We start from the raw sequence: 115,343 nt of genomic DNA on the forward strand, positions 1-115,343 counted from the left end.
CGCGCCATCAAACCGTTCGTGATTGGTCGCAAGGCGTGGTTGTTCGCCAATACCAAGACGGGAGCACAAGCCAGTGCGGCACTGTACAGCCTGGTCGAGACCTCAAAAATCAACGGACTGGAGCCGTATGATTACCTATGCCGCTTATTAACCGAGCTACCCAAAGCCAACACCCAAGAGAAACTACAGCAACTCCTGCCTTACTGATCACCAGCCACACCGCAAGGTGTGGTTGGCGTTACGCTTACGGTCGACAGTGGGCATAGCTACTCTTATCCCCTCTCTACAAGTGCTTTTGGGCTCTGGTATCATAGCTGCTATCATTGCATTTGAAGAATCCTACCGCCAAAAGTCTGAAGCCTTTATCGCCTCGTTAAAATAGCGTTCAGTAATTATCTAAAATACACCTAACGATCTAACTTTTTAAAATCAAATGAATCACTAAAACCTTAACTAATATTATGGTTTTAGTGATTCATCCTTTCATATATTAAACTGCTAGTAAAAAGCAGATAATCACTATTCAGAATATATTTCATCGATAAAGCCATCTAAAACACCTATCTGCAAAAGAGGAAAACCTTCACCCCAAGAAATATCATATCCAATGGAAATGGCATTTGAACCTAGCTTACCAACACCAAGGCTGTATTCATTATTTGCATTAACTTCGATCAGGCATGGCAACAAAAATGTCCAAACATTGGATGAGGAGAGCTCAATATCTGTAGGAACAATGTCAGAAGAGGTAAGGAAATGAATAATCCTAGCAGTTGCATCTTTTCTAATCTGCTCTGCATTATTGATGAGTTTATCGAATGCCTCACATTGGGATACTGTTGGTCCCTCTTTTGTCCCCCAAATACGTATGAGAAAGCCATCCCCTAAATAAGGTATATCTAATTTCCTTTCCCAGATTTTTGATTGACCTTTTCCTGAAATATCACCAAAAGGAAAAATGGTTATTGACTTTACAAACATGCGAACTCCAAATAACTAAGGTTGCCAACCATGGCCAGATCTATCAAGTTTGTTAAAAATTATGTACACGTATAACTCTGACTGTTCTCAATTACAAAGCAGTCATTATCTCCTTTAATTTTCGTGAATATTTTTTGCTGCCTGGGACTCTTATTTTTTTAAGGTAACGTTCTAGTTCATCTTGTTTTTCAATTAAGAGGCAGAACTCAATAATGTATATCACCAAGAAATTTTTATAAAAAGGCAGTGTTGCGATAACATCATCATTGCTCTCTTGCTCATCTGGTGCATCAATAAAAGTATCAATCTTTTTATCAAAGAAACGAGTAAATAGTGGCATGTTCGATGACACTATCTTCTCCATCTCTAAAATATAAAATTCGGCGGCGTTTATTTTTTGTGCATCATAGGCTAATAACACTTTAGGTAGATCACATTCATTCACATTTACTTTGCTATTCTTTTTTGCATAGACGAGTAATGAACTATAAAGTTCAGTATCAATCAATTTGCCAACCTCTTCTTCAATGACCATGTATCTATATCCTTTGTTACTCAGGATCAAACTTCTTTTTGCCTTCGAGTAAGGCCTGACGTTCGGCTAAGGGAGTCTGATCGGCCAGCTTTAACACTGCCTTTTGCAGCATGAGGTTATTGGGATAAGTAATGGTATCGCCATTGTCGCGGTGAATAAGCACATGGAATAACGCGATTTCGATGATCACGCCGCTAATATCTTCATCCTTATCAACCACTCGAATGCGCTCGCCGATACGGTAAGGAAACACGAAAAAGATCAGCACGCCAGCGGTTAAATTACTCAATATCGACCATTGAGCAACCAATGCTACGCCCATTACTGCAAAGGCGGATGACACAAATAGCGACACATCCTGATAGCCCAGTCCGAGCGAGACCGCCATCAATGACAGAGTAATAAAAAACATCACATAGGAAATAAAACGGGTCACTAAACTGGTCCGTGCAACACTCACTTGCTTCATTTGCGCGAGTTTTCTAACCCAATGGGTTAAGGCGCGCTGTAAAAAGATAAACACTACAAGATAAATACAGGCAAGCAGGATTTGATTTGTCATAATAGCGGCTCAATTAACTAAAACTGTCTGAATTCTAACTTTTTTGCACGAGCAGTTATAGCCCGTGCAAACAAGCCAAACAGCTAAACCGAGTAATTAATCCAATATGGCCGATTCGACCCTCTTACATGAAACCCAAGACGCACTAGGCCCGATTCGTGTAATCGATTACGACGACTCACGGATCCTGTCCTTTGGGGATAACGATGAGCAGAGTAAGATCCTCAAGGCGGCGCCCCATATTCCCCAGCACACTTATGTGCAAGCCATGTTGTTGGTTTTACTATTTTGTAAGCCCAAGAGCGCTATTGTTTTAGGTTTAGGCGGCGGCTCGATTATTCACTCACTGCGCAATTTCGACGCGGCAATAAAGTTAACAGCGGTGGAATTACGCCCCGCGGTGATTGAGTTAGCTAAGCGCTATTTTCAGCTGCCGATAGGTAAAAAGCTCAATCTTATCAATGATGATGCTATTGCTTTTTTAGCTGCTGGCGATCATAAAAAAGTGGATGTAATTTTTGCCGATATTTACACAGCCAAAGGCGTTGAAACAGGGCAGCTTTCGCCAATATTCCTTGAGCAATGCACTAACCTCATCAAACCCAATGGGTATTTAGTGCTGAACTGCTGGAAAGAACATAGCCAAAATCGCGAGTTGTTAGCCGACTTACAACAACACTTTGCCCATGTGAACGCTTGTCTCACAGGCGGCGGTAATTGGGTGATTTTTGCGAGCCAATCGCCACAGCTTTTAGGCACCTCGGCCCTTAAAAGTAGTGCTCAATCTTTATCGCAACAATTGGGTTTTGCCCTTGATCGATCATTGACACGCTTTGGGCCTTGGATTTAATACTAATATCAGCAAAATAGCGTAAATTAGTTAACCCTAAGGCTGAGCTTTGATATTCTTCTCACACTTCCATGATATGAGCTGTCACCATGAAAAATAAGCACAAATTTATGTTAAGCGTTATGGCTCTGGCATGCCTTAACTCTCTCAATGCTAACGCCGAAAGTTTTAGTTTTGACACTCGTAGCTCACTGAATTCAGATACATTAGTGCTATTCCAAAGCGCTGATTCTACTACCTATGGGATCGACTTTTTACCTCAGTCGACCCAAGACCAATTAAACCTAGCAACGGCGGATAATATTTTTTCCGGCAAACGGGGGGAAATCCTCGAGATTTTGGTACCCAGCGAAATTGATGCTAAACGGGTCTTACTGGTCGGCATTGGCGATGCAAAAAACTTAACGCCCGGTGACATTAATACCATTGGTGGCAATGTTGCGGCCAAACTCGATACGGTTCCCCAAGCTACAGTGCGTGTACTCACCCAAGGCTTAACTGCTGCGCCGCTATTTGCCTCTGAGCTTGCACACGGAATTGAACTACGCAGTTATCGCTACACTCAGTTCAAAGCGAGCCCCCGTGCCGAGAAGAATTACCAAATCGCTGTCGATGATTTAAGTCGCAACCAAAAACACCATAAAAATCTGCAAGCGGTTGAAGCGGGTGTGTTTTTAGCGCGCGATCTGACAAACGCACCTGCAGACATTATGTATCCCGACAGCTTTGCTAACGAAGCCAGAAAACTCAAATCCCTCGGTGTTAAAGTCACGGTATTAGAAGCCAAAGATATCGAACGTCTACAACTGGGCGCCTTAGCTGCTGTAGGTAAAGGCAGCGAGCGCCCACCTAAGTTAGTGGTCGCCCATTGGCCTGGTAGCAAAGACGCGCCAATCGCACTGGTCGGTAAAGGCATCACCTTCGACTCGGGTGGTTACAATATTAAGGCGACAGGTACTTCAATCGCGCGGATGAAGTCAGATATGGCAGGTGCAGCCACAGTGCTTGGCACTATAAAAGCTATGGCGATTCAAAAAGCGCCTGTCAACGTAGTAGCAATTATGCCAATGGCGGAGAACATGGTATCGGGTCATGCAATGATCCCAGGTGATGTGATTAAAACCGCCCAAGGTCTCACCGTTGAAGTGCTCAACACCGATGCCGAAGGTCGCCTAGTGCTGGCCGATGGCCTCTGGTATGCCAGAGAAAATTATAAGCCATCTGTGATTATCGATGTTGCGACACTGACAGGCTCAAAAGTGAGTGCATTAGGCAATGTTTACGCAGGCTTGTTTACCGATTCTGAGCCTTTAGTGCAGCAGCTAACTTATGCAGGTCAACAGGTTGGCGAAAAAGTCTGGCGCTTACCGTTAGATCAAGCCTATGCGGATGAGCTTAAATCCACTATCGCGGATCTCACAAACACAGGTAAAGAAGGCAGCGCGGGTGCTTCCTCTGCGGCCATGTTCTTAAAACGCTTTGCGGGCGAACAGCCTTGGGCACATTTGGATATCGCGGGCAATGCCTTAACCGCCACTGATACCGCTGTTGTGCCTGCGGGTGCAACAGGTTACGGCGTGCGCTTACTCAGCACTTGGTTAACTCAACCCAAAGCACAGAACTAGAACCTAGAACCTAGAACCTAGAACCTAGAACCTAGAACCTCAGTATCTTGTTTTAATTGTATTTACACTTTAAGGGATATCATTGATATCCCTTTTTTATGCTCGAAATTTATCTTATCTCAATCACCAAAGACCAAAGACCAGCCGACTAAACCCAGACTACACCCAATCACGCCAAACCCGCAGCAGTCGTAGAAAAACCGATTGAGTCCGACCTAATCGCATCACCATTCGACTAAACCGATTAGGATAATAGTTTTTATCCGTTATCTTAATTTTAATCGAGTCGGTAATATGCTTCACATCGACAGGACGCAAGCAAATGTCCTCGTTATGAACTTAAGCCATCATCAACTAAATGGAAGCATAAAATGACTCAATCAATTATCAACAGCACAATCAAACCATTCAAAGCCACTGCATTCCACAATGGTGAGTTCGTTCCAGTAACTGAACAAGACCTGTTAGGTAAATGGTCTGTTGTCTTCTTCTACCCAGCAGATTTTACCTTTGTTTGCCCAACTGAATTAGGTGACATGGCTGATCACTACGAAAAACTGCAAGGAATGGGTGTTGAAGTTTACTCAGTATCAACTGACACTCACTTCACTCACAAAGCATGGCATGACACGTCAGACACCATCAAGAAGATCAACTTCCCAATGCTGGCTGACCCAACAGGCACTATCAGCCGTAACTTCGGCGTGATGATTGAAGAAGACGGTTTAGCACTACGTGGTACTTTCGTGATTAACCCAGAAGGCCAAATCAAGGTCAGCGAAGTTCACGATTTAGGCATCGGCCGTAGCGCTCAAGAGCTAGTTCGTAAAATTCAAGCAGCTCAATATGTTGCTACTCACGATGGCGAAGTTTGCCCAGCTAAATGGCAACCTGGTGACGAAACATTAGCACCGTCTTTAGACCTCGTTGGCAAAATCTAATTTAGCCTGCAAAGCCTCAACCCCGCCAGTCTAGCATCCCAAGCTGATTGGCGTTACAGCCGACACAGTTGTAGCGCCACGCAGCAAAGGATTAAGCCCGCCCCTGCAAGGGCCTAGACTGGCCCCCTTACTTCTCCCTTTTAAGCGATTTTGGAGTCATCACATGTTAGATGCGAATTTAAAAAATCAACTGCAAACCTATCTGCAAAACCTCAAGAGACCAGTTGAACTTGTCGTGTCTGCAGATGAAAGTAGAAAGTCTCAAGAATTAAAAAGCTTAGCGCAAGACATTGTCAGCCTATCTTCTCTGGTGAGCCTGAAAGAAGTTCAGGGCGAACGCATCCCGGCGATGACAGTGATTAACCCAGAGCTTAATACGCAAATCAGCTTTGCTGGTCTGCCTATGGGTCACGAATTTACCTCACTCGTGCTGGCATTACTGCACACGGGTGGACACCCAATCAAACTCAGCGATGATATTATTGAGCAGATCCGCAATCTGCCAGGCAAATATGCCTTTGAAACTTACGTCTCACTGACCTGCCAAAACTGCCCAGACGTAGTACAGGCACTGAACATGATGGCGGCCATTAACCCGAAGATCACCAACGTGATGATCGACGGTGCCCTGTTCCAAGAAGAAGTAACCAGCAAAAACATTATGGCTGTGCCTTCTGTCTACTTAAATGGCGAAGTGTTTGCCGCCGGCCGTATCAGCATTGGCGAGATCCTCAATAAACTGGATACCAATGCCGCAAGCCGTAAGGCCGATGAAATTAATGAAAAAGCGCCATTCGAAGTCTTAGTCGTCGGCGGCGGCCCAGCCGGCGCAGCGGCCGCTATTTATGCAGCACGTAAAGGACTTCGCACCGGTATTGTTGCAGACAAGTTTGGCGGACAAGTGGCCGAAACCGTCGGTATCGAGAACTTTATTTCGGTCAAAGCGACCGAAGGTCCAAAACTAGTGGCAAACCTTGAAGCCCATGTACGAGACTACGAAGTTGACATCATGGACAACCAAAAAGCTTTGTCATTGACGACTGACGGTTTGTTCGAGCTTGAACTGGCAAGCGGCGCTAAATTACGTAGCCGTACCGTATTGTTAGCCACAGGTGCCCGCTGGCGTGAAATGAACGTCCCCGGCGAGAAAGAATACCGTGGCAAAGGCGTCGCATACTGCCCACATTGTGATGGCCCGTTATTTAAGGGCAAGCGTGTGGCGGTGATCGGCGGCGGTAACTCAGGTATCGAAGCGGCTATCGATCTTGCGAACATAGTAGAACATGTGACTGTGCTGGAATTTGATAAAACCCTGCGCGCCGACGATGTACTGCAACGTAAAGCGGCTTCTATGGGTAACATTAAAATCATTACCCAAGCCATGACCACTGAAGTGACTGGCGATGGTACTCGGGTTAATGGCCTGAACTACACAGACAGAGCCACTGGCGAGAGTCACCATGTCGCACTTGCAGGTATCTTCGTGCAGATTGGGCTAGTACCGAATGCGGAATGGTTGAAGGGCACGATCGATTTAACCCCAAGGGGCGAGATCATAGTCGATGAGCGCGGGCAAACCTCAGTCCCAGGTATTTTTGCCGCAGGTGATGTCACTAACTCACCTTTCAAGCAAATTATCATTGCCATGGGCAGCGGCGCGACCGCATCACTGGGCGCATTTGATTACTTAATTCGCCACAGCGATGAAGAAACCGCCGCGACCAAAGCCGCTTAAGGCTTCGTCAACAGACATCAAAGCTAACGCAAAAATAGCCAGCAAATGCTGGCTATTTTTTTGATGTTAACTAAGGTATTGATAAGGCTTAGCAGGCCTAATTTGCATGAGCATTTCAGGGGTATCGACCGCGTTGAAACCAAACTGGGCGTAGAGTCCATGGGCATCGCGGGTGGCTAACATTATCCGTCTTAAACCTTGTAATTCAGGATGTTCCATAATTGATGTCATCATCAACTTACTTAAGCCTAAGCCACGGTGCGACTCAAGTACAAACACATCGGCAAGATAGGCAAAAGTGGCTTTATCTGTGATTAAGCGGCCAAAAGCCACTTGTTGATTGTCCTTATCAAATACCCCAAAACACAGGCTATTGGCTAACGCTTTTTGTAGCAGCGCCTTTGGCATGCCCTGCGCCCAATAGCTATTACTAATAAAGCCATGGATAACCTCAAGATTCATTTCAGCTTGGTCTGTACTGACTCTGTATCCTGTTTCCTGCTGCATTTTCCTTTCTCCGAAATTTTCCGTTAACGTCAGTTCAGGTGTTATTGGCACTCATAAATATCATAAATGCCATCGCTAATAACACCACTTTAGCTAACGAATACAAAGCCCCCGCTAAAGTGCCACCGCCATGATAACTAAAGGCTAAGTGACGATTGATTTCATACTTAAAGGATTTAGCTAAATAACGGTAAGCGAGAAAGTAAAACAAGGAGGCTGCTGGCCAAATCCCCATAAGTAGCATTTGCCCCTGAGCCTTAGTGGTGAGTAAGGTTGAGATAAACGGTATGCTTAAGCAGACAACATATATCCAAGCAAAACGCTTAAGTAGCTGGCGGATTTTTTTATCGGATAATGATTTCAACTTCACTCCTTGTCATCAGAAGCTTACATAGCTTCGATTTGCTCAACCATAAGTTGCAGCGAAAAATTGCCGCGATACTCATTCACATCGAGTTTATACACAACACGGGCATGATTAATCGTCGCATCTGGCCAAGTATGCAAATCCACATTAAAGGCAATGGCATCGAGCATCACAGTGCCGCATTGGGTTTCGAGTACGAGCTTAAGGTGACGCTCACCGACAAGACGTTGTTGCACTATCGTAAAGTAACCATCGAATAACGGCTCTTCGAAAGCTTGTCCCCAAGGCCCCGCATTGCGCAGTAACTGAGCCATTTCAAGATTCAACTCTGCGGGAGTGAGTTCGCCATCGGACCAAAGCTCGCCCGTTAACAACTCAGGTTTAAGCTGCTCACGCACCGCATCATCATAGGCTTTAGCAAATGTCGCAAAACTGCCCGCTTTGAGCGATAAACCCGCCGCCATTGCATGACCACCAAATTTGATAATCAGTCCCGGATGGCGAGTGTTCACTAACTCCAATAAGTCGCGCATATGCAAGCCTTTGATCGAACGCGCAGAACCTTTAATTTCACCATTGCCCGCATCGGCAAAGGCAATCACGGGTCTATGGTATTTGTCTTTAATGCGCGAGGCCAAAATCCCGATCACGCCTTGATGCCAATCCTCTTGAAATAAAGCAATCCCCCAAGGTAACTCGGCTTCGTTAAGCTTTAAGTGCTCTAGGCTTTTTAAGGCTTCCTGCTGCATGCCGACTTCCAGCTCACGACGTTCTTGATTCAATCCGTCAAGCTCTGCCGCCATGCGCCGTGCATACATCATGTCTTCGCAGAGTAAGGTTTCAACCCCAAGTGCCATTTCATCTAGTCGCCCTGCGGCATTCAGTCTAGGGCCCACGGCAAAACCAAAGTCAGATGCGACAATGCGCGCCGGATTTCGCTTCGCCACTTCAAGCAACGCAGTAATCCCCACACGGCAACGCCCGGCTCGCACGCGCTGCAAACCTGCTTCAACCAAAATACGATTATTGGCATCGAGTGACACCACATCGGCAACGGTGCCAAGGGCAACGATATCGAGTAATGTGCCTAAATTAGGCTCAGAAATACCATGGGTTTGATACCAGTTTCGCGTCCGTAATTCAGCCCTTAATGCGGTCATCAAATAAAAGGCCACGCCGACACCCGCTATCGATTTACTGGCAAATGGACAGCCCGGTTGGTTAGGGTTCACTATCGCATCGGCAGCGGGTAACTCATGGCCGGGTAAATGATGGTCGGTAATCACCACTTGCATACCAAAGGCTTTGGCCGCCGCAACACCGTCAATTGATGAAATACCATTATCAACTGTGATGAGTAGCTCAGCCTGTTTGGAAGCCGCAACTGCAACAATTTCAGGGCTTAAGCCGTAGCCGTAATCGAAGCGATTGGGGATCAAATAATCCACTCTCACCGAGCCCATCATCCGCAGCGCCAACATACACACACTGGTCGATGTGGCGCCGTCTGCGTCAAAGTCACCCACGATCAAAATCGACTTATTAGCCTGCATTGCATCGGCGATAAGCGCCGCGGCTTCGGGCAACCCTTTCATGGTTTCAGGTCTTAATAGACCCTTAAGGACAAGCTCGCATTCGTGGGTTAGCGCACCACGGCGAGCGTAAAGCTGTTTCAATAGCGGCGAAAGATGAGCGGGTAAATGGCTATCATCAACGGTTGGGCGACGGACTATCTTATGGATCAAGGGACTCAAACTCTCATGAAATCGTGGCAATAAGATAACAAAAAGGTGAGCCTTAAGCTCACCTTTCGTGGGATAAATTTTACATTTTAGGCTGTTACTGACGTGCCTCTAAGGTGCGTAATAAGTCTTCAGGCGGTTGATAACCAGGGATCATATTGCCATCTTCTAATACGATTGCAGGCGTACCATTAACACCAAAGGTTGTACCTAAAGCATATTGCTCAGCAATTTTAGCATCACATGTTGCCGCGGCAACTTTGCTGCCCGCTTTAGCATCAGTCATGGCTTTTAATGGATCTTTAGCACACCAGATAGCTTGCATCTCATCGGCATTAGCTGACGGCACACCCGCGCGCGGGAAGGCTAAGTAACGCACTGTAATACCAAGTTTATTGTAGTCAGACATTTGGCTATGCAATTTACGGCAATAACCACAGCTAACATCGGTAAATACAGTGACCACGTGTTTTTCGTTTTTCGCTTTATAGACAAGCATATTCTCTTCAAGCGGCTTCATCATTTCTAAACGCGGACCCGCTAATGCGGCTTCGGTTAAGTTTTTCATGCCCTTATCGATATCATACACACTACCGTGGAATAGTTTTGAACCATCACGGCTAATATAGAGCACGCCGCGGTTGGTCATGGCTTGATACAAGCCCTCAATTGGTGAGTCCTGCATAGAAATGACTTCAACATCTAACATCTCACCGAGTTTTTGCTTAATCGCAGCGGTATCGGGAGACGTCGCAGTGGCAGCGCTGGCAAGTGGTGCAACTAGGAGGGCAAAAACTAAGGATAATGCTGGGGTCAACTTCATGGGACATCCTATAAATTGTGTCGCTACAACGAGATATTGGGGCCGTTCTAACTCGAGATATTCAATAGACCCTGTATAGGGGCAAAAAGTTACAGACAAGCCGCGCGGAAAGCAAATTTATGCTGTAACTAAATCCTTTTTTAGCCTCTAGGATGATGCTGTTGATGCAATTCCTGCAATCTTGCCCGTGCGACATGGGTATAAATCTGCGTGGTCGATAAGTCGCTGTGACCTAATAACAGTTGGACAACCCGCAGATCGGCACCGTGATTGAGCAAATGAGTGGCAAAAGCATGGCGTAAAGTGTGCGGTGATAATGCAGTTTCAATCCCCGCACGCAGAGCATAAAGTTTAATCCGATGCCAAAAAGTTTGCCGCGTCATCATCTGCCCACGTTTCGACGGAAATACCACATCAGATTGTTTATTACCGAGCAACTCTTGGCGAGCAAATTTCATGTAGCCCTCCACTTCGGTAATAGCCAATTCCCCCAGCGGCACAAGACGCTCTTTGCCACCCTTGCCCACAATACGTACTAAGCCTTGGCGCAAACTCATTTGTTCCATGGTCAAGCCGACAAGTTCACTCACCCTGAGGCCAGTTGCATACAAAAGCTCTAGCATTGCCTTGTCACGGCATTCGACAGCATCATCCACATTGGGCTCAGACAGTAAACGGTCAACCTGCGACTCACTCAGAGAATCCGGCAAATGGCGCGTTAACTTAGGCGACTCGACTAAGGCCATAGGATCGGCTGAAATCTGTTTGGTCTGCACCAGATAAGTATAGAAACGCCGTAAACTGCTGAGCAGCCGAGCGCTACTGGTACGCGCAAAATTCTGCTCAACTCTAAAGGCCAGATATGCCCTAACATCGGCCTGAGAAACCGCGAGTAACGTCACGCCTTGCTGACCTTGATAACGATCAAAATGGCGTAGATCGGTACGATAGGCCGATAGCGTGTTATCACTCAGTCCTTTGCTTGACCAAAGATCATCAAGAAAAGCATCGATAAGTGGATCTGGCATATAGGTTTTAGGCACAAATACTCCATAAAAAAACGGCGTAATCAAATGATACGCCGTTGATATTAATTTAAATATGTCTAAGCCTGCATAAGCTTAACTGAGTTAAGCATAAAGACGAGAACTAGAATGCAAAGCCTAGGCTGCAGCCGTTTGACCACGGCCACGACCGAATACTAAACACAGTGCAATCGTCGCAATGGTCGGCAATAACCAAGCCATACCTTCTTCATAGAGTGGCAGCTTAGATAACACTGGAGACATAACATTCACTATATGGATAAAAACCTGTGCTAAGCCATTCATGGCTTGACCATCAGCGTCAGTCAAACTTTTCGCTGCCACTTTAAGACCATCGAAGATGCCGAAAAACAGTGCCACGCTCAGTACTGCACGATGTGCAAACTGTGGATTCGCAAAATAAGCGGTCAGGAAAGTCACAACCACAAGAGCAATAGCCACAGGATAAATCGTCATTAATACGGGAATACTAATAGCAATCAACTGACTTAGGCCAACGTTCGCAATCACAGCACATATCAAGCTTAAAAAGATCACCAGGAAACGGTAAGACAGTTTAGGCATTAGCTCATTAAAGAACTCAGAACACGCACTCACCAGCCCAACCGCAGTGGTTAAACAAGCTAAAGTCACGACTGATGACAACAAGACTGAGCCTAGTTCCCCAAACTCGCGGGTCACGTAATTTGTTAATATTTCGCCACCATTTTTAGTGCCGATAGCGATGTCGCCGGCGGTTGCACCTAAAAAGAACAAGGACACATACACAAAAGTTAAACCAGCGGCGGCAATAAAGGCTGCACGGATTAGATACTTAGTTTGATCACTGGGTTGGTCAATGCCCTTTTTACGCAGGATATCAATAATCAACATACCAAACATCAAGGATGCTAACGTATCCATAGTGTTATAGCCTTCCAAAATACCTTTGGTCAGTGGATGCTGTTGGTAATCCCCCACAGCTTGGCCTACTTCGGATGCAGGTAAAAACAGCACTGAAACGGCTAATCCGACCAACAAAATCAATAAAATAGGCGTTAATACTTTACCTACGCTATCGAGCAACTTACCAGGGAAAAGCGCCAGCAACATAGTGACAGCGAAGAAACCTAATGTGTATAGCAGTTGCGTCAGGTTTAATTCCAAACTGCCCAGCAAAAACGTTGCCGTAGTGTCATCGATAAATGGCTTAGCGCCAATCTCGTAAGCCACTAATCCCGTACGCGGCGCAGCAAAAGCAGGGCCGATAATAATGTAAATCGCGACGGCCAATGTCGTTGCTGCAAATACTGGCAGCATAGCCATAACCTTACCTTGAGCCTTAGCGACAGCAATCAGTCCAACTAAAGGTAAACCTACGGCGGTAATCAAAAAACCCAACATGGCGAGGGGCATATTTTCGCCCGCTAACATACCCGCGAATGGTGGAAAAATTAGGTTTCCCGCACCTAAAAAGAACGCAAAGGTCATAAAACCTAAGCCTAATGTATCTCCGATACTCATCTGATTGTCTTGCACTGGAAGCCCCATCTTGTCTTATTGTTTTTTTACAAACTTAAGTGATTATGTGTCGATTAGCCATAGCTAAAACAAAGCCCATCCGGAGTGCAAATCTATGTTTACACAATTCCGTGGTAAATATGTTCGATATCTGCCGAGTTTATAAACGATGGCGAACGTTTATGTAGCCTAACTGACGACTAATTCACCAACAAACTCGTTTACCTATCCGTTAATCTTAAAAGTGATTAAAAATGGGGGCGAAACTAATACCAGACTTAAAGCATCAATACAAGACAACAAGTCCGTTCAGGCAAAAAAAGCTAAATAATGCTAATTAACTGCTAATAAAAGGTTTCTAAGGCAATAAATTAAAGCGTTAATTAAGTGAAATTAGTATTACCACGTAAAATAGTAAATGATTTGGCGACACAAATTCATACAGCTAGGACAGATGCGACTGTTTAAAAACATTAGCTAAAAACGAGGGCTAGAATTAGAATATTGCGCGCCCAATATTGGGCCTAAATCACTTTAGAACGGCAAAATTAACTCCCCATGGCATTCACTTTTAAACAATTTCATATCGATGACATGAATTGCGGCATGGCCGTAGGCACAGACAGCGTCGTCCTTGGGGCATGGGCACAACTGACCACCGCGAAATCAATCTTAGATATAGGCGCAGGCAGCGGCTTACTCAGTTTAATGGCAGCTCAGCGCAGTCAAGCACATATCACCAGTGTCGAATTAGACACCAATGCCGCCCATGCTTGCCAACATAACTTCCACAATAGTCCTTGGGCTAATCGACTGACCTTAGTTAATTGCAGCATCCAAGACTTTTGCCAACAAACTGAGTATCAAGAGTATTTTGATCACATAATTTGTAATCCCCCCTATTTTGAGCAAGGCACGCAAGCGATACAATCCCAGCGCGCTATGGCCCGCCACACAGATAGCTTAAGCTTTACCGCACTACTCGATGCCATTCATGTGTGCCTAGCACCACAAGGAAAAGCAAGCCTCATATTACCAATGCAGAGTATGGCGCGTTTCGACGAAATACTAACGCACTCTCAGCTCAATTTGATTGAAATAACCAACCTTATCAGCATTGTAGGGAAAAGCGCTAATCGAGTACTCTGCGTGCTCGCCCACAAGACTCATCCACAAATGGCTCCAAAGCTCAGTGATATCACTATTCGTGAAAGTTCAGGCCAATACACACAAACCATGGTGCAATTGGTTCGAGATTTTTACCTTAAATACTGATATCGAGTCCAATCCTGACACATTAAGTAAAGCTAGCTAAGTTTGGCAAATTTAACGAAAGGTCCAATTTCCCACAAATTAAATGCTAATACATTGACCTAAAAGTAATTAACTTATGCCAATTACCATAAAACTTTACTGACACAGAAGATAAACACAGGAGATCTAGATAAGTTATTTAAGTTAACCGCCATAACCTTTATAATGCTTCGCTATTATCCGTCGAGACGCTGCGCATGCAATTTGAAGATTTCCAGCTTGACCCTAGCTTATTAGAGTCGCTTAATGCCATGGGGCATCATTCACCCACTACGATTCAGCAAGAAACGATTCCTTACGCCCTAGAGCAAAGAGATATTCTTGCGCGCGCCCCGACAGGAACAGGTAAAACAGCGAGCTTTTTACTGCCATCGCTACAACATTTGATCGATTTCCCCCGTCGTTTTGCTGGACAAGCAAGGGTGCTAATCCTCACGCCAACCCGTGAGTTAGCCAGCCAAATCCACCGTTATGCGAGTCACCTAGCCACAGGCCAAGGTTTAGATATTGCTATCGTTACTGGTGGCGTTCCTTATGGACCACAGGAAGAAGCCTTAGCAGGCAACGTCGATATTCTGGTCGCGACCCCAGGCCGCCTAATGGAATATTTAGACAAAGGCAATTTCAACGCCCAAGAAGTCGATATCTTAATTATCGACGAAGCCGATCGCATGTTAGACATGGGCTTCTCTTCTGTGGTGCAAGCCATTGCTATTGAGGCCCAAGGCCGCAAACAGAACATGCTGTTCTCTGCCACCTTAGAAGGCGGCGGTGTACAACGTTTTGCCCGTGAAGTGTTAAACGACCCGATTGAAATCGATGTTGAAGCCCCTCGCAGTGAAAAAGCCAAGATCCACCAATGGATTCACTTAGCCGATGATAAAGAGCATAAATTTGCGCTGTTGTGCCATTTGCTACGCCAAGAAGATGTCAAACGGACTATCGTATTTGTGAAAACCCGCGACATCGTTTCTAGCCTAGAAGGCCAGTTACTTAAAGTCGGTATTCCCTGCGCCTTTATGCGTGGCGATATGGAACAGAAGAAACGCTTCCAAGCCTTGAGTCGCTTTACTAAAGGTGAAGTCAATGTCTTGTTAGCGACGGATGTGGCTGCACGCGGTATCGATATCGACGATATCACCCATGTGATCAACTTCGATATGCCACGTTCTGCCGACACTTATATCCACCGTATTGGCCGTACTGGCCGCGCTGGCGCAAAAGGTACCGCGATTTCGCTTGCCGAAGCCCACGACATGCGTATCGTTGGTAAAATCGAGCGTTATATCGAGCAACCGTTGAAACGCCGCGTGATCGAAGAGCTGCGTCCAAAGAATAAAGAAGCGCGCACACCGGGTAAGAAAAAAGCCAAAGTGAAAGCGAAAGAAGCTGCGAAGAAAACGAGCAAGAAAGAAGCGGCAAAGAAAGCGAGTAAAATCGCCCGTAAGAAAAAGTAACACCCGCTTAAACTTACCAAACTAAAGCCGCTATATGCGGCTTTTTTATTACCAAAATATAACTTACGTGGGTGATGTTACTAAAAATATCCTGCTATGTTTAATTATATAGAATGAAATGCGGCGGATTTAGAGCAGTTAACCCCAATACGTATTCATTCTTATTTCAATATATTCCAATTACCTAACTGAACCTTTCATCACCTTTCTGCTCTAATTTTCGCCCAAATATCGATGCATGATGCGCATATCTGTCGCGGCATCACTTTTAGAAACATTTAATTTACAAAAATAAATTTATTGGCGTGGCCGACTCTGCTACTTTAACCCCATTACGCGATTAGCATGGATTTAACCATTATATGATGAAGACCCTACTGAGGAGACTGTCTCCTTTTCTTATTCTGCTGCTGTTTGTCTTTGGCGCAGCCTTATTAATGCAAACGAAGGAGGCGCCAGAACAAAAACCTGAAGAGATGCCTATTCCTATCGTTGATGTCACGCAAGTGACTCAGCAAACAGTATCGCTAAACTTACCTTCCTACGGCGTGGTTACCCCAAAGTATAAAACCCAACTCGTGACCGAAGTTCAAGGCAGAATGCTCACTATTTCCCCTCATTTTGTTGCAGGTGGCATAGTCAAGAAAGGCGACCAATTAGCGCAAATCGAGCCCTCAGATTACGAGGCTGACTTAATGCAAGCCGAAGCTACGCTGGCCCAAGCCACCGCCGCACTGAACGAAGAAATAGCCCGTGGTGAAGTCGCTAAAATCGAATTCAAAGGCTACGACAAGGGCTTGCCCCCTGAGTTAGGTCTACGTATCCCGCAACTCAAAAAAGAACAAGCTAACGTAAAATATGCGCAGGCAGCACTGGCGCGCGCCCAACGTAACCTTGAGCGCACGGTTATTCGCGCGCCCTTTGATGGCATAATCAAAGTTAGAAATGTCGATTTAGGTCAATACGTTAGCTTAGGCACTAATCTAGGTGAGCTCTATGACACTCGCGTTGCCGAAATCCGCTTACCCATTTCTAATGATGATTTAGCCTATCTAGAGTCCGTCGATAATCCCGATACCCAAGTCACACTTAGCGCCTCTTTGGCGGGCAAAGAAAATACTTGGGAAGGCAATATTATCCGCAGTGAAGGTGTTATCGATGCCGAAAATCGCATGGTGTATTTGGTCGCAGAAATCAAAGATCCCTATCTGCGCGCGAATAAAGTGCCAGGTAGCTTACCGCTTAAATACGGCAGCTTCGTCAATGCAGTCATCAAAGGTCGCACTGTCGATGGCATAGTTAAATTACCCCGCCATATTGTCCGCAACGAGCATGTCGCCCTCGTTAACGATAAAAATATCGTTGAGATGCGCCAGGTGAACATAGTGCGCAGCGATCTGGAACATGTGTTTATCAAGGACAGTTTAAAAACCGGCGAGCGCGTCGCTACGACCCACTTCAACAGTATGGCAAATGGGCAAATGGTCAAAATCTTAGGTGAAGCGGCATTGCCCACTGAGACACCAAAAGAAAATACTCCTGAATCGAGTCTTGCGGCCGCTGGAGTTAAATAATGGACACTCAAAAAGGGATCTTAGCTTGGTTCGCCCGCAACAGTGTGGCCGCGAACTTATTAATGTGTGTTCTACTCATCGGCGGCCTGTTCAGCAGTATTTTGATTAATAAAGAGGTTTTTCCTTCTTTCGAACTCAATTTATTAAATATTTCCGTCGCATATCCGGGTGCGGCGCCACAGGAAATCGAAGAAGGCATCAACATCAAGATTGAAGAAGCCATCCAAGATATCAACGGCATCAAGAAAGTGACTTCTGTGGCTAGCGAAGGCGTTGGCTCGATTACCGTTGAAGTTGAAGACGGTTACGAAGTGCAGACCATTCTCGATGAAGCCAAACTGCGGTTAGATGCAATTTCAACCTTCCCAGTGAACATCGAAAAACCGAATATCTCTCAAATCAAACCTGAGAATAACGTCATTTGGGTGTCTGTTTATGGCGATATGACACTCCACGATATGAAAGAATTGGCTAAGTCGGTTCGTGACGATTTAACCCAACTCCCCGCGGTAACCCGTGCGAAAGTGACTGGGGTGCGCGATTATGAAATCGGTATTGAAGTTTCTGAGAATAAGTTACGAGAGTACGGTTTGACCTTCTCGCAGGTCGCATTAGCAGTGCAAAACTCTTCCTTAGACTTACCAGGCGGCTCTATTCGTGCTCAAGATGGCGATATCCTATTGCGCACCAAAGGCCAAGCCTACACGGGCGATGACTTTGCCAATATAGTCGTCACAACTCGCGCCGACGGTAGCCGCGTGATGCTGCCACAAGTAGCTACCATCAAAGATGATTTCGAAGAACGTTTGGAATATACCCGCTTTAACGGCAAACCCGCTGCGATTATTGAAGTTACCAGCATTGATGATCAAAACGCCTTAGACATTGCAGACCAAGTTAAACAGTACGTAGAACAGCGCCGCGCCACACTGCCAGCTAACGCTCAACTCGATACTTGGGGTGATATGACCCACTATCTCCAGGGCCGCTTAGACATGATGATGTCGAACATGTTTTACGGTGCCTTGTTGGTGTTTATCATCTTAGCTATGTTCCTCGATCTGAAGTTAGCATTTTGGGTCATGATGGGGATACCCGTGTGTTTCCTCGGCACTATGTTGGTCATGCCGCTCGAACCTTTCTCCATGACGATCAACATGTTGACCCTATTCGCTTTTATCTTGGTGCTCGGAATAGTGGTGGATGATGCTATTGTCATCGGCGAGAGTGCCTACACAGAGGTCGAACGCCACGGTCACTCGGTTGAGAACGTGATCCGCGGCGCGCAAAAAGTGGCGATGCCCGCGACCTTCGGGGTCTTAACTACAATTGCGGCATTTATTCCCATGTTAATGGTTTCTGGCCCTATGGGGATTATCTGGAAATCCATCGGTATGGTGGTCATCCTCTGTTTAGCCTTCTCACTGGTAGAGTCTAAGTTCATTCTGCCAGCGCATTTAGCGCACATGAAGTTTAAAAAACCTGGCGCACCAAAGGGATTCTTTGGCCACCTAAAAGCCAATTTTAACGACAGAGTGCAATACTTTATTCACCACAGCTATCGCAACTTCCTCGAGCGCTGTATCAAACACAGATACAACGTGGTCGCTGCCTTTATCGGTGTATTGATTCTGTCGATTGCCTTAGTCGCCAGTGGCAAAGTGCGCTGGGTATTTTTCCCAGACATTCCCTCAGACTTTATTCAAGTTGAACTTGAAATGGATGAAGGCAGCTCCGAAGGTAACACCTTAAAAGTGGTACAGAGCATAGAAGAAGCCCTGTACAAGATGAACGAAAAAATGGAGAAAGATAACGGCTATCAAGTGGTGAAGCATAGCTTTATCAATATGAGCTCCCGTACCTCTGCCTTCATTTTTGCCGAACTGACGAAAGGTGAAGACCGTGAAGTCGATGGCGTGACGATTGCTGCCGCGTGGCGTGAACAATTGCCTGAGCTTTTGTCGGTTAAAAAACTCAGCTTTAACGCGAGCACCAACGATGCCGGTGGCGATATTTCCTTCAGACTAACCTCGAGTGACCTCGATGAACTGTCCGCGGCCTCTAAAGAGTTGAAGCAAAAACTCGCCAGCTACGAAGGCGTGTACGATATTGCCGACAACTTCTCCTCGGGCAGTCATGAAATTCGCCTGAAGATACGTCCAGAGGCTGAAGCCCTTGGCCTGACCCTTTCCGATTTAGCTCGCCAAGTGCGTTACGGTTTCTATGGTTATGAAGCCCAACGTATTTTACGTAATAAAGAAGAAATCAAGGTGATGGTGCGCTACCCATTAGAGCAACGTCGTACTGTGGGTTATCTTGAAAATATGCTGATCCGCACGCCAACGGGCACCTCGGTTCCCTTCTCGACCGTGGCACAAATTGAGAAAGGCGAATCCTACGCCTCAATTACCCGTGTTGACGGTAAGCGAGCGATCACCATCACGGCAAATGCCAACAAAAACATCGTTGAACCTTCAAAAGTGGTACAGGAAATCCAAAAAGATTACCTGCCACAATTGCAGGCCAAGTACCCTAAAATCCAAACTGCACTGGACGGTGGCAGTTTGGATGAACAGAATGCCATGGTCGGTTTGATGCAAGGCTTCTTCTTTGCGCTGTTCACCATTTATGCTTTGATGGCCGTGCCACTTAAATCCTACAGTCAGCCGTTAATCATCATGTCTGTGATCCCCTTCGGGATTATCGGCGCTCTGTTTGGTCACTTAATTCAGGGACTCGCGATGAGCGTGTTAAGTCTCTGCGGCATAGTGGCATTAGCGGGAGTGGTGGTGAACGACTCCTTGATTTTGGTGGACTTTGTGAACCGTGCGCGGGAGCAAGGGCAGTCGGTCAGACAGGCTGCGGTCGATTCAGGCTGTTATCGTTTTAGGGCGATCATCCTGACGTCACTCACCACCTTCGTCGGCTTAGTGCCTATTATTCTCGAGCGTAGTTTGCAGGCGCAAATAGTGATCCCTATGGCGACATCCCTCGCCTTCGGTATCCTGTTCTCGACCCTTGTGACGCTAATTTTAGTGCCCTTGCTGTACATCATACTCGACGACATTAAGCGCACTAGCAGCCGCTTCTTCCATTGGTGGTGGCAGCCTAAAAAAGACCATGAAGTGGACTTTACACCTGAGCATTTAGAGCCGCCGGTCCCCACTGACTATAAAAAAGACTATCTATAGGAAGTTAACTAGAAGCAGTTAATCAATGTCTTGAACCTTAAAAAGAGAGCTTAGGCTCTCTTTTTAATCCTCTGTGCGAGTCAATAACCTCTTAATCATCTATGTCATTTTGAGTCTGCTGCGAGTGGCTTGAGCTTTCAAGTTGCGATCTAGTTGACAGTTATCGCATCAGGCTTTCGCTACACTGTGTTTAAATCGTCAGCTATCGTTAGAATGAAACCCATCATTATGTCTGAGCATCTGCACAAGCAAAATATTGATAAACCACAAGTTGTCACCACAGAAACCCTAGCAAACGGTCACATAACAGATGAAGTCTGCGCAAATGAAACCTGTGCGACTGAAACGCTTGTCTATGATATTCGTCGCAGTCGCTACCTTAATATTACAGGTCGCTGCACCCTGCGCTGCGCGTTTTGTCCAAAACATAATGGCAGTAAACAGATCCACGAATATCAACTGGCACTGTGTCACCAACCTAAGCCCGAAGAAATTATTCCACTGCTTGGCGATGTTAAAGACTTCGAAGAATATGTGTTTTGTGGCTATGGCGAACCGACCTTAAATCTTCCAACCTTGCTGGCGGTGGCGAAAGAAATTAAACAAAGAGGCGGACGGGTACGTATTAATACCGATGGTTTAGGTAATTTAGTCCATAGGCGCAATATTTTGCCGGAACTAGCCAACTGCGTTGATAGTTTATCCATTTCCCTCAATGCGGATAATGAAGCCGCCTATATGGAACATTGTCGCCCCAAACTCGCCGGTTCTTATGCCGCCGTACATGCCTTCATCGCATTAGCGCCACACTATATTGAAACGGTACAAGTTTCGGCCATCGAAGGATTAGCGGGTGTTGATATCGACATCTGTCGTGAACAAGTTGAGTCCTACGGCTGCGAATTCAAGCATCGCATATTAGGCGCCTTAGGCTAAACGGCATTCTAATACAGCCAAAATCGACTGAAATACCCAAGCAGATAACACTGTCGATTACGTGAGTGGTACATGTGTGAATCGTCTTAACTTTTACTCAAGAAATCTTGCTGAGTAACTTGGCACTGTCGTAACAATTCTTTCGTGTTAACATAGCGAAATTAACAGTTCACCCACTCATAATCGGTTCATGCTGAAGAATAACCCAAGCACGTATCCCGCTGCGCCACTGCTCTCTTTAACCCAAGGGATCTATTGGTCGCATCAACGCTTACTCGCTATTGCAAGCCAGCTTTCTATGCTGGTGATTGGCATGATTATTTTAACTCACTTAATCATTACGTTAGGTGAACGACGCCTGCAAGAAGAGTGGGCAACGCAAAGATACAGTGAACTGCAAACCATAGGCTCATTGATCGCAGATAAAGTGTCTTTTCAGCAATTTCGAACCCAAATTTTCGCCAATGGGGAACTGCTAAAACAATACTTAAGCAATCCTACCGCCAAGCAACAACTTAAATTGCAGGAAAACTGGCAAGATCTAGTAAAACATATTCCTGAGTTACTCGGCATTGCACTGTACGATCCCCAAGGTAACTATAAATTCTCAACTCCCCCTAATTTCAATAAAGATGCCTTACCACCGACCTTACTTGGAGCGAGTCGGAGCATGGGTGGCAAGGAGGTCTATACCTCGCCGCTGGAATTTGTTCCGATAGACGGCATGCTTGAACCTTATATGTATCAAATGGCGTGGCTAGAGAAGCCCGATCAGAGTTCTATCGGTTATCTGGTGACATACAACTCTATGGTAAAAATGCTGGAGGCCATAAAACCAGCCTTTTCGAGCAATAAATCCCCTATGTTAGTGCTTGATACTCAAGGATTACTCTATGCTGGCGCGAGCGATCTCGCCCCTCTAAGCAATATGCCAGAGACCTTAGGAGCAAGTTTAAAACAGAGCTATCCGGCCCTGTGGCGCGATATGTCCATGAGCAACTTTGGACAATTCCACGGTGAAGAAGCCACTTTTGTTTACCTTAAAATCGAACTCACAGCCCAACCTGAGACTCACAGAGAATATTTTTTACTCTCCTATGTACGCAACTCAGACATAGCAGCTCGTTTCTCACAATGGCAAAACATTGTCATTGTGGCATCGTTAATATTAACGGTTTTAGCCGCTTGGGTTGTACTACTCAGCCACATGTATCGCTTACAACAGCGTTCACGCCAATACAGTATTGATGTTGCTAATGGCTTATTTAATAGTGACATCGGCTTTATGATGGTCAACGAAAATGCCAGAGTCATCAGCGCCAATACTAAAGCGGCACAGGCGACCTTAGTACCATTAGATGAACTGACAGACCGAAGCCTACAGCGCACCTTATGCCTCGATGATAAAACCTACACGGAGTTAATGGAGCAGGTACATAAAACCGGTCAATGGTCTGGTGAAATCAGTCTAGAGAGTATCGATGGCCCTACTTTACGCGTTCATATCCGCCAAGCACCAAGGGCGAGCCGAGGCTCACCACATCTATTAATCACCCTTGAGGACATCAGTGAGTTAATCAGCAGCAAACAAAATGCTTTTCTCAGTGAGCTTTTATGCGATAACACAGTCGCGACAGCCCTCACAGATGCTAACGGTAAACTGATTAAAATCAATCCTGTATTCGATGCGTTAATGCAACTCAATGGCGATTTAAATCAAGATTTAGCGTCATTACTCGCGAATGATTTAGGCAATCAATGGCAGAGGATCAGCGCCCAAATTGCCATGCAAGGTCAGTGGCAAGGGCAAATTCTATGCTCACCTAAACAGGCGCATTCCAATTGTTTGCAAGCCACATTGAAGGGCCATGTGGCCGCCGATGGTGAGATTGATTATATCGTCTGCACTTTAGAGCAAGCCGCCGAGCGTGGCCGAGGCACAGAGAAGCGTAACCTTGTACCCCATCGCAGTACTATTCTGCTGAATTTGGCAGATTTAGAACGTTACTTTAACTCTCTGCCGCCACCAAGCCGTCTCAGCTCAAGCTTACTGTTAATGGATATCAATCCAGAGGGCATGTTAAGCCACATGAGTGATATCGACCAACTGGCAAATCGTCAGCAAGAAATAGAAGTGCAATTATTGCTTGAAATTCCAGCTAATTATCAAATTCTGCATTGGCAGCTAGGGAAGCTCATTGTGATGTTACCTGACACAGACGCCACCCATGCGCACAACTTTGCCCTCAATATGATGGAAAAGCTCAATGGTAATGGCTTAGGGGAAGGTATTAGTATTGGTATTGCGGGTTATCAAGAAGGCCAGACATTAGAGCAATATTTGAATAATGCCGAAGTCGCCCTAAAACGGGCGAAGCAAAATAACGATCAGAATATCGGTCAAGCCTTTACTCGTCATCAATCGTAGATTCGGGTGCATTAACGGAGTCAGGCAACTGACTCTGGGTAATTTCTATGATTGCCGAGCGATTCATGGTGATTTTATAGCGAATATACTGTGGGGCTTCGCGCCCATCACGCAACACTAAAATCAGGTTGACTTGATAGCGCCGCTCAACCGATTCATAACTAATTTTGCCTTCAACTTCCTTATAAATCTTCGCTTTACCCCGTTCTAAATAACGGGCAAAAGGCACTAAGCTAAAGCTCACTTGCTCTTGAATAGTCGAATATCCCGCTTGGAATTCACTCTGATTCACCTTAGTGGCGATTTTATAGTGCAGAATTTCCGCATCGACCTTATTTTGGCTATGTCTGTGCTTTAGAATGTCACTGACTTTTTCGGGTAGATCTTGCTGACGCATAAACTCAAGCCATACCAACTGCTTAGCGATAACCGCCTGACTCGTAGTATCCCGTAAAATGCGGCTCCAACGTGGTCGACCCCGCTGAATAAATCGCCACATGGCATTGCGCACATCGTCCTTAAAGATTTCCCTGAAACCGTAGATCACGGCCAAGGTCAGCACTAGCGCAATAGTAAAACCACTAAAGGCGCCCTGCGCTTGAATTATCAACGCAGACACGACCAACATCACTAACGCGGTCGCCAGTCCTGTCGTAAACTTTTTAAGGCCAATCCCTAAAGGCTTTAACTCTTCTTTGAGTACCACACCTTGTTGGATTAAACGGCGCAACAACAACATCTTATTAGAGATACGATTAGGATCTTGCTTAGTTTGCGCTGAGTTGTACTTATGCTCATCACGATAGGCACATTCATTACGGCAGAGCGTGAGTACCCGCTCTAAAATATCGTTGAAATCACTGGTACGAGTCGCATAAGCGAGCACTTTGAGTAACTGCTGCTCACAAAACCAAGACAAGTAGTTATCAGCATTTTCAAAGTAAGATTTCCATTTGGGATCACCCGGTTCGTTACGGCGAAACTTTTTCAGCAACTGAGCAATTTGTTCGCGTAATTCGTCGAGGGCAAAATAAAAATGGGTTACATCTGTGATTTGATTGAGTTCTTTAACATCGTTTTCAACCGCAACCGCAAACTGATAGGCGAAGAGATTTAGGTACAATCTGAATTCTTCAACAGTACGGCGATTTAAACTGGCAAAACGCCCCTGCACCAGAGGTAAGTGCAAGCCTTCTGAATAGTATGAGCGACGTCCAACTATTGAGCTGTAGTAGTACTCTTCTTCATTGAGCGTGCGCGAGCCTATGCCCATTTCCTTAGGTAAAAAGAAATAGAGATCAAGCTGACGATTATCGCCCTTTTCCATCTGATGGCTGAACTTAATCGACAGGGATTCTTCTTGCTTTACACGTATCTTAGACACAACACCCTTTTCATGAATCCCTCACTGGAGACTCACCACAGTAATCACAAATCAATGAGCACTAATCTTAACTGAAATAAACTCAAATTCACTGATTAAATTCGACTATTTACGATTCTGCATCCACAAATGGTATTGCTAGGCTGAAAAAGGACCACGGCATAATCTTTGGTGTCATCCATATCTAACACCTCGATACTGAGATTGTGCATTTCCGAGTCATTAAAATGTAAGCTGCTGATATAGGATAGATATTTCATATGTTCTGGCCAATTTTTTTGCTTTTCAATTTCAGATTCCGTTTTCGTTTTAACGGTAACTTTATAGGTCATGCTATTGGCCTCAATACTGTCGACTTTGCCTTGCATTAAAATATTGCCCGCACTCGTACCGTCAATATTAAAGTAACGATAATTGATCTGCGTATTGTCAGCGGCAATCAAAACATCCACGAGTAGGTAAAATTTACCGTCACTGCTAACACTCGAACTGCCGCTAGAATTGGCACTAGAATGGCGGTCGAATAATTCAGAGCTGCAATTTAAAATCATCGTCTGATTGGTAGCCGACTGTTTGTATATCACACCGCAGGCCATAATCAATGCCGACAAGATAACAATATTAATCGTCCACTTTAGCCATTTAGCCACAGATGTTAACCTCCTGCAGCCAAGCAGCATCGATGAAGGTTTTCGGTCGAGTGAAATCACTGATTTTAATATTACGGATCACTGACTGACCGAGTTTTTCGCCTCGAAAAGTAATATTAAGCACTTGTTTATCATGGGACAAAGAAGCATAAACATCAGCCCAATCACTTTGACCGCAGGCGATTAATCCTGCACTTAAGCGCTCACCTAATTCGAAGAGTAAAGTGTTATTAGTATTGGAATCAGCAAATAAGTGTAATCGTACTTGCTGGCCAGAAGCCAAAGGTAATATTGAGGTCATAAGTGCTTGGGTTGGCTTGCTGTGATCCGTATGATTCAAATAAAACACCGAAAACGCTAACATAAACCCGAATAATACTAAGGCACTCCACAAAGGCACTGTATGCAATCTGAGGTAATTAACACCTCTAAACTCAGTCCCATTAGATGGTTGAAGTAAATAACCTTGGCCTTTCACGGTTTCAATCAAGCCCTCATATTGAGGTCCAAGAAAGCTGCGAAGCATAAAGACAGCACGGGCCACAGAGGTATCAGTTAGCGGCGGATGCTTTCCATCCCCCGTCTTCAGCATATGCTTAGAAACCAACTTACCTTGATGCTCAACAAGCAAATTAAGCACTTGTAACTCGGCTCGAGGAAGATGCCAAGATTCATCGCGAGACAACTCAATCAGTATGCCTCGTTCCCGATCAAACCTGCAGTCTCCCAATTGCATCAACATCCACTCAACTCCATAAAAACACAAAGTTAAGTCTATGCAAACTAACTAATGATTAATGTGATCTTGCTAACCCAAGTCAGCAAATAGTTAATTTTCGTGAGACGACCCCCAAGTTCAGCGCTATTAGGCAAAAACATGCGTTAACTCACAGGAATAAATGCCATTTAGCACATGGAAAATTCGGCATAAATTTACATAAATATAATAAATATCGGGACGATGAGCACCTTGCAATCTGTTTAGTTAATTTAAATGCAGAATTTAAGTCGGTTAATTCTATTGTAGTAACGCTATTTACCGCTCATGTAAAAGACAAATATCCTCCGGCGTAAATCACAATATTTATCTCAAGCATGCTTAGAATTTACGTCATCAATTTATCTTTAGCATTTGATAAATAGAAGTAATCCTACATAGAGGAAATACATAATGAGCATAAATAGACGTCAAGCATTAACCCGTATTATTGGTATTAGCACCGCTGCGGCAGGTGCAACACTCATGGGAACATCGGTTCTCGCGGCAACGAATGCCGATGGTCAATATCAATTAGCGATAGGTGAGAAACTTAAATACGTTCCACTTGATGCAATGGCAACAGCAAAACTGGCCTATGAAACGGGTGGTGGTTGTATGCACCAAGTTTTTCATGCCGTTGTGACTATGCTAGCCCAATCCAATAGTGCCGATGCAGACAAGTTCAAAACAATTCCAACGGCATTAGCCGCCTATGGTTTTGCAGGGGTAACGGGTCAAGGCACGCTCTGCGGTAATCTTAATGCGATAGGCATGTTAGTGAATATTTTAGATGACATTAATGGTCACAATAACGCCGTGATAGCTAATACCTTCCGCTACTACGAAAATACAACGCTCCCTTTATCTTCACCTGAATTTGTTACTGGTATTGGCTCGACAGCAGAAAAAACGGCTCTTGTGGGCAGTTCATCAAAAGCCAAGAGCGTGTTATGTCACTCATCTATCAGTAACTGGTCAAAGTCTTCTGGCTTACCATTCGCGAAAAAAGGTGAACGCTGTTACCGCTTATCCGCGTCTATGGCTTATTACTTAGTCGATGTATTAAATCGTGCCTATCAAGGGGAGAATATCGGCGCCCTTGTTGGTAGTAAGCCAACACCAAATGCACAAGATTGCCAAACTTGTCACGGTAGTACTAGCACATTAGGCTCAGCGGCAAGTGTAAAAACAGACATGGAATGCACCACTTGCCATACAGGGCATTTCAATTAAGGAGACTGTGATGAAATACCCATTACTCACATTGACCCTCGCGACATTAATGCTCGTAGGATGTGGCAGTGACAGCAATAACACTGAGCCTGAAGATCCGCCGACACCGCCACCTCCCGTCGAAAATGCAATAAACATTGATGAAGCAACGCAGATAAATCTCAAGCTTGAGCAATTTGACTCGAGTACAGGGACAATTCAATTTTCACTGACGGATGCGCAACAAGAAGCGATCACTGCGGCAAAAACCTATGATATTTACTATTTTGGGTTCCCCGACAAAGCCAAGGAATCCTCGAATCCGAAGGCATGGAAACACTGGCATGTTACCCAAAATTATCGTTGCCAAAGTCTTGGAGAATGCAGCGGTAAATTAACCGAAGTCACAAGCGGTCAATATCAATTTGAGATAGCAGGCTTAGATTGGGCTCAGCAGGATCCAAGTGGTTCAGTGGCACAAATTAAAGTCGCGATTCAGATCTACGGCGCAAAAGCCAATAACAAGCTGGATTTAATCCAAGTTCTACCGCAATAATCCTTCCCATGACATATCCAAACAAATAGAGGCATCCATCGGATGCCTCTATTTTATTCATTGATATCTAGACGTTATGCGATTGAATTTTGTTAGATCGATGTTGTTCGCTAAATAATTCGCGATATTATCTGCTATAAAACGACTCACAAACGTCAATACAGCCCAAAAGATGAATGAGCAGTACTTTTATTTAGAACATCGCAGCATTGAGCCACATATGTACTAAAATGCTCGCGATATAACCCAGCGCAATGACAGGTGTCCAACGCAAATGGGCCCCAAAGGTGTAAATCCCCCTAGCTTGTCCCATTAACGCGACCCCTGCAGCACTGCCAATTGACAATAAACTGCCCCCAACTCCTGCGGTTAACGTTACCAGTAACCATTGGCCTAAGGCCATCTCAGGGTTCATCGTCAACACAGCAAACATCACCGGAATATTATCAACAACCGAAGACAACAGACCGATAGCCACGTTGGCATAGGTCGTATCCCAATTGGAATACAAAGCCTCAGATACTAAGCTCAAGTACCCCATAAAGCCAAGGCCACCCACACATAGCACTACACCATAAAAGAACAACAGGGTATCCCATTCAGCACGGGAGATTCTGCTAAACACATCGAAGGGCACCACACTACCAAGTTGCTGCAGACGCTGCTCGTCCTGACGCAATTCAGCCTTTGCACGTTCGCGGGCAACGGAACGATTGAAGGTTTTACGCAGATAAAAACCAAAGAATTGTAAGAAACCTAATCCCGTCATCATACCCAATACAGGCGGCATACCTAAGAAGGAATGAGCACACACTGCCGTAGCGATTGTGAGTAAAAACAACGCAACAATTCGCTTAGCACCCGGCTTAGTATAAACATGCTCTTTTTCTGGCTCTGGCACGAAATGTGGGATAAACACACTCATAATGGCAGCGGGTAATGCAAAGTTCACTAAAGCAGGAATAAACAGATGGAAGAAATCGCTAAAGTGCACTAATCCTTTTTGCCACACCATTAAGGTCGTGATATCGCCAAACGGGCTAAACGCGCCACCCGCATTAGCCGCAACAACAATGTTGATACAGGCTAGGGTGATAAACTTGCGTTGCCCTGCCCCCACCTTCATCACCACGGCACACATCAATAGCGCAGTCGTTAAATTATCTGCCACGGGTGAGATAAAGAACGCCATAAACCCCGTCAACCAAAATACGGTTCTTAGACTAAAACCACGGCCGACAAGCCAACCACGAATGGCATCAAACAAATTTCGCTCTTCCATAGCATTGATATAAGTCATCGCCACGAGTAAGAAGAGTAGAAGCTCAGCATATTCAAGCAAGTTATGTTTGAATGCCGCTTCCGACACTTCAGACATACCATTTTGTACATACACAAAACCTATCATGCCCCAGATAATCCCTGCCGCGACCAGCACAGGTTTCGACTTGCGTAAATGTAACGACTCCTCAGCCATCACCATTATGTATGCAAGTACAAACACAAAGACGGCAACATAACCCACACTCGAGGCGGTTAAATTAAGCCGTTCTATCCCTTCTGTCATAGCCCATGCTGCAGGTGAGAATCCGCTCAATATTGCAACGCAGAATAGACTCCATAACGCCATTCCACTGCCTTTAAACAACCGCTGTAATTTCATTAAAGTTCATCTCTACGTAGGAAATTAGTCGAAAATTACCATAGCTTCGGCATAGTAAATGTTGATAAAACGCAACTTTCTATGCATTACCCTATAACCAAAGGCGTTTAAAACATTAATTTTTGTATAACTACAGCGATAACTAATAAAGGAACATTTAACTTAGTCTAAAAAGAGCCAATAAAAAAGCACCTCAAAGGTGCTTTTTAGTTTCTAATCAGCGTCACAGCATTAGAAGGAATATAACAAGGTCATATTGGTTTCTGTATCTGTACTTTTCTTATTATCCAACGGCTCGCTGTTGTAGCGCACAATAATGGCAAACTTCATTGCTAATGCGCCGATAATATTCGCCGTTAACGAAGTTTCAGAGCGGGCATCGAGCTTATCACCGTAATCTGCAACGAAACGTTGTTGGAATTTAGAGGTGTCAGTGATTTCGGTTTCAAAGTTGATCACGCCGTGAGCGACGACGCTGTCATTGGTGTCATGGCCTTCGATAAGTGCTTGCTCTGTATCAAGACGCTGATAGATATAACCTGGACCGACTTCGACATCTAAAAAGGTCTTACTAGTATCATAGAATCTATAACCATAACCCGCGGCGCCAGATAGTGTGTAATCATAACCTGTGAACGGATCAACTTCATAATTACCGTTAGCAAACAAGTAGCTACGATCTGTCATCTTGTAGTTACCTTGTGCGCCCGCTAAATAGCGTTTCGCGGTAACAGAACCTGTATCCTCTTTATATAAACCTTCGAGTAAGTACTGATTCTCCCAATCGCCAAGCTCATGCTTAAGATTTAAACGTCCTTTGAATGATGAGGTTTCAGTGTTACCTGTGGTTAAGGTTGCACCAAGTTCAGCTTCACCTGCGAATGTCTCATCGCCTTTTACAAAATCGGCCCCAGCTGTCGCCATAAAAGGTGCAGTCATTAATAGTGCTGCGGTCAGTACTTTCTTCATGTTTATCCGTTCCTGTTCCGTTAAATCCAATCCCTATAAATATCTGTTCGTCCCAGCGATGCTGAATAAGCACATATTAATAAGGGTTAGTATTTTCCCCTGAAAATCTGCGCGATATTAACATTTACGATTAAAAAATGAAAATTGCAGCTATTTTAAGTATAAAAAAACCCGCTTTAGCGGGTTTTTATCTCAGCGATAACGCTTACATATTGATCTTAGGATCTAACGCGCCAGACTGGTACGCTTTATACATTGCTTGTAAAGACAATGGCTTAATCTTAGATGCTTGACCTGCACAGCCGAAAGCTTCATAGCGAACCGTACAGATATCGGCCATGGCTTCCATTGATGCTTTCAGGAATTTACGTGGATCAAATTCACTTGGGTGTTCAGCTAAGAATTTACGAACAGCACCCGTTGATGCTAAACGTAAGTCGGTATCAATGTTGACTTTACGCACACCGTGTTTGATACCTTCTACGATTTCTTCTAATGGTACACCGTAGGTTTCTGGGATCTGACCACCATATTGGTTGATGATCTTTAGCCACTCTTGTGGCACAGAAGATGACCCGTGCATCACTAAGTGAGTGTTAGGAATACGCGCATGAATTTCTTTGATGCGGTCGATACGCAGTACATCGCCTGTCGGTTTACGACTGAACTTATATGCACCATGGCTAGTACCGATAGCAATCGCGAGTGCATCAACATGAGTATCGGCAACGAAACGCGCCGCTTCTTCAGGGCTAGTCAGCATTTGATCGTGACTTAAAATACCTGATGCACCAACACCATCTTCTTCGCCAGCTTGGCCAGTTTCTAAGCTGCCTAAACAGCCGATTTCACCTTCAACTGACACACCACACGCATGGGCAAATGCCACTGTACGACGGGTAACATCAACGTTGTACTCGTACGATGCAGGCGTTTTGCCGTCAGCCATCAAAGAGCCGTCCATCATGACTGATGACATGCCTAATTGGATAGAACGCTGACAAATATCAGGATCGGTACCGTGGTCTTGGTGAATACACACTGGAATATCTGGATACTGCTCAAGAGCCGCTGCCATCAAATATTTTAAGAACTGTGGGCGAGCGTATTTACGTGCGCCAGCAGAAGCTTGCACTATCACAGGGCTGTCTGTTGCTTCAGCGGCCTGCATGATGGCACGCATCTGCTCTAAGTTGTTAACGTTAAACGCAGGCACACCGTATCCATGTTCTGCTGCGTGATCAAGTAGTTGTCGTAGGGAAATTAACGCCATTTTTTAACTCCAATAATAGGGTGATATCTATCACCGAGGTCGCTATCGTTTGGATGGATTTTTATACCCGCATTCAACTCTGTACCTTAAATAAACAACTTAAATTAAGTACCTTAGATGAATACGGGCGGTTTTTTTATAATTTTTTACTTTTTATCAAAGCTTTGATGTTATCAGAGCTTATCGCGGCGTCTTATGCGCCGCGTTTTTTAAAACTTAATGATTAAGCGCCGCGCTTTTCTAACATAGCCACAGCCGGTAATTCTTTACCTTCGAGGAACTCGAGGAAAGCACCGCCGCCAGTCGAAATGTAAGACACTTTATCGGCAATACCGTACTTATCAACCGCAGCCAAAGTGTCACCACCACCAGCGATAGAGAACGCTTTTGAATCAGCAATCGCTTGGGCAATACGCTTAGTACCTTCACCGAATTGGTCGAATTCAAACACGCCCACAGGGCCGTTCCACACGATAGTGCCAGCAGATTCGATGATTTTAGCCAGTGCTTCAGCGCTATCTGGACCAATATCGAAAATCATTTCGCCATCAGCGACTTCGCTAACCGATTTTAACGTCGCAGTCGCAGTTGGGCTAAACTCGCCTGCCACTACTACATCGGTCGGCACAGGAATATCGGCGCCACGGCTCTTAGCATTAGCCACTAAACGCTTAGCTTCGTCGATCAAATCCGCCTCATACAGCGATTTACCGACATTGTAGCCCGCCGCCGCAATGAAAGTATTGGCAATACCGCCGCCAACCACTAACTGATCGACTATGCCTGAAAGACTTTCTAGCACGGTCAGCTTAGTCGACACTTTAGAGCCACCGACAATCGCCACCATAGGACGCGCAGGATTATCTAATGCCTTGCCTAAGGCATCTAATTCTTGTGCCAGTAATGGACCGGCACAGGCGATTGGGGCAAACATGCCCACGCCATGGGTCGATGCTTGGGCACGATGTGCAGTACCGAAGGCGTCCATCACATAGACATCACACAGCGCCGCCATTTTTTTCGATAAGGCTTCGTTGTTCTTGCCTTCACCCACGTTGAAACGCACGTTTTCGAACACAACCACTTCACCCACGGCAACGTCAACGCCATCTAAATAGTCGGTCGCTAAACGCACAGGACAAGACAGGGCTTTTGCCAAATAATCGACCACAGGTTGCATAGAATATTCGGGATTGTATTCGCCTTCGGTCGGACGACCTAAATGCGACATCACCATCACAGCCGCACCTTTTTCAAGGGCCAACTCGATAGTCGGTAGAGAGGCGCGTAGACGTGCGTCACTGGTGACGACGCCGTTGCTGACAGGGACATTGAGATCTTCGCGGATAAGCACGCGCTTACCTTGTAGATCCAGATCTGACATATTGATAATTGCCATGGTAACGCTTCCTTTTATAATCAAAAAACAAACTGTTTCACACATAGCCGGTATGAATTGACTGCCGCTCGGCGCTCGACATCCCGTCGAATTGACATAAATTCAGTGACCCACAAGTGAATAATCTACTTTTATCAGCCTCGCTTGGCCGCAATCATCGCCAAACTCGTATCTAACATACGATTGGCAAAACCCCACTCGTTATCGCACCACAGGAGTAACTTCACCAACTGACCGGCGCTCACGCGGGTCTGGGTACCATCGACAATACTGGAGCGCGGATCATGGTTGAAATCACATGAGACTAAGGGCTCATCAGTATAGCCTAAGATGCCATTAAATCGCCCATTGGCGGCTGATTCCAGCACCTGATTGACTGTGGCAATATCGACGGTTTTTTCTAAGGTCACGGACAAATCGATGGCGGTCACGTTGATGGTGGGCACGCGCACCGAAATCGCCTCAAACTTATTTTTCATGTGCGGCAAGATCCGCTCAATGCCGCGGGCAAGTTTAGTGTCGACAGGGATAATCGATTGGCCAGCGGCGCGGGTACGACGCAAATCATCATGATAAGCATCAATCACTTGCTGATCGTTCATCGCCGAATGGATAGTGGTAATCGCACCGCTTTTAACGCCGAAGTGGCGGTCGAGCACATCGATCACTGGCACGATACAGTTTGTGGTGCAAGAAGCGTTGGACACCACAGTGTGTTCGGCGCGGAGTAAATCGTGGTTTACACCATAGACAATAGTGCCATCGACATCGGCTGAGGATGGATGACTTATCAGCACTTGTTTAGCGCCGGCGTGAATATGGGCTTCGCAGCTTTGACGATCGACTAATACGCCTGTGGCTTCATAGACAATATCTATGTCCATCTCGTGCCAAGGGAGTTTTGCCGGATCGGGCTCGTGGAGGATTTTTATCGCATCGTCGCCAATCAGCATATAATCATCAACAAGCTTCACTTTGTGCGCAAACCGACCGTGGGTGGTATCGTACTGGGTCAGATGAATAATGGCTTCAGGTTTAGCTAATTCATTAATCGCGACAATCTGCATTTGCTGCCGTTTTCCAGACTCATATAAAGCTCGGAGAATAGAGCGGCCGATACGGCCATAACCATTGATAGCGACTCGGATCATTGAGGTCTCAATTTCCTCTTAATACAAAAACGGCCTGCAAACGATTGCAGGCCGCATTATACAGATTAACACTTAAAAAGTTTAACCTTTTGTATTGAATCTAATCCCTTGAGCGATTAGCCCAATGATTTTGCAGCATTCAGCACATTTTCAACGGTGAAACCGAAGTGATTCAATAGCACGTTACCCGGCGCAGACTCACCAAATGTGGTCATGCCCACAACTGTGCCTTCAAACCCGACGTACTTGTACCAGAAATCGGTATGCGCCGCTTCAATAGCCACACGTTTAGTCACAGCACGTGGTAATACAGATTCTTTATAAGCAGCATCTTGCTTATCGAACTCAGTTGTCGATGGCATAGAGACCACGCGAACGTGTTTACCTTGCTCAGTCAGTGCAGCGGCTGCATCCATTGCCAATTGTACTTCGCTACCAGTTGCGATCAGGATCAGTTCTGGTGTACCCGCACAGTCTTGCAGTACATAAGCACCTTTAGCCACATTAGCTAATTGCTCAGCGGTACGCGCTTGAGCTTTCAGGTTTTGACGGCTGAAGATCAGTGACGTAGGTGCATTACGGCGCTCAATCGCAGCTTTCCAAGAAACTGCCGTTTCTGCCGCATCACATGGACGCCATACGGCCATATTTGGCGTCATACGCAGGTTAGCTAATTGCTCAACTGGCTGATGCGTTGGGCCATCTTCACCTTGACCGATAGAGTCATGGGTATAAACGAAGATGTTTTGAATGCCCATCAGCGCCGACATACGTACTGCGTTACGAGCATATTCCATGAACATCATGAACGTTGCGCCGTAATTGATGAAACCACCATGCAGCGAAGCACCGTTCATAATGCCGCTCATGCCGAATTCACGCACGCCGTAGTAAATGTAGTTACCAGCTGGATCGTCTTGAATACCTTTAGAACCTGACCACAGTGTCAAGTTAGAACCCGCTAAGTCAGCAGAGCCGCCTAACAGTTCAGGCAACATAGCGCCAAATGCACCGATGGCATTTTGTGAGGCTTTACGGCTCGCAATACCTTCGGCTTTGTCCTGTGATGCTTGCACGAATGCCTGCGCTTTTTCTTCGAAATCAGCCGGTAATTCACCTTTCAGAACGCGACGCTCATATTCAGCAGCCAGTTCTGGGTGAGCAGCGCGATATGCTGCAAACTTCTCGTTCCACGCCGCTTCACGGGCAGCACCGGCTTCTTTGGCATCCCAACCCGCATAAACGTCAGCAGGGATTTCGAATGGCGCATGTGGCCAGCCAAGGAATTCACGGGCTGCTGCGATTTCCGCATCGCCTAGTGGCGCGCCGTGGCAATCGTGGCTGCCTGATTTGTTAGGTGAACCAAAACCGATAATGGTTTTGCAGCAAATCATGGTTGGTTTATCAGTAACGGCTTTCGCCGCTTCGATAGCAGCACGGATTGCCGCGCTATCGTGACCATCAACACCGGCAATCACATGCCAGCCGTAAGCTTCAAAACGCTTTGGCGTATCATCGGTGAACCAGCCTTCAACATGGCCATCGATAGAAATACCGTTGTCATCCCAAAATGCGACCAGTTTACCTAAACCTAAAGTACCGGCTAATGAACAGGCTTCGTGGGAAATACCTTCCATCAAACAGCCATCGCCGAGGAAGCAGTAAGTATAGTGATCAACGATATTGTGACCATCACGGTTAAACTGTGCCGCTAAGGTTTTCTCAGCAATCGCCATACCGACAGCGTTGCTGATGCCCGCACCGAGTGGACCCGTTGTGGTTTCAACACCTGGGGTGTAACCGTATTCTGGGTGACCCGGTGTTTTAGAATGCAATTGACGGAACTGTTTTAGCTCTTCAATTGGTAATTCATAACCAGTCAGGTGAAGTAAAGAGTAGATCAGCATTGAACCGTGACCGTTAGAGAGGATAAAACGATCTCTATCTACCCATTTCGGATTGTTCGGGTTGTGCTTAAGGAAATCATTCCACAGCACTTCAGCAATATCTGCCATACCCATTGGGGCGCCGGGATGGCCTGAATTTGCTTTTTGAACTGCATCCATACTTAACGCACGGATTGCGTTTGCGAGTACTTTACGGGAAGACATGCTCTCTCCTGCTTGTTTGTGGGGTCTAGCGGGCAATTTGGATGCATATTTTCCCCTACATGCCAGTGTGACGCAAACTAAAATTGCCATTCACTCAGCAAAAGATGGCCGAATATGTACCCAAACAACCTGAAGATGCAGGATTCAGGTAGCTTGAGTATATAAGTCGCAGAAATAAGCTAGTCACTTTGCTCGCGTTTACTTGAGAGGGCATAGCAAGGATCACTTATAATGGAGAAATAAATTTCTCAAAAACATAGTAAACTTAATACCATGAAATATAAGTAAAATAACCTATTTATGGCAGGGCGTAGTCGTTTTCAGGTCACAATCTGAGAGGATTTTTTATTATCGGGGGTGATCGGCAATCGGATTTAAACTAAAATAGCCGTCTAGATGTAGATGCTTCTACACGTTTGAATGCTAACGACGAGATTTTCCTACTATGGCAAAGCACTTGTTTACTTCTGAGTCGGTCTCAGAAGGTCATCCCGATAAGATTGCAGATCAGATTTCTGATGCTGTGCTAGATGCAATTCTGGCTCAAGATCCAAAAGCACGCGTAGCGTGTGAAACTTATGTCAAAACCGGCATGGTATTAGTCGGTGGCGAAGTCACTACCTCTGCCTGGGTTGATATTGAAGAAATCACCCGTAAAACGGTGCGTGAAATTGGTTATACCCATTCAGATATGGGATTTGATGCAGACTCGTGCGCAGTATTAAACGCCATTGGTAAGCAATCACCCGACATCAATCAAGGTGTAGACCGCGCAGACCCTGCAGAGCAAGGTGCTGGCGATCAAGGGTTAATGTTTGGTTATGCCAACAACGAAACTGACATTCTGATGCCTGCACCTATCACCTATGCTCACGCATTAGTGAAACGTCAGTCTGAAGTGCGTAAAAATGGCACGCTACCTTGGTTACGCCCAGATGCGAAAAGCCAAGTCACTTTTGCCTATGATGATGGCAAAATTGTCGGTATCGATGCAGTTGTGTTATCGACTCAACACAGAGATGACGTTTCACAAGCCGACTTAATTGAAGGCGTGATGGAAACCATCATCAAGCCTGTATTACCGGCTCAATGGTTAAACAAAGACACTAAGTTCTTTATCAACCCAACTGGCCGTTTTGTTATCGGTGGTCCAGTAGGCGATTGCGGCTTAACGGGTCGTAAGATCATCGTTGACACCTACGGCGGCATGGCCCGTCATGGTGGTGGCGCATTCTCTGGTAAAGATCCATCAAAAGTGGATCGTAGCGCGGCATATGCTGCACGTTATGTGGCAAAAAACATAGTTGCAGCAGGTCTTGCTGATCGCTGTGAAATCCAAGTGTCTTACGCTATTGGTGTAGCAGAACCTACCTCTATCAGCATCGAGACCTTCGGTACCGGTAAAGTGTCTGAAGAAGTGCTGATCAAGTTAGTCCGTCAACACTTTGAACTGCGCCCATATGGCTTAACGGCCATGCTAGATTTAGCACGTCCAATTTATCAAGCGACCGCCGCTTATGGCCACTTTGGTCGCAGCGAATTCCCATGGGAAGCGACTGATAAAGCCGAAATATTGCGCGCTGACGCGGGTCTATAGTCTTAATTCATTTCAATTTTTACACTTAAGGCCCATAAAAAACCGCTACCCAGCGGTTTTTTTATGTCTAACATTTAGTTAGATTAATAGTGCTAAGACAAATATGGCAAGATAAAAAGCAGCATATACACAGACCATTAGAGTGTACTGATCCCATGACCAATAACGCCATCTTATTACAGCAACTTCAATCTTGTGCATGGGCAGCCAACGTAGGTCTGCCAGAGGAAACAGCAAAAACATACGGCACATTAGAGGAGATCGCCGCTTTTCTTGAATCCGATCCTGAAGCCTTTTTTGAAACACCTTACGAAATCCAATATGAAAGCCTGTGTGTAACTGATCATGACTTGGCAAATTCGTTAAAAACAAAGGCAGTAGTAAATGATGTGCATGCTTGGATTTCTGACAGCGAAGTCGATGAAATTTCTAAGTCAGCTTACCTCGCCACTTGGAAAATTATTCCCGTTGCAGAAATATGCGCGCTGACATCCGATGACGCTAATACGCTCGCAACACTGCTCCTAGCTGACGTTAAACTTTCAGCCTTTACGAGTGAACGCCTATCTTGGTATCTCTGTGGAAGAATACCCTTTGGTTATATTGGTACTTACCCAAACGGGCAATGGCTGATTCTTTAGGCTTATACGCTAGCACCTTTAATGTTTCTGACTTCATCTAGGATCTATTGAGCTTTCGAGAATGATTTTTAGAGAGCATGCCAAGATTGATACTAACCAATGCACGCAGGGAAACGCTATTTCATTTAATGAAAAGCACAGGCCATGTTTATGATAAACCTGAACATAGACAAATATTCGAAGGCATTCTTTACCGCCTTCTAACAGGTATCCCTTGACAAGATTTACCCAAAGAGTTGGGCCATTGGAGTACGGTCTTTAGAGGGTTTCATTTATGGTTTTAAAAGACATTCAGGCCTATTTATTCAAAGCTTTAGCGAAAATGGCCGACACGGAATGGGTCTTTATTGATGGCTCGATAGTGCAGACTCACCAGCACAGGGCAGGTGCACTGAGTAATGAGTAATGAGAGTTACCCTATTGTTTAATTGATAGTGGATACCTTTATCAAACGGGTAACTCTCAGTTTTATCTATCGCCCATGAATATCAAATAATGGCTAATGCACAGGGTATTCGTTTAGAAACGTACATTCATACCAACCCAGAAGTTACGGGCCTTATCTTTGTTATTGAAATCATCAACGTAAGATGCTGTGTATCCGTTTTGGCCATTGTCGTCAGAGACACAAGTTGTGCTAGTGTCACTACATTCGGTGAAGACAATATCGTATGAAGTAAAATCTTTATCAAACAAGTTATTTACTCGCATGTTGAAGGTGACAAACTCACTCGCCTGATAAGAACCACCAAGATGGAACACGTTATAACCCTTATAGTAGAGTGCAGCATCATTAATGATATCCCAAGAGCGATAACGTTTAGCACGGTATTCAGAGGTCAAGAATACGTTAAATGAGTCGGTCAACTCCCATTTTAATGTCGCGTTTACCATATGCTTGGCACTGTTGCCGAGTGGACGGCCTTGCTCTGCACCGCTTTTCTGCTCGCTATCTGTGTAGGTATAATTAGCATTTAACGTTAAGGCATCTAGAATTTCCCAACGTCCCGCGAGCTCAGCACCTTGAATAGTAACTTTATCTATGTTGACTGTTTTGCTACTGACTGCATAACCTAAATCAGCATATTCACCCGCATCGGAACATTCTATGCTCGTACCTTTACCACAGGGTTGTGAAGCAATCTTATCGTCAAAGTCATTTTTAAAGATAGTGACGTTAAAATTATGGCCATCTGGATGAGACCAATACAGGGCGACTTCGCTGGACACACTGGTTTCAGCTTCGAGATCTGGGTTACCAAATTGCGGTGAGGTTCCTTGGCCACCAAAGCCAACGACACCATCATACAATTGTGTGGTTTTAGGTGTTTTAAAACCTGTGCTCACCCCACCCTTTACAGTCCACTCATTATTAATGGTGTAAACGCCGTATAGACGTGGGCTGAGTTGATTGCCAAATATTTCATGATCATCATGACGTAAACCCGCAGTAACAGATAAATCAGAAGTCATGCTCCATGTATCTTCAGCAAAAACAGACCACATATTGTGTTCTTGTACTGCGCCCGGCGTACCTTCTTCCATACCAAATACACCGTCTTTCAACTCACCACGAATCACCTGCGCACCCGTCACTGCGACATGATTTCCTGCAGCTTCAAATGGAATATCGAGTTTCATATCAAGCGTATATTGATTACTTGCCATTTCGCGTTTAGGTCTAGGCAGGAAAGTGGATTCAGCAATCGCTTTACGTTCGGCTTCAGTCATGCCGGTGTAATCCTCTTTACCGTCAATCATCTGCAGTAGTAATACTCGTTCAGCAGTGGTAAATGGCAGTGTGCGGCCATTATTTTGTGTGTCTACATAGGATAGTGACACAAAGCTTGTACCAAAATCCCAAGCACCTTCATGGGTTAATGCCCAAGCATCACGGGTAAATTTTTGAGTCTCGCTGTAGCCCGCTCGCGGATTTGATCGTCTTGCCCATTCACCACCGCTGGCTAGACAAGCAGCCTCACGGGAACCTACGCCGCCTTTACAGAAGTTACTGGCAATCCAGAGACTATCGATATTATCAACAGTACCAAGCGGATACTCGCGTTCACCGTTATCATTGATCAGTGGCGTATTATCATAATCTTGAGATGAGGAATCTAAATCAAACCAAATTTTGTGATGTTCATTTAGCGTCCAACTTAAACTCCCACCTAACATATGATTTTCGTTATCGACGGTTTTACCGCCACCACCAAAACCGAGTGAACGAGTGCGTACTTCTCCATTGGGATAATCTACTGGTGCGTACTCTGGTGTAGACCCCATTCGATCATAGATACTGCCATGAATCGATAACCCAAGAACGCCTTTAATGAGGGGACCCATCACGCTGAAATCGGTAGTGATATCTTCACCATAGGCATCATTGGTTTGATGAGTTCGGCTGTGAGTGATAGAGCCAGACCATTCGTCGCCCACTTTTTTAGTGATGATGTTCACCACACCACCTAGAGCATCTGCACCGTATAACGTTGATGCTGGCCCACGAATAACTTCAATTCGATCAATAGCATCAAGTGGTGGTACATGACCAAATTGATTGCCACCAAAACTGTTTGGATAAATATCACCATGGTTATTCTGACGCTTACCATCGACAAGGATTAAGGTATAGTCAGATCCCATACCGCGTAGACTGATGGTACCTTGCCCTGTTTTATCACGGGTTTCACCAATATCAACCCCTTCCAAGTCACGCACTGCATCTAGGAGAGTGGTATAAGGTTTTATCATCAAATCTTCTTGGGTGATAACAGAAATACTGGCAGGTGCATCAACCAATTTCTGTTCATATCCAGAGGCAGTAACAACCATAACTTCCATTTTTCTGTCGGGAGCCTCTTCGGCTTGGACAAAATTACCCGCAAATACAGCGGTAATGGCAACTGCCAAGCAAGTTTGACGAAATAACATAAACCTCTCCTGTTTAGTAAACTTAGTTTACAAATGCAACCTGCAAATGATTTCGCGAATGATAATAATTAACATTAGCAAGATCAATAAAAAGTTGAATACAACAGAAATAACATTTACGTTTTATAAAGTAATCACATTCCAGAAAGAGTTTTTGATATGAACTTTGAAGTTATTAGTGAAGAAAATATCGCGATTGTGGATGCGCTGGTAGACGGCGTTCGGCAATATAATGCTGGGCTCTTAGGACCCGAGAAATCAGTACCTTTGACTGTCATTGCACGTGATGAAGCTGGCAAGTTGATTGGTGGTGTGGGTGGCCGGACTATCTATAAAAACTTCTTAATCAATGTTGTCTGGGTTGATGACCAAACCAGAGGCACTGGGCTTGGGCATAAACTGATGGCACTTGCCGAAGCTGAGGCGAAACAGCGGGGTTGCTTGGTAGCTCAAGTGGATACCTTATCGATTCAAGCACCTGTGTTTTATGAAAAACAAGGGTTTGAGATCATAGGCACTGTCACCACTGACCCTCAGCGCATCTTTCTGATGAAGAAGTATTGATCAAAAAAGCGATTGAGAAACGGACTGAATTAACACACTCAGCAATGATCGAAATGGGCGTTTTGCATGCACAGTAGACCGATCTGCTCTTGGGATAAAATGGCGCACTCCAACGCCTTTTTTGTATTCGCGCGGCTGACTTGCGCATCGCTCAGTTGCGTTATCGTCGCCGAATAGGCATTGATTCGGCCACAATCGAGCCAAATATCTCCCACTTGTACCCAATAATGTTGCAATGCACCTAAGTCAGATAAAAACTCGACTTCAAATCCCCTCGCCTCATACTCATAGTGAGCGCATTCAGATAAGACTATCCTCAAGCTGTCCCAAGCCGATAAATTGACTTCGGCATAGGCCGTTAATAGTGACTCAACAAATTGTACTTTCATGTATTTATCTCCGTTATTTAACCTGAACTCAGGTTATTTACACAGTAGAGATTGAATCCTTAATTTCTATCATCGAACAACTAAGCTTGGGTCTTTGCCGCCATTAAATAGTAATCCCGCGCTGAGACGGTGAAAAAATCCACTACCTGCATGTGCGCTTTTCCCGAGTGGGCGGCAAAGGAGCGTTCATTATCTTCGGCGATAAAGGTCAACATATAGCTAAAATGCGGGGCAACTTGGCGACGAATTTCACTGACTAATGCCTCAAAAATCCCTTGTCCACGGTAGGCTTGCTGCACCCAAATCGGCCCGTATTGGCATGAGTTAGTCTTAGTTAATTTTGGTCCATCCCAATCGAGTTGCGGCAAACGATTCAACAAAGTGCGATAAATGGGCCAATGTTCGAAAAATCCCCAACGGCCGGCAATCACATAACCGACGATCTGCTGCTCAACCTGCGCCACTACGACCCAATGATGCTGCACTAATTCGCTCAATTCACTGTGGGAAAAAGCTTGCCCTTGCAGTCCCATATTGGCGGAAGCTAGTTCGTCATTGAGATGTTTTTTCTCTAGCATCGCTAATAAATCAACATCTTGGGGTAAGGCTAATCTAATCTTCACAGTGTTCTCACGGCATCATCTTGGCTTTAGGCCCAATTTAAGGCCGTCAGTATACTCGGTTGGATTAATAGACACAGCTAGAACAAGGTATTATTTAGTGCCTTGATTTGCTAAATCCCCTTTTATTTCCCAAACTTAATGAATATTTAGCCCTAGTTAGGCGTTTGTATGTTGCCCGAAACCATTAATCCCAACTTGAGTTTACTTGATAGCGACAATCAACAAGTGAATCTCACTCGCTGGATGCACCAATGTGAGCTAATCAACAGCTATTACAACACTAACACGGTTTTTATATTCCAAAAGACCAGCGCAGGATTTGAGATCATTGTCAGCGCAATCACTGAAACACCACAATTTACCGCAGGTACTTTGTACTCCGCAGAACTCGAACTTTTTAAACAGATACAAAATAGCCAACCCGACGGTTTATATCAAAACCTCGGCAGCTTTATGTTGGATGATTTACCACGGGATTTTGATGGCATTCAGCACATTCTCTCGCGCCCAATAGCTTGGCCCGATGGCAGCCAATTTGGCGCCCTGTGCGTACTCAACCCACATATGGCAGATCCACTAGCCAATGCCGCTATGCTCGAACCGTTTCAGATATTGCTGCAACAGGAATTATCTCTGCTGTGCCAGAACCATCGCATTGAATCCCTTTCGATGCGCGACCAAGAAACCGGCATGCTCAATCATTATGGTTTTTTGATGATGGCGCCAAGACAGCTCAATTTAGGCCGCCGCTTTGGTGCCCATGCAGGCATCATCTTTTTTGAATTACTGAGTCCGGATAACACGCCCATCCCCCTCGAAGATAATCACCACAGGCTATTAGGCAAGTTGATCCAAGATACGATACGGACCGCCGACGTTGCCGCCCACTACAACACCACGCAATTTGTGGTACTGGCCTTTGTCGATGGTGAGCGGGATATTCAGCATATTATGAAGCGGGTAGAAAAACAGCTAGAACAACAAAACCACCAGCTTAAACTCGATGCGAGTTACAGTTTCTTCACTCCAGAATCCAGCGCCAAACTCGCGCCCATGATGGAACTTGCGCGGGGTAAACTCGATTCAATGCAACCACCAAAGCCAGAGGTTGAAGACACGCCAGTTAAGCCCGCTATAGACTCAAGCTTATACGATAATCCCGCCGCAGATTCGGCGGCGCTTTGATTTAATGAAATTTAAGCTTAATTAGGCAGTACAAAATTACTTAGAATGCTCATCTTGGCGCTTCGCCCATTGTATAAACAGCACCACAGGATAGGGCGACATTAAGACCAACCCTAAACCAATCAGACTTGAGATCAATAACATGCCGCTTATCTCTAGACTCCATTGCGTCAACATATAAAACCCAAGTCCACAAACTAGCATCAATACACCTAACCGATGTAAAAACTTCAACAAATTCAGAGTACTTTTAAATGAGCCTGTCATATAAACCCCTTTAGATCTTACGAAAAACTTGTCACACTATGGCCATAATCATGGAAAAAGGAACCGCAACGATGTTAAAACAAACATTCATCTTAGGTGCATTACTCTTAGGCATCACCGCCTGCCAAAGTGCCGATATAGCCCCAAATGATACCATTCCATTAGAAGGCCGCTGGCACATTGAAATGGTCCAAGGCCAACCGACTATCGATTACAGCCCAGCGCAAATCACCTTTGAGGCCGAAGGTAAATTACATGGCAACAACAGCTGCAATAACTTTTTCGGTCAATATACTCAGCAAGGCGAAGAGCTTAAGCTATCTCCTGCCGGTAGCACAATGAAAGCCTGTGTGGATGCCCTAATGCAGCAAGAGCACAAAGTGATGCAAGCTATGCCATTAGTTACCAAAGCAAAATTAGTGCAAGGCCGACTTACCTTACTTAACAGCGACGACAAGCCAGTGTTAGTGTTAAGCCAAATGAAGTAACCATAAAACTTGTCAGCATAAAAAACCGCCAATGGCGGTTTTTTAGTTAACGAACCAGCAATAAAAGGTCCCTATGCTTTGACACTCTTAGCCGCTGCAATTTCGAGGGCGATATTCTGTTCGGCTATTACGGCGCTTTGATCTATGTCGGCATTATAATGCGCCATATCCAGCTCATCTTCAGACTTTGCAATAACAGTCGTCGCCACTAAGTCACCGGAGACGTTTACCACAGTACGCACCATATCTAAAATACGGTCAATTCCCGCAATCAATGCCACTCCTTCTAAGGGAAGCCCTACGGTTGTGAGTACTAAAGTCAACATCACTAAACCCGCACCGGGCACACCCGCAGTACCAATAGAGGCCAACGTCGCCGTTAAAATAATGGTGAGATAATCGACGACAGTCAGGTCGATACCAAACGCCTGTGCCACAAACAGTACTGTGACCCCTTGGTATAACGCTGTGCCATCCATATTGATTGTGGTGCCTAGCGGTAACACGAAGCTAGAGATCTTCTTATGAACTCCCAAATTTTCACTCGCACACTTCATACTCACAGGGAGCGTGCCTGCAGAGCTCGACGTGGTAAACGCCACTAACATGGCATTGCTAATCCCTTTAAAAAACTGCAGCGGGCTTAACTTCGCAAATCCGCGCAGTAACAAACTATAGAATCCAATCACATGAATAATACAGCCAAGGTACACAGCAATAATGACTTTGATCAGTGGCCAGAGCATATCAATCCCATACTCCCCCGCTACCCAAGCCATTAGACCAAATACACCGTAGGGTGCGAGCTTCATCACCATGTCGGCCATTTTATACATGGCCTCAGCTAAACTTTCGAACACTTTAATTGCAGGTTTTCCATGCTCGCCAATCAGCACTAAGGCGATACCTAAAACAATCGCAAATACTATAACTTGCAAAATTTGCCCGCTTGCTAAAGCCGCAATAGGGTTCGTCGGTACTATGTCGATCAAAGTATCGACTAAAGAAGGTATTTCTTTGGCAGTTTGAGCCGCGCCATCTGCCAATGACAAACCTAAACCAGCACCGGGTTGAAGAACATAACCGACAATTAAACCGATAGTGATCGCGATAGCCGTGGTAAAGAGATAAAAAGCAAAAGATTTAAAACCAATACGCCCCATCTTGTTCGTATCCTGCATCGAAGTGACGCCCACAATCAGTGAGCAAAACACCAATGGCACAATCAGCATCTTAATGGAATTAACAAACAAGGTGCCTATCGGCTTTAAGTGAGTCGCTTGCTCGCCGAAGATGATGCCCACTAAAATACCTAGCACCATACCGATAACAATTTGCAGCCACAGCGGCACTGACATCCAGCGAGACCAAACACGGCCTAATGCTGACGACTTTTGTTTTGTCATATTGATAACCTTGAATTCAAAACTATGATGGGGCAAAGACCAAAACTAGCACGCTAGTTTCTCAGTCTAAATGGGGCAATCGCCGAGTCTAGCAGAGGGGTTTTAATCGAGGGATGATCTGGGTCACGTTGAGCTAAACCGCCTTAAAATCAGTAATATTAACCAAACCAACTTTGTTAAATTGGCCGCTGAAATGTTAGTTTTCCTGCTTAAGCATCAAAATATTCTGTGACTTTTTTTGGTGCTATTTGCTGACGATAAAGCGACGCAGGCGGTTGCTCACGCTCAATCAAATAACTCCAATAATCGTCATCAAAACCACTGAAAATAAAGTCGGACTTACCGTTAGCTTTTAAGACTAACCACCACCAAACTAAACCCCATAAACCAAAGCTCAACAGCGTTAAAATAAAATGCAGACGATGATTTATCTGTTCATCAGCAGCAATATCATAGACGGGTAAAATCTTAAGTTTATAGCGGCGAGTAGACTTAATAAATCCCATCATTAACTCACTTAGTTCAGCGAAAGGACACTAGAGATAAGCCTAGCAGATAAGACTTTAGTCGTACAAATATCCACAGCAATAAATAATATCAGTGCCTAACCTGCCACTGCCAAACTCGTTATCCCTCGTCGTTCCATGCTAAAGTGAATCACAAAATGTTGTTTACTAAACAAGAGCGGTATTGCCAAATAACCGCCTAGGAGTTGTAGTATGTTGATTCGTAAAGCTAAGGCTCAAGACCTAATCGCCTTAGTGCAGTTTAATCAGGCCATGGCCCAAGAAACCGAAGGCCTAGCCTTAGATGAAGCGACACTGACTCGAGGTGTGGGCACGCTACTTGAGAGCCCGCAAAAAGGGTTTTACCTGGTCGCTGAAATCGCAGGTGAGCTAGTCGGCTCGCTCATGGTGACATTTGAATGGAGCGATTGGCGCGCCAAGGATTATTACTGGATCCAGAGTGTGTATATTCGCCCGAAAAATCGTCGCCAAGGCATCTATGCCAAACTCTACAGCGAAGTCAAACAACTGGCCGAAGCCAATGGCGGTGCCGCAAGCTTCCGTTTATATGTCGAGCAAGAAAACCTCGCCGCACAGCAGACCTATCAAGCGTTAGGGATGAAGCAGAGTTACTACTTAATGTACGAAGAAAAATAAGCGATTCAAATGTTATACGTAATAAAAAAGGATCGGGCCAATGGCACGATCCTTTTCTTTTTACGACTCACGATTCACATTCAAACCGCGTTCCTACTAAGATTAAAACTTAACGAAAGAAACCAAACAGAATAGCCGTCATTGCCAATAAACCCGCTATAACCACGAAGATATTGCTGATGCGACCACGGTGCGCTTTTAATGCTGGCACTTTGTATACAGCGTACATAGGCATCAAGTACAGGATAGCCGCGATAATTGGGCCACCTAAAGCTTCAATCATATTCAAAATACTTGGGTTTTTGATTGCCACGGCCCAAATCGTCACAAACATAAACACCAGAATAAATTTGTTGATTTTTTGCTCTGAAATGCCTTTTTTATTCGTGTCTAACTGCTTAACAATAATCCCCTTCATGCCTTCTGTCGCGCCCATGTAATGGCCAAAGAAAGAAGACACAATTGCGATAAAGGCAATTAATGGACCAAAGTAGCTCACAAAACCACTTGAATGCACGTTGGCGAGATAAGACAAAATCGGCAGATTCTGAGCTTTCGCTTCGGCCAATTGTGCTGGTGATAATGACAACACACAAGAGAACACAAACAACATCACAAAGCCCACTAACATCATGGAAGTATTACGTAAAATAACATCAGCTTTGCGAGAAGCATTCGCGCCATGGTCACGTTTCAATGACACAGAAAACTGCGAAATCGCTGGAGAATGGTTAAAGGCAAACACTAAAACTGGAATCGTTAACCAAACTGTGCCTAAAAATGCACCCGCTTCTGGTACAACGAGTAAAGCATCCATTTTCCATTCAGGGATCAGGTAGATAGACATAAAGGCCAAAATACCCACCAGCGGATACACCAGCAATTGTGTCACTTTGAGCATGAATTTCTCACCTGCGACCATGACAGCCATCATACCGAGGATCAATACACCCGATAGAATGAAGCGTGGTGGCGATGCCATGCCTAACTGATTGACGATAAAGCTATCAACAGTGTTGGTAATACCTACACCGTAAATTAATACAATCGGATAGATAGCAAAGAAATACAGTACGGTAATGGCTTTACCCGCGCCAACACCAAAATGCTCTTCAACTACTTGAGTAATGTCGCTACCAGGAATGCTTGATGAACAAACAAAACGAGATAAACCACGGTGGGCAAGATAGGTCATAGGACCGATGATCACTGCCATTAACACAAGAGGCCAAAAGCCGCCCATGCCCGCATTGATAGGTAAAAATAAAATTCCAGCGCCAACGGCAGTGCCGAACAAACTCAACATCCAAGTCGTGTCTTGGCGAGTCCAAGGTAAGTGTTTCGTTGAATCTAGATTCTGTGTGCTTTGAGGTGTTCCAAGAACACTGGTCGCATCTTTTTGCATATAAAAGTTACCTTACGGTGTGACTAGCATAATAAATTCGCGCTAAGGATAACCAAAAAAAGCCCATAAAAGTTGATCTGACACGGCTTTATGTAAGGGAATTTCATAATAAACTGATATTGAGATCTAGATCGCTGATTTAATGTAATAAGTTTTCAATAAAGCATCAAAACATATACATAAAAAGCCACTTAAAAACACAAGGTATTCACCTCAAGCCAAATCCAGTGACATTGCATAAGCGCCGAGAAAAACAGCTAACCGGGCGTGCGTCACAAAAATCAACAAAATGAGACTAGTCGCCGCATACTCACACCTAAGGTAGATCGAGATCACAGTCGTTAATGTTAAATTTTTACAAATCGCTATCAGTCGCAAACACGCATAAAAAACGGCTCATCCAGATTCAACTCCGAAGTGAGCCGCTAACGATTAAAGCGCAAAATCTGACTTATGGTTTTTGTAGTGTCAACTCAGTCGTCGACACTACAGCAGGGGCTATGTCAGCCTCTTTGAACAACAAAGGACGGAAGCTTTTAGCACTCGAGTACAAGATACTTTGATCGGCAAACGCAGGCATTAAGATATTACTCGACTCAGAGTAAGTTAAAATCCCCCGCGCCACAGGCCCCTCGTCGGTAAAGTTCACCGCCATCATCCAACTTGAACCATAACGCACTTGATACCCTTTCGCCGTTAAGCCAGAACTCATTGCCTTGCCAGTGACCACATCCATCGCAGCTGCATATTTGTGCTGCGGGATCAAAGTGTCATCACCCGACAAACTGGTTGAAAACACGTTGAATCCACCTTCAGCATTATGACTACCCGGCCAAGGTAAACGCGACCCACTTGGCGTTCCATCTGGCAGAGATTTCTCCACAAATTGCACATCCCCCAATGGCGCATCTAAGGCAAAGCCTGCGGCTTCAAGGTTAAGCGCACTGTGAGCCAAGGCCTTTAAGGCACTGCCATCCGTAGTCAAGGTTTTAGGTGTCGTTGCCGCATTAGCGGGATCGAATCCTTGGGTCAACATGGTTGTTTGGCTGAATAGATGGGCAAATTCACGTAGTAAAGCACCACCTTTACTGTCGTTATCTTGCTTACCGTTCCACGCCTTTAATGCCGCACAAGCCGAAGAGATATCCTTAGATAAACTCGCCGACACCACCACAGGTGTACTGCCTTGGGCATCACACTGGGCAATCAAGTCAGGCAGCACTAACTCGGCGAGATAACTGCGATTCGACAGCACAGCCGCTTCGAGTTCTTCCAAGCTGAACTTGCCATCAGCCCCCGCGGCGTCCTGCATTAAACTCAAGCCCATCCGTGTACGTAGTGATAGCTGTCCAGCCTCTGCGCCGTACATAGGCGAGAAGTAAGTCAGCGGTTCATTCAAGTTGGTCGACCAAAAGGAGTCATTGGAGTTTTGCACAAAGTCGCTGCGCTCAAGCTTGGGCGCACGCTCATAGGGCGTTGGACCATCGAAGCTAAACAGTGAAGTGTTACCGGGTAAAATCGTAAATCCGGCTTTTGCCTTAGCCGCTTTAATATCCGGTGAGGTTTTTAACAACACAACTGCCGATTCAGATAATCCTGGCACAGTTGAGTCGTCGATATAAAAAGCATTGCCCTCTTTATCGGCGTACATAGTGTTATTGAAGATGACACCATCGTAGTCCTTAAATGCCTGTTGGAACTCTTCTTTGTTCGTCGCCATGTTCATGGCTAACCAATGGTCAACAGGGTCCATAGTGCCCATATTGGCATCTTGGATCATAAAGGCACTGCCATCATCCCAACCAAAAGGCGCTAAAGCTGGCGGAGCTTCGACCATAGGGCCTTTGGCCGTAGTATAAATATCTTTCTCGGCGACCAGCATGCCCGCAGGACCTGCATTCACTAGAACCGATACAGTCTCTTTGGTGATAGGCATAGGTTTACCATCAAACAAATACTGCATCCGATCACCCGAGACTAACTCAAGGTTAAACATCACAAAATGCTCAGCGGTAGAGAAGGTATGAGTCCAAGCGAGATCTTTATTGAAACCAATATTAATCGGTCCAGGCATACCCACTAACGAGCCGCCCATCATATCTAAATGCCCTGGGATCGTAATATGGGATTGCCAAAAACGCAGGTTACCCGTATGCGGGAAATGCGGATTACCTAGCACCATGCCCTTACCATTTTCAGTTTTATCCTTGCCTAAACCCCAACCATTTGAACCTAAATCGCGGGGATTGGTTTCTGGTGTCGTGATACGAGCCGCGCGGGCAATCAACTTAGACTGCATATCGGCCACAAACGCAGTTTGATCTTGGCTAGGCGCGGGCCCAACGATACGCGGCATGTATTCCTGTGCATCTCCTGGGTTAGCGTAAAAAATCAGATCGAGAAAGTTAGCTGCGCCCGGTAATAAGGCGATAGAAAACAAATAAGTCACCACATCTTCTGGCACTATGGGTTTCACCCAAGGCTGACCACCACAGAAAGGTTCTGCCGTTTGTGTGCCCGCTTCGACATCAGCAAGATATTGGTTATAACCAGAGGCAAAACCTTGGATAAGTGCCCGAGAGTTTTCACTAAATTTCGGCCATTTTTCTTCGGCTTGCGCTCTGATCTTTAACGCTTTATAGGCAAAATCTGAGATAAGGTTACCGTTATCTTCCGCCGTAGGTTGACCCGTAGTGAAGTCAATCGACGCATGGGGGCCAAAGTACATAGAACGCTGTGAGTTCGCCTTGATAAAACCATCGGCTAATACACATAAGTTGTCCTGTGCCTGCGCATAACCACTACCAAAACCTAAACTTTCTAAGTTGTCGGCTTGGATATGCGGCACGCCGTAGGTAGTACGACGAATACTGGCTTTGAGTAAACCATTGGGGGCAAAAGCTTGCAGTTGAGTTTCAGGTTCGGTAGGCGTAGTGCTATCTTCGCTATCGTTACAGCCGGTCAGTATTACACCGCAGGCCATTCCCATAGCAATCACGAGTTTGTTGAATTTCATTATTATTATCTCTTGGTTTTGGTTCCTTCAATGACATAGCCTTACTGCCTATTCCAGCCCAAATTACTGAAGGAGCAATAGTTGCATGTCGCTTCCTAGTCCCTAAGGCTGGCTATTGCCTCCCCTACTGTTGGCTTTTTTACTGAGCTTCGCCGACGACTGTGGCAGAATAGAAAACCCAAACGCTTAGACACCTCAGACCATTTAAGCAATGATTCAAACGAGCGTCCACATTAAAAGCTGAAATAAACAACTTATATGCAACAAAACATTATCAAGATAAAAGTGGGTTCTAAAAACCCTGTAAAAATCAACGCGGCAACCAAAGCGATGGCACAACTGTTCCCTGACAGCATCATAGAAGCCAGCGGTATGGATGCACCTTCATGTGTTGCGGCGCAGCCAATGACAGATCTCGACACTCGCCAAGGGGCGATTAATCGGGTGCACTACTGTCAACAACAGGATCAACAAGATACTCAAGCCGACTACTATTTTGCGATGGAAGGCGGTGTCGATTGTTTCGACTTTGGCCCAGCCACATTCGCCTATATCGCCATTGGGCATAAAGATCAGCTTGCCATTGGCCGCAGCGCAATTTTACCTTTGCCAATGCAGGTTTATCGGGCATTAGAAGCAGGCGAAGAACTCGGGCATGTGATGGATAGATTGTTCAATACTGTCAATATCAAACAAAAAGGCGGTGCCATAGGTTTGCTCACCCACGGCCACGCGACCCGTGAAAGTAATTACACCCAAGCGATTATTCTCGCCATGGCGCCGTTATTGAATCCTGATATTTACACAGTAGATTGTTAGTAATATGTTGCAAGAGGAATTAAAGCCCGCTAACTTAGTTGTGACATGCAACCAAACCTATTCGACTATGGCTCAAACAGACGCACCATTGGCTCAAGATCCCGCGAAGCCTGTGACTCAAACTAAGCAAACGACTGAGTCAGGCTCATCCGCCCAACTCAGGCATTTGTCTCGCTATCTGGTGAGAAATTTAGGCATGCTCAACGCCGCCTTTGGGGATTTACCCCTTTCGCCCGTGCAAGCCCATGCCCTGTTTGAGATAGGCAAGCAGCCCCTGACCATCAAAGAGCTTGCAAGCAAACTCAGCATAGATAAGTCCAATGCGAGCCGCGCTATCAAGCATTTGATCGATAAACATCTTGCCCAGAGTCAGGTACATCCACGGGACAGTCGCTGCTTAGTTGTGCAACTGACACCTGCGGGTAAGAAATTACTCGTTAAATTGGATACTCAGCAGAATCAATTATTCCAAGGGATCTTAGCCCAACTGACTCCATTGCAAACTTCACAAATCGAAGAGGCCCTCGTGTTATATAACCAAGCCGTACATAACGCCAAGCAGCAAAGTAGTTGTCACATTCGCCAAGCCACAGCCCAAGATGATGCCGCAATTGCCAAAGTCATCCGCGATGTTTCGGCCGAATACGGCTTAACCGCGGATAAAGGCTATAGCGTGGCGGACCCGACCTTAGATTGCCTAAGCCAGATCTACTCCCAAGCGGGCGCCAACTATTGGATTATTGAATTAGAGGGCCGCATTTTAGGCGGCGCCGGTATTGCGCCTTTAGCTAACAATGATGGCGTCTGCGAACTGCAAAAAATGTATTTTATGCCAGAAATCCGCGGCAAAGGACTCGCAAAACGCGTAGCGTTAATGGCACTCGATTTCGCCCGCGAAACGGGTTATCAAAGCTGCTATTTAGAAACCACCGCTGTACTAAATGAAGCCGTAAAACTCTATGAGAAATTAGGCTTTGTACATCTGTCGACTCCCCTAGGGAACACAGGCCACGACGCCTGCGAAATGCCGATGCTGCTAGATCTTAATCAATAAGATATGAAGCAGAATTCCAATCAAAGTAACAATGCCAAACATGTCATCATGCAACTTGTTTGGCATTATCAATTTGTATCACAAAATGTTATTCAAACAGGATCATTTTAATTATCAGTCTTAGGGCATAGTTTTTCTTAACTTAAATGCATTAATATATGGCAATTTTACCTCACTCAATTTTTAATAAATTGAAAGGTGTTTGATACCATTTTGTTAACGGCATTAAATAGGGAACATTATGCTCAGTTGGATTTTTAGTGATAAGAAACTCACACTTCGGGAAATATGCCTAGATAACACGCTTTCGACCTCGGCTAAAATAAAGAAAGTTGATCAATTTCTTGCCGATAGTGGAGATCTCAACTTTATTGATCTCAATGTTTCGCCCTGCAATATATTAGTTCCACTATCTTGCAGTCCTCAGTCCGATTTAGTGCTTATAAAATACTTGCTCAGCAAAGGCGCTAAAATAGAATGTAATGGTTTCAGTGCCTTGCATTCGGCTATTGAATATAACAACTCAGAACTCGTTACCCTATACCTAGACTCTAGTGCCAATCTTTACTTTCAAAATCAATATAGTAATTGCTGGCTCAACTATCTATTTCATCCTAATCCGCAATATATCTATCAAGACCATCAACGTAGAGACATGATCGACCTTCTACTTGCAGCTAACTTAGATATCAATAAACCGGTGAGCTTTTGGACTAATGGTGAATTAAATCACCCACTAGAAATATTATATGATGAACGCAATAAAGATCTGTTCCTGCATATCATTAATAAAGACATCCCATTAGAAACAGGTAAATTAAGTCTAATTGAAAATATTATTTCCTCGAGCGGATTCTGGGGGATTGAAGCCTTTGCTCCTTTAGTAAAACGCTTTCCTGTATTTAAAAAGTCCCGTTATATTATGGCCAACGACAGCAGCTTCTGGGACGATGCTAATCTATTAGAACTATGCGTTTACGCCAAAGCGCAAGACTACACTGAATACCTGTTAGACCATTATCCGCAGCTCAAAGCCGACTCCCACGCCAAAAGTTTGGTCTATGCGGCATTGACCTCAGAATTTGACCTTAGGATTATCGAAAAACTGATTAAGGCCACCGTCGATATCAATCGCATCTATAGGATGACACCGCCTGATGCCGACCATTCACCCTTACTCAACCAATATATTAATAATGCCCAATTTACCGATCCGAATAAACGGAGCTACATCTACCAAGCCCTTGAACTGTTGCTCAAATATGGCGCTAATCCAAATGCCGAATTTGTGAATACGGGTAAACCCTATGAGATGTTAGTCTGGTCGAATTTACGACTATTGGTTTATCCAATGGTCGAAAAGAAAACCTTTCTGCCCGAGTTTTTCGATCTATTCCTGCAATATGGTATGGATATCAATAAAAAATTTGGGGCGGTGGATGAACCAACCTTACTCACTATCTGCCAGCGTGGTTCAGGGAAAGAAGATCAAGCAACGCTTATCCAAGTGATGGAATATCTGCTCACCAAGGGGCTAGATTTAAGCCTCACCAATATCTACAACACTAACTATGTGTCCGCGGCAGCCATCTCCTGTCGAAGCCAACTACTTGAATGGCTCATTCACCAAGGCGGGGATATTTTTACCCATTGCGGTCACGATAACTCACCCATTCTACACAAGGCGATTTCGACCTACTGGTGGGATGAAATTACCGGCCCTATGCGGCGAAAAACCGTAGAACTCTTACTGCACCATGGAGCAAAGTTAGAAGAATTCTCAGTAGATGAGCAATTTACGCCATTAATGTGCGCCAGTTACTACGGCGCACAGTCCTGCGTAGAGGCGCTACTCGAACATGGCGCCAACCCAAATGCCATCAATGCCGAAGACACCACCCCAGCCCTTTGCGCTGTGATAGGCGGCAGTTCAATCGAGTTCCCCCGCTTTGAATCAACGGCGGTGCGGATCTTAAGACTATTGCAACAATATGGCGCCGACTTAACCGTGACCAATAGCTTAGGCAATAGCCCGCTAATAGCGGCTATTGAGCAAGAATATAAAGAGATTTTCGAAGCGCTGCTGCAAATAGCCTCCTACAGTGAAACTCAGCTTGAGCAAGCACTCAGCAAAGCCCTGCCGCAAAGCTATTTCCAGCGCCGCCTGCTACAAACACTGGGGCGCGAGATACCGCCAGCCCCCACAACCATAGCCCACAATCGCGCAATACCAGCAACAGCTTCGAGCAATGCCGATCCTATGACGGCCAATCCGCAAACATCTGAGGGGAATGTGATACCTGCCGCCGTCAAGCAAACCAAATTAGAGGTGAGTAATGCGGCGGCAAATCGAGATCAAATCCCAACGCTATTCGATCTCAAAACCAAAGTGCAGAGCTTTTTTAAACTGATCACCACCGATCCGACGATCACAGTTGAGCAACTCAATTCGGTAAGAGCCCTTATTGATCAATTGATTGAAAAGCTCGACAACTTTAGCTTTTTCCGCAATCAAGCGACAAAGGCCGAATTTGAGGAAGGTGTTCAAGAATATATCGATGAAACCGTCGAAGAAATTAACGGAATTATCGAGGATGATTATCCAGCGCTTACCGAAGCCTTAGTCGATTCAGTTTGGACGATTTTGCAGTACTTTAGGGTTGAGATTGATATCGAGACCGCACTTAGAAAGCGCTTTTGGTAGCAGTTAGCACCTTGGTAACCAATGAGACCAAGCATAAAGCCCCAACTTTGGGGCTTTATGCTTTCGAGACTCACACCAGCTGACTTAGCCGCCTATTAGCCAACATGATGGCAAGACTTAAGGCTTAACATTAGACGCTTTAGCAAGCAGTAACTGGCTACGAATAATTTGACGTATCTGATTATGCAGTTCAAATACTCGAGCGCGATCATTAAGATTTAGCGATAGATTTTCCAGCATCACCAGATCCAAATTAAATTCGGGATAATGCAGTGTCATCGACATATAGCCAGATAAATAGCCCGTATGGCTGTATTCAACGAGACCATCATCCTGATTAAGCCTCACCCCATAGCCATAGCGCATATTCGGCCATAAAAATTGGATCTCGGTATACGCCGTAGTCATACGTTGATAACTCTTTGCACTCATCAACTTGCCAGAGTGTAATAGATGCTGAAAGGCGGCATAAGCTGGCGCTGAGGCAATTAATCCCCCTGCGGGCAACAAAGCTTCATCAAGCACTAAGTCAGCAGGGGCAATCACCTCGCTTTCCTGTAAACCTACGGCGAGTGAAGGCACTTTGGCGCGAATAGTCTCAATACTGCCAAGCTCAGCACTCAGGCCATTAAGCTGGTATCGCGTTGCAAACTGCGCCACTTGCTCGGTAAAGGATTGGTGATTGACCTTCTCAAGCACTTGCCCAAGCAGTGAATAACCAAAGTTGGAGTATTCAAATTGGCTACCCGGCTCGAATCGATTGGCCTTACCCAGTTTATCGACACCCGATGTATGCGTCAGCAGTTGGTGCAGCGTAATCCGCGCGTCATAACGACTGGAATTTAAAGCGTTTGCACTTGAATTTGTACCCGCCACAGTGCCTTTTAGCGCCTTATTATTCCCTTCTGCATCACCAAAAAGATAATGATTAAGCGATAGGTTTAAGTCGAGTTTCCCCGCATCGAGTGCCTGCAATATCAAGGTTGCAGTAATCTGCTTAGAGAGCGACGCCATCACAAAACGCGAATCTTGACTAATACCTTCGCCCTTTTGCAGTTCAAACTGCGGCTTGCCCTGCTCAAGCAGGATAACACTGCCACTAAATGGCTGCGGCGAATCCTTTATCGCGGTTTGGGTTAAGGTCTTAATCTCCGCCACCTTCGATACTGAAGATGCGGTTTGGCTTTCAACGGCAATCGACTTATCACCTTGCACGCTCTGCGCTTTTTCAGCCCCAGTCTCTAGTAATGCGGCAATACTATTGGCACTTGGGAATAATAACAAACCAGTCAACAGAGTACTGATTACACTTAAACGCATAGGTTATCCTTAACTTAATGAGTAGATACTACCTTATTAGAAAGCGGCCAGCTTATCACAGTGGAATGTTAAGTGATGCTGCTTTGAGATTGGGAATAAAAGTCAGAATTTAGTCTTTAAAGTGAGTGGATTAGATGCCGAGACTCACACACTCTTTACCAAATCAACAACACTATTTGCCCAGCGGCAACTCCGAGGGGGATTGTGTGCCCCTTGAGCTCTGGTGATATGGGTAAATAATTAGGGCATAACAGTTATGCCTGTTGGCTCTTTCTAAAAGCAACCTAAGACGATTTAGGCATTAAGCAATGATAAATAGTTGACTAAAACAGTCAACAACCATAACATGCACAATATAAGCATGTTTGATAATTACTAGTCCTTAATAGATTAAATAGAGGTAGTTCTGATGAGTTCATTATTTACTAAGTTCACTAAAACTGACGATAAAACCAAAAATGTAGCCCAATTTGTGCCGAGCACGGATGATAGCACTGCGGCGGATATCACAACCACAGAGCAACCTGAACAGACGAATACAGCAGAAAAACCTAAATCCCCTGGTTTTTGTTGTGGTTCATGTTCATAAACCACTTACCCTGGAATTTTAATATCGACTCACATGCATAGCATAGATATAGCTAACGCATTGATAAAAAAATGCTCATTGGTGGCGTTTTTTTATTTGGACAATGGAAATAAGCTGACAATGCTTATCTCACTTCTATCCCATCTAGGCTATTTTATTGTTCTTTATGGTTGATATCGACATGTAAGAGTCAAGTTTTGCTCAGTCGATATCACTCCTCAAATACTTATGATTGGTTTACTAACACATAGGGCTAGAAAACACTCGATTTAATATGCCATGAATATTTGAAATCACGCCTAAACTATATTATTTACCAGCTAAGTTTTACAGTGCATTCAAACTTTCAAAATCAAAGTCTTAAAACAGACACTAGGAAACATAGAGGAAAATATGCGTTCACTATTTATTCGCATGAGGTTTATCCACTGGTTAGGTGCTATTGTACTTTTTATGAATGCAACTTTCTTCACTGAACTATTATTTTCACAGATAATTCAGTACATTATTACAATGTTTTTGATTATTCATGATATTGATGAAAAAGTCTGGGGAGTTGATTCCTTAAAGAAAGTTACCGAATACATGAAAAACTTTGAAAGAAAAGATCTGTCAATTCCATGCACCATCAATAGCCTATATAACAGTGAAATGGAAAAAGTGCTTAGTGTTGTCAATACATTTAGAGAGAATGTAAAAATTGCACTCATCGATATTCAGCAACAGGCCGTAGCTTCTGATGAAATATCAGATCTTCTAAAAGTAAAAGCACAAAATATTTCGTCACGTATCAAAGAGCAAGATAATCGGGTCAGTATTCTCACCTCACAAATAGAAGCCTTAGACCAAACCTCTCTAGCACTACAAGCTAAAGCGGAAAAAACACGCGAGCAAGTAGAAAACACGCAAATAGGGCTTGTTCGATCAAATGAATCTATGGGGGCTATGGTTAAAGATTTAAGCTCATTTATTGCAAGTAATGATGAGCTTCAGGCAAAATTTCATCAACTTTCTCAACAAACAAAAGCCATTGAGGGAGTGGTATCGGTTATCAACAACCTAGCCGATCAAACCAATCTATTAGCTTTAAATGCTGCCATTGAAGCAGCTAGAGCAGGAGAGCATGGACGAGGCTTTGCCGTTGTTGCCGATGAAGTTAGAAACCTAGCCAAATCAACCCAAAGCAGTTTAGATGAAATTAATCAAATCATATCAGGAATATCTAAAGCGGTTCTTGATGCTGGTAATCAAATGAAATCACAAACATCTGCGATTGTTCTATTATCGGATTACACAACAACCAGCCAATCGGAATTAGATATTGCATGTAAAAACATCAGTGAAATTTTAACTTTGATTGGGCAAGATAGAACAAATAATAATTTAGATATACTCTATGTTAATAGGTTAGTTGGTGATGTCAGTAAGGAAATCGAGGTATTAAAACACCTCTCAAGCTCCAACTCAAATGATTGCATCGAATTAGAGCAGCAGGGCCATAGCTTAACTCAAGTTACTGAAAAAATTGTTCACCAATTAGGGATGTTTAAAACCAAATAGCAACATAATGCACTTTTTTTGCCTCCACCCTGCTCTGGCTAAATCGGTGTAATCTTTAGCATAAAAGTTACGCCGGTTCGATTTTTTCGTGTTTATCAAACTTCGTTTGATTGTTTTTAAAAGCAAAAATATCTCACAATAGGTCAATCATTATAAAACGGCAACAGCAATAATTACCGCCCCTAACATATATAAGCCTGCAGAAAGTGATATCGATTTTAGCGGACTAAACTCCTCAACTTCCAACGTCTGTATATCTTCAATTTTGATAAGCTGTCCCTCCCCCTCGATCTGCTGTTCCGTTGCGCTTTCGACTTTAAATTCCATTTGTTCGCCAGATATTGTGGTGACTTTGACCTTTTCACCTATATAGTTGGATACCGATTGAGGGGCCAAGTTAACTTCATTGAGTGAAGAGCATGCGTTGAGGGAGAAACAGATAAGTGATACTACAGCTAACTTTTTCAAACAAACCTCCTATCCTACAAACTATGACATCCATGATAAGTTATACCTGTAGACACAAGCATTTAGGTATAAGCTACTCAGCTTACGGAATTTCGCCCATAAGTTAAAGAAACCTAGGCTAAACCCACTTAAATTAAATCCTTTGAATGAGGTTAAATAGCTATCAAATGAGCACTGAACTTATCGATGCGGTTAAAGCCAAAGATACACTTGCAGTAAAGCGTATTATTGCCAATAGCGCTGATCTTGAAGGCGTTGACGAGAATGGCATGACGGCACTGTTGCATGCCTGTGAGCTACAGTCTTTTGAACTGCTCAAACTATTAGTGGATGCGGGTGCCGATGTGAATCATCCAAATGCGCTGGGGTATCATCCGCTCGATATAGCCTACTGGCGGGCGAGTTTCGCATGGGGAGCTATACCGCCGAGAGTCAGCGTATGGTGAGCTATTTAACCCGCCACGGCGGTAAATCCTTTAGCAAGGTGAGGTGCTAAATAGCATCAAGATGCGAAAACTAAAACTGCGAAATGATAAAAAGCCCTATAAACAAAAATCGCGTTAAGCTGGGCTTAACGCGATTTTTTATTACTCACTTACAACCTAATCACCAAAGTCATCGAGTAGGATGTTTTCTGGCTCAACGCCTAGGCTTTCAAGCATCTTAATCACTGAAGAGTTCATGATTGGAGGACCACACATGTAGTACTCGCAGTCTTCTGGTGCCTTATGATTTTTAAGATAATTCTCATAAATCACATTATGAATAAAGCCAGTGTAGCCAGTCCAATTATCCTCAGGCAATGGCTCAGATAACGCCACATGCCAGACGAAGTTGTCATTCTCGGCCGCTAGGGCATCGAAATCCGCTTGGTAAAACACTTCACGGGTTGAACGGGCGCCGTACCAGAAGCTCATTTTACGTGTGGTTTTCTTACTCTTAAGCTGATCGAAAATGTGTGAACGCATAGGTGCCATGCCCGCACCGCCGCCGATAAACACCATTTCTGCATCGGTTTCCTTCACAAAGAACTCACCGAATGGCCCAGAAATGGTCACTGTATCGCCCGCTTTCAGGTTGAAGATGTAAGATGACATCTTGCCCGCTGGCACATTGGCCGAAGGCGGCGTTGCAATCCGCACGTTCAGCATAATGCGGCCCTTTTCATCGGGATAGTTGGCCATAGAGTAAGCGCGCAACACTTCTTCATTGACGGTCGAGACTATATCAAACAGGCCGTATTTGTCCCAATCGCCACGGTATTTTTCAGGAATATCAAAGTCAACGTATTTCACCACATGGGCTGGCGCTTCAATTTGAATATAACCCCCCGCTTTAAAGCGAACATCTTCACCTTCGGGTAACTCAAGCAATAGCTCTTTGATAAAAGTTGCCTTGTTATCATTAGAGATCACCTGACATTGCCACTTCTTCACCCCAAAGATTTCTTCGTCGAGCTCAAGTTCCATATCGGTTTTCACTGAGACTTGGCAGGCGAGACGACAACCTTCTTTAGCCTCTTTCTTGGTGATATGGCCCATTTCAGTCGGCAGAATGTCACCGCCGCCCGATTTGATTTTCACTCGGCACTGACCACAGGTTCCGCCGCCACCACAGGCAGACGGAATAAAAATACTCTGACTCGCCAAAGCGCCGAGTAACTTGTCACCCGCGGCAACTTGAATGCTTTTTTCGGCATCTTCGTTGATGCTGATCGTCACTTCACCCGTAGCCACTAATTTCTTTTTGGCGATTAGAATCACTATCACCAATAGACAGACCACTAGCGTGAACATGCCTATGCCAATTGCCATTTCCATCGTATTACCCTTTTCTAGCTCTTTTCTAAAAAGAATCTGGTTTCACTTTCTCAATTCTTGGCTCGCCTACTGTAGCTTTACAGCGAGATCCCTGAGAAAGACATAAAGCCCAGCGCCATCAAGCCTGTAGTAATAAAGGTGATACCAATACCTTGTAAGCCTTCGGGAATCGCGTTGAATTTCATTCTTTCGCGCAGTCCCGCCAGCAGTACAATCGCCACCGCCCAACCAAGACCCGAGCCCATCGCAAACACCACTGACTCACCGAAGTTGTAATCACGGTTCGCCATAAAGATCACCCCGGCAAAAATCGCGCAGTTCACTGTGAGCAAAGGTAAGAAGATCCCAAGGGAGTCATACAGGCTAGGAATGTACTTATCCAAAAACATTTCAAGGATTTGCACTAACGCCGCAATCACACCAATGAAAGTGATCAGTTGCAGGTAACTTAAATCGATACCGGGTAATCCCGCCCAAGACAGTGCGCCAGGTGCGAGCACTTTGACGTAAATCAGCTGGTTTAACGGCACGGCTAAGGTCATCACCACAATCACAGCGACACCTAGACCAAAGGCGGTTGACACCTTTTTAGACACGGCCAAGAAAGTACACATGCCCAAGAAGAACGACAGCGCCATGTTGTCGATAAAAGTGGCCTGCAAAAATAGATTTATATAGTGTTCCATATCTGCTCCTTAACCCCGTTTCCGCTGGATCACATTGATAGTCCAGATCAACACACCAATCAGGAAGAAGGCGCTCGGTGGTAACTTGAACATCTCGTTTGGCAAGTACCAGCCACCATTCTCGATGGTGGTAAACACAGGGTGACCGAATAAATTCCCCGTCCCTAACAGCTCGCGTACAAAGGCGACGCTGATCAAAATCAAGCCATAACCTGTCGCATTACCAAGCGCATCGACGACCGCTAAATGCGGTGGATACTTCATGGCGAAGGCTTCTGCACGGCCCATGATGATACAGTTAGTGATAATTAACCCAACGAATACAGAAAGTTGCTTAGATAACTCATAGGCTACATCCTGCAGAACCATGTCGACGATAATCACTAAGGAGGCGATAACCGTCATCTGCGCGATAATCCGCACACTGGTCGGGATAAAGTTACGGATGGCAGAGATAATCAGGTTAGAAAACACCAACACAAAGGTCACTGCCAGTGTCATCACCACAGCGGTTTGCATTGAGTTACTGACCGCCAGTGCCGAACATACGCCCAGCACTTGCATCGCGACGGGGTTATTGGCAAACACTGGCCCCGTTAACATGTCACGCATGGATAAAGTGTTGCTCATTTTGCCTCTCCCAACTCACCTTGCAATTCACCCTGCGTGGCCGTCGCTTTCAGCTGATTGAAGAAGGTTTGAAAGCCCTCAACGCCAAACCAAAACTCCATTGCGCGCTGCACGCCGCGGCCCGTCATGGTCGCGCCACTCACCGCATCGACACCATGAATATCGCCTTCTTTAGCGCCGCCTTTCACAAGACGTATCGAAAACTTGCCTTTTTCATCAAACAATTGCTTACCCTTCCATAGTGACACCCACTTAGGATCAGTTAAAAAATCGCCGATACCTGGGGTTTCACCGTGTTCGTACACGACGAGCCCTTTAATGGTGTTGAAATCGGGTTCAACCGCCACATAACCGTAGATCATCGACCACAGACCTTTGCCATAGAAAGGCACAACCACGCTGTCTAACTTGCCGTTGGCATCGAGCACTTTAAACACGCGGGCATCGTTCGCACGGGTTTTAATCTTGGCAATATCTTTTTTCGGCGCACTCGAAGTCTCAGGATTAATTGCCGCCATACGCTCATCGAAATCGAGGACGTTAGCGTCTGAGTCCACCTTGCCTGTATCTAAGTTGATCAATAATGGCTTAACGGATTTAGCGAAAATTTCTCTAAACTCATTGCCCTGACCTAAGTTCACATCGGCGGCCATCAACACATAGCGCTGCACTTCGTCACGTTTTTTGGCAACTTTACGTTCTTTCAATATGCCTGCAGTGCCTGTGATCATAAAAGAGCACAGGAGGCAGAGCGTGATGGTGAAGATCATGGTCCCCACCACAGTATCTTTCTTAAATACCATGACGTTTTAATCTCCGTTTGATGTTGGCGCGGGCCACCAGATAATCGAACAGCGGCGCCCAAAGGTTGGCGAACAGAATGGCTAACATCACGCCCTCAGGCATTTTGGGGTTAGCGACACGGATAAGCACAGTCATAAAACCAATCAAAGCACCGTAGGCAAACTTGCCTTGACGAGTGTACGAAGTGGTTACAGGATCGGTGGCCATAAACATCATTGCTAACGCAAAACCGCCAGTGACAAGATGCCAAGTCCACGGCATTGCCATCATTTGATTGCTGCTAGAACCGATGTAATTACACAGCGTTGCAGTCGCTATCATGCCCAGCAACACACCGAGCACAATGCGCCAATCCGCTAAGCGGCTGATCAGCAATAATGAACCGCCGATCAAAATCGCTAAGGTGCTGGTTTCGCCAATCGCGCCCACGGTAAAGCCAAAAAAGTTGTTCCACCAGTTAGGATCGCTAAAGGCGCTAAACCAAGAGTAATCGGCAAAACTCAACTTGCCCGCTGCGGTTTGTGCCAGCGCTGTTGCACCAGAGAAACCATCAACGGCAACTAACTGTTTAATGGTTGAAACTTCAGATGGATAGGCGAAGTAGATAAAAGCCAAGCCTGCCAGCGCAGGGTTAAGGAAGTTATATCCCATGCCGCCAAACAGCTCTTTAGCCACGACCACACCAAAGGAAATCCCCATGGCCACCAGCCACAACGGTGTCGATACTGGCAAGATTAAGGTAAACAGCAGGGCCGTCACGAAGAAGCCTTCGTGCAACTCTTGACCACGAACCCGCGCAAACACCACTTCCCAAAACAAACTGGTGAGCAGTGCTGTCAGGTAAATCGGCAGATAAAAACTAAGACCATAGAGGAATAAACCTAATATCCCAGTGTCTTGGCTAAGGCTGCCAAACAGGGTATTAAAGATTTCTAACTTCCAAATATCTGGGGTCGATAATCCGCCCGCGAGCGCAAGCTGTGCCTGTAGGCCAATGTTATATAGACCGAATAAAATGGCGGGCAGTAAACACAAACCGACTAGCGTCATGGTACGTTTCACGTCAATCGCGTCACGCACATGCACTTGACCCTTAGTGCTACGACCATTGGCAATGACGAGTGAGCGCAAAAAGCCCTTCATCGACTTACCCGTTGCGTAGTACTCTTGTTGTAAATCAGAGGCGTCCTGTAAATCAGGTTTTTTCACTTGTTTGGTCATTAACCTTCCCTCTCAATAACATCTAGACAGGCACGTAATTCTTTACCAAAGTCATATTTGCCGGGACATACGAAGGTACACAGCGCCAGATCTTCTTCATCTAACTCCAATGCACCTAAGGCTTGCGCCTCGTCGGTATCACGCACCACTAAGTCTCGAACGAGTAAGGTGGGTAAAATATCCAGTGGCATCACGCGATCTAACTGACCAAAAGCCATCATGGCGCGAGCAGAACCGCCCTGATGAGTCGTAAACTCGAACAATTTAGTCGCACCAAACAGACGTGATGTTACGGCACGAGTGATGGAGAATTTGTCAGAACCACCGCGCACCCAAGGGAGAACATGGTGCTGCGAATCTTCGCTCAACACTGACACTTGGTTGTGGAATCGGCCTAAAAAGTCATGTACGCCCGCCGCGGTATGGCCAGATAACACAGATCCCGATACCACGCGGTTATGGCCAGGTTTGATTTCATCACTCACTAAGGCACTTAGCTCAGCGCCCAATTGAGTGCGTAGTAAGCGCGGGTTCAGCACGCTCGGGCCACCTAAGGCGACGATGCGGTCGGTATACAACTCACCGGTTTGGAATAACTTGCCGTAGGCAATCACATCTTGATAACCGATATGCCATACCTGACGTTCTAAACTCACTGGCAAAGTAAAGTGAATATGAGTACCCACTAAACCCGCAGGATGAACACCATCAAAACGGCGCACCTCAAGTTGTGGTAATGCTTCTTTAACAATCGCTTCGCCCTTATCCTGACACAGGTAAACCTTGCCTTCGGTTAAACGGCTCAACACCAGCAAGCCTGCTTTAAAAGCTTCGGTTTGCTCGGCGATGATCAAACGCGGATCAGCGGCCAGTGGATTAGTATCGATAGCGGTGACGAAAATACCTGCTGGCGTGCTATCGAGCGCAGGCACGCGCGAGAAAGGCCGCGTACGCAGTGCAGTCCATAGACCGCTTTTCACTAATTGCGCCTGAACGGTTGACCTTGCTAAAGCGGCGATGTCTTGATGGATATCGAAAGAAATCTGCCCATCGCGGTTTTCACCGTCATCACAACGAATGACGACTGATTGTAGAATTCGACGCTCGCCGCGGTTAATCGCTACGACTTGGCCACTAGCGGGTGCAGTGAACAACACACCAGGCGTTTTTTTGTCTTCAAATAGGGCTTGGCCCTTTTGAACAAAATCACCCTCTTCGACCAACATCGTCGGCTTAAGCCCAACGAACTCTTCTCCCAGAACAGCCACTTGGGATGGCTTAGCACCGAGTTCAATGACCTGTCGCGGCTCACCAACAATCGGCAAGTCGAGGCCTTTTTTGATCGTTACAATTTGGTTTGAAAAATCTGCCATCACAAATATCAACCATGAAAAATTTTTAGATAAATTTAGGGTAGAGATTTGTTAACGCAGATTCCGATATTGGCGTCACATTCCGCTGCAAATTCGTAAGTTAGATACGTAAATTTACGCAATTTTGTGACACAGATTCACATCCTTACTTACTGTAATCTGCAAATGTAGTTTTATAACAATTTATTCATAAATACGTCATTACTGATTTAGTAGTACCTAAGGTTTACAAAAATAAGCCAAAATCTCCATTTCAGTGCAGTAAAGCGCTAAAACCGTTAAAAGAGCAACTCAGCGAACAAACTTCAGCCAATGGCATGCCTCAAAATGGGGCAGGATGGCTAAACTTGCTGGCTATTTTTAGCGCACTAACATTTCAACCTATGGTTTAACCTTTGCTTTACAGCAAAAGCTTGGTAGCCTCAAACTAAGAGAGTTTCCGTAGGAGAAATAGATGGAATACAGACGCATACCGCATTCTAATCTTGAGGTCAGTAAAATTTGTTTGGGCACTATGACTTGGGGCGAACAAAATACCCAAGCCGAAGCGTTTGCACAGCTGGACTACGCCATAGGCAATGGCATCAACTTTATCGATACGGCGGAAATGTATCCCGTACCACCTAAGCCGGAAACCCAAGGGGAAACCGAGCGTATCCTAGGGCAATATATTAAGGCCCGCGGTAACCGAGACGACTTAGTGATCGCCACTAAAATTGCCGCACCTGGGGGTAAAAGTGATTACATTCGCAAAAATATGGCGCTGGACTGGAACAACATCCACCAAGCGGTCGATGCATCTTTAGCACGCCTCCAAATAGACACTATCGACCTTTATCAAATCCATTGGCCTGACCGTAATACCAATTTCTTTGGTGAACTGTTTTACGATCAACAAGAGCATGAGCATCAAACGCCGATACTTGAAACCCTAGAAGCGCTCGCCGAAGTGATCCGCCAAGGTAAAGTGCGCTATATCGGGGTGTCGAACGAAACGCCTTGGGGCTTGATGAAGTACCTGCAACTGGCCGAAAAACATGGCTTGCCGCGTATTGTGAGTGTGCAAAATCCCTATAACTTGCTTAATCGCAGTTTCGAAGTCGGCATGAGCGAAATCAGTCACCGCGAAAACTTGCCATTACTGGCCTATTCGCCACTGGCCTTTGGCGCCTTGACGGGAAAATATTGCAACGACCAATGGCCTGAAGGCGCGCGCCTGACCTTGTTTAAGCGTTTCGCCCGCTATACAGGTTCGCAAATGGCTCTGGAGGCTACAAAAGCCTATGTCGATTTGGCCCGCGAGTTCAAACTCACACCCGCACAAATGGCGTTAGCTTTTGTTAACTCACGTAAGTTTGTCGGCTCCAATATCATAGGCGCCACCGACTTATATCAACTGAAAGAAAACATCGACAGTTTAAAAGTCACCTTATCACCAGAGCTATTAGTGCGATTAAACCAACTGTCCGATCAATTTAGATTACCTTGTCCTTAGTCTCTAGGCTTAGTCGGCGAGTTGTTTGAATGACTGACCAATAGCATCGGGTCAAATCCCCCTGATGCTATTGATTTCAAATAGCTTTAGAGGCATAACTTTTTACCTTTATATCACCTCATCAATGCGCTCTCTCCTCCATTCAATCAAAAGCTACCTATTACTTAGTCTTCTTTATCTTATCCCTCCGGCTTAGCAAAAGGTCATCGTCTTCAGCTCCACGAGCTCACCAGCGCCAGGCTATGCGAGAAGGCTGCGATACATGGTCTAGGTTACATTCGGATACAGAGTCCTTTTAAGAAGTGAAATATAGTGGCATCACAGTCACTAGACAGATGTCTTAAGGATAAAAAAATGAAAAAACTTTGCTTTGTAATCACAAGTGTTTTGATGTCGAGCCACGCGCTTGCTGAAAGCAATACCTACATTCGTAACGGTAATATCTATAGTCATCAAGATCAGTTCTTTGCTGGCGCAGGTGTTGCTACTGGTAGTCAGTTTTATAAGGGTCAAGATCACCAAACAGGTGCCTACCTCAATGGCGGCTACCACGGTGAAGACTTCAACGCCGATCTGTCCGGCATCAACTACCGCTTTTTAGGCACGAACGATAGTGCCGTTAATTTCAGTATCTTTGCCGTTGCCAATCCTGGCTTTGATGCCGATGATGCGGATATTTTAACGGGCATGAAGGATCGCAAGTTCAGTGGCGATCTGGGTTTAAACGCCGACATTCATTTAGGAAATGGCACGCTATCAACTAAATTCCAACACGATGTCACCAATATTTATGATGGTTTTCAGGCTGATATCACCTATTACCATCCAATAAATGTAGGCTTCGGTGATCTGGTGCCTTATGCAGGTGTGCACTACTTCAGTAAAGACTTTGCAAACTACTACACAGGTGTGACGTCATCTGAAGCTACAGCGCAGCGCCCTGCTTATCAAGCTGACGGCACCTTTGCCTATAAGCTAGGCTACGCTTTGGTTATTCCAGTCACTAAGCATTTAGATATTACTCAAGCCACAGGTTACTCGCACATAGGTGCCAACATGGCTGACTCTCCGCTAATAGACAGTAACAACCAGTGGGTTACTACCCTTGGCGTGAACTATAGCTTCTAAACAACCTGACGAGACAAGACCATGACACTTATCAGAAAAACGTTTTTATGTGCTGGATTAGCTCTGATGCTTTCAGCTTGTGCCACTTCCTACGATACCGAAAAGCAATTTTGGTCTTTCGGTAAAGGATTTGAAACCGCACAGATTGCACCCGATAGCTGGCAGATAAGCTTTGTTGGCAATACCAACACTGACCGCGCATTGGCCCGAAAGTACGTCATGCGTAAGTCAGCAGAGTTATGCAAACAAGCGGGTTATAACTACTTCACTTTTACTCACGAACAAACCGATCGTGATGCAATTGGCCAGTTTGGAGTAGGAGCGAGCGCGAGTAAGGATATCTTGTGGGGGAGTTCGACGATGAATCAAGAAACCTCTGTCATGGTCGAAGTCACAGGTTTACATAGCAAGCCAGAAAATGCGAGTTCCCGCATCTATGAAACAGATTACATACTTAACAATGTCAATGTGAAAAGTTAATTGCTCATCAAAAATGCACCAGTCTAGATTCTCGTTAGGTATCAAGGCTGGTGCGTTTTATTTATAAATCCCCCCTGTTCAGCACCAATTCGTCAAGCACTCATTCGTATAGTAAGTTGAGTCATTCTGCCTCTATCTCTAAATCAACACAGCAGATTAGATGACGCAGATTTAGCCGCATTGCTCGCTTCAGCTCATGTTAAAGAAACAGACAAAAACGACTCAAACCTCGCATTACACCAATCGTATTAAACCCCAACTTTAAACTTCAGCCTTGAATTTTAGTGACATGCGAGCCCCGCCCAAGTCAGGAGCACGGCTAATACGTAATGGGGAACCCATCCAACAACCAATTCTATCGACAATCGCCAGACCCATGCCATGACCGGAATTTCCGCGGCTGTGCTGACCACGCACAAAAGGTTTAATCACTTGAGCAGATTCCTGTTCATCTATGCCTGGGCCATCATCGTCAACGTGTAACCACGCAATCCCATCTTCCAATGCCAACGTCAGCCGGATATTGGCACGGCCAAAACGCTGCGCATTACTGAGCAAGTTATTCACCTGCATTGACAAGTACTTAGGATCTGTCTTGATGTTCAACGGTATTGGGCAGGTGATGAGTTCCACTGAAAACCCTGGGTATACTTGGCCTTGATACTTTTCCAGCAACCAAGTATTAAGCTCAATAGGTTGCCAATCAGGTTGGATATTCGCCTCATCGAGACGGGCATAGCTGAGCAGTGTCATGACCAACTCTTCCATAGTGTCCAGATCGCGGTTCAATCGCTGAAAATACTTCACCCTAAGTTGTTCGCTTTGGGTTTCTTCTAACGCCGCAATACCAAATCGCAGCCGCGCAATCGGAGTTTTTAAATCATGGGAAACTGCCCGACTAAGCAATTTATTGTCATCGATCAATTGCTGGATACGATCTGCCATACGGTTGAATTCGCTTTCTATTGTGCCTATGTAGGACGCTTTACTGACCACAATTCGCTGCTGTAATTCCCCCATACCAAATGCTTGAGTCACCTTACTGAGATTAACCAATTGGCGGATTAAAGGAGACACCCACACCAACAAAATCACCACCACACCGCCATAAAAAAGCATGGTATACAGCTTATTCGCGTTAAAACTCACATCGGCTGGCGTCACTATCTGGGTATTGATATTCAGCACCTGACCCGTTTTAGGCAATAAATAGTGCAAAGAGATGCCATCATCGGACTCCAGCAATAATGATTCCCCTGAATAAAACTCTGTCTTTAGGGCTGAGGGTAAGACAAAATCTGCTTCATTCACCAAAGACAATTGATCTGCATTTCGCTGATTCCAGTTGTCTATAAACGCATTATTAGGGGCGGGATCGTTATCTAACGTTTGCGCCAGTGAACCGCCCAGCAGTTTTAATGCCGCGAGGTGAGTTGCTGGGCTAGGCGTTTCATTATAAGGATCAATAAGTGTTGCAAACTCACTTATCGACCAGCCTAGGCTGGCAATGGCCACCAGCACGACCAGCACCAGAGAAGTCATTAACTTCTTCATAAAGCTTGCTCGGCCTCATCGCGGCAAAACAAATATCCCTTGCCACGAATGGTTTTGACTTTATAGGGCTGACTCAACGCTTCCTGCAACTTCTTGCGTAAGCGCGATATGCGAATATCCACCGAGCGGTCTAGGCCATCGTATTCAATACCCCGCAGTTGGGCCACCAATTCATTGCGACTCACTATCGTGCCCGCCTTCAATGCCAGCAGCCACAAAACATCAAACTCATTGGCATTCAAATCCAGCGGCTGTTTATCAATGGTGACTGATTTTGCCGTCGCATTTAACACTAAAGAATCAAACACTAATTGCTGCTTTTGCTCCTCATCACTCACTCGGCGTAACAGGGCCTTTATCCGCGCTAACAGCACCTGTGGTCGAATCGGCTTAGTGAGGTAATCATCAGCCCCAGCCTCTAACCCGCGGATTTCATCGCCGTCCTCAACGCAAGCCGTCATAAATAGAATGGGCCCAGTATAAAATGCCCTGGCCTCCTTACACACATCAAAGCCATTCTTAACGGGCATCATCACGTCGAGTAGCACTAAGTCAGGCATCTCATCGGCTATCATCTCTAAGGCAAAGTCGCCTTGGCTGGCAACCGTCACCCCGTAACCGTGATCCAGTAAATAATCACTGATCCACTCTGCCAGTGAGGTATCGTCCTCTACGACTAAGATATGCTTTGCAACTGACATATTAGAATAACCTCCAACCAGACTGACTCTGTTTAGGGGCCTTATAAACCCATGTCACGACCACTTTAACTTGCGCGAGCGGTTGCACATCATCATTACGGATAAGACTAAAAGTCGCCGTTTTATCCCCTTCAAAACTATATTGATATTCTTGCAACGCTTTGCCAGTCCAGCAGGTTAACTGGTGCTGACGGTCTGTCAGTATGAGGCAGTACTCGCCGCTCGCGGGTGTCTGCCATCGGAACAATACATCTTGATAGCAAGTTTGCCCTTTATGCAGTGCAATGCAGCGTTCTGGGGTTGCGGTAAAAATAACGGCATCATCCTGACTCCAAGCCAAAAAAGGCGCGCTCAGCATCACTACCGCTAACAATGGATTAAATCGGTTCATGCCCTCCTCCTAAAATACATAGCTAAGAGAAGCATTAAAATACGATGTATAACTCGCTTGATTGAAGGGACTGTCGGTCACTTCTTGGGATAACACATTGAAGCGATACATAGCCCGAAAGACAAAATTTTCACTCAGCGGATAAGCAACTCCTAACTCCATGCCGTAACTGAAAGAGCTATCCGGCCGATACTCAGGAAAGCGTTCAGTGGCTTCTTCCTTACTGATCCCAAAAAGATAGCGATTCAAGGTGGCAGATGAGTAACCTACGCTCCCCAATACGTGAAAATTCCAATTACGAACCTGCCAGGACTTACCCAATCTTGCAGAACTTTGAATACCTTGATCATCATAATAATCAGATACTAACCTATACTGAAAAACATAGTTATCGCCCCAATAACGTGTGGCACGAAAACCGGCACCAATATAGAGAGAATCTTCCGATAGTAGATAAGCATTGCGGCCAGCTTCATCCAGCGTACTGGGATCCACATCAGGACGGGACCATGAACCTTGCAAGTTAGCCAATAGCAGTTCTAATGACCAATCCTCTGAGCTCCAAAGATTAAATCCCAAATTAATGCCATCTTGAGATTGATGGATCATCTCAACAAACAGCCCTTTGTACTGGTACATGCCACTGACTAACAGCGACAACTGTGCAGAACCTGAATCCGTTTGCCGAACATCGACTTGATTAATTCCGTAAACACTCATGCCCAGCTCAAAATCACCGCCGTCTGCAAGGCGATTAGCTCCTCCAGTAACACTGCTCGCAATATCTGATGCTGCAGCGGTTCTAGGAAGAATGCTCAGCGTTAACACAAGAAGCCAAAGAATACGCATGCCCATTTAATTCACATTTTTAGTCGTTATTTAGCGCTACATATTACAACAGTTTGTTGCAAGTCACTGCACAACCAGTATCATTTTTACGGCAATTGTGTGTCGGATAACAAGAGAGACCTATATCCCAAACAACTTGAATCCTGCATCTTCAAATTGTTTGGGGATACACACACCTCACATTGAGTTAAGACACAAATGAGGCTCAAGCTAAGATGAAGTGGCGCAGTTAAGTTAACCGCTGTCAGTCGTTGGCACACTGAATTATGGGCAAATACATTTAAACAACTCGCACCTTAAACTGCTGCATCGTTTCCCTCAATGAATTCGCCTGCTTAGACAGTGACTCGCTGGCTTTCGCGGTTTCGTTAGCGCTGCTGAGTACCAATTCACCCGAATCACGAATCGCATTAATGCGCTCACTAATATCTTCGGCGGTCACGGCTTGCTCCTCACTGGCGGTCGCGACTTGAGTATTAGCCTGAGTCAGTTCAGTCAACGCATCTAAAATTTCAAATAAGTGCAGCTTGGCTTGATTAACGAGCAGTGATGACTCACTGATTTGCTTATCGTTATTGGCGAAGGATTCGACTGAAGATTTGGCATCTTTCACGAGTGTTTGGATAAGATCGCTGATCTCCTGCGTGGCCGTTTGACTGCGCGTTGCCAATGCCCGCACTTCTTCGGCAACGACAGCAAAACCACGACCTTGATCTCCCGCCCGTGCCGCTTCAATCGATGCATTCAAAGCTAATAAGTTCGTCTGCCCCGCAATCGCATCGACCACTGAAACAAAGTTGAGGATTTTTCCCGTACTTGCCTGAACCTGTTGAATAAGTTGATTTGAATACTGGGCGCTGGCAACCAACTGCTTCGAGATTTTTTCGCTCGCATCGACAACTTCACAACTTTCTTTCACTTTATGCTCGGCTTGTCCCGCTGAATACGAAGCGGTTTCTGCACTACTCGCCACTTCAGTGATCGTTGCCGCCATTTGGGTCATAGAAGCGGCGACTTGGTCAGTGTTATCCTGCTGCCTCAACATAGCCTCACGATTATTCTCGGCCACCGCATTAAGCTCAGTCACCATAGAGGCAATTTCTTCACTTCGAGCAATCACTTGGCCAACAGTTTTACTTAAGGTCCACGCCATTTGATTCATACTGACGGTAAGTTCGCCTAATTCATCCTTGGAATCGACACGTAACTCCTGGTTAAAGTTGCCCTTTTCCATCATGGCGGCAGAATTACGTAACCGATTGATAGATTTGACCATGTATTGACTGCAAGCGATGCCAATCAATAATCCTATGACTAAAGACACTATCGAAATAATCGTTAAGCCATAAATCGCCCTGAGTTCTTCTTCCTCAGTCACAGAAACCGCAGTTTGGGTCATTTGCTCTAAACGCTCAACGAATTGCCTCAGCTCAGTATTAAATTCGTTTTGCGCAATCTCTAAAGATTCAACCCGCTTAGCCAAGGCTGCAGGTTCTTCTTTTTGCTGTATTCCAGTAATCACAGTGGCAAGCAGGGCTTCATAATTACCAAAACGTTGAATAATAGTGCCAATCTCTTGATTTAACTGCTGAGTTTTTTCATGTAATTGCGGATTTTCAGCCTCTTTTAATGCCTCATTGAGCATAGACTGAGTCGAGAGTAACTCCTTGCTAATGTCTTCATTGTGCTTGATAACATCCGCAATAAAAGCCACTAAAATTTGCTGGCTCGATGCGGTTTCAATGTCCGCGGCACGAAACGCTTTTTCTAAAATGACAGAGCTTTCAAGCTGCTTAATGGTGACGTCAGTTGATAATCTCACTAACGGAAGATTCTCTTCTGCAATGGCTTGAATTTCCTCCGATACACGCTGCATCTTCAACAAACTAAATCCAGACAAAATCAAGATCAGCACTAACATCACCCCAACGAGGGCGATCATCTTATGTTTAATCCGTAAGTCTTTTAAAAGCTTCACCATAAAACTACTCTCCAGCAAACACTGACAACGAAGGACGTCCAATTTAGAATAGTCGGAGTTTTAACTTTAGGTGGATGAATTAAGCGTAAAGTATTAGCTGAATTTAAAAGAAAAACTTAAACATTAGAAAAATCGCATCATAGCTAAGCTCAATGATGCGTTAGAGTCTAAAACCGTTTAAGGCGTGCGAAATATCTATTAGGCAACAGTTTGAACAGACCTTAGTGAAATTAGGCATTCAATACCACTGTCCGATAACAACACCTCAACAAACCGCTAAGACTTGCATTCACATGGCAGATCACAGAAGATCCCATGGCCTTTTTCATTGCCCTTAGCCTCGCCCATGACTCAACCTGCATCACCTACGCCAAATACTGTGACTAACACAGCGACGAATACTGTTACCTCACATCCTTCGGCAAGTGCCTCTCCTGATGCCACAGCGGTTCTTTGTTCATTAGAAGCAGAGCAGCGCAATGCTAAAATTAGGTCACAATTCCCAGCGTTAAATCAAATGCTTGATGGTTATCCCCTATGTTATCTCGACACCGCAGCCACCAGCCAGAAGCCGCAAATGGTGTTAGATGCGATGGCGCAGTTTTACGCTAATTACAATGCGAATGTACACCGTGCAGCGCATCAGTTATCAGCGCGTTCGACCTTAAGCTATGAAAACGTGCGCGATCAGTTGCAGCAATTTTTGAAGGCAAAACGCCGCGAAGAAATCATTTTTACCCACGGCACCACAGAATCAATCAACTTAGTCGCCTTTGGGCTGACTGCACAATTAAACGCTGGCGATGTGATATTAATCGACGCCGCCGCTCACCACGCCAATATAGTGCCTTGGCAGGAACTGGCGAAACGCACAGGGGCAATAATTAAACCAATCCCGCTCTGTCAGGATTGCCGCTTAGATATCAACGCCTATAAAACCTTGCTCGAGTTAAAGCCTAAAATCGTCGCCCTGTGCCATGTTTCCAACGCACTAGGTACAATCAATCCCGTGGCTCAGCTAGTGCAGTTAGCGAAAAAACAAGGTGCTATCACCTTAGTTGATGGCGCACAGGCAGTTGCGCATTTAACGCTGGATGTGACTGAAATCGATTGTGATTTTTACGTCTTCTCGGGGCATAAAATGTATGGTCCCACTGGTGTTGGCGTGCTTTACGGCCGTTTCGACGCGTTAGATAGTCTCGCGCCACTATTAACTGGCGGCGAGATGATTAAACGCGTGAGTTTTGAAGCGACAGAATTTGGCAACCTGCCGAATCGCTTAGAAGCGGGCACGCCGCCGATTGCTGAAGTCATAGGTTTGGGTGCGGCCATTACATTTTTACAAACCGAACTCATGCCGCAGGTTCAAGCTTATGAAGCTGAACTAGTTAACTATTTACAAAACCAATTGCGCGCGCTCGGTGAAGTGCACTTATACGGCGCCTTTGATGACAATATCGGTGTAGTCGCGTTTAATCTTGCCGGTGAACATCACCAAGATGTAGGCATTTTGCTGGACCAACAAGGGGTTGCCGTTCGTTGTGGCCATCATTGTGCCATGCCATTAATGCAGAGCCTGAATCTTAAGGGCTGTTGCCGCGCCTCTATCGGTATCTACACCAATAAAGACGATATCGACCGCTTTATTGCCGCGTTAGCCTCGGTAAAAGACTTGCTGCTGTAATCCAGCATTTAGCCACTGATCTACGCCACTCATACGATGCTCAAGATAAGTTACGCTCAAGTAAGTGAGACAGGATTTAGCCCTATGACAGATTCAATCATGCCTATGCCAAATGAAGCCGATTTTCACTATTTAGTCCAAGATGCCGAAACCTTACTGGCGCGTTTTACCAATGCCCCTAACTGGCAGGAAAGATATCGCCAAATTATGTTGTTAGGGAAAGACTTACCAAGCTTAAGCCCTGAGCTTCGCATCGAGACCGCTCAAGTAAAAGGCTGCGAGAGTGATGCGTGGATTTACCATCTAGAACAGGCTGGCAAACACTATTATTTAGCCGACAGCGATGCCCGCATCGTTAAGGGATTGATTGGATTATTGCTTGGCGCCTGCCATGGCAAAAGCCGCGCTGAAATCCAAGCATTTGATCCTACAGCTTACTTCAAACAATTGGGCCTAGAAGGTCAGCTCAGCCCATCGCGCACCAACGGCCTTAACTCACTGGCAAAAGCAATGCTTGAAGCCACTCGATAATCATAACCCGAGGGTTTTCATTTACTGCGACAAGCGATAATTGAAACCACTCGGCAACAACAAATAATCACAACTCTAGCTCAGGGGCAAAGGCCAAAAAAGGGATTTAATCAAAGACTTCTACGCCCTAAAAAGGTATAAAGAAGTTACATTTGCGTTATTGATAGGAACCGAGCATGCCCATCAAGGCAGTCAATCACTACCGTCGTACACTCCTTAAAGGTCTTGGCGCAGCAACTCTGTTAAGTCCACTCGCCAGTTTACCTAGCTTTGCCGCCGCACAGAGGCGGATATATGTCGATGGTTTATCTTTCCTTCCCGATGACTTAAGTGATGTAACTGCCGCTAAGCTCGATGCCTATCTTTGCGATATTTCGGCTATTGAGACCATAGAACAAGCCGATGGCACTCAAAACTACAAACGCACCTATAAAGCTTGTATGGAAAGCATTAAGCAGGCCGCTAAACGGGTGAGCGATCATCCCGATATTTTGTTGCAAGGCCTGAGGGGACGAGATATTCAACGTGCACGCGACAGCCAGCGCACTGCGGTATACTTTCAAATCCAAGGCGCAGATTGTGTCGAAGAAGACAGTGAAGCTAACCAGTGGGCGCGGGTAGATGAGTTTCATCAACAAGGGCTACGCGTACTGCAACTCACCCACCATTACGGCAATACCTTTGCCGGTGGCGCCTTAGATAATGATGCCAGTGGCGGACTCAATAAACCACTCACGGCCCACGGGCACGAGCTTATCGCCAAACTCAATCACGCCAATATCTTAGTCGATGTGAGTCACTCCAGCGCTCAAACCGCTTTAGATGTCGCAAAAATCACTAAATCACCCATAGTGCAAAGCCACGGCGCAGCGCGCGGTATAGTAAACCATGCCCGTTGTTCCCCCGATGAAGTGATCCGCGCCATCGGCGATAGCGGCGGCGTATTCGGCGTATTTATGATGAGTTTCTGGCTTACCAATAATGCCGTGCCCACGATTGATGATTATATTCGACAACTGGAATACGTTATGCGTGTTGGTGGAGTGGACTGCGTGGCAATCGCTAATGACTTCCCGCTCCGAGGCCAAGAAAACCTACTGGCACTCGGCAATGACAACGCCAAAGGCATTAAAGAATATCAAGAATGGTGGTACAGCCTGAGGGCGAAAGGCGTGCTAGGTTTTGATGCAGAGCCCAGACATGTAGTGATCCCCGAGCTGAATCATATCGATCGCATGAGCCGTATCGACGATGCCTTAGCCAAGGCGCGCTTTAAATCTACCGACCGCGACCGTTTTATGGGTGGTAACTGGCAAAGAGTGCTCAACAAAGTGCTACTGTAAATGCCATTGTTTTATCGTCATGTTTAATTTACTTTGTCGATAAATTTACTGACTTATCAGCTCATTTCAGTCTTGGATATTCTATGCTGACCACACTCGCTATTTTCAATTATCGCTCTCTGCGTGAAATCGTCTTGCCCCTAGGGCAACTCAATTTGATCACTGGGGCGAATGGCAGTGGTAAATCGAATCTATACAAGGCACTACGTTTACTCGCACAAACGGCGCAAGGCGGCGTTGTCAATGCTTTAGCCCAAGAAGGCGGACTCGACTCCAGCTTTTGGGCGGGACCAGAAAACCCCACCAAAAGTATGCTAGCGGGCGACACCGCCATTGAAGCCACCGTCAGGCAAGCGCCAAAACGCTTAAAACTCGGCTTTGCTGGCGAGGACTTTAGCTATCTTATTGAACTCGGTTTACCTAAACCCGACGCCACCACGCTGTTTGGCTTAGATCCACAAATCAAGCGCGAAGCCATTTGGAACGGACCTAAGTATCGACCCTCAACTGTATTGGTTGAGCGCCGTGGTCCTATGGTAAAGAGTCGCAGTGCTGACGGACAAGGCTGGATAACCTTAGGCGCACACCTGCAAAGCGGCGATAGTATTTTTACCGAACTTGCCGATCCAGAGCGCAGCCCTGAAGTGCTAAAACTTCGCGATAGTATCCGCGCATGGCGCTTTTACGATCACTTCAGAACCGATGCAGAAGCGCCAGCCCGTCGTCCACAATTAGGTACAGCCACGCCAGTATTGCACCACGATGGGCGCGACCTTGCATCAGCAATTCAAACCATTTTTGAGATAGGTGATAAAACGGCTTTTGACCATGCGGTCAGCGATGCGTTTCCCGGTGCAGAGGTTCGCATTGAACCTCAAGAGGGCGGCATTTTAGTGCTCGCATTTCATCAGCATGGTTTATTAAGGCCACTCAATGCCAGTGAATTGTCGGATGGCACCCTGCGCTATTTGCTGTTAATCGCCGCCCTACTGACCCCAAGACCGCCAGAGCTTATGGTGTTAAATGAGCCAGAAACTAGCCTACATCCCGACTTATTACCTGCGCTTGCACGCTTAATCGCTAAGGTATCGGAAGAGTGCCAGTTGTGGGTGGTTTCCCATGCTAATCGGCTTATTAATGCCTTAAGCCAATTTGAACACTGCAATACCTTGGCCTTAGACAAAACCTTAGGCCAAACGCAGATCCAAGGCCAAGACTTACTCAATACACCCAGTTGGCTATGGCAGAATCGTTAACCTGTAGCCTTAGCCTTAACCTTAATCAATCGTAAAATACCGCAAGCCATAGGGTTTCTGAACTTATAGAAGTCGAAGCGACTCGATGTTTTTGATGGGGCGGAATCGTTAAGTAATCACCAGGAGTTAGCGTAACGGGTTCACCTTGTTCAAATTCAAGCGTCGCCTCGCCTTTGAGCAGCATCACCCATTCATGTTGAGTTTGATCGTATCATTGACCTTCGGGTAGATACCCAAACCACCTGAAGATGCAGGATTCAGCGGGAATTTAACGCACTTTAGGCAAGGCGGCTATTTGCAGACCTAGTGGACTAAGTTAAAAATAGCCAACACGGCATAAAGTGCGTTAAAACCCGCCGAGACGGAGCGCCTAGGGCACTCCACTTCCGTGTTGCATCAATTTAAAAGGTGGCCGACATTCTGTCATTGATGCGCCTTGAATTGAAGCACCTTAGGCGCTCTGAAACTCGTATATTCAGGTAGCTTGGGTATATGCCCATTGGAAACGATGCGTTCTATGGTCACAGTGTCATTACCCGCCAGTTTTTCAAACACTTCGGCCGATAAATCTGTGGGTAATTTTGTAAAAAAGTTATCAAGCATTTTGTCTTTATTCCTCTGCTTTTATTAATGTGCCACTCTGATTAAACGGTATTTTGAGCAATCAAGCATTGAGAAACGAATCCATAAACCGCTATGATATGCGCACAGAAATACTCAATTGCCATGAGTATCCCTCAGATAAGCTTATTGTTTTACATATGGATATGGAGATTTCCCCCAATGTCGTTGTTTCGCGCACTCAAAGCCAAGTTATTTCCCTCAAACCAAACTAGCCGCGCTCCAAAAGACATTCATCTTCAAACTGAATCACAAACACTCAGCCAAGAACAAGATTTAACGCAGGAGCCGTCAGTCGCTGCACCGCTATTCCAGCGCTACTTCAGCTTAAAAATCCATGCGACAAAGGCAGACGCAGCTTCTTGCGAAGAAAATGCCGACCACAGCTTAACTCTCTATCACTACGATACGCCCCAAGTCATAGAACTCTTGGGCTGGGAAAACGCCAATGAATGCTGCGAATTCCACCATACCGAATTCGACCGCCTCGAAATCAGCAATCAATTCCCTTTCCCCGAGCAGCACTTTTGGCTCGACAAGGTAAAAGTGTGCAGTATCACCCCCAAAAAGAACAGCCAAATAAAGGCGTTGTGGCAAGTTGAGCTTAACAATCTCGATGCATTATTGATAAGCCACTTTACCCTCGATGCTGACAATATAGTGCAAGGCGATATTCAAGATTACGCCAGCCTAACAGGCCAACTGCACCGCACTTTTCACCAACTCAATACTGAAGAAGGTGCAGGTATACTTAGAATCATCACCCAAAGCCCAGGGCTTACCCAAGCCGTCGATTCAAACTATTTTGGCGAACGTAATGGTGTGACCCGCCAATTCAATGCCCTAGGTACCCTGTTATTTGAAGGCAACTTTATTAATGATCAGCAACTTGGAACACAAACGTGGTACGACCATGAGGGCAAGATCAATCAAATAGAAGATCGCCATCCCCAAGGTCAATTTATTCAATACTTTTATGGCAATGGTCAGCTTAAAGAAACCGCCGAACAAGATAGCAATGGCTATTATATCAATACGTTAACTCGCTACTATGAATCTGGACAAATACAGCTGATCCGGCCCTTAGTGCAAGATGTTATCCACGGAATTGAAAAACAATATTACCCTGATGGTTCACTAGAAGCTGAAAGATATTACAACCAAGGCTATGAATATGAAGCCGTTTGGTATCATCCCAATGGAGCGATTAAACAAAAAGTGTTTAACGATGTGACGGGCAAAGTCATTGAAGAATTTTACGACTCAGGTAAGCCTGCATGGCGTGAACCCTTCAATACCGAAGGCCAATTACATGGCGAACATGTAAAATGGTATCCCAATGGTCAAATTGAAGAAAAAATCTATTTTGAGGATGGTAAAGAACAAGGCATGGCCCTTTGGTATCATGACAATGGTCAACTCGCCCTTGAGATCTATCTTGAAAAGGGACTCAGGGAAGGTCTATTTAGAAGCTATTATAAAAGTGGCGTGCTTTCGGCCGAAGGCCAATATAAAAATAACCTCTCGGTAGCCCCTTTTATTGAATACCACGAAAACCAGCAAATTCAGATGTACTTACCGCACACACGGGGCAACCGTGATGGCACTGCTCGCTGGTTTTATGAAGATGGCACGATACGTACAATTTCTGAATATGAAGTTCGTGATGGCCAAGGCTACCTCAAAGAGTCCAGCTTTTATAATAACAAAGGGATCCTCGAATCCTACCAGAGTCACTCGAATACCCGCTGCGGCTATAATCTTGATAATAATCAAAGGGAATACTATCAAGAAGGTATTGCCGATACTCGCATCGAATACTATGAAGATGGCGCCATTCGCTGGTTACTCACCCGTACGCAAGGGGATTTATTTAGCTCTAAATCCTTATCCCCTCAAGGTTTAATTTTAGAAACTGGCACAATCCAAATTACTAATGGTCGTTACCTCGATATCGGCCATTGGCAACGTTTTACGCCCCAAGGACAAGTGTACCGCGAAGCCTGGCTAGATGAACAAGGCCAACTGATAGAAAGCCGCCACTACTTTGATTTTCATGAAAATATAGCTACTCAGGAAGATGAAGAACCTGAATGGGATAGCCCAGAAAATCCTAGTTATGGCTATGATGAAGACGATGCTGATGGGCAAAGTAACGGACCAAATAATCGTTCGGATGACAGCGAACATCATGCTAGCAATAGTAGCAATAACGCATATTTATCTCGTCAGAAGTATCACGCACCCAATGGCAATACCACGACAAAACAGCATGAAGATAAAACAATAGCAGTAGATGTCGCCGCTCACACCAAAGAACCCATATTGGCTTATCACTTAAAATTTGATGATGAAAGCAAGCTTTATGCAATGAAACGCTATCACCCCAATCGCCAGATTGCCGAAGAAGGTAATTTACAAATTCAGGGACAGGAGCAATTCTGGGTCGGCATCCACAATCAATACGATGAGCAAGGCAAACTCAAGCTTTCCGAAACCTATACTATGGCGGGCGAACCGATAGAGCACTCCACTAGCACAAGTAGGATAGTGTTAAATTAATCAAGCAGATTTGAATCACACTCGATAGCGAGGATAGGTAAGCCCAGATAAAACTTGGCTTACCTTACTCACATTAACCGTCAGCTTGCGATAACAATTCCAAGCTTGATAGCACTAAAACTTAAGCCGCTGCACTAAAATTAAAGTGCAAAAGTGGCAATAGTCTTTTGAATACCCACGACATCCGTGCCACGCTTGAGCTCTTTGACTAAAGGTTCGCTCTGGCCTGAAATCCAAATTTTAAGCTCGGCATCCATATCAAAATGCCCTGTCGTTTCCACTTCAAAATGGGTAATGGATTTATAAGGTATTGAATGGTAAGTAACCTTCTTGCCTGTAAGTCCCTGCTTATCAATTAAGATCAGGCGTTTATTGGTGAAAATAAACAAATCACGGATCACTTTGTAGGCGAGTTTTAATTCTTCTTGAATGCCCATGATAGGCCTTAATTCCTCGGCTAATTCCTGTAAATCAACCTCAGCAGCATTACCGAGTAAACCGTCTAACAATCCCATTTTAACATCCCTTATTATTGATATTATTTTCAATAAGATATCTGCTCATTACCGCATGTGCAATATAAGGCTTTGATGAAAATATGAGAGTGGCAATGGTGAGGGCAACATAGATATAGGTAGGCAAATTAAGCGCGCGGATGCAGGCTGAATGGGTGTGAGGAGCATTACACTCTGCAATGCTCCTAATGACAAATATTAAAGGTGCTTCTGGCCTCGCACTTGACGGTTTTCGCCGACCACCATCATTTCGCATTTAGGACAGTCAAAGACTAACTTGAGTACATCATTGCCGATTTCAAGCACCATAGGATCGGCCTTGATCCCCGGCACTTCTTTCGGACACAGATTGAAGTTAAAGCGTAGGCAATGCTTAGTGATCATCAATGGCACATCTTCGGTAACGCCATTTTTCTCATAGGTATCTTGAATTTCAATCACGCCGTGGCGTTGATAAAAATCCTTAGCTTTTTCGTTAGCAACATTACCTAAGTAACTCAAATGCTTGACGGGATAGACTGCATCTTGGTTATGCTTCCACGGCAATGGACGCACATAACCTTGCACACGAGCAGCCTCTAGAGCGGCCACACCATCACGGCGCAGACCATTGAGCACTGATGCAGGCAAGAACCAAGCTTGGGCCGTATCGATACTGATGCTACGGGCAACAAAGTCGGTACTGCCGAGCTTACCCAGCTGAGTACGGGTATTTTGTAAGGTCTTATCGACATCAGTCGCAGGTGTCTTCTCGACCACTAAATTCACTGTGGCGGTTAGGCCATAGATATCGGTCAATGTCAGTGCGAGTCCGTCTTGGGTGTCACTCAACCGTAAATCGACGCCGATAATCCGCTTAGAAGATTCTTTCGATAGCAGGGCTTCGAAGGCTTGGTTATGGTTACGATATAAAGTCATGCCGACCTTTAAATCCTTTGGCACCTGCAATATATGCAGTTTTAACCCTTCGGCACGGTTAACCCGCAGGCCTTGCAGCTTGTCATCGGATTGTTTTGCCATAGCAAAATTCGCGGGGAAAAACGCTAAGCCATCGCCGTTATTAAACTCATGGCTAGAGCTCACTTGGATAAAGTCTTTACCTATGCTGACCACTTTACCGACTTCTTCGCCTATGTATTTGGGCGAGCGGAAATCTTTAATTCCTTGGCTACGTTCGTTAACAAAGTAATCTGTGCTGCCACGGTTAAAGGTCTTTTCAGGATCCGGGGTAAAACTATGTTCGCAGCGGCCGTGGGACGAAGCCTTAAACTCAGGGCGACGCGCCATAATCGCATCCAACTTTTGGCGATAATGCGCAGTGACGTTTTTAACGTAACTTAAATCTTTTAAGCGACCTTCAATCTTAAACGAGCGAATGCCCGCATCGATTAGCGCCTCAAGGTTTTCGGTTTGGTTGTTGTCTTTTAAAGACAATAAGTGTTCATTCTGCGCTAATACATCCCCTTGACGGGTTTTAAGATTCCCTGGCAGGCGGCACATTTGCGAGCATTCACCGCGGTTAGCACTGCGGTTACTAAAGGAATGACTCAAGTTACACAAACCACTGTAAGCCACGCACAAAGCACCGTGGATAAAGAATTCGAGTTGCATATTAGTATGCGCGGCGACATCACGGATTTGGCTTAAGCCCAATTCACGGGCAAGCACCACCTGAGAAAAACCAACTTGCTCTAAAAACGCCACTTTTTCTGGACTGCGGTTATCCATTTGGGTACTGGCATGCAGGGCAATCGGCGGCAAATTGAGCTGCAATACGCCCATATCCTGCACAATCAGCGCATCAGCTCCCGCTTCGTACAATTGCCAAATGAGTTTTTCGGCGTCGGCCAGTTCGTTATCCATCAAAATGGTATTGAGGGCGACGAATACCTGAGCATGATATTGATGAGCATAAGTGCACAGGCGCGCGATATCTTCAACACTGTTACCCGCCGTTGCCCGCGCACCAAATGCAGGACCACCTATGTATACCGCATCGGCACCATGGCGTATGGCTTCGATACCGTAGTCAGCATTTTTTGCAGGCGCCAATAACTCAAGACGGTTATGGACGTGAGAAAGATTCTCGGGAGTGTATATCTCTGGCTGGCTCATGGCTTCACAGACTCAAAATGATCATTAACGAAAAGGACAGGAGTATAACAAAAACTCAAATACAGCTCTATCAGCAAATCATCAACTAATCCGCTTTACTTTTGTCAGCGAGGATAATAGCACAACCGATCTTTGGGCCTCACACTTGCACCCTCAAGCCGAGCAGAGTATCTTTGCCCCGCATTGACGAATAGGCACTATTTATGACTGATTTTATTTACCAACCACCGACCACTCCTTGGCTCGATATTCTTTATCAAGATAAAGACATTATCGTCATCAACAAACCTTCAGGATTGTTGTCTGTGCCCGGTCGCGACCCCGCCCATTACGACAGTGTCTATGCTCGAGTAAAAGCTGAGCATCCCCATTGCCAAATCGTCCATCGCCTCGATATGGCGACTTCTGGCGTGATCGTTGTCGCCCTTATTCGTAGCGCCGAGCGGGAATTAAAACGTCAGTTCCACGATAGAGAAACCAGCAAAACCTATTATGCAAGGGTTGCAGGCCATGTCAAAAATGACACTGGCAGCGTTGATTATCCACTGATCTGCGACTGGCCAAATCGCCCTAAACAGAAAGTCGATCATCTTGTTGGCAAACCGTCTTTGACTCACTACCAAGTAATGAGCCGCGCCAAACGCTCAACGCTGGTTAAACTGACGCCAATCACAGGCCGCTCACACCAATTACGGGTGCATATGATGGCGCTAGGACATCCGATCTTAGGTGATGGTTTTTATGCCGACTCACTGGCAAAATCCTTAGCGCCTCGACTATTACTACATGCAGCAGAGCTCACCATCAAACATCCCTACTCAGGTGTCAGTATGACTTTTAGCACAAAAGTCCCTTTTTGTGAGCCTTTGGGCGAACAATGATCACTAAAATCAAATAATACGGGCAAAATCGGTAGCAATTCCCCATAAAAAAACGTAACTTTATGACAATTCACTACGTTATAGAGAGTTTATTTATGGATACCGCATTTCAGCGCGATCAACTCGATAATCATATCCTCGAAGCCCTAATGCAGGATGCCCGCACACCCTTTGCCGAACTCGCTAAACGCTTTAGCGTTAGCGCCGGCACTATCCATGTTCGGGTAGAAAAAATGAAGCAAGCGGGGATCATTACAGGTGCGCAGATCACGGTAAACCCTAAAGCCCTAGGCTATGACGTTTGCTGTTTTATCGGTATCAACCTTAAAAGTGCTGGCGATTACCCCGCAGCTATCGCCAAACTCAACGCTCTCGAAGAAGTCGTCGAAGCCTATTACACCACAGGCAACTACAGTATTTTCGTCAAGGTCATGTGCCAATCCATCGACAGCTTACAACACGTGCTCATCAATCGCATTCAATCTATCGATGAAATCCAGTCGACAGAAACCTTGATCAGCCTACAAAACCCAATCGTCAGAGCGGTTAAACCTTAAACAGGAAAAACAGCAAACACCTACAAACAACATAACAAATACCAAAGTGTGATTAACATCTTTTTTACCGCAAAAGTGTTAACCATACGATACTTTTGTGTTACAACTTCATTGCTGACACCAAAGAGTGCAGCAAAAACTATAACAATTCAGCTACGGGCACGTTTAATAAAGTGCTGAAAGCATTAATTGACAAGGAAGAAGTTGTGAAGACAAAACTATCGATCGCTATCTCCGCTGCACTACTCTCAAGCGCAGCTATTGCTAACAGTGAATTTACATTTAAACCTTACTCTCCAGAAATAAGCGCGCATGATAAATATACTAAACAGCAAACATCAGCCACTAACCTCGATGCTCCACAACGTTTTATTGTTGAGATGGAATCTCCTGCACTAGCTAAGTATAGAGGCGGCATCGGCAACTTCGCAGCAACAGCTTTAAATTCGAAAAAAGAAAAACTAGATATTCAATCTACTAATGTCAAAAGCTATTCAAGTCACCTAGCTAAAGAGCAAAACGCTTTTGCTAGCAATTTAGCTAAAATTGCGCCAAATGCAAAAGTGGAACGTCATTTCCAAACACTTTTTAACGGTATAACAGTTGTTGGCCAAGGACTAAGTGTTGAAAAAATAGCCAAAATGCCTGGAGTGAAAGCTGTATACCCAGAGGCTATATATGAAACTAGCATGGATGCATCACACCAAGTGATTAATACCCCGGCTATGTGGGAAGCCGTTTCCGGCATGGCTAATGCGGGCAAAGGAATGAAAGTTGCTATTATTGATGGCGGTATTCGTCCGGAAAATCCCATGTTTACCGATGCAGGCTTCACAGCCCCCAGCGGTAGTCGACCATCGGATGACTACTGCTCGACTGTCGATGCTTCATTCTGTAACAACAAGCTGATCGTTGCGCGTTGGTCACAGCCAACATCACCTGTGTGTCCTAATGAATACATGAGTCCACTTAGCTATGGTGGTCACGGAACTCACGTTGCAGGTACCGCTGTCGGTAACAAGATATCAACTACTTATAAAGATATTCCCGTTCAACTATCTGGCGTAGCACCAGCAGCTTACCTTATGGTCTACAAGGCTCTTTACAGTAAGCCTGATTGCACAGGCGGAACCGGCTCTAACATCATGTTAATGGAAGCCTTAGAGCATGCTGTTAATGATGGTGCAGATGTAATCAACAACTCATGGGGGGGAAGTGCTGGTAGTGATCCAGCTAGCAGCCCATACAAAACCATGTTTGAAGCTGCAGAAGCTGCGGGTGTTGTTGTAGTTAGCGCTGCCGGTAACGATGGTAATGGTCCTCAAACTATCGGCTGCCCTGCTTGTATTGAATCAGGAATAACTGTTGCTAACACTACAACAGGGCGTTTTTTCGCTAATAGCTTTAATACCGGTAGTGGTGATTTACTTGCTATCCCAAGTTCTGATGCAGTGCTTTCAGAAGATATTACCGCTCCAGTGATTGCGGCCGTTAATTTAGATGCTGAAAATGCCAATGGTTGTGATGCCTTTGCTGCGGATTCATTCAAAGATGGCATTGCATTGATTTCTCGCGGAACATGTAACTTCTCATTAAAAGCCACAAACGCAAAAGCTGCAGGCGCTAAAGCCCTTGTAGTTTATAACAATGCGGCAGGTGCACCAACGACTATGTCTATGCCTGGTGAACCATTCCCTGCAGTCATGATTACGAAAGATGCAGGTTTAGCCGTAATTGAAGCCATGGGAGATGCTGCAACAACAGGTACGATAGTTGCAAAAACTAAACGCATCATGGTTTCTGAACTTGCTGATAACCTAAATAGCACCAGTTCACGCGGTCCTGATGGCAACCAAAATATTCTTAAACCGGATATTGCAGCACCTGGTACCAACATTCTGTCAGCTTTTTCTCCTGATGATGGTGGTGAAGACTTTAATATGATCTCTGGCACCAGTATGGCAAGCCCGCACGTAGCAGGTGCTGCAGCTATGATGCGTCAATTACATCCAGATTGGTCTGCAAACGATATTAAAACTGCTTTAACATCAACAGCTAAATTTGATGATATTTTAGATGATGATGCAACAACACCAGCCACACCATTTGGTATGGGTGCTGGACGTATGGATTTAGATGCTGCAGCCAAAGCTATATTAACGTTCGACAAACCATCCATCGCATCAGACTCTTGTGTTGGTCCATGTACTTTCACTCGAACGGTATATAACAAGAGTGACGCAAAAACATCTTGGAACTTATCAACTTCATCCGATAGTACAGGTATAACAGTATCACCTTCTAGCTTAGAACTTGCCGCAGGAGCCTCTGCCACGTTTACTGTAACCGTTGACTCAACTTTCGCAGAATATGGTGAGTGGATTTTTGGTAATGTAATGATAAGCAGCACCGAAGGACTGCAAGATGCTCACTTACCTTTGGCTGTGTTAGCTAAAGAGTCAAGTGATGCCTCACTGATTTCGACTATGAGCAAGAAAACCGAACTTAACGCAACCGATGCGATTCCAATATCAGTTGTGATTAACAATAACTCATTTGACAGTACAGTAACTATTACAGCGCAAGCACCAGAAGGCACGAAACTAACATCGAAAGATGATGTAAAAGTTAGCTTAGCTGGCGCGACGCAAAATGGTTTACAAATCAACGAAGATATAGGCAACATTACTTGGGTTGGGTCACTTAATCTTCCTAAAATGACGACAACTAAGGGCTCTGCTGGTTTCCCAAGCATAGTGAGTCTAGGGGTCAAACCAATTACTTGTCCAGAAGGTTGTGATGAACAAGCATTCACCTTTACTGTGCCTAGCTTTAAATACAATGGTGTTAGCTATACCAGCATCACTATGTCTGACAATGGTCTAGCGATTGTTGGAGGAGGAAGTGCAAGTGGTACATTTGCGAACAAAAAGCTACCTGATGGCAGTAACCCAAATAACATTTTAGCGCCCTTCTGGTCAGATTTTGATTTATCAGATAAATCTGCTGGCGATACTGGCGGTGGTGACTTAGCCGTTGGTGTATTCACAGATGATGATGGAGTTAAATGGTTAGCTTTAGAGTGGAATAAAGGCCAACTCTATGGTGATACATCAAATACACCTTATACGTTTAGCATTTGGATTAAGACAGGTAATACTGAAGAGGTTGTATTCAATTACATAAATATTCCAAATATGCCTTCAAACGTCACTATCGGCGCTGAAAATATAGGCGGAACAATTGGAACAACTTACCACTTTAATGGTGAAGGTGATTCGGTTGTAACAGGTAATACATTGACGCTGAAAAACACAACGGCAGGTAATGTTACTATCGACTATCTGGCTAAAGCGACAGAATTCTCCTTTGGCACTGGCGATATGGCAGAGGCTACAGAAGAAACCTCAATAGAAATTGATTTGCTCGCAAATGATATCAATCCAGATCAAAAAGTTGCTCGCGCATCAATCACAGGCAATGGCATAACCGCCAGTGCACAGCGTGTTTTGGATATTGCTCCTGTAGGTACATTGTCTAAAGCAACTGTAGTAGACGCACCTGCCAATGGTACTGTCACTATCAGTGAAGCTGGCATTGCAACTTATCAGCCTAAGAAAGACTTCTTTGGCACCGATAGCTTCACTTACAGCGTCGAAGATGCCGATGGCAACGTATCAAAAGCGACTAAAGTGACTGTGACAGTTGCTAATGTCAATGATGCACCAACTGTCGCCCCAACAGGAGAAACCTTGCCTACAGGCCAAAAAATCACCGTCATGTCAAATGCTAAAGATGTCGATGGCGATGCACTCACCTATATTTGGACACAGACATCAGGTCCTACAGTGACTTTTGATCCTGCAGCAAAAAATATTAGCTTTACCCCAAAAGAGCAGGGAACCTATACATTTACTGTTATTGCGAATGATGGCACATTAAACAGTAATACTGGTGAAGTGACTGCGGTTGCTGCACCAAATAAAAATACAGACAATGGAGGAGGTTCACTCGGTTGGCTAACCGCCTTATTGTTACCAATGGCGGCAATGCGCCGTCGTATGAAGTAACGAGTTGTTGACAGTAAATAGGGAGCCTTAATGGCTCCCTTTTTCTATTAAGCTCTAAAGAAATATGTCTAGGAACGCAGGCCGATTCCGCGCGAGACTAAGTAATACGCTAAGGTCCAAAGTGTGACACAGAAACCGATCATAATGGCGATGGACAATGGCACGCTGATGTCGGCGAAGCCTAAAAAGCCATAGCGGAACACGTTGATCATATAGACCACAGGATTGAGTGCCGACACACCTTGCCAGAAAGGGGGCAAGAGTGACAGGGAGTAAAATACGCCGCCAAGGTAGGTTAATGGGGTGAGCACAAAGGTAGGGATGATACTGATATCATCAAAACTCTTTGCAAAAACAGCGTTGATTAATCCACCCAGTGAAAATAACACTGAGGTTAAAAACACTGTCATTACCACTAAACCGGCATGATGCAAGCTAATGTCGACGAAGAACATGGCCACAAGCGTCACTATTAGGCCGACACACAAACCGCGCGCCACGCCGCCACCAACATAGCCAGCAATCAACACATAATGGGGCACAGGAGCCACCATCAGCTCTTCTAAATTACGCTGAAACTTAGCACTGTAGAATGAGCTAGCAACATTCGAGTAAGAGTTAGTGATCACCGACATCATGATCAAACCTGGGGCGATAAACTCCATATAAGATACGCCGCCCATCTCTCCAATTCGGCTGCCGACTAAGTTACCAAAAATCAAAAAATACAAGGTCATGGTAATCGCTGGAGGGACTAAGGTCTGGATCCAAATTCGCGTAAAACGATTGATCTCTTTACTTAAAATACTTTTAAAGGCAATAAAGTAGAGCTGATTCATACTGAGGCTCCCTGAGTTTTCTTCACGAGTTCGACGAAGAGTTCTTCTAACCGATTAGACTTGTTACGCATCGATAGCACTTCAATATTGGCTGCGCTTAATTGGCTAAAGACATCGTTAAGATTATGCTCTTTCGCTACATCCACCTCTAAGGTATGAGAGTCGGTTAAGCGACAAGCCATGCCATCGAGCACGGGGGCCGTTTCTGTATCGCGACGAAGATCGAGAATAAACGTCTCCATATTCAGCTTACTCAGCAACGCCTTCATACTAGTGCATTCCACTAAAATACCTTTATCGATAATGCCGATATTACGGCAAAGCATTTCCGCTTCTTCAAGGTAATGAGTGGTCAGGATGATCGTCACGCCCTGCTGGTTAATTTGTTTGAGAAACTCCCACATAGAGCGGCGCAGTTCAATATCCACACCTGCGGTAGGTTCATCTAAAATCAATAATTTAGGTTCGTGCATCAGAGCGCGTGCAATCATTAACCGTCGCTTCATGCCGCCGGATAATTCCCGCGAAGGGCTATTGCGCTTTTCCCACAGATCCAGTTGACTTAAGTATTTTTTGGCACGCTCAAGGGCGATAGGTTTTGGCACACCATAGTAACCCGCTTGATTCACCACAATTTGCAGCACGGTTTCAAACTGGTTGAAGTTAAACTCTTGTGGCACTAAACCAATGCAGAGCTTGGCGTGTTCTAGCTGCTTATCAATATCATAATCAAAGACTTTGACCGTACCTGAACTCTTCTGCACTAAGGAGCTAATAATACCAATCGTGGTGGATTTACCCGCACCATTGGGGCCTAGCAAGGCAAAGAAATCCCCTTGATTGACGGTGAGGCTGATGCCTTTGACCGCTTCGACGCCGCCTTTATAGGTTTTTTTAAGCCCTTCGAGTACCAGAGCATGGGTAATATTCGCCATATTTGTACCGATCCTTACACATTAGAAAGTAATAAGATGGTGCTAAAAAACACAATTACAATGATGGGTTGCAGAACTAAAGCAAAAAAATAGCTAATTGATTGAAAAGACAATCTTTAATGATTCAATCATTAATACTTTTTATATTGCCGCAAAAAGCAAAACTCCCGCCTGCTGCGGGAGTTTTAAACTGTATCGGACACTTAATCGAGTGGTACGACTTTGGCGATATAAGGTAGATTGCGATACTGCTCGGCATAATCAATACCATAACCTACGATAAACTCATCAGGGATAGTAAAACCGATAAAATCGACCTTCACATCCACTTCACGACGTTCAGGTTTATCCAGCAGGGTGCACAGTGCAAGGCTCTTAGGCTCCCGCAGTAACAACATCTCGCGCACTTTGCTTAACGTATTACCTGAGTCAATCAAGTCTTCCACAATCAGCACATCGCGACCGGCGATATCTGATTGCACATCTTTCAGCACTTTCACATCCCGTGAGCTGGTCATAGTATTGCCATAACTGGAAACCGACATAAAATCGATTTCAACATGGCCTTTAATGCGGCGACACAGGTCAGCCATAAAGACCACAGAGCCTTTTAACAAGCCTACCATCAGCAGACGTTCACTGTGGGCATAATGGGCATTGATTAGCTCGGCCATTTGATCCAATTTCTGGCTTATCTCTTCAGCAGAGATCATCACTTCGGTGGTGTGTTTCATATAAGTCTCAATTGTCGAGGTCGCGGTTAGACTGTTTGTCATAACCCCAGCGACTCGTTAATGCATGGTCAACGCCCAAATGATCGAGAATTCGAGCGACCATGAAGTCTACCAGATCTTCTACCGATTTGGGATTGTGATAAAAGCCGGGTGCAGCGGGCATAATGGTCGCGCCGAGGCGAGAAAGGCTTAACATATGCTCTAAGTGTATGGCACTAAAAGGAGTTTCCCTCAGTACTAGGATAAGTTGGCCGCGCTCTTTAATCACCACATCGGCGGCGCGTTCGAGTAAATTATTACTCATTCCGGTAGCAACTGCCGCTAACGTCCCCGTTGAGCAAGGACAAATCACCATTTGTTTAGGTGCAGCGCTACCCGATGCAGGCGGTGAAAACCACTCATCTTTGCCTAATACCACTAACTCGCCAGCAATAATCACGCCTTTTTCGTGCAGCAAAGCCAACAGCTGGGCATGGGCTTTGTCACTGTTGGCGCTTAACTGTAAGCCGTGTTCCGTCGCCAATACCACTCGAGCGGCACTGGAGATCATCATAAACACTTGATATCCCGATACCAACAGACACTCGAGTAACTTAAGCCCATAGGGAGCACCCGAGGCGCCCGTCCAAGCTAAGCTAATCGCCTTAGTCGACTTTGCGTAGGCCATCTTAGCTAACCTGCTCTACAGTTGAAGCCTGTTCTAATGCGGCCAGCAGCTTCTTATGTAACCCACCAAAACCACCGTTACTCATCACCACTATGGTGTCGCCTGCTTTGGCGGTTGCTGCGACTTTCGCGACCACATCATCAATTTGATGTAACACAGTCACAGGGATCACCGCCGCTTCCATAGCTTCTTTCATATTCCAGTCGATGGTATCGGCTTGATATAAAAAGGCTTCGTCGGCTTGCATCATAGAAAAAGCTAAGGTGTCTTTATGGACACCGCTCTTCATGGTATTTGAGCGCGGCTCGAGTACCACAGTAATCTTGCGCTGCCCAACCTTAGCCCGCATGCCTTTTAACGTGGTCGCAATGGCCGTCGGATGGTGGGCAAAATCGTCATATACGCTCACACCGTTAACGGTTCCGAGTAATTCGAGTCGACGCTTAGGTGGCATAAACTTAGCTAAAGCTTCAATTGCAGCACTCGGCTTAACGCCAACGTGACGCGCGGCAGCAATGGCCATCATGGCGTTTTCAATATTGTGCTGACCAATCAAATCCCATTCGAGAATACCTTGAGACTCGCCATCAAAAAATACTTCAAAGCGATGGCAATCATCACTTAACGCTTTGCCATACCAACCGCTGGTCGATTCGGTTAAATGATAGGTTTCTTGCTCACTCCAACAACCCATATCAATCGTTTGCTTAACGGCATGGGAATCGGCGGGCCAAATGATCTTGCCTTCACCAGGAACGGTGCGAACTAAGTGGTTGAACTGCTTTTGAATCGCAGCCAGATCGGCAAAAATATCGGCATGATCGAACTCAAGATTGTTGATCACTAAGGTACGCGGATGATAATGCACGAATTTCGAACGTTTATCGAAGAAGGCACTGTCGTATTCGTCGGCCTCAACGACAAAGAAAGCGGTCTTGCCTAAACGTGCCGACACACCAAAGTTTTGCGGTACGCCACCGATTAAGAACCCAGGCTCATAACCACAATCATCTAAAATCCAGGCTAACATGCTAGATGTCGAGGTTTTACCGTGAGTGCCAGACACTGCCAGCACCCAACGCTCAGGCAAAATATGATCGGCTAAAAACTGCGGGCCAGAAATATAAGGGATGCCAATGTTCAACACGGCTTCCACACAAGGATTACCCCGGCTCATGGCATTACCAATGACAACTAAGTCAGGATAGTGCCCTGCTTCACCCAGCTGGCTAGGATCAAAACCTTGAATAAGCTCAATGCCTTGGTCCTCTAGTTGCGTGCTCATTGGAGGATAGACATTGGCATCCGAGCCCGTCACTCTGTGCCCTTTGGCCCTAGCCAATAACGCTAGACCACCCATGAAGGTTCCACAAATCCCTAAAATATGTACGTGCATACCGCTCGCTCTGATGTGTTGAATTCACCGCCATTCTAATCCATCGGGCGACAGATTGGCAGGTAACAATCGGTGAAAAGCACTGCAATCGCAAATGACAGTTTTTAAATCCGTAGATTTCACATTTGAGCTGCAGAACTGAGATTTTTAGATAACAGGTCAACTAACACAAGGCCGAAAACTGTCGCAATGCAGGTCCTAACGTAAGTCACGGTAGAGCTGAGCGTGCTGGCTACGGTGCCGACTAAATAAGAATTGACGTAACGCTTCACGCTCTTCGGTTTCGGCCTGAAACTTAACGAAAGCCAGACCTTTCTCGCTACGAATAGGCTCGATATCGACGCGCATAGTCTCGCCATTGGGCAATTGTAATTGCAGATCTTTACTGCCTAACAATTGTTTAAATTGCTGCTGTGATTTAGCACGAATGGCCATGCCAGAACTAGATAGCGAGGCAACAGACCATTGCTCACCTTGATCGTGGTCGAATATCCACACATCATCGGCTTGAGTTAACCGCCAACTGCGCTCCACTCCCGAGGCATCTAGCACTTCAGGTACACCTAAAGTGGGTTGAAACTGACCAAAGTCATCCACTTTCATCAGTAGCGGAAACCAGAGTTTATAGGCCCGACTTCGGCCAATAGAGTGAGTTTTGCCTTACCGAGAATCGAGGCGATAACTTGCGGCACTTCAGTTGTGACTGTGAGCACATGATTGATCAGGGGATCGTTAGTCAAGGCAGTGCCCACACGAGTCGGCGAAAAAAGTTCGCTAAAACAAGCAAGCTCCTCCGCGGATAATCGAGGTTCATCCATCATGATAAGTCCTCCCGAGTTAAATTCCTTACCCCAAAAAGTACCACCAAAGTATGGGATTGTACATTTTTACACCAAAACAGTGGCAAAAAACGGAATATAGGCTAGCAAGGCTAAATTCAAGACTCTATTAGCCATTTGCGCTATTTAACTTGGAAAATGCAGTGGATTGTTATTCCTCGCTTTTTAAACTGCTGGAAGGTGGAGCAAACAAGATACGCAGTCGTTGTTTAACACTCAACCCTGTCGCTGTGACCTCTGCAAACATGTCTCGCCATTCACTAAAAGTCACTTTAAAGGGATTAAAACTATTCACTGGCTTAGTTATGCCGTAAATCACAGTATCTACCTCGGGCTCAAAAGTGCCAAACAGCTTGTCCCAAATAATCAGCACACCCGCATAGTTTTTATCTATATATTGGGGATTACGACCGTGATGCACCCTGTGATGTGATGGAGTATTGAAGACCCATTCCAGCGGTCCGAGTGATTTAATCGCTTGGGTATGCACAAAAAATTGCAATCCCAGATTGAGTAATACCACAAACACCACCCAGTTTGGATCGAAACCTATGACCACCAGCGGTAACCAAAATACCCACATGCCTGCAAAGGGATACATTAAACTCTGACGAAACGCAGTGCTAAAATTCATATTCTCAGAGCTATGGTGCACCACGTGAGCCGCCCACATCCAGCGGACTCTGTGGCTCGCCCTGTGGAACCAGTAATAACAAAAGTCCTGCGCGACCATCAAAGCAATAAAGCTCAATGGGCCCATTTCAATATCGAGTAACTTCCAACCAAAAATCGCCAAATACAGCTTAGCGATCAACAAACCAGTGAGTAAATCAGCACCTTGATGCATGGCCGCGAGGCTGAAATTACACAGCACTTCTTGGCCGCGATAACGTGCACTCAAGGGTAGCTTTTGTTTTTTATCGCCAAAATACCATTCCAGTAAAATACACACGAAAAACAACGGCGCGAGCACGAGCAGTAACACTTCGGGGTGCTGGATCAGCGAGGCGATATCCATATAAGGTCGTCCTGTTCTCTTGTTGTTTTATGATTATTTTTAGTGTTTTTTATATCGATTCTGAGCGAATTTTATAATCCGCATTAAACGCCACAACACAGACAACAGTGGTCGATTAGTCGCATTTTACGACCCGCATACGGTTACCAGCGGGCATAGTGATCTTCGGCAAGTCCCAGCACATTATTCAACTGATAACTGCGCCCTTGATTATCGGTAATCGTGCCGCAGAAATGACCGATGAATTGACGAAAATTACTCTTAAGCAAGAGCAAATTACGCTTTTCACTGCGACAATTGCGCGCCGCGAACTGTAAATCCACTTGGCCATTTTGACTGTAGACTCGCCAAACCTCGGCGCCGAGCGTGGCATGGCGATCAAACTCAAATTGCACTGGTACGAGTAAATGACGCTCGCCATTAATCCAAAAGACATTTTCAGTAGCGCCGGTTTCATTGACGCCCGCGGCTAAATTAAGCCCCATAATGCCCTCATGGATCCGCGCGTTGATCGACGCCCAGCGCCAACTGGTATCGCGGCGCATGTAACCCGCCGAAAAATCATAACCAGCTAAAGCGTGATTCAGCGGCTGCGGCTCATGAGCTACAGTCAAACTACCTTTAACCGTCAAACCATTATGTTTCTGTGTGTAAGTCCAGCCGTTGTATCCAGTAGGACTACACATGGCCATAGGCAAACTTAAGGGAGCTGAGTGCAAAGTAACATCGGCTTGAATATTTTTAGTATCAATGATTAACCGCCAACCGCCCTCTACAATCTCAAAGCTTAACTGCGCCCCTTTACGGCCAATACTACTTCGGCCCTCGGCAGGCGATGGCGTCATCTGATAGCCAAACCTCAAAGGTTTTAACCAATCAAGCTGGGTGAGTGTGTTGGTTTTTATATCGTATAAATAACAAAAAGCACTGCCGACGTAGGCAATATCGGCAAGCGCGATGCCTAGGACATAACGCGGCGTGACCAAAGAGACAAACTGAAATTGTTTATAATCGAAATGCTTGGCCCACGCTGAAGCGGGTTTATCCATAGTATCGAAATATGCAAAGTCCGCTAAACCTAAGGTTTTGACTATGCCATCGAAATGGCCGAAATGGGGTAGCCCCTTCGGATTGATCAGGCTATCTGGGGCGATTTGCGTTGCTATCGTTAACATGGCTAAGCCTTACAAAAAAGACGCGGGAGCATCTATGCTCTCTCATTCTAAACATCGAATTTTTACTCTAACCTGTCCCCCATTGCATTAAAAGAGTGCAAGGACAAAATGTTGTTATTTTGTTGCCAGTCAATATTCGGTTTAATGTTTTAAATTCCTTGTTTGTAAAACGATTAAAGCGCCTAAAGGCGCTTTAATCGTTGGATAAGGAGAGATTAGAATCGGTAACTAATACCAAAGTTGATCCCCTGTAATTCAAGCTCTTTCATCGGGATATATTGGTATTCCAAATTCAAACCAAATCCTGACTTAAATCGATATTGCCAGCCTGCGGCGCCATAAAAACCGACATCATCCGAGTCCATATCCTGTTTATCTATCTCATAGCTGACTTGAGTATAAGCAGCGCCTAATTTGGCATACAGGCTGTTACCACGAGACAAAGCATACTCACCGTAAGCGGCGGTTCTAACACCTTGGTAACGTAAATCTTTTATCTCACTGATGACGCTAACAAGCGCACTCGCCACTCCACCTGAACCCGCTAAATAACCCGCCTCAAACCCAAAATGCTCGTTGAGCATATAGCGGTAATATAAGTCGCTGGTTAAGGTGTCACCCGCATCATATTTACCGTTCTTAGTTTCAAACTCTTGGGTACCGTAACCTAAACTACCACCCAGTATATGGGCAGAATCGCCCGCGAGCGCATTGGAGCTCATCATGCCTGACGCCAGCATCAGGCCAACAAATAACGAAGTGAATGATATTTTTTCCATATTTAACCTGCCTTCCATGCCTTGTAACTATGCGAATAAATGATGTGAATGCACAGAAAACACGGATGTGAATAATGAGCACAAGATATTAGCAATAAAAGCTGTACCTCAACTGAATCACGGTGTTCTGTGGCATCAAAAGTGATTTCTGGTATGCTGTAGCCACTTTTACTTGTACGAGAGATCCCATGAAACGGCTATTACTGACCTTGACTTTCCCCCTGCTGTTCGCGGGCTGTGCCAGCCAAAATCCGACTCATATGGCTTTCAGCCCTCAAGTGCCCAATATCAGCCAACAAACGGCGCAACTTGTACCTATCGCTCTTGAAACGGTAGATACACGCACAGTCGATTATGTTGCTCGTTTTATTGAAGAAGGGACAAAAACACGTTTAGTTGGCCCGAGCGAACCGCCTAAACTGTTACTCGATGAAGTATTCCGCGCAGGTTTTGCTCAAGCGGGCTACCAAATCGACCCAAGCGCAACTAATTCAGTGCAAATTCAATTAGAAGAATTGCAAATGGATATCACTAAAAAGACCTTTGGCTATGAGGCAAAACACAGTGTGTTAATCGCAGTTCAAGCCAAAAACTCCACCCAAGAGCTGGTTAAACGCTATAAAGCCAAAGGCACTTTAAAAGGTCCTTTAACGCCCGATTTTGCAACCTTAGAACTGGATATGAACAAATTGCTCGGCCAACTTACCGGCGAGATTCTAAACGATCCTGAGCTTAATCAGTTTCTACAAAAATAACAGCGTCAGTTTATTATAAGGAAATCAATATGCTCCGTTGGATATCAGCCCTCTTACTCATCTTTATGAGTCATCATAGCCTCGCACTCGACATTCAGGCCGATACCTTGTATCCCAGAGTCGAATTTGATACTAGCTTAGGCAAAATCGTGGTCGAGCTAGATAGAACTCGTGCACCAATCACTGTCGATAACTTTTTAACTCATGTCGTTAAAGGCGAATACGACAACACAATATTTCACCGCGTGATCAGTGACTTTGTGGTGCAAGGCGGCGGACTCACCCCCAAGTATGAAGAGCTCCCCGAGGGTAAGCCGATAGTCAACGAATCAGGAAATGGCCTAACAAATAGCATGGGCACTATCGCCATGGCACGTGAAAACGAGCCGCACTCAGCCACTCGTCAGTTCTACTTTAACGTAGCCGACAACACTAAACTCGATCCCTCTAAACGTCGTTGGGGTTATGCCGTATTTGGTGAAGTGATTGAAGGTAAAACCGTCCTCGAAGCTATGGCTGTCGTTGAGACAGGAACTAACACTAAGCTCAATTGGCCCGATGTTCCTGTTACCCCTATCATATTGAAAAAAGCCAAATTATTACCAAAACAGTAATCAAAATATAATTTCGAGCAAAAGCGCTAATTTTGCATCTATACTGTGATAGTAAACAGAAAGGAGGCAAACGATGACGGCAACTGAGTTCATCGATAATAAAGCGCACCAACTCGCCTTCTATGGAAAAGCGTTTTTGAGTGAAGAACTCGACTTCCATGAAGTGCAACTTTACTTATGGGACACGTTAGAAGAATGGCAGCAACTGAATTCGACTGGCGAAGCGCAAACTGAAACTGAAAAAGTGTTTTGGCACTTGCTCCACAGCTTTAACAGGTGGCCTGACTGTGTGATCCGCGGTAATCAATATCTGCGTAAGCAAGTAAATGATTGCTGTGACTACCTGAGTTTAGGAGGCCGAGTGCCGCAGGGATGCATCGGGATAAGACCTTAAGTTCAGCATTCCTATCGATAAAAAATGGCCCTGTAATAGGGCCTTTTTTATTTCGTAAACCAATTCCTCGTGTGTACATTATTACGCTCTCCTTACTATCAAGATCTATGCTAGCGATAAAGATAAGCGGTAAACTTTTAGCTACAAGCAGTTAACTCTCGAGCCATATTCAACCATCTTATAGTGCTAAACGGGACTCCAAAGTAAAAGGAATACCATTAGCCCTTGAACCCTATGGCACCTTACCCGTAAGCTAAGCGGATTAAACACTTAGACTCATGCCTATGTCCGCAACAGGTTTTATTCAACGTACACTCGATGCCCTCAGTGTCTATTATCACAAGCGGGTTTTGATCCTGTTATTACTGGGTTTTTCTGCTGGTCTACCATTAATGCTGGTATTTTCAACGTTATCCTTTTGGTTGCGTGAAGCTGGTGTTGATCGCACTTCAATCGGTTATTTCAGCTGGATAGCCTTAGCCTATGCGTTTAAATGGGCTTGGTCACCCTTAGTCGATCGGCTTTCATTGCCGCTGCTAACTCGATTTCTAGGCCGCCGCCGTAGCTGGATGCTGTTCGCTCAGTTGTTATTGGTTGGTGCCATCTTAGGCATGTCTTTTAGTGACCCTCTCAAAGATCTCGAGCGCTTGGCACTGTTCGCATTAATGGTCGCCTTTGCCTCAGCCACCCAAGATATTGTTATTGATGCCTTTCGGATTGAATCAGCCCCAGAAAAGATGCAAGCCGCACTAGCAGCGGCCTATCAAGTGGGCTATCGCAGCGCCATGATTATCGCCACCGCAGGCGCACTCACCATAGCGGCTTGGGTTGAACCCGGTAACACGGCATACAACTTAGTGGCATGGCAAACTTCTTACCTGATTATGGCAGGATTGATGTCTGTTGGGATTTTGACCACGCTTTTTAGCCGCGAACCCGAAGTCGATACCCGCGCCGCCGATGCCACTGAATTAGCGCTAAAACAACGCTTAAGTGCACGTTATCCTAGAATTATCGCAGCGGGCATATCTTGGGTATATACGGCCAGTATTTTACCCTTTATCGACTTTTTCAAACGCTATGGCCGCAGCGCTATCCTCATCTTATTACTGATTTCTTGCTACCGGATCTCGGATATTGTGATGGGGATTATGGCGAACGTCTTTTATGTGGACATGGGATTCACTAAGGAAGAAATTGCCTATTTAAGTAAAATCTATGGCCTGATCATGACCTTAGTCGGCGCAGCCTTTGGCGGCGTTCTGTTAGCTCGCTTCGGAACTATGAAAATCCTTTTCCTCGGTGCCTTACTGGTTGCCGTAACCAATCTGCTATTCGCGTGGCAGGCAGTGATTGGCTACAACGTGCCCTTTTTAACCTTTGCTATTTCCGTGGATAACTTCAGCGCTGGGATAGCCACGGCGGCATTTATTGCCTATCTCTCGAGTCTCACTAGCAACGGCTACAGTGCAACGCAATATGCCTTACTGTCTTCGATTATGTTGCTTTTCCCTAAATTTATCGCGGGCTTCTCGGGCGCTTATGTCGACGCATTTGGCTATGTGAACTTCTTTGTCGCTGCCAGTGTTATTGGCTTTCCAGTGTTGTTTTTGGTTGTCTTAGTCAACAAGTATGCCCCGCATCCAAGCACATCATTAATGGATGATTCGTCAAAAAGTGCACCAACAAACTCGGATTAAGGTCTCATAGCACTTATGTCATCAATATAAAAAAGCCCTCACACCTTAGTGTGAGGGCTTTTTTATATTTAAAGACGAAATGGCAAACGCGATACTGCATCACGTTAAACCAATTCTGCTCGATTAATCTTTAAAGTTATCAAATTGGAAAGGCTGGCCTAACTCAGACTCACGTGCCAACGCCATGACAGCTTGTAAATCGTCACGTTTTTTACCTGTAACTCGTACTTTCTCGCCCTGAATAGACGCTTGTACTTTAAGTTTGCTGTCTTTAATTAGCTTGACCAGTTTTTTAGCAATTAAGGTTTCTATACCTTCTTTAAACTTCACTTTTAGGGAGAAGGTTTTACCGCTGTGGATGGCTTTCTCATCGACTTCCATCGAAGACGGATCCACATTACGTTTGCTCAGTTGCATACGTAAAATGTCCACTAATTGTTGGCATTGGAAGTCATCTTCAGCGGTTAACGTGACCACATGATCCTTATATTCCACGTCAGCCGTTTTACCGCGAAAATCGAAACGTGTCGCCAGCTCACGCTTAGTATTATCAACCGCATTACGCAGTTCAACTTCATTCACTTCTGACACAATATCCATTGAAGGCATAGTTTTTATGTCCCATATCAAATTAATATGCAGCTAGTTTACCCACACACAAGCCTAAGTTGAAGGTAAAGCCTAGAATAAAAGCGTAATCATGGGTGACTTTAGCCACACATTTTCCTATCATTGCCCCACTCTAAGCTAATACAAACATATTTGTGATAACTAAAAATACCCTATTTAAGCTGGCTTTAGCCGTAGCCTTTGTCGTGATCAGTTATCTGGTATTTTCCAGACCAACCTATTCGCAAAGTATTCCGAATATCGACAAGGTAGGCCATCTTGGGAGCTTTTTTTGCCTCTCCTATCTCACCTATCTTGCTTTCAAACCTAAGTGGTATTGGTTATCTCTCACACTGGCAAGCTACGCCATTTTAATTGAGTTGGTGCAATCACGTTTGCCCTACCGTAGCGCTTCTGTGGGTGATGTTATTGCCGACTTTTCGGGTATTGCACTGTTTTACTTTTGCAATTGGGCCTATGGCAAATACTTCCGCGCAGCGCAATTGCGAGAAGATTAACTCAGGCGCTTCAAACTGGTACTGATGACCGATACCTTAAGGCTACAGATATGACTCATGCTGTGAACATAAATCGCGTGGTGGATATTGCGATTTTAGGTGCTGGTGCCGTTGGGCAGCTTATTTGCCACCAACTGACTACAGCGGGCATGAGTGTTGGTCTTATCGGCCGCGATTCAATTGCATCTATACAGCAGACACTTAGCGTCACTCCATTAGCGCTGGCCAATGATAATCAACATAAAACACAAGCACTCCAGTATTCTGTGCCTATCTTAGCGGCCAATGCGCTCGTTAATATCCGCCTCGTGATTGTCTGCGTCAAAGCCTATCAAGTGCTCGATGCACTTTTGCCCTTACTTAACCAACTGCCCAGACAATGCCACATTTTGTTGTTACACAATGGAATGGGACCTCATTTAGCCCTAGCGCCGCTAATTGATGCGCAAGCTGATGACAGAGGGCTAAGCCTAGGGACAACTTCCCAAGGGGTGTTACGTCAAGCCAGTTGGCAAATTAGGCAAACTGGACAAGGGCTAACTCAATTTGGGCATTTTGCAGGTACAGAGCTCACTGAGCATTATCGCAATGCTTTACTGGCGGCTATCCCCAACAGTGAATGGGTGGATGCCATTGTGCCTTGTCTATGGCAGAAACTCGCCGTTAATGCCGCGATTAATCCGCTTACAGCACTATATCAATGTCCTAATGGCACACTCGCCGAGCCAGATTTTAGTGACATGATTAAAGGCATTCTCGACGAGTTAGTCACGGTTGCCACACTCGAGGGCGTGCCTCTCGATAAACAATTGTTACACGACAGGGTCTATCAGGTGATCCGCCTCACTGCGGGGAATTTCTCATCGATGCACCAAGATATTGCACACCAAAGACGAACTGAAATAGACCAAATTAATGGTTATATCTGTGAGCGTGCACGAGCGCACGGTTTAAGTGCGCCAGTTAATGCTGACCTCTGGGCGCGCGTCAAACAGCTAGAAGCTTAAGCAAGAAAAATTACATAATAAAACTAAATATAACATTATGTTTAATTTATATAATTTTTAATTTTTTGCTAAATCCCCACTTTTTATTTACCGCATTAAAACGCGAATTCCCCTAGTGCCATACTCACTCGGCTTTTCCCGCACTCATGCTAGTCAAGCAAATTTAACTTGCACCAATGATACGCACCAAATCAGGGCGGATTAACTTTGCTTTGCACCGTTTTGCATCAAAATTTTAAGCTATTTCGGTGCATTTTAATGTTAACGCAATGATAATAAATGCTTTATCTATATGGCCTAATTCCTGCTTTATTCCAATAAATTGAGTCTACAGCTTGTTGGAGAGAAAATTGAAACTGGTCACTGCTATCATTAAACCGTTCAAATTAGACGATGTACGTGAAGCCTTAACTCAGCTCAGCGTCCATGGCATGACAGTCACTGAAGTACGCGGTTTTGGCCGCCAAAAGGGCCATACGGAATTGTATCGTGGTGCTGAATATGCAGTGGACTTTTTACCTAAGATTAAACTCGAAGTTGCCATTCATTCCGATCAAGAAGATGCCGTTATTGATGCCATTATTGCTGCAGCCCATACGGGCAAAGTGGGTGATGGCAAAATCTTTGTGACTTCGTTAGAACAAGTGGTGCGCATTCGCACTTCGGAAGAAGGAGTTGATGCCCTATGATGCTAGTGAGCTTCAGACTCAGTATTAAATACCTATTGATATTATTCAGTGTATTGGCGACGAATGCCGTCGCCGATGATGGTCAATTTAGCGCTGCAAATACAGCGTGGATCTTAAGCTCATCCGCATTAGTGTTGTTGATGACCCTGCCAGGATTAGCCTTGTTTTACGGCGGTTTAGTTCGCAGTAAAAACGTGCTTTCAATATTGATGCAATGCTTCTCTATTGCCGCCCTAGTGTCAGTTTTATGGTTCGGGCTAGGTTATTCACTCGCATTCGACACAGGTAACAGTTTCATCGGTGGCTTAGACAAAGCACTACTGTCAGGTATTGGTCGCGATAGTCTTAGCGGGGATATTCCCGAGCCGCTGTTTATGCTATTTCAAATGACCTTTGCCATCATAACGCCAGCCTTAATCATCGGTGGTTTTGCCGAGCGAATGAAGTTTTCAGCTGTGCTTATCTTTTCAGGTGCTTGGTTATTACTGGTTTATGCGCCGATCACCCACTGGGTTTGGGGCGGTGGCTGGTTAGCACAGCTAGGACTGTATGATTTCGCGGGCGGAACCGTGGTGCATATCACCGCAGGGGTTGCTGCGCTCGTGGCCGCTAAAGTGCTAGGTCCACGCAAAGGATTTTTAAACTCGGCGATTATGCCGCACAACCTGACGATGACAGTCACAGGCGCGGGCATGCTGTGGGTGGGTTGGTTCGGTTTTAACGGTGGCAGTGCGCTCGGCGCTAATGGCACCGCAGCCATGGCGATTCTAGCCACTCATCTCGCCGCTTCTATGGGCGCGATGACATGGGCGGCAATTGAGTGGATTAAGTTTGGTAAACCCAGCGCCCTTGGCATAGTCACAGGCATGGTAGCGGGCTTAGGCACTATCACTCCCGCCTCTGGTTATGTTGGCCCAGCAGGCGGCTTAGTCATAGGTTTACTCGGTGGAATCGTGTGTTTTTACTCAACGGTTTATATCAAACAGAAACTTAAAATCGATGACTCCTTAGACGTTTTCCCCGTGCACGGTGTCGGCGGTATTCTCGGTACCCTTTTGGCAGGAGTATTTAGCTCGACCCAATTAGGCGTCTTTAGCGGCTACGGTTTTGCGGCAGTGAACGACACTATGATAGACCAACTTGGGGTACAGATTATCGGGGTTGTGGCGACATTCACTTATACTGCAGTGGTCACTTGGTTGCTGTTTGTGATCATCCGTAAGCTACTTGGCGGCCTTCGCGTCAGCACAGAACAAGAAGTTAACGGCTTAGATTTATCGGAACACGAAGAAACGGGTTATAGCCTTTAATCAGAACCTCGAGCCAGAACCTTTAGTTAAGACAGTTGAATAGCCATAAGGGTACCAAGACGCCCTTATGGCTGACTTACATCATGATGCTACTTTTTGAAATGTTCGACTAACCATAACTTTAAATCCGCCAACTTCATCGGCTTAGCAAAGAGATAACCTTGTAAAAAATGGACTTGGCGACTGGTCAAATAGTCCGCCTGCTCCTGGGTTTCAACCCCTTCAGCCACCACCACATAATTCATCTTATGGGAGAGCTCAATAATGGTATCGAGCACGTGGGAAGTCACGGAGTCCTGCCCTATGGTATCGATGAAGCATTTATCGATTTTCAAGTAATCTAATGGCATGGTTTGTAACAAAGATAAGGTTGTTTGCCCAGTACCAAAGTCATCGATAGCCACTAAAATCCCCAACTGGCGTAAGCTTTCAATGCGCAGGCAAATATCCGGCGTTAATAATTGCCGTTCGGTGATTTCGATTAAAGGCTTAACGCCAATACGATCCAAAGAATCCCGCAGATGAATAAATTTCGACTCGATATCATCTTGGGTGAAATGCTCTGGCGCCACGTTGAACGCGACTCTAAAGCCCGATTCAACCTTCATATTAGCAAAATCTTTTAATGCCTTTTCGAAGATATAATTGGTCAATGGAACAATCAGCTTGCTCTCTTCGGCGATAGGAATAAACAAATCAGGCCGTACTAAGCCCATTTGTGGGTGCTGCCAACGCACTAATGCCTCGACTCCTTTGGCCTTGCCGTCCTCAGCACAGATCACAGGTTGATAAACCAAAAAGAACTCTTCGTTCTCTATCCCGCTACGAATATCATCAGCAAGGGAGTGACGAGATAACCGTGAATAGAGCACAAACAAGATAGAACCCGTAATCAAAATAATGCTAAAGGGTAATGAGATGGCAAAAAATATCCAAAAAAAATGCCTAAAAAAAGCAGGTGACATTTCTAGTAACACCGAAAAACGATGATCCTCAGAATCTAAAGTCATTACCTCATTTTTGATAAACTCGAGTGATTCAGGAATCGTTTTACCATTGATGGATAAAGCGACATTGATAACTGCGCTAGGAAACACATCGGGCTGTACAAAGGAATCTAATAAATATTGTCCTTCTATAATGACAGCAGCGCCGTGTTTAGATTTAGGGTCCCATTTAGATGACACTATCGCGGGCACCTCAGGCATAAAAGGCGTGCCCGTAATAATAAACTGGTTAGATATTTCAAGATTTTCGGTAGCACTAACAATGCTCAGGGGAGTATCAATATCACCGGTTTTAGAAGAGCAATAAACATGTTGTGAATCATATATTAAAGCCGAGCGAAAGTAGGGTTGGAACAACATATAGTTGTATAACTCTTGACACTCAGAATCCTTCAATGCCAATGCATAATGGCTGATTTCATTAGCATGGGACACCAAAGTATCAATATGACTCACATAAATAGCCCCCACACCTTTGACTTTATCTTCAACAAAATACTGTGCAGAGAGATAACTTGCGACAGCAGCAATTCCAATTGGAAACAATATGACTGCCAGCCATTGCCATAATGACAGATTTAATTTTGCTAACTTTTTTCGCATATATCCTTAACTCGCACAGCGCTCGGTTAAAAATGGTATCAAAATCTATGGAGCAAGACGTGTGTATATTTGTATCTCAGCGAATGTTTGCTTGATATAAACACACTGAATCGAGTTCTATTTTAGTCTAAAAAACCAGCATACCTTCTATTAATTTAGTCTATTCCCACATCACCAAAATGGCGGCGATAGCGATTAAGACTAACCCTAGCATATCTTTTATCTTTACTTTTTCCTTCAGCCAAAAGGTGGCAATCAAGATCATAAAGAAAACTTCAACTTGACCTAAAGTTTTAACATAGGGCACAGCCTGCAACGACATAGCACTAAACCAACCGATAGAACCTAAACAACTGGCGATGCTTGTCAGTAAAGTCAACTTAGGTCGTTGCCATAATGCTATCAGCGTAAATTTATCCTTAAGCAACAAATAACTGACTAACAGCAAAGTTTGTAGGCCTATCACAAATAGCAACACCCAAGCTGCGCTATGGGGGAAACCCACATTCAAACATAAACTCGCTTCTCGTACCCAAAGCGATGTCAGCGCAAACGAAGTACCGCAAGCCAAACCAATCAATACCGTATTGAGCGACAAGCTTCGCAGGCCTTGCTTGGCACTCATGAGAAAAATTGCCACACCACCCAACAACACTCCCGACCAACCTAAAAGGGATAAATGCGTCCCAAAAAACACTGTGCCTAAGATCGCAGCGACCACGGCTTCACTCTTGGCTAGCCCAGCACCAACGGCAAAGTTCTGTTGCTTGAACAATTTCACCATCAAGCCCGTCGCGAGGATTTGCATCGCCGATGCTCCGAGAATAAAACCGATAAAACGGTCGCTAAAATCGGGGATTCCGACATCCTGCCAAAGATATAAGCTCGCCAGATACACGGCGGCAATCGGCCCAGCCCAAATAAAACGCGCTAAGGTCACGCCCGCAACACTCACTTCTTTACTCAGCTGGCTTTGAAACGCATTACGCCAAGCCTGCATAAATGCCGCCAGCAAAGTGAGTAAGATCCACATAAAGGTATTCCGTAAAGAATCTGGTCGGCTATAAAAACAAGATTGTTAGGCAAAGCCCATCATAAAACATTAATGTTTCAGATAGCTACGGTGCTATACCAATCACATTCCTCGACTGAAAAACAAAAGCCCCGAACGAGTCGAGGCTTTGGGATTAAGTCACTAATTCATTAAGTCTTAGCTTGCGATTACTTACTGGTATCGATTGGCTCGAAGGATTTCACCAAATCGTCGATCGCTTTCATTTGCTTCAGATAATTTTCTAACTGATGTAAAGGCAGCGCACATGGGCCATCACACTTAGCGTTATCAGGATCGGGGTGCGCCTCAATGAATAGACCCGCTAAACCCAGCGCCATACCACTGCGCGCTAACTCGGTCGCCTGTGCACGACGTCCACCCGCTGAATCTGCACGACCACCAGGGCGCTGCAGCGCATGAGTCGCATCAAAAATCACTGGGTAGCCAGATTGCTTCATCTCATCCATGCCCAACATATCAACGACTAAGTTGTTATATCCAAAGCTTGAACCACGTTCACACAAGATGATCTCGTCATTACCCGCTTCGTTAAACTTAGTGATGATATGGCGCATTTCATGTGGTGCTAAAAACTGTGGCTTTTTCACATTGATAATAGCGCCAGTTTTTGCCATCGCGACAACCAAATCTGTCTGGCGAGCTAGAAATGCAGGTAACTGAATAATATCAACTACTTCTGCCACTGGCACACACTGATGCACTTCATGCACATCGGTGATCAAAGGTAAATTAAAGGTCTTTTTAATCTCTTCAAAAATCTTTAAGCCTTCCTCCATACCTGGACCGCGGTAAGAGTTGATCGAAGAACGATTCGCCTTATCAAAAGACGCCTTAAATATATAAGGGATCCCCAGCTTTTGAGTCACTTCGGCGTAGGTTTCAGCAATCGACATAGCGAGATCGCGAGACTCAAGCACGTTCATGCCACCAAACAACACGAAAGGTTTATCGTTGGCAATCTCGATTGAACCTAGGTTTATGATTTTATTACTCATCGCAACTTCTCTCTAAAATGCTGGAACCTTTCCCAGCGGTGAATAGGAGCTAAGGCGGTTATACCGCAACTAACTGTAAAATTTGACCACAAATCCATGCCATATAGGTTCCTAACGCATAACCTAATACGGCTAACAGTACGCCCACGGGTGCTAAAGCGGGGTGAAATGCCGCCGCAACTACAGGGGCTGACGCAGCGCCACCCACATTCGCTTGGCTGCCTACGGCCATATAAAATAACGGGGCTTTAATCAGCTTAGCCACCAGTAACATAAAGCTTGCGTGAACGATCATCCACACAATACCAATTAAAAAGTACAATGGCGTATCGAGCACCTTACTCACATCCATATGTAGACCAATGGTCGCAACTAAGATGTAAAGGAAGGCTGAAGCCACTTTTGATGCCCCCGCCGCCTCTAAATGACGCACTGGGCTGAATGACATCGCCAAACCAATCGTTGTGACTATCACCACTAGCCAGAAAAATTTAGAGGTTAAACTGTAATCTGCGGTCCAAGGATAGTTCACTTCAAAAAATGGCCCCAGAAAATCAGCGGCGATATGAGCAATACCTGTGATACCAAAGCCTACAGCGACAATCAGCATAAGATCGCGCAGATTAGGAATGCGTGCATTTTCAGCGTGATACTTTTCAACTTTATCTTTTAACGCTTCAATAGCAGAAGTATCTGCACCGGTTTTAGCATCGATCTCTTTCGCTTTTGAGGCAAGAAACAGCAGCACTGCCATCCAAATATTGGCGACTATCACATCGACTGTCACCATCACAGAGAAAATATTACCGCCCACGTCATAAATCTCTTTCATTGCAGCTTGGTTTGCGCCCCCACCAATCCAGCTCCCCGCTAAGGTCGTCATACCACGCCATACCGCATCGGGGCCATCGACCCCAATTAAAGAAGGTTCAATAACCGACACCAGCAACAAGGCGATAGGGCCGCCGATAACGATACCGACAGTGCCGGTTAAAAACATGATCAAAGCTTTCGGCCCTAAACTTAAAATAGCTTTTAAATCAACGCTTAAAATCAATAATACTAAACAAGCTGGCAGCAAATAACGGGATGCCACAAAATACAGTTGTGAGGTATTACCATCGATTACCCCAAAGGTATTCAATAACGATGGCAAGAAATAGCACAATAAAAGGGCGGGAATAAAACGATAAAACTTCTGCCAAAAAGGATGACTACTGCTACTGGTATAAAATACAAAACCTAGAATTGTCGCGAGTATTCCTAACGCCGTGGCATCGTTCGTCACTAAAGCCGTGCTTGTCATGCTAATTTCTCCCTGTTGATACAGTTATTATTTTTATTAGAGACTTAACTTTTAAGTCCCTGGGTCAAACTTCCATCTGCCCAGTGTTATTATTTTTGCGGATTGAATTCGTTAATAAAAGTTGAATAAATAAGAAGAGCCCCGAAAGGCTCTGCTTTAGTGATAAACCTCGGCGTGTTCGTTTAATTCTTTGAGCTGCATCTTCACTATCTCGATCACGGGATCGTGAGGACTATTATCAACAAAATGCTGCAGATCGGCGGCGGCCACATTAATACAACCCAACTGCTGTGCAATAAATGCCCGCTCACGATTCAAATGTACATCGTCAACATGCCATTGCAACAGCAGGCTGCAACACTCCATCGCTGCCTCAAATTGATGCGACACTATGCAACCCGCCTTAAGCTCATGCAGCATACGCGTCAGCAGTTTTTTCACCGTTGCAGGCTTTAAGTAACTTGCCTTAAGTTCAGCAGCATTACCTAACTCGCCGCGCACTAACACGTGCAACTGGTGACGGGTGAGTTCCTTGCCCGTTAAAGGATCCAAATAACTCACTTCACCGCCAATCTTACAACGCAGAACCGTATTGCCAGGTAGCAATATGGGTTCGAGTTCAAGATCTAACTGCTTCGCCAGCAACATCAATACCGTCGCCAGCGTTGTACTATTACCTTGGCGACTAATTAAGCAAGTACCTAAATCTGCCGCCTCTGTACTGAAGTAGTTCTCACGAACACAAAAACCTAAATCCTCGTAAAACCAATGCAACAGCGCATTAAAACGCTGTTGTTGATCAACCAAGTAATGACTTAATACGGCTCCCGCCATTTCAAACCAAGCCCATTTAGCGGCTTCAAGTTTAGAAAATCCAAGGTGCGCACCTACATCCAATGCCGACTCGGGCAATGAAATGCCATCTTGCAGAGTGTAGTTACCCATTAACCCAATAATACCGCTTGTTTAAAATGAGCCAATTTAGCAGCATAAACCAACCAACCTATCGCGCCTAAGTAAGCAAACACTTTGAACAATTTGTTTCTGTTCGCTTTTATGGCAATGGCGCCTAGGACAATGTAAGCAACTACAGCACCGATTTTTTCGGTCATCCAAGGATCCACAAAAGGAAATTGCTGGATCATAAAACACAAAGTTAAGCCCGACAGCAGTAGGAAAGTGTCGATAACATGGGGCGCTATCTTGAGCAGCTTCTTCTCCATCAGAGCCGATTGGCGCAGATGCAGGACAAAGCGCACGGTAAGCAATAACACGCTCAACGCGATAAAGGTAAAATGCAGATGTTTAACCGCAGGATATAGACTGTAAAAAGTTTCCATTACGATACTTATGGCCAGTGACAAAGGCGCTAGTTTACCCTAATCCTTGACGGCATACCAATGCCTATCAGCCTAGATATTCAGAGCTAACATCATAAAAAATCAAACGAGAAGTGACGATGAATTTAAGCTTAATTAACGATGAATCAACCGAGTTCGCCGATGCTGTAAAACAAAAAATTGTCGAGTTCAACCAAGTCCAATGGCAGGGGCTTAGCCGTAAAAATCTCGGACTCAAACTACAGGACTCCGAAGGTAAACTGTTAGCAGGGATCAGCGGTAAAACCTTCGGCAATTGGTTGTTAATCGACTATCTGTGGGTCAATGATTCTTTAAGACACCAAAGTATCGGCACGC

General features: G+C 45.2%; 102 protein-coding genes and 3 pseudogenes (1 of these 105 running past the window's edge). 46 read left to right on the top strand and 59 right to left on the bottom strand.

Features of this window, described 5'->3' with window-relative positions:
• On the top strand, positions 1-207 hold a 207-nt coding region (locus tag L5M10_RS02375), incomplete at its 5' end, for a transposase domain-containing protein (protein ID WP_263197534.1).
• A 312-nt stretch (positions 208-519) separates the two neighbouring features.
• On the opposite strand, the gene L5M10_RS02380 is transcribed toward L5M10_RS02375, so the two are convergent.
• The 3 genes from L5M10_RS02380 to L5M10_RS02390 all read right to left on the bottom strand — a co-directional run bounded on the left by L5M10_RS02380 (position 520) and on the right by L5M10_RS02390 (position 2,078).
• On the bottom strand, positions 520-981 hold the full coding sequence (locus tag L5M10_RS02380) for a hypothetical protein (protein ID WP_263236698.1): 462 nt from the start codon (positions 979-981) through the stop codon (positions 520-522).
• Positions 982-1,072: 91 nt separating this feature from the next.
• Positions 1,073-1,516, bottom strand: coding sequence for a hypothetical protein (locus L5M10_RS02385; protein ID WP_263254788.1), 444 nt, complete (start codon positions 1,514-1,516; stop codon positions 1,073-1,075).
• Positions 1,517-1,532: 16 nt separating this feature from the next.
• Positions 1,533-2,078, bottom strand: a complete 546-nt coding sequence (locus L5M10_RS02390; RefSeq protein WP_263167454.1) for a mechanosensitive ion channel family protein — start codon at positions 2,076-2,078, stop codon at positions 1,533-1,535.
• A gap of 106 nt (positions 2,079-2,184) precedes the next feature.
• On the opposite strand from L5M10_RS02390, the gene L5M10_RS02395 reads away from it, so the two are divergent.
• The 4 genes from L5M10_RS02395 to ahpF all read left to right on the top strand — a co-directional run bounded on the left by L5M10_RS02395 (position 2,185) and on the right by ahpF (position 7,229).
• On the top strand, positions 2,185-2,928 hold the full coding sequence (locus tag L5M10_RS02395) for a spermidine synthase (protein WP_113939824.1): 744 nt from the start codon (positions 2,185-2,187) through the stop codon (positions 2,926-2,928).
• Positions 2,929-3,017: 89 nt separating this feature from the next.
• Positions 3,018-4,553 carry a leucyl aminopeptidase gene (locus L5M10_RS02400; RefSeq protein WP_263193019.1) on the top strand — a complete coding sequence of 512 codons (1,536 nt, stop codon included), beginning with the start codon at positions 3,018-3,020 and terminating at the stop codon, positions 4,551-4,553.
• 371 nt (positions 4,554-4,924) lie between these two features.
• The gene (gene ahpC, locus L5M10_RS02405; protein ID WP_105250080.1) at positions 4,925-5,494 is read left to right on the top strand and encodes an alkyl hydroperoxide reductase subunit C; all 570 of its coding nucleotides are present in this window, start codon (positions 4,925-4,927) and stop codon (positions 5,492-5,494) included.
• A 163-nt stretch (positions 5,495-5,657) separates the two neighbouring features.
• Positions 5,658-7,229, top strand: coding sequence for an alkyl hydroperoxide reductase subunit F (gene ahpF, locus L5M10_RS02410; protein WP_263236697.1), 1,572 nt, complete (start codon positions 5,658-5,660; stop codon positions 7,227-7,229).
• A gap of 66 nt (positions 7,230-7,295) precedes the next feature.
• On the opposite strand, the gene L5M10_RS02415 is transcribed toward ahpF, so the two are convergent.
• The 6 genes from L5M10_RS02415 to brnQ all read right to left on the bottom strand — a co-directional run bounded on the left by L5M10_RS02415 (position 7,296) and on the right by brnQ (position 13,244).
• Positions 7,296-7,736 carry a GNAT family N-acetyltransferase gene (locus tag L5M10_RS02415; RefSeq protein ID WP_263236695.1) on the bottom strand — a complete coding sequence of 147 codons (441 nt, stop codon included), beginning with the start codon at positions 7,734-7,736 and terminating at the stop codon, positions 7,296-7,298.
• Positions 7,737-7,770: 34 nt separating this feature from the next.
• The gene (locus tag L5M10_RS02420) at positions 7,771-8,100 is read right to left on the bottom strand and encodes a hypothetical protein (RefSeq protein WP_113939820.1); all 330 of its coding nucleotides are present in this window, start codon (positions 8,098-8,100) and stop codon (positions 7,771-7,773) included.
• A gap of 23 nt (positions 8,101-8,123) precedes the next feature.
• Positions 8,124-9,848: a single-stranded-DNA-specific exonuclease RecJ gene (recJ, locus tag L5M10_RS02425; RefSeq protein ID WP_263236692.1), complete on the bottom strand. Its 1,725-nt coding sequence runs from the start codon at positions 9,846-9,848 to the stop codon at positions 8,124-8,126.
• Positions 9,849-9,942: 94 nt separating this feature from the next.
• On the bottom strand, positions 9,943-10,668 hold the full coding sequence (gene dsbC, locus L5M10_RS02430) for a bifunctional protein-disulfide isomerase/oxidoreductase DsbC (RefSeq protein WP_105250085.1): 726 nt from the start codon (positions 10,666-10,668) through the stop codon (positions 9,943-9,945).
• Positions 10,669-10,808: 140 nt separating this feature from the next.
• A complete protein-coding gene (xerD, locus tag L5M10_RS02435) occupies positions 10,809-11,711 on the bottom strand; it encodes a site-specific tyrosine recombinase XerD (protein WP_105250086.1) in 903 nt (300 codons plus the stop codon).
• 120 nt (positions 11,712-11,831) lie between these two features.
• Positions 11,832-13,244, bottom strand: coding sequence for a branched-chain amino acid transport system II carrier protein (brnQ, locus tag L5M10_RS02440; protein WP_168824874.1), 1,413 nt, complete (start codon positions 13,242-13,244; stop codon positions 11,832-11,834).
• A 528-nt stretch (positions 13,245-13,772) separates the two neighbouring features.
• Here brnQ and L5M10_RS02445 point away from each other — a divergent pair.
• From L5M10_RS02445 to L5M10_RS02470, 6 genes are all read left to right on the top strand, one after another.
• On the top strand, positions 13,773-14,489 hold the full coding sequence (locus tag L5M10_RS02445; RefSeq protein WP_263167463.1) for a tRNA1(Val) (adenine(37)-N6)-methyltransferase: 717 nt from the start codon (positions 13,773-13,775) through the stop codon (positions 14,487-14,489).
• Between the two features lie 236 nt (positions 14,490-14,725).
• On the top strand, positions 14,726-15,985 hold the full coding sequence (srmB, locus tag L5M10_RS02450; RefSeq protein ID WP_105250089.1) for an ATP-dependent RNA helicase SrmB: 1,260 nt from the start codon (positions 14,726-14,728) through the stop codon (positions 15,983-15,985).
• A 362-nt stretch (positions 15,986-16,347) separates the two neighbouring features.
• Positions 16,348-17,559: an efflux RND transporter periplasmic adaptor subunit gene (locus tag L5M10_RS02455; protein ID WP_263238737.1), complete on the top strand. Its 1,212-nt coding sequence runs from the start codon at positions 16,348-16,350 to the stop codon at positions 17,557-17,559.
• Positions 17,559-20,750 carry an efflux RND transporter permease subunit gene (locus L5M10_RS02460; protein ID WP_173246595.1) on the top strand — a complete coding sequence of 1,064 codons (3,192 nt, stop codon included), beginning with the start codon at positions 17,559-17,561 and terminating at the stop codon, positions 20,748-20,750. The genes L5M10_RS02455 and L5M10_RS02460 overlap by 1 nt, the downstream gene beginning before the upstream one ends.
• 228 nt (positions 20,751-20,978) lie before the next feature.
• Positions 20,979-21,686 (top strand): TatD family nuclease-associated radical SAM protein, encoded by a 708-nt coding sequence (locus L5M10_RS02465; protein WP_263254789.1) that lies wholly within the window; start codon positions 20,979-20,981, stop codon positions 21,684-21,686.
• A gap of 190 nt (positions 21,687-21,876) precedes the next feature.
• Positions 21,877-24,114: a PAS domain-containing protein gene (locus L5M10_RS02470; protein ID WP_263238738.1), complete on the top strand. Its 2,238-nt coding sequence runs from the start codon at positions 21,877-21,879 to the stop codon at positions 24,112-24,114.
• Here the strand turns inward: L5M10_RS02470 and L5M10_RS02475 are convergent.
• From L5M10_RS02475 to L5M10_RS02485, 3 genes are all read right to left on the bottom strand, one after another.
• Entirely contained in the window at positions 24,095-25,498 is a 1,404-nt protein-coding gene (locus L5M10_RS02475) for a hypothetical protein (RefSeq protein WP_028761621.1), read from the bottom strand. The genes L5M10_RS02470 and L5M10_RS02475 overlap by 20 nt on opposite strands.
• Positions 25,499-25,593: 95 nt before the next feature.
• Positions 25,594-26,148 carry a hypothetical protein gene (locus L5M10_RS02480; protein WP_263236685.1) on the bottom strand — a complete coding sequence of 185 codons (555 nt, stop codon included), beginning with the start codon at positions 26,146-26,148 and terminating at the stop codon, positions 25,594-25,596.
• A complete protein-coding gene (locus L5M10_RS02485; protein ID WP_105250092.1) occupies positions 26,141-26,890 on the bottom strand; it encodes a transcriptional regulator in 750 nt (249 codons plus the stop codon). Before L5M10_RS02485 ends, L5M10_RS02480 begins: the two co-directional genes overlap by 8 nt.
• 429 nt (positions 26,891-27,319) lie before the next feature.
• On the opposite strand from L5M10_RS02485, the gene L5M10_RS02490 reads away from it, so the two are divergent.
• Complete coding sequence (locus tag L5M10_RS02490; protein WP_263236683.1) at positions 27,320-28,141, top strand: cytochrome c3 family protein; 822 nt, start codon at positions 27,320-27,322, stop codon at positions 28,139-28,141.
• A 10-nt stretch (positions 28,142-28,151) separates the two neighbouring features.
• Complete coding sequence (locus L5M10_RS02495) at positions 28,152-28,676, top strand: hypothetical protein (RefSeq protein WP_263236681.1); 525 nt, start codon at positions 28,152-28,154, stop codon at positions 28,674-28,676.
• Between the two features lie 193 nt (positions 28,677-28,869).
• Here the strand turns inward: L5M10_RS02495 and nhaD are convergent, their stop codons facing one another.
• The 6 genes from nhaD to tkt all read right to left on the bottom strand — a co-directional run bounded on the left by nhaD (position 28,870) and on the right by tkt (position 37,242).
• A complete protein-coding gene (gene nhaD, locus L5M10_RS02500; RefSeq protein WP_173246601.1) occupies positions 28,870-30,339 on the bottom strand; it encodes a sodium:proton antiporter NhaD in 1,470 nt (489 codons plus the stop codon).
• Between the two features lie 231 nt (positions 30,340-30,570).
• The gene (locus L5M10_RS02505; RefSeq protein WP_028761626.1) at positions 30,571-31,308 is read right to left on the bottom strand and encodes a YdiY family protein; all 738 of its coding nucleotides are present in this window, start codon (positions 31,306-31,308) and stop codon (positions 30,571-30,573) included.
• A 205-nt stretch (positions 31,309-31,513) separates the two neighbouring features.
• A complete protein-coding gene (gene fba, locus L5M10_RS02510; protein WP_028761627.1) occupies positions 31,514-32,581 on the bottom strand; it encodes a class II fructose-bisphosphate aldolase in 1,068 nt (355 codons plus the stop codon).
• A 223-nt stretch (positions 32,582-32,804) separates the two neighbouring features.
• Entirely contained in the window at positions 32,805-33,980 is a 1,176-nt protein-coding gene (locus L5M10_RS02515; RefSeq protein WP_263172504.1) for a phosphoglycerate kinase, read from the bottom strand.
• Between the two features lie 134 nt (positions 33,981-34,114).
• The gene (epd, locus tag L5M10_RS02520) at positions 34,115-35,131 is read right to left on the bottom strand and encodes an erythrose-4-phosphate dehydrogenase (protein ID WP_263254790.1); all 1,017 of its coding nucleotides are present in this window, start codon (positions 35,129-35,131) and stop codon (positions 34,115-34,117) included.
• 116 nt (positions 35,132-35,247) lie between these two features.
• A complete protein-coding gene (gene tkt / locus L5M10_RS02525) occupies positions 35,248-37,242 on the bottom strand; it encodes a transketolase (RefSeq protein ID WP_173497319.1) in 1,995 nt (664 codons plus the stop codon).
• Between the two features lie 445 nt (positions 37,243-37,687).
• Between tkt and metK the strand changes: the two genes are divergently transcribed.
• The 3 genes and pseudogenes from metK to L5M10_RS02540 form a co-directional block, all read left to right on the top strand.
• On the top strand, positions 37,688-38,839 hold the full coding sequence (gene metK / locus L5M10_RS02530; protein ID WP_028761631.1) for a methionine adenosyltransferase: 1,152 nt from the start codon (positions 37,688-37,690) through the stop codon (positions 38,837-38,839).
• Between the two features lie 155 nt (positions 38,840-38,994).
• Complete coding sequence (locus L5M10_RS02535; RefSeq protein WP_263254791.1) at positions 38,995-39,480, top strand: hypothetical protein; 486 nt, start codon at positions 38,995-38,997, stop codon at positions 39,478-39,480.
• 77 nt (positions 39,481-39,557) lie between these two features.
• Positions 39,558-39,883, top strand: a pseudogene (locus L5M10_RS02540) (transposase); the annotation flags it as partial.
• Between the two features lie 116 nt (positions 39,884-39,999).
• Here the strand turns inward: L5M10_RS02540 and L5M10_RS02545 are convergent.
• Positions 40,000-42,414, bottom strand: a complete 2,415-nt coding sequence (locus tag L5M10_RS02545) for a TonB-dependent receptor domain-containing protein (protein WP_263254792.1) — start codon at positions 42,412-42,414, stop codon at positions 40,000-40,002.
• 159 nt (positions 42,415-42,573) lie between these two features.
• On the opposite strand from L5M10_RS02545, the gene L5M10_RS02550 reads away from it, so the two are divergent.
• Positions 42,574-42,978 carry a GNAT family N-acetyltransferase gene (locus tag L5M10_RS02550; protein ID WP_263254793.1) on the top strand — a complete coding sequence of 135 codons (405 nt, stop codon included), beginning with the start codon at positions 42,574-42,576 and terminating at the stop codon, positions 42,976-42,978.
• A 38-nt stretch (positions 42,979-43,016) separates the two neighbouring features.
• On the opposite strand, the gene L5M10_RS02555 is transcribed toward L5M10_RS02550, so the two are convergent.
• Together L5M10_RS02555 and L5M10_RS02560 are read right to left on the bottom strand one after the other, a co-directional pair.
• The gene (locus tag L5M10_RS02555; RefSeq protein WP_263254794.1) at positions 43,017-43,367 is read right to left on the bottom strand and encodes a hypothetical protein; all 351 of its coding nucleotides are present in this window, start codon (positions 43,365-43,367) and stop codon (positions 43,017-43,019) included.
• A gap of 80 nt (positions 43,368-43,447) precedes the next feature.
• Positions 43,448-43,990, bottom strand: a complete 543-nt coding sequence (locus L5M10_RS02560; protein ID WP_226060231.1) for a GNAT family N-acetyltransferase — start codon at positions 43,988-43,990, stop codon at positions 43,448-43,450.
• Positions 43,991-44,158: 168 nt separating this feature from the next.
• On the opposite strand from L5M10_RS02560, the gene L5M10_RS02565 reads away from it, so the two are divergent.
• On the top strand, positions 44,159-45,175 hold the full coding sequence (locus L5M10_RS02565; protein ID WP_263163799.1) for a GGDEF domain-containing protein: 1,017 nt from the start codon (positions 44,159-44,161) through the stop codon (positions 45,173-45,175).
• A gap of 36 nt (positions 45,176-45,211) precedes the next feature.
• Here the strand turns inward: L5M10_RS02565 and L5M10_RS02570 are convergent, their stop codons facing one another.
• The gene (locus L5M10_RS02570) at positions 45,212-45,442 is read right to left on the bottom strand and encodes a hypothetical protein (RefSeq protein ID WP_263163800.1); all 231 of its coding nucleotides are present in this window, start codon (positions 45,440-45,442) and stop codon (positions 45,212-45,214) included.
• A gap of 71 nt (positions 45,443-45,513) precedes the next feature.
• On the opposite strand from L5M10_RS02570, the gene L5M10_RS02575 reads away from it, so the two are divergent.
• Positions 45,514-45,930 (top strand): META domain-containing protein, encoded by a 417-nt coding sequence (locus L5M10_RS02575; protein WP_113939802.1) that lies wholly within the window; start codon positions 45,514-45,516, stop codon positions 45,928-45,930.
• A gap of 71 nt (positions 45,931-46,001) precedes the next feature.
• On the opposite strand, the gene L5M10_RS02580 is transcribed toward L5M10_RS02575, so the two are convergent.
• Positions 46,002-47,336 (bottom strand): dicarboxylate/amino acid:cation symporter, encoded by a 1,335-nt coding sequence (locus L5M10_RS02580; RefSeq protein ID WP_198572839.1) that lies wholly within the window; start codon positions 47,334-47,336, stop codon positions 46,002-46,004.
• A gap of 209 nt (positions 47,337-47,545) precedes the next feature.
• Positions 47,546-47,842, bottom strand: coding sequence for a hypothetical protein (locus tag L5M10_RS02585; protein ID WP_113939800.1), 297 nt, complete (start codon positions 47,840-47,842; stop codon positions 47,546-47,548).
• Between the two features lie 213 nt (positions 47,843-48,055).
• Here L5M10_RS02585 and L5M10_RS02590 point away from each other — a divergent pair, with 213 nt between their 5' ends.
• Positions 48,056-48,499, top strand: a complete 444-nt coding sequence (locus L5M10_RS02590) for a GNAT family N-acetyltransferase (protein WP_105250107.1) — start codon at positions 48,056-48,058, stop codon at positions 48,497-48,499.
• Positions 48,500-48,608: 109 nt separating this feature from the next.
• Here L5M10_RS02590 and L5M10_RS02595 read toward each other — a convergent pair whose 3' ends face one another.
• Together L5M10_RS02595 and L5M10_RS02600 are read right to left on the bottom strand one after the other, a co-directional pair.
• Positions 48,609-49,904 (bottom strand): aromatic amino acid transport family protein, encoded by a 1,296-nt coding sequence (locus L5M10_RS02595; protein WP_028761640.1) that lies wholly within the window; start codon positions 49,902-49,904, stop codon positions 48,609-48,611.
• A 451-nt stretch (positions 49,905-50,355) separates the two neighbouring features.
• A complete protein-coding gene (locus L5M10_RS02600; protein WP_263254795.1) occupies positions 50,356-52,920 on the bottom strand; it encodes an acylase in 2,565 nt (854 codons plus the stop codon).
• Between the two features lie 258 nt (positions 52,921-53,178).
• Here L5M10_RS02600 and yjjX point away from each other — a divergent pair, with 258 nt between their 5' ends.
• From yjjX to L5M10_RS02615, 3 genes are all read left to right on the top strand, one after another.
• Positions 53,179-53,739 carry an inosine/xanthosine triphosphatase gene (gene yjjX, locus L5M10_RS02605; protein ID WP_263254796.1) on the top strand — a complete coding sequence of 187 codons (561 nt, stop codon included), beginning with the start codon at positions 53,179-53,181 and terminating at the stop codon, positions 53,737-53,739.
• 4 nt (positions 53,740-53,743) lie between these two features.
• Complete coding sequence (locus tag L5M10_RS02610; RefSeq protein ID WP_263254797.1) at positions 53,744-54,793, top strand: bifunctional helix-turn-helix transcriptional regulator/GNAT family N-acetyltransferase; 1,050 nt, start codon at positions 53,744-53,746, stop codon at positions 54,791-54,793.
• A gap of 241 nt (positions 54,794-55,034) precedes the next feature.
• Positions 55,035-57,497: an ankyrin repeat domain-containing protein gene (locus L5M10_RS02615; protein ID WP_263254798.1), complete on the top strand. Its 2,463-nt coding sequence runs from the start codon at positions 55,035-55,037 to the stop codon at positions 57,495-57,497.
• A 117-nt stretch (positions 57,498-57,614) separates the two neighbouring features.
• Here the strand turns inward: L5M10_RS02615 and L5M10_RS02620 are convergent, their stop codons facing one another.
• On the bottom strand, positions 57,615-58,817 hold the full coding sequence (locus L5M10_RS02620; protein WP_263254799.1) for a serine hydrolase domain-containing protein: 1,203 nt from the start codon (positions 58,815-58,817) through the stop codon (positions 57,615-57,617).
• Between the two features lie 409 nt (positions 58,818-59,226).
• Between L5M10_RS02620 and L5M10_RS02625 the strand changes: the two genes are divergently transcribed.
• Complete coding sequence (locus L5M10_RS02625) at positions 59,227-59,406, top strand: CCGSCS motif protein (RefSeq protein ID WP_248066318.1); 180 nt, start codon at positions 59,227-59,229, stop codon at positions 59,404-59,406.
• A 393-nt stretch (positions 59,407-59,799) separates the two neighbouring features.
• Positions 59,800-60,966 carry a methyl-accepting chemotaxis protein gene (locus tag L5M10_RS24155; RefSeq protein ID WP_317233122.1) on the top strand — a complete coding sequence of 389 codons (1,167 nt, stop codon included), beginning with the start codon at positions 59,800-59,802 and terminating at the stop codon, positions 60,964-60,966.
• A 150-nt stretch (positions 60,967-61,116) separates the two neighbouring features.
• On the opposite strand, the gene L5M10_RS02635 is transcribed toward L5M10_RS24155, so the two are convergent.
• Positions 61,117-61,434 carry a hypothetical protein gene (locus L5M10_RS02635; RefSeq protein WP_248066316.1) on the bottom strand — a complete coding sequence of 106 codons (318 nt, stop codon included), beginning with the start codon at positions 61,432-61,434 and terminating at the stop codon, positions 61,117-61,119.
• A gap of 167 nt (positions 61,435-61,601) precedes the next feature.
• Here L5M10_RS02635 and L5M10_RS02640 point away from each other — a divergent pair, with 167 nt between their 5' ends.
• Entirely contained in the window at positions 61,602-61,880 is a 279-nt protein-coding gene (locus tag L5M10_RS02640; RefSeq protein WP_248066313.1) for an ankyrin repeat domain-containing protein, read from the top strand.
• A gap of 156 nt (positions 61,881-62,036) precedes the next feature.
• Here the strand turns inward: L5M10_RS02640 and nqrF are convergent, their stop codons facing one another.
• The 6 genes from nqrF to L5M10_RS02670 all read right to left on the bottom strand — a co-directional run bounded on the left by nqrF (position 62,037) and on the right by L5M10_RS02670 (position 67,968).
• A complete protein-coding gene (gene nqrF / locus L5M10_RS02645; RefSeq protein ID WP_263180360.1) occupies positions 62,037-63,254 on the bottom strand; it encodes an NADH:ubiquinone reductase (Na(+)-transporting) subunit F in 1,218 nt (405 codons plus the stop codon).
• Positions 63,255-63,331: 77 nt separating this feature from the next.
• Complete coding sequence (nqrE, locus tag L5M10_RS02650) at positions 63,332-63,940, bottom strand: NADH:ubiquinone reductase (Na(+)-transporting) subunit E (protein ID WP_105250116.1); 609 nt, start codon at positions 63,938-63,940, stop codon at positions 63,332-63,334.
• A gap of 9 nt (positions 63,941-63,949) precedes the next feature.
• Positions 63,950-64,570, bottom strand: coding sequence for an NADH:ubiquinone reductase (Na(+)-transporting) subunit D (locus L5M10_RS02655; protein ID WP_028761892.1), 621 nt, complete (start codon positions 64,568-64,570; stop codon positions 63,950-63,952).
• A complete protein-coding gene (locus L5M10_RS02660) occupies positions 64,567-65,373 on the bottom strand; it encodes a Na(+)-translocating NADH-quinone reductase subunit C (protein ID WP_105250117.1) in 807 nt (268 codons plus the stop codon). Before L5M10_RS02660 ends, L5M10_RS02655 begins: the two co-directional genes overlap by 4 nt.
• On the bottom strand, positions 65,363-66,595 hold the full coding sequence (locus L5M10_RS02665; RefSeq protein ID WP_028759366.1) for an NADH:ubiquinone reductase (Na(+)-transporting) subunit B: 1,233 nt from the start codon (positions 66,593-66,595) through the stop codon (positions 65,363-65,365). The genes L5M10_RS02660 and L5M10_RS02665 overlap by 11 nt, the downstream gene beginning before the upstream one ends.
• Positions 66,595-67,968 carry a Na(+)-translocating NADH-quinone reductase subunit A gene (locus L5M10_RS02670; protein ID WP_263167506.1) on the bottom strand — a complete coding sequence of 458 codons (1,374 nt, stop codon included), beginning with the start codon at positions 67,966-67,968 and terminating at the stop codon, positions 66,595-66,597. The genes L5M10_RS02665 and L5M10_RS02670 overlap by 1 nt, the downstream gene beginning before the upstream one ends.
• A 454-nt stretch (positions 67,969-68,422) precedes the next feature.
• Here L5M10_RS02670 and L5M10_RS02675 point away from each other — a divergent pair, with 454 nt between their 5' ends.
• The 3 genes from L5M10_RS02675 (at position 68,423) to L5M10_RS02685 (ending at position 71,071) form a co-directional block, all read left to right on the top strand.
• Positions 68,423-69,463 (top strand): NADP(H)-dependent aldo-keto reductase, encoded by a 1,041-nt coding sequence (locus tag L5M10_RS02675; protein ID WP_105250120.1) that lies wholly within the window; start codon positions 68,423-68,425, stop codon positions 69,461-69,463.
• A gap of 354 nt (positions 69,464-69,817) precedes the next feature.
• Positions 69,818-70,591, top strand: coding sequence for an outer membrane protein OmpV (gene ompV / locus L5M10_RS02680; RefSeq protein WP_168824821.1), 774 nt, complete (start codon positions 69,818-69,820; stop codon positions 70,589-70,591).
• 21 nt (positions 70,592-70,612) lie between these two features.
• Positions 70,613-71,071 carry a CC0125/CC1285 family lipoprotein gene (locus tag L5M10_RS02685; protein ID WP_028761861.1) on the top strand — a complete coding sequence of 153 codons (459 nt, stop codon included), beginning with the start codon at positions 70,613-70,615 and terminating at the stop codon, positions 71,069-71,071.
• 261 nt (positions 71,072-71,332) lie between these two features.
• Here L5M10_RS02685 and L5M10_RS02690 read toward each other — a convergent pair whose 3' ends face one another.
• The 5 genes from L5M10_RS02690 to L5M10_RS02710 all read right to left on the bottom strand — a co-directional run bounded on the left by L5M10_RS02690 (position 71,333) and on the right by L5M10_RS02710 (position 76,547).
• Entirely contained in the window at positions 71,333-72,625 is a 1,293-nt protein-coding gene (locus L5M10_RS02690; protein ID WP_263254800.1) for an ATP-binding protein, read from the bottom strand.
• Complete coding sequence (locus tag L5M10_RS02695; protein WP_263254801.1) at positions 72,622-73,326, bottom strand: response regulator transcription factor; 705 nt, start codon at positions 73,324-73,326, stop codon at positions 72,622-72,624. The genes L5M10_RS02690 and L5M10_RS02695 overlap by 4 nt, the downstream gene beginning before the upstream one ends.
• Before the next feature lies 1 nt (position 73,327).
• Complete coding sequence (locus tag L5M10_RS02700) at positions 73,328-73,717, bottom strand: DUF3019 domain-containing protein (RefSeq protein WP_173497302.1); 390 nt, start codon at positions 73,715-73,717, stop codon at positions 73,328-73,330.
• Between the two features lie 9 nt (positions 73,718-73,726).
• Positions 73,727-74,566: a MipA/OmpV family protein gene (locus L5M10_RS02705; protein ID WP_173497927.1), complete on the bottom strand. Its 840-nt coding sequence runs from the start codon at positions 74,564-74,566 to the stop codon at positions 73,727-73,729.
• Positions 74,567-74,846: 280 nt separating this feature from the next.
• The gene (locus L5M10_RS02710) at positions 74,847-76,547 is read right to left on the bottom strand and encodes a methyl-accepting chemotaxis protein (protein ID WP_263254802.1); all 1,701 of its coding nucleotides are present in this window, start codon (positions 76,545-76,547) and stop codon (positions 74,847-74,849) included.
• Between the two features lie 346 nt (positions 76,548-76,893).
• Here L5M10_RS02710 and L5M10_RS02715 point away from each other — a divergent pair, with 346 nt between their 5' ends.
• The 4 genes from L5M10_RS02715 to L5M10_RS02730 all read left to right on the top strand — a co-directional run bounded on the left by L5M10_RS02715 (position 76,894) and on the right by L5M10_RS02730 (position 81,361).
• Positions 76,894-78,231 (top strand): cysteine desulfurase, encoded by a 1,338-nt coding sequence (locus L5M10_RS02715; protein ID WP_263254803.1) that lies wholly within the window; start codon positions 76,894-76,896, stop codon positions 78,229-78,231.
• An 84-nt stretch (positions 78,232-78,315) separates the two neighbouring features.
• The gene (locus L5M10_RS02720; protein ID WP_263254804.1) at positions 78,316-78,762 is read left to right on the top strand and encodes a SufE family protein; all 447 of its coding nucleotides are present in this window, start codon (positions 78,316-78,318) and stop codon (positions 78,760-78,762) included.
• 176 nt (positions 78,763-78,938) lie between these two features.
• Positions 78,939-80,105 carry a dipeptidase gene (locus L5M10_RS02725; RefSeq protein WP_263179480.1) on the top strand — a complete coding sequence of 389 codons (1,167 nt, stop codon included), beginning with the start codon at positions 78,939-78,941 and terminating at the stop codon, positions 80,103-80,105.
• 83 nt (positions 80,106-80,188) lie between these two features.
• A complete protein-coding gene (locus L5M10_RS02730; protein ID WP_173497297.1) occupies positions 80,189-81,361 on the top strand; it encodes an AAA family ATPase in 1,173 nt (390 codons plus the stop codon).
• Between the two features lie 25 nt (positions 81,362-81,386).
• Here L5M10_RS02730 and L5M10_RS02735 read toward each other — a convergent pair.
• A pseudogene (locus L5M10_RS02735) lies at positions 81,387-81,572 on the bottom strand (cupin domain-containing protein); the annotation flags it as partial.
• A 212-nt stretch (positions 81,573-81,784) separates the two neighbouring features.
• Positions 81,785-81,964: a hypothetical protein gene (locus L5M10_RS24210; RefSeq protein WP_411569337.1), complete on the bottom strand. Its 180-nt coding sequence runs from the start codon at positions 81,962-81,964 to the stop codon at positions 81,785-81,787.
• A gap of 180 nt (positions 81,965-82,144) precedes the next feature.
• Between L5M10_RS24210 and L5M10_RS02745 the strand changes: the two genes are divergently transcribed.
• Positions 82,145-84,544, top strand: coding sequence for a toxin-antitoxin system YwqK family antitoxin (locus tag L5M10_RS02745; protein WP_263254805.1), 2,400 nt, complete (start codon positions 82,145-82,147; stop codon positions 84,542-84,544).
• Positions 84,545-84,684: 140 nt separating this feature from the next.
• Here L5M10_RS02745 and L5M10_RS02750 read toward each other — a convergent pair whose 3' ends face one another.
• Both L5M10_RS02750 and L5M10_RS02755 read right to left on the bottom strand, forming a co-directional pair.
• Entirely contained in the window at positions 84,685-85,059 is a 375-nt protein-coding gene (locus tag L5M10_RS02750; protein ID WP_105250128.1) for a PH domain-containing protein, read from the bottom strand.
• Between the two features lie 198 nt (positions 85,060-85,257).
• Positions 85,258-87,174 (bottom strand): peptidase U32 family protein, encoded by a 1,917-nt coding sequence (locus L5M10_RS02755; RefSeq protein WP_263184404.1) that lies wholly within the window; start codon positions 87,172-87,174, stop codon positions 85,258-85,260.
• A gap of 203 nt (positions 87,175-87,377) precedes the next feature.
• Between L5M10_RS02755 and rluA the strand changes: the two genes are divergently transcribed.
• The 3 genes from rluA (at position 87,378) to L5M10_RS02770 (ending at position 92,682) form a co-directional block, all read left to right on the top strand.
• Entirely contained in the window at positions 87,378-88,055 is a 678-nt protein-coding gene (gene rluA / locus L5M10_RS02760; RefSeq protein ID WP_263236641.1) for a bifunctional tRNA pseudouridine(32) synthase/23S rRNA pseudouridine(746) synthase RluA, read from the top strand.
• Between the two features lie 95 nt (positions 88,056-88,150).
• Positions 88,151-88,612 (top strand): transcriptional regulator AsnC, encoded by a 462-nt coding sequence (asnC, locus tag L5M10_RS02765; protein WP_263236638.1) that lies wholly within the window; start codon positions 88,151-88,153, stop codon positions 88,610-88,612.
• Positions 88,613-88,818: 206 nt separating this feature from the next.
• Positions 88,819-92,682, top strand: a complete 3,864-nt coding sequence (locus L5M10_RS02770) for a S8 family serine peptidase (protein WP_263254806.1) — start codon at positions 88,819-88,821, stop codon at positions 92,680-92,682.
• 68 nt (positions 92,683-92,750) lie between these two features.
• Here L5M10_RS02770 and L5M10_RS02775 read toward each other — a convergent pair whose 3' ends face one another.
• From L5M10_RS02775 to L5M10_RS02820, 9 genes and pseudogenes are all read right to left on the bottom strand, one after another.
• Complete coding sequence (locus L5M10_RS02775; RefSeq protein WP_263254807.1) at positions 92,751-93,521, bottom strand: ABC transporter permease; 771 nt, start codon at positions 93,519-93,521, stop codon at positions 92,751-92,753.
• Entirely contained in the window at positions 93,518-94,456 is a 939-nt protein-coding gene (locus L5M10_RS02780; RefSeq protein WP_263163828.1) for an ABC transporter ATP-binding protein, read from the bottom strand. Before L5M10_RS02780 ends, L5M10_RS02775 begins: the two co-directional genes overlap by 4 nt.
• Before the next feature lie 203 nt (positions 94,457-94,659).
• Positions 94,660-95,190 (bottom strand): hypoxanthine phosphoribosyltransferase, encoded by a 531-nt coding sequence (gene hpt / locus L5M10_RS02785; protein WP_028761726.1) that lies wholly within the window; start codon positions 95,188-95,190, stop codon positions 94,660-94,662.
• Positions 95,191-95,197: 7 nt separating this feature from the next.
• Entirely contained in the window at positions 95,198-95,857 is a 660-nt protein-coding gene (locus tag L5M10_RS02790) for a flavin prenyltransferase UbiX (RefSeq protein ID WP_263163829.1), read from the bottom strand.
• Between the two features lies 1 nt (position 95,858).
• Positions 95,859-97,253 carry a UDP-N-acetylmuramate:L-alanyl-gamma-D-glutamyl-meso-diaminopimelate ligase gene (gene mpl, locus L5M10_RS02795; RefSeq protein WP_263254808.1) on the bottom strand — a complete coding sequence of 465 codons (1,395 nt, stop codon included), beginning with the start codon at positions 97,251-97,253 and terminating at the stop codon, positions 95,859-95,861.
• 198 nt (positions 97,254-97,451) lie between these two features.
• Positions 97,452-98,074, bottom strand: a pseudogene (locus L5M10_RS02800) (hypothetical protein).
• A gap of 169 nt (positions 98,075-98,243) precedes the next feature.
• Complete coding sequence (locus L5M10_RS02810; protein WP_263254811.1) at positions 98,244-99,110, bottom strand: sterol desaturase family protein; 867 nt, start codon at positions 99,108-99,110, stop codon at positions 98,244-98,246.
• 143 nt (positions 99,111-99,253) lie between these two features.
• Positions 99,254-100,285: a DUF2804 domain-containing protein gene (locus tag L5M10_RS02815; RefSeq protein WP_263254812.1), complete on the bottom strand. Its 1,032-nt coding sequence runs from the start codon at positions 100,283-100,285 to the stop codon at positions 99,254-99,256.
• A 215-nt stretch (positions 100,286-100,500) separates the two neighbouring features.
• Positions 100,501-101,025, bottom strand: a complete 525-nt coding sequence (locus L5M10_RS02820) for a porin family protein (RefSeq protein WP_372833719.1) — start codon at positions 101,023-101,025, stop codon at positions 100,501-100,503.
• Positions 101,026-101,252: 227 nt separating this feature from the next.
• On the opposite strand from L5M10_RS02820, the gene L5M10_RS02825 reads away from it, so the two are divergent.
• The 4 genes from L5M10_RS02825 (at position 101,253) to L5M10_RS02840 (ending at position 104,527) form a co-directional block, all read left to right on the top strand.
• The gene (locus tag L5M10_RS02825) at positions 101,253-101,819 is read left to right on the top strand and encodes a YajG family lipoprotein (RefSeq protein WP_105250136.1); all 567 of its coding nucleotides are present in this window, start codon (positions 101,253-101,255) and stop codon (positions 101,817-101,819) included.
• A 29-nt stretch (positions 101,820-101,848) separates the two neighbouring features.
• Positions 101,849-102,433 carry a peptidylprolyl isomerase gene (locus L5M10_RS02830; protein ID WP_028761870.1) on the top strand — a complete coding sequence of 195 codons (585 nt, stop codon included), beginning with the start codon at positions 101,849-101,851 and terminating at the stop codon, positions 102,431-102,433.
• A gap of 73 nt (positions 102,434-102,506) precedes the next feature.
• Entirely contained in the window at positions 102,507-102,827 is a 321-nt protein-coding gene (locus L5M10_RS02835; RefSeq protein WP_263254813.1) for a hypothetical protein, read from the top strand.
• 284 nt (positions 102,828-103,111) lie between these two features.
• A complete protein-coding gene (locus L5M10_RS02840; RefSeq protein ID WP_131523725.1) occupies positions 103,112-104,527 on the top strand; it encodes an AmpG family muropeptide MFS transporter in 1,416 nt (471 codons plus the stop codon).
• Positions 104,528-104,650: 123 nt separating this feature from the next.
• Here the strand turns inward: L5M10_RS02840 and L5M10_RS02845 are convergent, their stop codons facing one another.
• Positions 104,651-105,136 (bottom strand): YajQ family cyclic di-GMP-binding protein, encoded by a 486-nt coding sequence (locus tag L5M10_RS02845; protein ID WP_006080274.1) that lies wholly within the window; start codon positions 105,134-105,136, stop codon positions 104,651-104,653.
• Positions 105,137-105,291: 155 nt separating this feature from the next.
• Here L5M10_RS02845 and L5M10_RS02850 point away from each other — a divergent pair, with 155 nt between their 5' ends.
• The 4 genes from L5M10_RS02850 (at position 105,292) to L5M10_RS02865 (ending at position 108,660) form a co-directional block, all read left to right on the top strand.
• Positions 105,292-105,654 (top strand): VanZ family protein, encoded by a 363-nt coding sequence (locus L5M10_RS02850; protein ID WP_105250138.1) that lies wholly within the window; start codon positions 105,292-105,294, stop codon positions 105,652-105,654.
• Between the two features lie 50 nt (positions 105,655-105,704).
• Entirely contained in the window at positions 105,705-106,661 is a 957-nt protein-coding gene (locus tag L5M10_RS02855) for a ketopantoate reductase family protein (RefSeq protein WP_263254814.1), read from the top strand.
• Between the two features lie 350 nt (positions 106,662-107,011).
• Positions 107,012-107,350 (top strand): P-II family nitrogen regulator, encoded by a 339-nt coding sequence (locus tag L5M10_RS02860; protein ID WP_105250140.1) that lies wholly within the window; start codon positions 107,012-107,014, stop codon positions 107,348-107,350.
• The gene (locus L5M10_RS02865; RefSeq protein WP_263254815.1) at positions 107,347-108,660 is read left to right on the top strand and encodes an ammonium transporter; all 1,314 of its coding nucleotides are present in this window, start codon (positions 107,347-107,349) and stop codon (positions 108,658-108,660) included. Before L5M10_RS02860 ends, L5M10_RS02865 begins: the two co-directional genes overlap by 4 nt.
• 89 nt (positions 108,661-108,749) lie before the next feature.
• Here the strand turns inward: L5M10_RS02865 and L5M10_RS02870 are convergent, their stop codons facing one another.
• From L5M10_RS02870 to L5M10_RS02895, 6 genes are all read right to left on the bottom strand, one after another.
• A complete protein-coding gene (locus L5M10_RS02870) occupies positions 108,750-110,270 on the bottom strand; it encodes an EAL domain-containing protein (RefSeq protein WP_263254816.1) in 1,521 nt (506 codons plus the stop codon).
• A 160-nt stretch (positions 110,271-110,430) separates the two neighbouring features.
• Positions 110,431-111,303, bottom strand: a complete 873-nt coding sequence (locus L5M10_RS02875; protein WP_263139577.1) for a DMT family transporter — start codon at positions 111,301-111,303, stop codon at positions 110,431-110,433.
• 188 nt (positions 111,304-111,491) lie between these two features.
• A complete protein-coding gene (gene kdsA / locus L5M10_RS02880) occupies positions 111,492-112,340 on the bottom strand; it encodes a 3-deoxy-8-phosphooctulonate synthase (protein WP_113939761.1) in 849 nt (282 codons plus the stop codon).
• Between the two features lie 58 nt (positions 112,341-112,398).
• Entirely contained in the window at positions 112,399-113,646 is a 1,248-nt protein-coding gene (locus L5M10_RS02885) for a DUF819 domain-containing protein (protein WP_105250145.1), read from the bottom strand.
• A 156-nt stretch (positions 113,647-113,802) separates the two neighbouring features.
• Positions 113,803-114,591, bottom strand: coding sequence for a SirB1 family protein (locus L5M10_RS02890; protein ID WP_105250146.1), 789 nt, complete (start codon positions 114,589-114,591; stop codon positions 113,803-113,805).
• Positions 114,591-114,986, bottom strand: a complete 396-nt coding sequence (locus L5M10_RS02895) for a SirB2 family protein (RefSeq protein WP_006080263.1) — start codon at positions 114,984-114,986, stop codon at positions 114,591-114,593. The genes L5M10_RS02890 and L5M10_RS02895 overlap by 1 nt, the downstream gene beginning before the upstream one ends.
• 119 nt (positions 114,987-115,105) lie before the next feature.
• Between L5M10_RS02895 and L5M10_RS02900 the strand changes: the two genes are divergently transcribed.
• On the top strand, positions 115,106-115,343 hold the 5' portion of the coding sequence (locus tag L5M10_RS02900) for a GNAT family N-acetyltransferase (protein ID WP_219255813.1). 176 nt of this gene lie beyond the right edge of the window; the window shows 238 of its 414 coding nt (coding positions 1-238); the start codon lies at positions 115,106-115,108; its stop codon lies off the right edge, out of view.

This window comes from Shewanella sp. SM32 (assembly GCF_025654235.1).
Lineage (GTDB): Bacteria > Pseudomonadota > Gammaproteobacteria > Enterobacterales > Shewanellaceae > Shewanella > Shewanella oncorhynchi.

Bases quoted from the DNA above. Each gene is read 5' to 3' on its own strand.
- L5M10_RS02380 (WP_263236698.1), bottom strand. From the start codon at position 981: ATGTTTGTAAAGTCAATAACCATTTTTCCTTTTGGTGATATTTCAGGA.
- L5M10_RS02385 (WP_263254788.1), bottom strand. From the start codon at position 1,516: ATGGTCATTGAAGAAGAGGTTGGCAAATTGATTGATACTGAACTTTAT.
- L5M10_RS02390 (WP_263167454.1), bottom strand. From the start codon at position 2,078: ATGACAAATCAAATCCTGCTTGCCTGTATTTATCTTGTAGTGTTTATC.
- L5M10_RS02395 (WP_113939824.1), top strand. From the start codon at position 2,185: ATGGCCGATTCGACCCTCTTACATGAAACCCAAGACGCACTAGGCCCG.
- L5M10_RS02400 (WP_263193019.1), top strand. From the start codon at position 3,018: ATGAAAAATAAGCACAAATTTATGTTAAGCGTTATGGCTCTGGCATGC.
- ahpC (WP_105250080.1), top strand. From the start codon at position 4,925: ATGACTCAATCAATTATCAACAGCACAATCAAACCATTCAAAGCCACT.
- ahpF (WP_263236697.1), top strand. From the start codon at position 5,658: ATGTTAGATGCGAATTTAAAAAATCAACTGCAAACCTATCTGCAAAAC.
- L5M10_RS02415 (WP_263236695.1), bottom strand. From the start codon at position 7,736: ATGCAGCAGGAAACAGGATACAGAGTCAGTACAGACCAAGCTGAAATG.
- dsbC (WP_105250085.1), bottom strand. From the start codon at position 10,668: ATGAAGTTGACCCCAGCATTATCCTTAGTTTTTGCCCTCCTAGTTGCA.
- brnQ (WP_168824874.1), bottom strand. From the start codon at position 13,244: ATGGGGCTTCCAGTGCAAGACAATCAGATGAGTATCGGAGATACATTA.
- L5M10_RS02445 (WP_263167463.1), top strand. From the start codon at position 13,773: ATGGCATTCACTTTTAAACAATTTCATATCGATGACATGAATTGCGGC.
- srmB (WP_105250089.1), top strand. From the start codon at position 14,726: ATGCAATTTGAAGATTTCCAGCTTGACCCTAGCTTATTAGAGTCGCTT.
- L5M10_RS02455 (WP_263238737.1), top strand. From the start codon at position 16,348: ATGATGAAGACCCTACTGAGGAGACTGTCTCCTTTTCTTATTCTGCTG.
- L5M10_RS02460 (WP_173246595.1), top strand. From the start codon at position 17,559: ATGGACACTCAAAAAGGGATCTTAGCTTGGTTCGCCCGCAACAGTGTG.
- L5M10_RS02465 (WP_263254789.1), top strand. From the start codon at position 20,979: ATGTCTGAGCATCTGCACAAGCAAAATATTGATAAACCACAAGTTGTC.
- L5M10_RS02470 (WP_263238738.1), top strand. From the start codon at position 21,877: ATGCTGAAGAATAACCCAAGCACGTATCCCGCTGCGCCACTGCTCTCT.
- L5M10_RS02485 (WP_105250092.1), bottom strand. From the start codon at position 26,890: ATGTTGATGCAATTGGGAGACTGCAGGTTTGATCGGGAACGAGGCATA.
- L5M10_RS02490 (WP_263236683.1), top strand. From the start codon at position 27,320: ATGAGCATAAATAGACGTCAAGCATTAACCCGTATTATTGGTATTAGC.
- L5M10_RS02495 (WP_263236681.1), top strand. From the start codon at position 28,152: ATGAAATACCCATTACTCACATTGACCCTCGCGACATTAATGCTCGTA.
- nhaD (WP_173246601.1), bottom strand. From the start codon at position 30,339: ATGAAATTACAGCGGTTGTTTAAAGGCAGTGGAATGGCGTTATGGAGT.
- L5M10_RS02505 (WP_028761626.1), bottom strand. From the start codon at position 31,308: ATGAAGAAAGTACTGACCGCAGCACTATTAATGACTGCACCTTTTATG.
- fba (WP_028761627.1), bottom strand. From the start codon at position 32,581: ATGGCGTTAATTTCCCTACGACAACTACTTGATCACGCAGCAGAACAT.
- L5M10_RS02515 (WP_263172504.1), bottom strand. From the start codon at position 33,980: ATGGCAATTATCAATATGTCAGATCTGGATCTACAAGGTAAGCGCGTG.
- epd (WP_263254790.1), bottom strand. From the start codon at position 35,131: ATGATCCGAGTCGCTATCAATGGTTATGGCCGTATCGGCCGCTCTATT.
- tkt (WP_173497319.1), bottom strand. From the start codon at position 37,242: ATGTCTTCCCGTAAAGTACTCGCAAACGCAATCCGTGCGTTAAGTATG.
- metK (WP_028761631.1), top strand. From the start codon at position 37,688: ATGGCAAAGCACTTGTTTACTTCTGAGTCGGTCTCAGAAGGTCATCCC.
- L5M10_RS02535 (WP_263254791.1), top strand. From the start codon at position 38,995: ATGACCAATAACGCCATCTTATTACAGCAACTTCAATCTTGTGCATGG.
- L5M10_RS02545 (WP_263254792.1), bottom strand. From the start codon at position 42,414: ATGTTATTTCGTCAAACTTGCTTGGCAGTTGCCATTACCGCTGTATTT.
- L5M10_RS02550 (WP_263254793.1), top strand. From the start codon at position 42,574: ATGAACTTTGAAGTTATTAGTGAAGAAAATATCGCGATTGTGGATGCG.
- L5M10_RS02555 (WP_263254794.1), bottom strand. From the start codon at position 43,367: ATGAAAGTACAATTTGTTGAGTCACTATTAACGGCCTATGCCGAAGTC.
- L5M10_RS02565 (WP_263163799.1), top strand. From the start codon at position 44,159: ATGTTGCCCGAAACCATTAATCCCAACTTGAGTTTACTTGATAGCGAC.
- L5M10_RS02570 (WP_263163800.1), bottom strand. From the start codon at position 45,442: ATGACAGGCTCATTTAAAAGTACTCTGAATTTGTTGAAGTTTTTACAT.
- L5M10_RS02575 (WP_113939802.1), top strand. From the start codon at position 45,514: ATGTTAAAACAAACATTCATCTTAGGTGCATTACTCTTAGGCATCACC.
- L5M10_RS02580 (WP_198572839.1), bottom strand. From the start codon at position 47,336: ATGACAAAACAAAAGTCGTCAGCATTAGGCCGTGTTTGGTCTCGCTGG.
- L5M10_RS02585 (WP_113939800.1), bottom strand. From the start codon at position 47,842: ATGGGATTTATTAAGTCTACTCGCCGCTATAAACTTAAGATTTTACCC.
- L5M10_RS02590 (WP_105250107.1), top strand. From the start codon at position 48,056: ATGTTGATTCGTAAAGCTAAGGCTCAAGACCTAATCGCCTTAGTGCAG.
- L5M10_RS02595 (WP_028761640.1), bottom strand. From the start codon at position 49,904: ATGCAAAAAGATGCGACCAGTGTTCTTGGAACACCTCAAAGCACACAG.
- L5M10_RS02600 (WP_263254795.1), bottom strand. From the start codon at position 52,920: ATGAAATTCAACAAACTCGTGATTGCTATGGGAATGGCCTGCGGTGTA.
- yjjX (WP_263254796.1), top strand. From the start codon at position 53,179: ATGCAACAAAACATTATCAAGATAAAAGTGGGTTCTAAAAACCCTGTA.
- L5M10_RS02610 (WP_263254797.1), top strand. From the start codon at position 53,744: ATGTTGCAAGAGGAATTAAAGCCCGCTAACTTAGTTGTGACATGCAAC.
- L5M10_RS02615 (WP_263254798.1), top strand. From the start codon at position 55,035: ATGCTCAGTTGGATTTTTAGTGATAAGAAACTCACACTTCGGGAAATA.
- L5M10_RS02620 (WP_263254799.1), bottom strand. From the start codon at position 58,817: ATGCGTTTAAGTGTAATCAGTACTCTGTTGACTGGTTTGTTATTATTC.
- L5M10_RS02625 (WP_248066318.1), top strand. From the start codon at position 59,227: ATGAGTTCATTATTTACTAAGTTCACTAAAACTGACGATAAAACCAAA.
- L5M10_RS24155 (WP_317233122.1), top strand. From the start codon at position 59,800: ATGCGTTCACTATTTATTCGCATGAGGTTTATCCACTGGTTAGGTGCT.
- L5M10_RS02640 (WP_248066313.1), top strand. From the start codon at position 61,602: ATGAGCACTGAACTTATCGATGCGGTTAAAGCCAAAGATACACTTGCA.
- nqrF (WP_263180360.1), bottom strand. From the start codon at position 63,254: ATGGAAATGGCAATTGGCATAGGCATGTTCACGCTAGTGGTCTGTCTA.
- nqrE (WP_105250116.1), bottom strand. From the start codon at position 63,940: ATGGAACACTATATAAATCTATTTTTGCAGGCCACTTTTATCGACAAC.
- L5M10_RS02655 (WP_028761892.1), bottom strand. From the start codon at position 64,570: ATGAGCAACACTTTATCCATGCGTGACATGTTAACGGGGCCAGTGTTT.
- L5M10_RS02660 (WP_105250117.1), bottom strand. From the start codon at position 65,373: ATGGTATTTAAGAAAGATACTGTGGTGGGGACCATGATCTTCACCATC.
- L5M10_RS02665 (WP_028759366.1), bottom strand. From the start codon at position 66,595: ATGACCAAACAAGTGAAAAAACCTGATTTACAGGACGCCTCTGATTTA.
- L5M10_RS02670 (WP_263167506.1), bottom strand. From the start codon at position 67,968: ATGGCAGATTTTTCAAACCAAATTGTAACGATCAAAAAAGGCCTCGAC.
- L5M10_RS02675 (WP_105250120.1), top strand. From the start codon at position 68,423: ATGGAATACAGACGCATACCGCATTCTAATCTTGAGGTCAGTAAAATT.
- ompV (WP_168824821.1), top strand. From the start codon at position 69,818: ATGAAAAAACTTTGCTTTGTAATCACAAGTGTTTTGATGTCGAGCCAC.
- L5M10_RS02685 (WP_028761861.1), top strand. From the start codon at position 70,613: ATGACACTTATCAGAAAAACGTTTTTATGTGCTGGATTAGCTCTGATG.
- L5M10_RS02690 (WP_263254800.1), bottom strand. From the start codon at position 72,625: ATGAAGAAGTTAATGACTTCTCTGGTGCTGGTCGTGCTGGTGGCCATT.
- L5M10_RS02695 (WP_263254801.1), bottom strand. From the start codon at position 73,326: ATGTCAGTTGCAAAGCATATCTTAGTCGTAGAGGACGATACCTCACTG.
- L5M10_RS02700 (WP_173497302.1), bottom strand. From the start codon at position 73,717: ATGAACCGATTTAATCCATTGTTAGCGGTAGTGATGCTGAGCGCGCCT.
- L5M10_RS02705 (WP_173497927.1), bottom strand. From the start codon at position 74,566: ATGCGTATTCTTTGGCTTCTTGTGTTAACGCTGAGCATTCTTCCTAGA.
- L5M10_RS02710 (WP_263254802.1), bottom strand. From the start codon at position 76,547: ATGGTGAAGCTTTTAAAAGACTTACGGATTAAACATAAGATGATCGCC.
- L5M10_RS02715 (WP_263254803.1), top strand. From the start codon at position 76,894: ATGACTCAACCTGCATCACCTACGCCAAATACTGTGACTAACACAGCG.
- L5M10_RS02720 (WP_263254804.1), top strand. From the start codon at position 78,316: ATGACAGATTCAATCATGCCTATGCCAAATGAAGCCGATTTTCACTAT.
- L5M10_RS02725 (WP_263179480.1), top strand. From the start codon at position 78,939: ATGCCCATCAAGGCAGTCAATCACTACCGTCGTACACTCCTTAAAGGT.
- L5M10_RS02730 (WP_173497297.1), top strand. From the start codon at position 80,189: ATGCTGACCACACTCGCTATTTTCAATTATCGCTCTCTGCGTGAAATC.
- L5M10_RS24210 (WP_411569337.1), bottom strand. From the start codon at position 81,964: ATGCTTGATAACTTTTTTACAAAATTACCCACAGATTTATCGGCCGAA.
- L5M10_RS02745 (WP_263254805.1), top strand. From the start codon at position 82,145: ATGTCGTTGTTTCGCGCACTCAAAGCCAAGTTATTTCCCTCAAACCAA.
- L5M10_RS02750 (WP_105250128.1), bottom strand. From the start codon at position 85,059: ATGGGATTGTTAGACGGTTTACTCGGTAATGCTGCTGAGGTTGATTTA.
- L5M10_RS02755 (WP_263184404.1), bottom strand. From the start codon at position 87,174: ATGAGCCAGCCAGAGATATACACTCCCGAGAATCTTTCTCACGTCCAT.
- rluA (WP_263236641.1), top strand. From the start codon at position 87,378: ATGACTGATTTTATTTACCAACCACCGACCACTCCTTGGCTCGATATT.
- asnC (WP_263236638.1), top strand. From the start codon at position 88,151: ATGGATACCGCATTTCAGCGCGATCAACTCGATAATCATATCCTCGAA.
- L5M10_RS02775 (WP_263254807.1), bottom strand. From the start codon at position 93,521: ATGAATCAGCTCTACTTTATTGCCTTTAAAAGTATTTTAAGTAAAGAG.
- L5M10_RS02780 (WP_263163828.1), bottom strand. From the start codon at position 94,456: ATGGCGAATATTACCCATGCTCTGGTACTCGAAGGGCTTAAAAAAACC.
- hpt (WP_028761726.1), bottom strand. From the start codon at position 95,190: ATGAAACACACCACCGAAGTGATGATCTCTGCTGAAGAGATAAGCCAG.
- L5M10_RS02790 (WP_263163829.1), bottom strand. From the start codon at position 95,857: ATGGCCTACGCAAAGTCGACTAAGGCGATTAGCTTAGCTTGGACGGGC.
- mpl (WP_263254808.1), bottom strand. From the start codon at position 97,253: ATGCACGTACATATTTTAGGGATTTGTGGAACCTTCATGGGTGGTCTA.
- L5M10_RS02810 (WP_263254811.1), bottom strand. From the start codon at position 99,110: ATGGATATCGCCTCGCTGATCCAGCACCCCGAAGTGTTACTGCTCGTG.
- L5M10_RS02815 (WP_263254812.1), bottom strand. From the start codon at position 100,285: ATGTTAACGATAGCAACGCAAATCGCCCCAGATAGCCTGATCAATCCG.
- L5M10_RS02820 (WP_372833719.1), bottom strand. From the start codon at position 101,025: ATGCTGGCGTCAGGCATGATGAGCTCCAATGCGCTCGCGGGCGATTCT.
- L5M10_RS02825 (WP_105250136.1), top strand. From the start codon at position 101,253: ATGAAACGGCTATTACTGACCTTGACTTTCCCCCTGCTGTTCGCGGGC.
- L5M10_RS02830 (WP_028761870.1), top strand. From the start codon at position 101,849: ATGCTCCGTTGGATATCAGCCCTCTTACTCATCTTTATGAGTCATCAT.
- L5M10_RS02835 (WP_263254813.1), top strand. From the start codon at position 102,507: ATGACGGCAACTGAGTTCATCGATAATAAAGCGCACCAACTCGCCTTC.
- L5M10_RS02840 (WP_131523725.1), top strand. From the start codon at position 103,112: ATGTCCGCAACAGGTTTTATTCAACGTACACTCGATGCCCTCAGTGTC.
- L5M10_RS02845 (WP_006080274.1), bottom strand. From the start codon at position 105,136: ATGCCTTCAATGGATATTGTGTCAGAAGTGAATGAAGTTGAACTGCGT.
- L5M10_RS02855 (WP_263254814.1), top strand. From the start codon at position 105,705: ATGACTCATGCTGTGAACATAAATCGCGTGGTGGATATTGCGATTTTA.
- L5M10_RS02865 (WP_263254815.1), top strand. From the start codon at position 107,347: ATGATGCTAGTGAGCTTCAGACTCAGTATTAAATACCTATTGATATTA.
- L5M10_RS02870 (WP_263254816.1), bottom strand. From the start codon at position 110,270: ATGCGAAAAAAGTTAGCAAAATTAAATCTGTCATTATGGCAATGGCTG.
- L5M10_RS02875 (WP_263139577.1), bottom strand. From the start codon at position 111,303: ATGTGGATCTTACTCACTTTGCTGGCGGCATTTATGCAGGCTTGGCGT.
- kdsA (WP_113939761.1), bottom strand. From the start codon at position 112,340: ATGAGTAATAAAATCATAAACCTAGGTTCAATCGAGATTGCCAACGAT.
- L5M10_RS02885 (WP_105250145.1), bottom strand. From the start codon at position 113,646: ATGACAAGCACGGCTTTAGTGACGAACGATGCCACGGCGTTAGGAATA.
- L5M10_RS02890 (WP_105250146.1), bottom strand. From the start codon at position 114,591: ATGGGTAACTACACTCTGCAAGATGGCATTTCATTGCCCGAGTCGGCA.
- L5M10_RS02895 (WP_006080263.1), bottom strand. From the start codon at position 114,986: ATGGAAACTTTTTACAGTCTATATCCTGCGGTTAAACATCTGCATTTT.